This window comes from Gelidibacter maritimus (genome assembly GCF_014062315.1).
Classification (GTDB): Bacteria; Bacteroidota; Bacteroidia; order Flavobacteriales; family Flavobacteriaceae; genus Gelidibacter; species Gelidibacter maritimus.
The window spans coordinates 230,685-346,027 of record NZ_JACGLT010000002.1 but is presented as its reverse complement, the minus strand read 5'-3'; the positions used below and the strand labels follow the sequence as shown (position 1 = coordinate 346,027).

General features: G+C 37.8%; 97 protein-coding genes, 1 tRNA gene and 1 pseudogene. 56 read left to right on the top strand and 43 right to left on the bottom strand.

Annotated elements, in window-relative coordinates; all coding sequences use genetic code 11:
- Positions 1–54 precede the first annotated feature (54 nt).
- The 10 genes from hemB to H3Z82_RS03705 all read left to right on the top strand — a co-directional run bounded on the left by hemB (position 55) and on the right by H3Z82_RS03705 (position 11,359).
- On the top strand, positions 55–1,047 hold the full coding sequence (gene hemB / locus H3Z82_RS03750; RefSeq protein ID WP_182202621.1) for a porphobilinogen synthase: 993 nt from the start codon (positions 55–57) through the stop codon (positions 1,045–1,047).
- A gap of 165 nt (positions 1,048–1,212) precedes the next feature.
- Entirely contained in the window at positions 1,213–1,620 is a 408-nt protein-coding gene (locus tag H3Z82_RS03745) for an Lrp/AsnC family transcriptional regulator (RefSeq protein WP_182202618.1), read from the top strand.
- Between the two features lie 93 nt (positions 1,621–1,713).
- The gene (locus tag H3Z82_RS03740) at positions 1,714–2,826 is read left to right on the top strand and encodes a CNNM domain-containing protein (protein WP_182202616.1); all 1,113 of its coding nucleotides are present in this window, start codon (positions 1,714–1,716) and stop codon (positions 2,824–2,826) included.
- Positions 2,826–3,299 (top strand): methylated-DNA--[protein]-cysteine S-methyltransferase, encoded by a 474-nt coding sequence (locus H3Z82_RS03735; RefSeq protein WP_182202614.1) that lies wholly within the window; start codon positions 2,826–2,828, stop codon positions 3,297–3,299. Before H3Z82_RS03740 ends, H3Z82_RS03735 begins: the two co-directional genes overlap by 1 nt.
- A 172-nt stretch (positions 3,300–3,471) precedes the next feature.
- On the top strand, positions 3,472–4,839 hold the full coding sequence (locus H3Z82_RS03730) for a dihydrolipoyl dehydrogenase family protein (protein WP_182202611.1): 1,368 nt from the start codon (positions 3,472–3,474) through the stop codon (positions 4,837–4,839).
- A 16-nt stretch (positions 4,840–4,855) separates the two neighbouring features.
- Positions 4,856–5,431, top strand: a complete 576-nt coding sequence (locus H3Z82_RS03725; RefSeq protein WP_182202608.1) for a uracil-DNA glycosylase family protein — start codon at positions 4,856–4,858, stop codon at positions 5,429–5,431.
- Between the two features lie 536 nt (positions 5,432–5,967).
- Positions 5,968–7,389, top strand: a complete 1,422-nt coding sequence (gene aspA / locus H3Z82_RS03720; RefSeq protein ID WP_317172423.1) for an aspartate ammonia-lyase — start codon at positions 5,968–5,970, stop codon at positions 7,387–7,389.
- 255 nt (positions 7,390–7,644) lie between these two features.
- The gene (locus H3Z82_RS03715; protein ID WP_182202603.1) at positions 7,645–8,067 is read left to right on the top strand and encodes an OsmC family protein; all 423 of its coding nucleotides are present in this window, start codon (positions 7,645–7,647) and stop codon (positions 8,065–8,067) included.
- A 101-nt stretch (positions 8,068–8,168) separates the two neighbouring features.
- Positions 8,169–9,860 carry a single-stranded-DNA-specific exonuclease RecJ gene (gene recJ, locus H3Z82_RS03710; protein ID WP_182202600.1) on the top strand — a complete coding sequence of 564 codons (1,692 nt, stop codon included), beginning with the start codon at positions 8,169–8,171 and terminating at the stop codon, positions 9,858–9,860.
- 218 nt (positions 9,861–10,078) lie between these two features.
- Entirely contained in the window at positions 10,079–11,359 is a 1,281-nt protein-coding gene (locus H3Z82_RS03705; RefSeq protein WP_182202598.1) for an MFS transporter, read from the top strand.
- On the opposite strand, the gene H3Z82_RS03700 is transcribed toward H3Z82_RS03705, so the two are convergent.
- Both H3Z82_RS03700 and H3Z82_RS03695 read right to left on the bottom strand, forming a co-directional pair.
- A complete protein-coding gene (locus tag H3Z82_RS03700; protein ID WP_182202595.1) occupies positions 11,356–12,108 on the bottom strand; it encodes a UDP-2,3-diacylglucosamine diphosphatase in 753 nt (250 codons plus the stop codon). The genes H3Z82_RS03705 and H3Z82_RS03700 overlap by 4 nt on opposite strands.
- 170 nt (positions 12,109–12,278) lie before the next feature.
- Complete coding sequence (locus tag H3Z82_RS03695; protein ID WP_182202593.1) at positions 12,279–12,728, bottom strand: 6-pyruvoyl trahydropterin synthase family protein; 450 nt, start codon at positions 12,726–12,728, stop codon at positions 12,279–12,281.
- Positions 12,729–12,846: 118 nt separating this feature from the next.
- Here H3Z82_RS03695 and H3Z82_RS03690 point away from each other — a divergent pair, with 118 nt between their 5' ends.
- Entirely contained in the window at positions 12,847–13,488 is a 642-nt protein-coding gene (locus H3Z82_RS03690) for a 2OG-Fe(II) oxygenase (RefSeq protein WP_182203014.1), read from the top strand.
- Between the two features lies 1 nt (position 13,489).
- Here the strand turns inward: H3Z82_RS03690 and H3Z82_RS19715 are convergent, their stop codons facing one another.
- Together H3Z82_RS19715 and H3Z82_RS03685 are read right to left on the bottom strand one after the other, a co-directional pair.
- Positions 13,490–13,615, bottom strand: a complete 126-nt coding sequence (locus tag H3Z82_RS19715) for a hypothetical protein (protein ID WP_262890678.1) — start codon at positions 13,613–13,615, stop codon at positions 13,490–13,492.
- A 173-nt stretch (positions 13,616–13,788) separates the two neighbouring features.
- A complete protein-coding gene (locus tag H3Z82_RS03685) occupies positions 13,789–14,289 on the bottom strand; it encodes a GNAT family N-acetyltransferase (RefSeq protein ID WP_182202590.1) in 501 nt (166 codons plus the stop codon).
- A 251-nt stretch (positions 14,290–14,540) separates the two neighbouring features.
- On the opposite strand from H3Z82_RS03685, the gene H3Z82_RS03680 reads away from it, so the two are divergent.
- A tRNA-Ala gene (locus H3Z82_RS03680) sits at positions 14,541–14,614 on the top strand.
- Between the two features lie 75 nt (positions 14,615–14,689).
- On the opposite strand, the gene H3Z82_RS03675 is transcribed toward H3Z82_RS03680, so the two are convergent.
- The 4 genes from H3Z82_RS03675 to H3Z82_RS03660 form a co-directional block, all read right to left on the bottom strand.
- Entirely contained in the window at positions 14,690–17,446 is a 2,757-nt protein-coding gene (locus H3Z82_RS03675; RefSeq protein ID WP_182202587.1) for a PD-(D/E)XK nuclease family protein, read from the bottom strand.
- 66 nt (positions 17,447–17,512) lie between these two features.
- Entirely contained in the window at positions 17,513–18,874 is a 1,362-nt protein-coding gene (locus tag H3Z82_RS03670; RefSeq protein ID WP_182202585.1) for an OmpA family protein, read from the bottom strand.
- Between the two features lie 124 nt (positions 18,875–18,998).
- Positions 18,999–20,192 carry a glycine C-acetyltransferase gene (gene kbl, locus H3Z82_RS03665; protein WP_182202582.1) on the bottom strand — a complete coding sequence of 398 codons (1,194 nt, stop codon included), beginning with the start codon at positions 20,190–20,192 and terminating at the stop codon, positions 18,999–19,001.
- Positions 20,193–20,215: 23 nt separating this feature from the next.
- Positions 20,216–23,368 (bottom strand): UvrD-helicase domain-containing protein, encoded by a 3,153-nt coding sequence (locus tag H3Z82_RS03660; RefSeq protein WP_182202579.1) that lies wholly within the window; start codon positions 23,366–23,368, stop codon positions 20,216–20,218.
- 214 nt (positions 23,369–23,582) lie between these two features.
- Here H3Z82_RS03660 and H3Z82_RS03655 point away from each other — a divergent pair, with 214 nt between their 5' ends.
- Entirely contained in the window at positions 23,583–24,191 is a 609-nt protein-coding gene (locus H3Z82_RS03655) for a superoxide dismutase (protein WP_182202576.1), read from the top strand.
- Between the two features lie 642 nt (positions 24,192–24,833).
- Here H3Z82_RS03655 and H3Z82_RS03650 read toward each other — a convergent pair.
- From H3Z82_RS03650 to H3Z82_RS03640, 3 genes are all read right to left on the bottom strand, one after another.
- Positions 24,834–26,732, bottom strand: coding sequence for an amidophosphoribosyltransferase (locus tag H3Z82_RS03650; protein WP_182202574.1), 1,899 nt, complete (start codon positions 26,730–26,732; stop codon positions 24,834–24,836).
- Positions 26,733–26,950: 218 nt separating this feature from the next.
- Positions 26,951–27,877 carry a PfkB family carbohydrate kinase gene (locus H3Z82_RS03645; protein ID WP_182202571.1) on the bottom strand — a complete coding sequence of 309 codons (927 nt, stop codon included), beginning with the start codon at positions 27,875–27,877 and terminating at the stop codon, positions 26,951–26,953.
- Positions 27,878–27,957: 80 nt separating this feature from the next.
- Positions 27,958–28,755 carry an AAA family ATPase gene (locus H3Z82_RS03640; RefSeq protein WP_182202569.1) on the bottom strand — a complete coding sequence of 266 codons (798 nt, stop codon included), beginning with the start codon at positions 28,753–28,755 and terminating at the stop codon, positions 27,958–27,960.
- A 347-nt stretch (positions 28,756–29,102) separates the two neighbouring features.
- Between H3Z82_RS03640 and H3Z82_RS03635 the strand changes: the two genes are divergently transcribed.
- A complete protein-coding gene (locus H3Z82_RS03635; RefSeq protein WP_182202566.1) occupies positions 29,103–29,246 on the top strand; it encodes a hypothetical protein in 144 nt (47 codons plus the stop codon).
- Positions 29,246–29,524, top strand: a complete 279-nt coding sequence (locus tag H3Z82_RS03630; protein WP_182202564.1) for a type II toxin-antitoxin system RelE/ParE family toxin — start codon at positions 29,246–29,248, stop codon at positions 29,522–29,524. The genes H3Z82_RS03635 and H3Z82_RS03630 overlap by 1 nt, the downstream gene beginning before the upstream one ends.
- A gap of 3 nt (positions 29,525–29,527) precedes the next feature.
- Here H3Z82_RS03630 and H3Z82_RS03625 read toward each other — a convergent pair whose 3' ends face one another.
- Entirely contained in the window at positions 29,528–30,166 is a 639-nt protein-coding gene (locus tag H3Z82_RS03625) for a ribonuclease H1 domain-containing protein (RefSeq protein ID WP_182202562.1), read from the bottom strand.
- 92 nt (positions 30,167–30,258) lie between these two features.
- Entirely contained in the window at positions 30,259–30,840 is a 582-nt protein-coding gene (gene purN, locus H3Z82_RS03620) for a phosphoribosylglycinamide formyltransferase (RefSeq protein ID WP_182202559.1), read from the bottom strand.
- Between the two features lie 288 nt (positions 30,841–31,128).
- On the opposite strand from purN, the gene H3Z82_RS03615 reads away from it, so the two are divergent.
- The 6 genes from H3Z82_RS03615 to H3Z82_RS03590 all read left to right on the top strand — a co-directional run bounded on the left by H3Z82_RS03615 (position 31,129) and on the right by H3Z82_RS03590 (position 36,065).
- Positions 31,129–31,362, top strand: coding sequence for an acyl carrier protein (locus H3Z82_RS03615; protein WP_007647141.1), 234 nt, complete (start codon positions 31,129–31,131; stop codon positions 31,360–31,362).
- 12 nt (positions 31,363–31,374) lie between these two features.
- Positions 31,375–32,625 carry a beta-ketoacyl-ACP synthase II gene (gene fabF / locus H3Z82_RS03610; protein WP_182202556.1) on the top strand — a complete coding sequence of 417 codons (1,251 nt, stop codon included), beginning with the start codon at positions 31,375–31,377 and terminating at the stop codon, positions 32,623–32,625.
- 7 nt (positions 32,626–32,632) lie between these two features.
- The gene (gene rnc, locus H3Z82_RS03605; RefSeq protein ID WP_182202553.1) at positions 32,633–33,379 is read left to right on the top strand and encodes a ribonuclease III; all 747 of its coding nucleotides are present in this window, start codon (positions 32,633–32,635) and stop codon (positions 33,377–33,379) included.
- A 147-nt stretch (positions 33,380–33,526) separates the two neighbouring features.
- Entirely contained in the window at positions 33,527–34,006 is a 480-nt protein-coding gene (locus H3Z82_RS03600) for an IPExxxVDY family protein (RefSeq protein ID WP_182202551.1), read from the top strand.
- A 3-nt stretch (positions 34,007–34,009) separates the two neighbouring features.
- Positions 34,010–35,452: a pyruvate kinase gene (gene pyk, locus H3Z82_RS03595; RefSeq protein ID WP_182202548.1), complete on the top strand. Its 1,443-nt coding sequence runs from the start codon at positions 34,010–34,012 to the stop codon at positions 35,450–35,452.
- Between the two features lie 220 nt (positions 35,453–35,672).
- The gene (locus H3Z82_RS03590) at positions 35,673–36,065 is read left to right on the top strand and encodes a hypothetical protein (RefSeq protein WP_182202546.1); all 393 of its coding nucleotides are present in this window, start codon (positions 35,673–35,675) and stop codon (positions 36,063–36,065) included.
- A 15-nt stretch (positions 36,066–36,080) separates the two neighbouring features.
- Here H3Z82_RS03590 and dinB read toward each other — a convergent pair whose 3' ends face one another.
- Positions 36,081–37,190 (bottom strand): DNA polymerase IV, encoded by a 1,110-nt coding sequence (gene dinB, locus H3Z82_RS03585; protein ID WP_182202545.1) that lies wholly within the window; start codon positions 37,188–37,190, stop codon positions 36,081–36,083.
- 44 nt (positions 37,191–37,234) lie between these two features.
- On the opposite strand from dinB, the gene H3Z82_RS03580 reads away from it, so the two are divergent.
- From H3Z82_RS03580 to H3Z82_RS03570, 3 genes are read left to right on the top strand one after another with little or no spacing between them, the layout of a single operon-like run.
- Positions 37,235–37,894: an NAD(P)H-binding protein gene (locus H3Z82_RS03580; RefSeq protein WP_182202544.1), complete on the top strand. Its 660-nt coding sequence runs from the start codon at positions 37,235–37,237 to the stop codon at positions 37,892–37,894.
- Entirely contained in the window at positions 37,887–38,369 is a 483-nt protein-coding gene (locus H3Z82_RS03575) for a CYTH domain-containing protein (protein ID WP_182202543.1), read from the top strand. Before H3Z82_RS03580 ends, H3Z82_RS03575 begins: the two co-directional genes overlap by 8 nt.
- Positions 38,370–38,393: 24 nt before the next feature.
- Positions 38,394–38,912, top strand: a complete 519-nt coding sequence (locus H3Z82_RS03570; RefSeq protein WP_182203012.1) for a YciI family protein — start codon at positions 38,394–38,396, stop codon at positions 38,910–38,912.
- Positions 38,913–38,988: 76 nt separating this feature from the next.
- On the opposite strand, the gene H3Z82_RS03565 is transcribed toward H3Z82_RS03570, so the two are convergent.
- The 3 genes from H3Z82_RS03565 to H3Z82_RS03555 form a co-directional block, all read right to left on the bottom strand.
- On the bottom strand, positions 38,989–39,513 hold the full coding sequence (locus H3Z82_RS03565; RefSeq protein ID WP_182202542.1) for a heavy-metal-associated domain-containing protein: 525 nt from the start codon (positions 39,511–39,513) through the stop codon (positions 38,989–38,991).
- Positions 39,514–39,776: 263 nt separating this feature from the next.
- Positions 39,777–41,852 carry a M16 family metallopeptidase gene (locus tag H3Z82_RS03560; protein ID WP_182202541.1) on the bottom strand — a complete coding sequence of 692 codons (2,076 nt, stop codon included), beginning with the start codon at positions 41,850–41,852 and terminating at the stop codon, positions 39,777–39,779.
- 26 nt (positions 41,853–41,878) lie between these two features.
- Entirely contained in the window at positions 41,879–43,198 is a 1,320-nt protein-coding gene (locus H3Z82_RS03555) for a M16 family metallopeptidase (RefSeq protein WP_182202538.1), read from the bottom strand.
- Between the two features lie 190 nt (positions 43,199–43,388).
- Here H3Z82_RS03555 and H3Z82_RS03550 point away from each other — a divergent pair, with 190 nt between their 5' ends.
- From H3Z82_RS03550 to rpmA, 4 genes are all read left to right on the top strand, one after another.
- Entirely contained in the window at positions 43,389–43,877 is a 489-nt protein-coding gene (locus tag H3Z82_RS03550) for a DUF4199 domain-containing protein (protein ID WP_182202536.1), read from the top strand.
- A gap of 39 nt (positions 43,878–43,916) precedes the next feature.
- Positions 43,917–45,161 (top strand): ATP-binding cassette domain-containing protein, encoded by a 1,245-nt coding sequence (locus H3Z82_RS03545; RefSeq protein ID WP_182202533.1) that lies wholly within the window; start codon positions 43,917–43,919, stop codon positions 45,159–45,161.
- 193 nt (positions 45,162–45,354) lie between these two features.
- The gene (rplU, locus tag H3Z82_RS03540; protein ID WP_182202530.1) at positions 45,355–46,164 is read left to right on the top strand and encodes a 50S ribosomal protein L21; all 810 of its coding nucleotides are present in this window, start codon (positions 45,355–45,357) and stop codon (positions 46,162–46,164) included.
- Between the two features lie 48 nt (positions 46,165–46,212).
- Positions 46,213–46,473 carry a 50S ribosomal protein L27 gene (gene rpmA, locus H3Z82_RS03535; RefSeq protein WP_182202528.1) on the top strand — a complete coding sequence of 87 codons (261 nt, stop codon included), beginning with the start codon at positions 46,213–46,215 and terminating at the stop codon, positions 46,471–46,473.
- Between the two features lie 110 nt (positions 46,474–46,583).
- Here rpmA and H3Z82_RS03530 read toward each other — a convergent pair whose 3' ends face one another.
- The 4 genes from H3Z82_RS03530 to H3Z82_RS03515 form a co-directional block, all read right to left on the bottom strand.
- Positions 46,584–48,353, bottom strand: a complete 1,770-nt coding sequence (locus H3Z82_RS03530) for a MutS-related protein (RefSeq protein WP_182202525.1) — start codon at positions 48,351–48,353, stop codon at positions 46,584–46,586.
- Between the two features lie 97 nt (positions 48,354–48,450).
- The gene (locus H3Z82_RS03525; RefSeq protein WP_182202523.1) at positions 48,451–49,197 is read right to left on the bottom strand and encodes a succinate dehydrogenase/fumarate reductase iron-sulfur subunit; all 747 of its coding nucleotides are present in this window, start codon (positions 49,195–49,197) and stop codon (positions 48,451–48,453) included.
- A gap of 11 nt (positions 49,198–49,208) precedes the next feature.
- Positions 49,209–51,206: a fumarate reductase/succinate dehydrogenase flavoprotein subunit gene (locus tag H3Z82_RS03520; protein ID WP_182202520.1), complete on the bottom strand. Its 1,998-nt coding sequence runs from the start codon at positions 51,204–51,206 to the stop codon at positions 49,209–49,211.
- A 12-nt stretch (positions 51,207–51,218) separates the two neighbouring features.
- Complete coding sequence (locus tag H3Z82_RS03515; RefSeq protein ID WP_182202518.1) at positions 51,219–51,890, bottom strand: succinate dehydrogenase cytochrome b subunit; 672 nt, start codon at positions 51,888–51,890, stop codon at positions 51,219–51,221.
- Positions 51,891–52,163: 273 nt separating this feature from the next.
- Here H3Z82_RS03515 and H3Z82_RS03510 point away from each other — a divergent pair, with 273 nt between their 5' ends.
- Positions 52,164–53,456 carry an aminopeptidase P family protein gene (locus H3Z82_RS03510; protein WP_182202515.1) on the top strand — a complete coding sequence of 431 codons (1,293 nt, stop codon included), beginning with the start codon at positions 52,164–52,166 and terminating at the stop codon, positions 53,454–53,456.
- Between the two features lie 93 nt (positions 53,457–53,549).
- On the opposite strand, the gene H3Z82_RS03505 is transcribed toward H3Z82_RS03510, so the two are convergent.
- Complete coding sequence (locus H3Z82_RS03505) at positions 53,550–54,875, bottom strand: aspartate kinase (protein WP_182202513.1); 1,326 nt, start codon at positions 54,873–54,875, stop codon at positions 53,550–53,552.
- 101 nt (positions 54,876–54,976) lie between these two features.
- On the opposite strand from H3Z82_RS03505, the gene H3Z82_RS03500 reads away from it, so the two are divergent.
- On the top strand, positions 54,977–55,633 hold the full coding sequence (locus tag H3Z82_RS03500) for a hypothetical protein (protein WP_182202510.1): 657 nt from the start codon (positions 54,977–54,979) through the stop codon (positions 55,631–55,633).
- Here the strand turns inward: H3Z82_RS03500 and brnQ are convergent.
- Positions 55,611–56,894 (bottom strand): branched-chain amino acid transport system II carrier protein, encoded by a 1,284-nt coding sequence (gene brnQ, locus H3Z82_RS03495; protein ID WP_182202508.1) that lies wholly within the window; start codon positions 56,892–56,894, stop codon positions 55,611–55,613. The genes H3Z82_RS03500 and brnQ overlap by 23 nt on opposite strands.
- A 66-nt stretch (positions 56,895–56,960) precedes the next feature.
- Here brnQ and H3Z82_RS03490 point away from each other — a divergent pair, with 66 nt between their 5' ends.
- The 3 genes from H3Z82_RS03490 (at position 56,961) to H3Z82_RS03480 (ending at position 58,858) form a co-directional block, all read left to right on the top strand.
- The gene (locus H3Z82_RS03490; protein ID WP_182202506.1) at positions 56,961–57,737 is read left to right on the top strand and encodes an alpha/beta fold hydrolase; all 777 of its coding nucleotides are present in this window, start codon (positions 56,961–56,963) and stop codon (positions 57,735–57,737) included.
- A 61-nt stretch (positions 57,738–57,798) separates the two neighbouring features.
- Positions 57,799–58,062, top strand: a complete 264-nt coding sequence (locus H3Z82_RS03485) for a DUF1660 family phage protein (protein ID WP_182202504.1) — start codon at positions 57,799–57,801, stop codon at positions 58,060–58,062.
- A 577-nt stretch (positions 58,063–58,639) separates the two neighbouring features.
- Positions 58,640–58,858 (top strand): hypothetical protein, encoded by a 219-nt coding sequence (locus H3Z82_RS03480; RefSeq protein WP_182202502.1) that lies wholly within the window; start codon positions 58,640–58,642, stop codon positions 58,856–58,858.
- Here H3Z82_RS03480 and thiL read toward each other — a convergent pair.
- Positions 58,852–59,901 carry a thiamine-phosphate kinase gene (thiL, locus tag H3Z82_RS03475; RefSeq protein WP_182202500.1) on the bottom strand — a complete coding sequence of 350 codons (1,050 nt, stop codon included), beginning with the start codon at positions 59,899–59,901 and terminating at the stop codon, positions 58,852–58,854. The genes H3Z82_RS03480 and thiL overlap by 7 nt on opposite strands.
- Positions 59,902–60,077: 176 nt before the next feature.
- Between thiL and H3Z82_RS03470 the strand changes: the two genes are divergently transcribed.
- The 13 genes from H3Z82_RS03470 (at position 60,078) to H3Z82_RS03410 (ending at position 71,874) form a co-directional block, all read left to right on the top strand.
- The gene (locus H3Z82_RS03470; protein WP_182202498.1) at positions 60,078–60,407 is read left to right on the top strand and encodes a HesB/IscA family protein; all 330 of its coding nucleotides are present in this window, start codon (positions 60,078–60,080) and stop codon (positions 60,405–60,407) included.
- Positions 60,408–60,464: 57 nt separating this feature from the next.
- The gene (gene sufB, locus H3Z82_RS03465; RefSeq protein WP_182202495.1) at positions 60,465–61,910 is read left to right on the top strand and encodes a Fe-S cluster assembly protein SufB; all 1,446 of its coding nucleotides are present in this window, start codon (positions 60,465–60,467) and stop codon (positions 61,908–61,910) included.
- A 128-nt stretch (positions 61,911–62,038) separates the two neighbouring features.
- A complete protein-coding gene (locus H3Z82_RS03460; RefSeq protein ID WP_182202493.1) occupies positions 62,039–62,437 on the top strand; it encodes a hypothetical protein in 399 nt (132 codons plus the stop codon).
- Positions 62,438–62,503: 66 nt separating this feature from the next.
- A complete protein-coding gene (sufC, locus tag H3Z82_RS03455; RefSeq protein ID WP_182202491.1) occupies positions 62,504–63,256 on the top strand; it encodes a Fe-S cluster assembly ATPase SufC in 753 nt (250 codons plus the stop codon).
- A 183-nt stretch (positions 63,257–63,439) separates the two neighbouring features.
- Positions 63,440–63,547, top strand: a complete 108-nt coding sequence (locus tag H3Z82_RS19800) for a four helix bundle protein (protein WP_394368093.1) — start codon at positions 63,440–63,442, stop codon at positions 63,545–63,547.
- Positions 63,548–63,736: 189 nt separating this feature from the next.
- Positions 63,737–65,050: a Fe-S cluster assembly protein SufD gene (sufD, locus tag H3Z82_RS03445; protein WP_182202490.1), complete on the top strand. Its 1,314-nt coding sequence runs from the start codon at positions 63,737–63,739 to the stop codon at positions 65,048–65,050.
- Between the two features lie 192 nt (positions 65,051–65,242).
- Positions 65,243–66,457 (top strand): aminotransferase class V-fold PLP-dependent enzyme, encoded by a 1,215-nt coding sequence (locus H3Z82_RS03440; protein WP_182202489.1) that lies wholly within the window; start codon positions 65,243–65,245, stop codon positions 66,455–66,457.
- Positions 66,458–66,481: 24 nt separating this feature from the next.
- Complete coding sequence (locus H3Z82_RS03435) at positions 66,482–67,129, top strand: DUF4377 domain-containing protein (RefSeq protein ID WP_182202488.1); 648 nt, start codon at positions 66,482–66,484, stop codon at positions 67,127–67,129.
- 83 nt (positions 67,130–67,212) lie between these two features.
- Complete coding sequence (locus H3Z82_RS03430) at positions 67,213–67,635, top strand: SufE family protein (protein ID WP_182202487.1); 423 nt, start codon at positions 67,213–67,215, stop codon at positions 67,633–67,635.
- Positions 67,636–67,815: 180 nt separating this feature from the next.
- Positions 67,816–68,139: a DUF59 domain-containing protein gene (locus tag H3Z82_RS03425; protein ID WP_182203009.1), complete on the top strand. Its 324-nt coding sequence runs from the start codon at positions 67,816–67,818 to the stop codon at positions 68,137–68,139.
- 138 nt (positions 68,140–68,277) lie between these two features.
- The gene (locus H3Z82_RS03420; RefSeq protein WP_182202486.1) at positions 68,278–70,113 is read left to right on the top strand and encodes an ABC transporter ATP-binding protein; all 1,836 of its coding nucleotides are present in this window, start codon (positions 68,278–68,280) and stop codon (positions 70,111–70,113) included.
- A 232-nt stretch (positions 70,114–70,345) separates the two neighbouring features.
- Entirely contained in the window at positions 70,346–70,852 is a 507-nt protein-coding gene (locus H3Z82_RS03415; RefSeq protein ID WP_182202485.1) for a DUF2480 family protein, read from the top strand.
- A gap of 83 nt (positions 70,853–70,935) precedes the next feature.
- Positions 70,936–71,874, top strand: coding sequence for a DUF3078 domain-containing protein (locus tag H3Z82_RS03410; RefSeq protein WP_182202484.1), 939 nt, complete (start codon positions 70,936–70,938; stop codon positions 71,872–71,874).
- Positions 71,875–71,942: 68 nt separating this feature from the next.
- Here H3Z82_RS03410 and hflX read toward each other — a convergent pair whose 3' ends face one another.
- On the bottom strand, positions 71,943–73,160 hold the full coding sequence (gene hflX, locus H3Z82_RS03405) for a GTPase HflX (RefSeq protein ID WP_182202483.1): 1,218 nt from the start codon (positions 73,158–73,160) through the stop codon (positions 71,943–71,945).
- Positions 73,161–73,233: 73 nt separating this feature from the next.
- Here hflX and H3Z82_RS03400 point away from each other — a divergent pair.
- Positions 73,234–74,198: pseudogene (locus H3Z82_RS03400) on the top strand (endonuclease/exonuclease/phosphatase family protein).
- 188 nt (positions 74,199–74,386) lie between these two features.
- Here H3Z82_RS03400 and H3Z82_RS03395 read toward each other — a convergent pair.
- From H3Z82_RS03395 to H3Z82_RS03380, 4 genes are read right to left on the bottom strand one after another with little or no spacing between them, the layout of a single operon-like run.
- A complete protein-coding gene (locus H3Z82_RS03395; RefSeq protein ID WP_182202482.1) occupies positions 74,387–74,986 on the bottom strand; it encodes a hypothetical protein in 600 nt (199 codons plus the stop codon).
- Between the two features lie 42 nt (positions 74,987–75,028).
- The gene (locus H3Z82_RS03390; protein WP_182202481.1) at positions 75,029–75,403 is read right to left on the bottom strand and encodes a hypothetical protein; all 375 of its coding nucleotides are present in this window, start codon (positions 75,401–75,403) and stop codon (positions 75,029–75,031) included.
- Positions 75,404–75,425: 22 nt separating this feature from the next.
- Positions 75,426–76,850: a DUF5689 domain-containing protein gene (locus tag H3Z82_RS03385; protein ID WP_182202480.1), complete on the bottom strand. Its 1,425-nt coding sequence runs from the start codon at positions 76,848–76,850 to the stop codon at positions 75,426–75,428.
- A gap of 26 nt (positions 76,851–76,876) precedes the next feature.
- Positions 76,877–79,636, bottom strand: coding sequence for a TonB-dependent receptor (locus tag H3Z82_RS03380; protein WP_182202479.1), 2,760 nt, complete (start codon positions 79,634–79,636; stop codon positions 76,877–76,879).
- A 354-nt stretch (positions 79,637–79,990) separates the two neighbouring features.
- On the opposite strand from H3Z82_RS03380, the gene H3Z82_RS03375 reads away from it, so the two are divergent.
- Positions 79,991–81,043, top strand: a complete 1,053-nt coding sequence (locus H3Z82_RS03375; RefSeq protein ID WP_182202478.1) for an endonuclease/exonuclease/phosphatase family protein — start codon at positions 79,991–79,993, stop codon at positions 81,041–81,043.
- Between the two features lie 338 nt (positions 81,044–81,381).
- Here the strand turns inward: H3Z82_RS03375 and amaB are convergent, their stop codons facing one another.
- The gene (gene amaB, locus H3Z82_RS03370) at positions 81,382–82,935 is read right to left on the bottom strand and encodes an L-piperidine-6-carboxylate dehydrogenase (protein WP_182202477.1); all 1,554 of its coding nucleotides are present in this window, start codon (positions 82,933–82,935) and stop codon (positions 81,382–81,384) included.
- 118 nt (positions 82,936–83,053) lie between these two features.
- Between amaB and H3Z82_RS03365 the strand changes: the two genes are divergently transcribed.
- The 5 genes from H3Z82_RS03365 (at position 83,054) to H3Z82_RS03345 (ending at position 93,368) form a co-directional block, all read left to right on the top strand.
- Positions 83,054–84,136 carry an isoaspartyl peptidase/L-asparaginase family protein gene (locus H3Z82_RS03365; RefSeq protein WP_182202476.1) on the top strand — a complete coding sequence of 361 codons (1,083 nt, stop codon included), beginning with the start codon at positions 83,054–83,056 and terminating at the stop codon, positions 84,134–84,136.
- Between the two features lie 71 nt (positions 84,137–84,207).
- Positions 84,208–89,790, top strand: coding sequence for an alpha-2-macroglobulin family protein (locus H3Z82_RS03360; protein ID WP_182202475.1), 5,583 nt, complete (start codon positions 84,208–84,210; stop codon positions 89,788–89,790).
- 149 nt (positions 89,791–89,939) lie between these two features.
- Positions 89,940–90,179, top strand: coding sequence for a hexameric tyrosine-coordinated heme protein (locus H3Z82_RS03355; RefSeq protein WP_182202474.1), 240 nt, complete (start codon positions 89,940–89,942; stop codon positions 90,177–90,179).
- 345 nt (positions 90,180–90,524) lie between these two features.
- Complete coding sequence (gene pbpC, locus H3Z82_RS03350) at positions 90,525–92,876, top strand: penicillin-binding protein 1C (RefSeq protein WP_182202473.1); 2,352 nt, start codon at positions 90,525–90,527, stop codon at positions 92,874–92,876.
- A gap of 60 nt (positions 92,877–92,936) precedes the next feature.
- Positions 92,937–93,368, top strand: a complete 432-nt coding sequence (locus H3Z82_RS03345) for a hypothetical protein (protein ID WP_182202472.1) — start codon at positions 92,937–92,939, stop codon at positions 93,366–93,368.
- A 174-nt stretch (positions 93,369–93,542) separates the two neighbouring features.
- On the opposite strand, the gene H3Z82_RS03340 is transcribed toward H3Z82_RS03345, so the two are convergent.
- On the bottom strand, positions 93,543–93,974 hold the full coding sequence (locus H3Z82_RS03340) for a tellurite resistance TerB family protein (RefSeq protein ID WP_182202471.1): 432 nt from the start codon (positions 93,972–93,974) through the stop codon (positions 93,543–93,545).
- Positions 93,975–94,191: 217 nt separating this feature from the next.
- On the opposite strand from H3Z82_RS03340, the gene mfd reads away from it, so the two are divergent.
- Both mfd and H3Z82_RS03330 read left to right on the top strand, forming a co-directional pair.
- Positions 94,192–97,551 (top strand): transcription-repair coupling factor, encoded by a 3,360-nt coding sequence (mfd, locus tag H3Z82_RS03335; protein ID WP_182202470.1) that lies wholly within the window; start codon positions 94,192–94,194, stop codon positions 97,549–97,551.
- A 73-nt stretch (positions 97,552–97,624) separates the two neighbouring features.
- Positions 97,625–98,947: a TlpA family protein disulfide reductase gene (locus H3Z82_RS03330; RefSeq protein ID WP_182202469.1), complete on the top strand. Its 1,323-nt coding sequence runs from the start codon at positions 97,625–97,627 to the stop codon at positions 98,945–98,947.
- Positions 98,948–98,987: 40 nt separating this feature from the next.
- On the opposite strand, the gene lysM is transcribed toward H3Z82_RS03330, so the two are convergent.
- Together lysM and H3Z82_RS03320 are read right to left on the bottom strand one after the other, a co-directional pair.
- Positions 98,988–99,497: a peptidoglycan-binding protein LysM gene (gene lysM, locus H3Z82_RS03325; RefSeq protein ID WP_182202468.1), complete on the bottom strand. Its 510-nt coding sequence runs from the start codon at positions 99,495–99,497 to the stop codon at positions 98,988–98,990.
- Positions 99,498–99,696: 199 nt separating this feature from the next.
- The gene (locus tag H3Z82_RS03320; protein WP_182202467.1) at positions 99,697–100,650 is read right to left on the bottom strand and encodes a nicotinic acid mononucleotide adenyltransferase; all 954 of its coding nucleotides are present in this window, start codon (positions 100,648–100,650) and stop codon (positions 99,697–99,699) included.
- A gap of 225 nt (positions 100,651–100,875) precedes the next feature.
- On the opposite strand from H3Z82_RS03320, the gene H3Z82_RS03315 reads away from it, so the two are divergent.
- Positions 100,876–101,877, top strand: coding sequence for an NAD(P)H-dependent glycerol-3-phosphate dehydrogenase (locus H3Z82_RS03315; RefSeq protein ID WP_182202466.1), 1,002 nt, complete (start codon positions 100,876–100,878; stop codon positions 101,875–101,877).
- A gap of 131 nt (positions 101,878–102,008) precedes the next feature.
- Here H3Z82_RS03315 and H3Z82_RS03310 read toward each other — a convergent pair whose 3' ends face one another.
- From H3Z82_RS03310 to H3Z82_RS03265, 10 genes are all read right to left on the bottom strand, one after another.
- Positions 102,009–102,404 carry a hypothetical protein gene (locus tag H3Z82_RS03310; protein ID WP_182202465.1) on the bottom strand — a complete coding sequence of 132 codons (396 nt, stop codon included), beginning with the start codon at positions 102,402–102,404 and terminating at the stop codon, positions 102,009–102,011.
- A 183-nt stretch (positions 102,405–102,587) separates the two neighbouring features.
- A complete protein-coding gene (locus H3Z82_RS03305; protein ID WP_182202464.1) occupies positions 102,588–103,433 on the bottom strand; it encodes a GLPGLI family protein in 846 nt (281 codons plus the stop codon).
- Between the two features lie 133 nt (positions 103,434–103,566).
- Positions 103,567–104,460, bottom strand: a complete 894-nt coding sequence (locus H3Z82_RS03300; RefSeq protein WP_182202463.1) for a GLPGLI family protein — start codon at positions 104,458–104,460, stop codon at positions 103,567–103,569.
- 23 nt (positions 104,461–104,483) lie between these two features.
- Entirely contained in the window at positions 104,484–107,123 is a 2,640-nt protein-coding gene (locus H3Z82_RS03295) for a TonB-dependent receptor (protein ID WP_182202462.1), read from the bottom strand.
- Positions 107,124–107,454: 331 nt separating this feature from the next.
- A complete protein-coding gene (locus H3Z82_RS03290; RefSeq protein WP_182202461.1) occupies positions 107,455–108,873 on the bottom strand; it encodes an efflux transporter outer membrane subunit in 1,419 nt (472 codons plus the stop codon).
- Positions 108,857–112,054 carry an efflux RND transporter permease subunit gene (locus tag H3Z82_RS03285; RefSeq protein WP_182202460.1) on the bottom strand — a complete coding sequence of 1,066 codons (3,198 nt, stop codon included), beginning with the start codon at positions 112,052–112,054 and terminating at the stop codon, positions 108,857–108,859. The genes H3Z82_RS03290 and H3Z82_RS03285 overlap by 17 nt, the downstream gene beginning before the upstream one ends.
- 20 nt (positions 112,055–112,074) lie before the next feature.
- Positions 112,075–113,199: an efflux RND transporter periplasmic adaptor subunit gene (locus tag H3Z82_RS03280; RefSeq protein WP_182202459.1), complete on the bottom strand. Its 1,125-nt coding sequence runs from the start codon at positions 113,197–113,199 to the stop codon at positions 112,075–112,077.
- Entirely contained in the window at positions 113,196–113,690 is a 495-nt protein-coding gene (locus tag H3Z82_RS03275) for a GbsR/MarR family transcriptional regulator (RefSeq protein WP_235982327.1), read from the bottom strand. The genes H3Z82_RS03280 and H3Z82_RS03275 overlap by 4 nt, the downstream gene beginning before the upstream one ends.
- A 136-nt stretch (positions 113,691–113,826) precedes the next feature.
- On the bottom strand, positions 113,827–114,846 hold the full coding sequence (pheS, locus tag H3Z82_RS03270; RefSeq protein WP_182202457.1) for a phenylalanine--tRNA ligase subunit alpha: 1,020 nt from the start codon (positions 114,844–114,846) through the stop codon (positions 113,827–113,829).
- A gap of 112 nt (positions 114,847–114,958) precedes the next feature.
- Positions 114,959–115,315, bottom strand: coding sequence for a hypothetical protein (locus H3Z82_RS03265; RefSeq protein WP_182202456.1), 357 nt, complete (start codon positions 115,313–115,315; stop codon positions 114,959–114,961).
- Positions 115,316–115,343 lie beyond the last annotated feature (28 nt).

Here is a 115,343-nt window from a genome sequence, read left to right as displayed (position 1 = left end):
TTGACATTGAAATAGGATGCCCTCAACTTTTACCTTCACATTTAACATAGAATCATGTATCCATTAAGAAGAAACAGAAGATTAAGAGCCAATGAAGCAATCCGCTCATTAGTGAGAGAAACCATTATTTCGCCAAATGATTTTTTGGTGCCACTTTTTGTCGTAGAAGGGCAAAATGTTAAAGAAGAAATCGCTTCTATGCCAAATTACTTTCGCTACAGTCTGGATCTTTTGGAAAAAGAAGTTAAAGAACTTTGGAGCATGGGCTTAAAATCGGTTTTACTTTTCGTAAAGGTTCCTGATAATTTAAAAGACAATCAAGGTAAGGAAGCCATCAACCCTAACGGATTAATGCAACGTGCCATCCAAACGGTTAAGAATACTTGCCCGGAAATGTTGGTTATGACGGACGTGGCGTTTGATCCTTATTCCGCCTACGGACACGATGGCATTGTACAAGATGGTATGATTCTGAACGATGAATCCGTTAATCTGTTAGCAGAAATGAGCGTGTCTCATGCTCAGGCTGGTGCCGATTTTGTTGCACCCAGTGATATGATGGATGGTCGAATTCTGGCCATACGTGAAGCTTTGGAGGATGAAGGTTTTACAGAAACCGGGCTTATGAGCTATTCGGCTAAATATGCTTCCGCATTTTACGGACCTTTCCGTGATGCCTTGGATTCTGCCCCGGTGGATATGAAAAACGTTCCGAAGGATAAAAATACTTATCAAATGGATTTTGGAAATCGGATTGAAGCCATCAGAGAAACCAAAATGGATATAGATGAAGGTGCGGATATTGTCATGATAAAACCTGGATTATGTTATTTGGATATTGTACGCGAAATCAAAAATGCCGTAGATGTTCCGGTTGCTGTATATCAGGTTTCTGGAGAATACGCCATGTTAAAAGCAGCTTCTGAAAAGGGCTGGTTAAATCATGATGCTGTAATGATGGAACAGATTACCGCCATCAAACGTGCTGGAGCGGATGTAATTGCTTCTTACTTTGCGAAGGATGTAGTTCGATTTTTGAACAAATAACTTCATTTAAGGCTAGTATGCTTTTTAGCTAAAAACGAGTAAAAGTCTAAAATTCATTTATTGTCTGTAATATGTCAAGATCTAGGTTTTAATTAACAATCAAAATTAATTTCATATATTTAATTTCGATTGATTACATTATCACTTTATATATTTATGATTCAAATGGATAATATAGACACAGAAATCCTTCAAATGCTGCGCCGAAATTCACGTGAATCTTTTGCGGCCATTGGCAAAAAAGTAGAACTTTCAGCGCCTGCCGTGGGGAAACGTGTTAAACTGTTGGAGGAAAAGGGAATTATCTTAGGATATTCATTAAAAATAAATCACGAAAAACTTGGCGTTGCCACTAAGGCTTATATTAATCTAAGAATCCACCAATCAAGCACGTTAAGAACAGCCTACAATCAAATTTACCATCAAGAGCAAGTGCAGCGTTGCGACCGGATTACCGGCGAGGACAGTTTATGCATTCTTGGATATTTTAAAAATAATCAAGACTTGATCACTTTTATTGAACGCATTTCGCAGTATGGAATCCCTACTACCAGCATCATTTTAGAGAGTTAAGTGCTATCACCCCCATTGTTTTTTGCAAAACATAAATAAAGAAACTAAGAATATTCTTAAATTAGCAGTAATCTCTAAAATCAATGACCATAAATGACCCTATTAATTCTTTATGCATTTATTTCCATTTTCTTTTCCTTTCTATGTTCCATATTAGAGGCGGTTCTATTGAGCATCACGCCCACGTTTATTAATATCAAGAAGAAGGAAGGCAAAAGTTACGCAGATAGTTTGGAAATGTTAAAAAAGGATGTCGATCAACCACTCATTGCTATTTTAACACTTAATACTATAGCACATACTGTAGGTGCTATTTTAGTGGGTGTCCAGGCTGAAAAAGTATTTGGCAATGGCGACAACTCCATTTTAATAGTTTCTACAGTAATGACCTTGCTTATTTTAATACTTTCTGAAATCATACCAAAAACCATAGGTGCCACCTATTGGAAAAACTTGGCTAATTTCACTTCAAAAGGACTTAATATTCTTATTTTTCCTTTAAAATACACAGGTATTTTATGGCTTTTACAATTGACAACCAAATTGATTGGTGGTAAAAACGCCCATGTTAGCACTGTTAGTAGAGATAGTTTTTTGGCCATGGCAGACATTGCCCATGAGGAAGGGGTGTTTCAGGCATCAGAAAGTAAAGTGATTAAAAACCTTATCAACTTTAAAAAGATTTTGGCAAAGGACATCATGACGCCAAGAACCATAATGGTTTCCGAGAATGAACAGACCTCGGTTAAAACATTTTTTAATAAGAATCAAGAGCTTCGTGTCTCGCGAATTCCAATTTATGCAGAAAACCCTGATAATATTACAGGACTGGTTCTTAAAGATGAGATCTACAGAGAAATGGCTCTTGATAACGACGATAAAACATTGGCCGATATCAAACGGGACATTATCATAATTGAACGCAATTTGCCAATCCCAATCTTATTTGAAAAATTAGTGGAGAGTAAGAATCATATGGCCTTAGTTGTTGATGAATACGGCACTGTTACTGGATTGGTGACTATGGAAGACGTAATTGAAACACTATTGGGGCTTGAAATTATGGATGAGAGCGATAATGTTGCAGACCTTCAAAAACAGGCTCGAAAAAGTTGGGAAGCGCGTGCTAAGCGGTTGGGAATGATTCAGGATGAACCAGAAGATAATGCGCACAACAACACTGACAACCCCGAAAACAATCAGTAATGGAATCGTGCATCATCAAATCGCCTTTGGGGTTCACGAAAATCAGTGGTGATGAATACGGGATTACTTCCATTTCTATACTTAATTCTGATGAAAGAGTGACTGATGTAATTCCTAAAGAGCTTGAAGATTGTGCCCATCAGCTTAATGAATACTTTGAGGGCAAACGTACGCAGTTTGATCTGTTGTTAAACCCTGAAGGTACCAGCTTTCAGAAAAAGGTATGGGACGCACTCCAAACCATACCTTACGGAAAAACCTGTTCTTATTTAGATTTGTCTCAGCAATTGGGTGATGCCAAAGCCATAAGAGCGGTTGCCAATGCCAATGGTAAAAATCCATTGTGGATTGTTGTGCCTTGTCACCGTGTTATTGGAAGTGATGGAAGCTTGACGGGTTACGCCGGTGGATTGCATCGTAAACAATGGTTATTGGAACACGAAAGTCCTTACAAACAGCAAAGCTTATTTTGAGCATACACCAACCCATTAGGAAAATACCATATCTGATAGGTAACACTGAGTTTTTAAATTACATGTAACTTTCTTTATAACATAAAGATCCTTATTTATTTTTCGAATAATTTCTAAACTTTAGTTTTTCCATAACATATCTTATCGGAAGTTTCGGTATCTTAATCCTATTATGAAAAACACCAAAAAAACACATTATGACGTGTTCGTCATAGGTAGTGGGGTTGCAGGACAAACCGCTGCAGAGATTTGTAGAGAACAAAAATTAAGCGTGGCCATTGCTGATAATCGGGAATTTGGCGGAACTTGCGCCAATAGAGGTTGCGATTCCAAAAAAATACTACTTCAGTTTTCGCAACTGGTTTATCAAAGTAGAAATCTTAAAGGCAGCGGTGTTAAAAAGCTGCCAAAGCTTAATTGGAAGAAAGTCCAAAAGTTTAAACGATCATTTTCTGACCCAATTCCACCAAATACAGAACAGAAGCTAAAAGATTTAGGCATATCACTCTATCATCAGTCGCCAAAATTCATAAGTGAGAATGAAGTTGAGGTAGAGGGAAAGTTAGTTTCTGCCGATTATTTTATAATTGCCACAGGAAATCACCCGAGAGAACTTGATATTGACGGTAATGAACTCTTGAAAGTGAGCGAAGATGTGCTGAATTTCAAAAAAATCCCGAAATCTATCACTTTCATCGGCTCAGGTTATATTGCGATGGAATTTGCCTGCATGCTCGCAACATTAGGCTGCAACGTGACCATTTTGGAACGGGACAAAACTTCTCTGGCTAAATTTGATGACTATTTAGTAGAAAAATTAATAGCTAAACTGGAAAGCCTGGGCGTTAAATTTGTTTTTAATGCCGATGTCACTGGCGTTAAGAAACTGAAAAAGAATTTAAAAGTGGCTTACACCCACAACGGTAAATCAAAAACCCATAAATCCAGAAAAGTAGTTAATGCCACTGGAAGAGTTCCGGCTATTGAAGCTTTAGAACTTGATAAAGCGGGAATAGAAGTGGATAAGAAAGGCATCGTGGTCAATGATTATTTGCAGAGTAAATCGCACCCCAACGTTTACGCTTGTGGTGATGTTTCAAATAAATCGCCGTCCCTTACACCGCTTTCGGGCCTTCAGGGGTATATTGCTGGGAACAATGTGGTCAAAGAAAAATCAAAATCTTTAGATGTGCCTTGTGTGCCTTCTACGGTATTTACCACCCCAAATTTAGCTTCAGTTGGTTATGGCGAATCTGAAGCCAAGATGCGTTATAAAAACGTCAAGGTGTATCAAGGAGATTGTCGTGATTGGTACCATGCGAAACGTGAAAATGAAGACACGTATGCTTACACAATTTTAGTCAATGAGCGTACCGATGAAATTGTAGGTGCACATATTTTGAGTTCTAAAGCTAACGAAAGTATCAATGTTTTTGCAACAGCCATATATAATAAGATGACCGTTAAGGAATTTAAGCGTATGATGTTGACCTATCCTTCTTATGGTATGGATTTTAAGAAGATGATGGAAAATAAATAACAGTAATTACATGGCAATGCAAGATTTACTTCACACCATAAGAGACTGCAGTATCTGCAAAGCTCATCTGCCATTAGGACCAAGACCTGTAGTCACTGCACATCAAGATTCAAAAATCATAATTATTGGTCAAGCGCCGGGTACAAAGGTTCACGCTTCTGGAATACCCTGGGATGATGCCAGTGGTAAACAATTACGTAAATGGCTGGATGTAAGTGTTGAAGAGTTTTATGACGAAAAAAACTTTGCCATTATGCCGATGGGATTTTGTTATCCTGGGAGAGGTAAAGGTGGCGATTTGCCACCGCGACCAGAATGCGCACCGCAATGGCACGATCAACTTCTGGAATTTATGCCAAATGTGGAATTGCTGCTTTTAATAGGGATGTATGCTCAAAAGTACTATTTAAAGAAAGAGGCCAAGAAAACCCTGACCGAAACCGTTGCAAATTATCAGGAGTACTTGCCCAAATATTTTCCATTACCACACCCATCACCTCGCAATCGGTTTTGGTTGACCCGAAACCCTTGGTTTGAAGAGGAGGTTGTGTCTCAGCTGCAAAACTCCATAAAAACGATCTTGAATAAATAAGATTGCTATTTAAAGTCAATAAAAGTCTTAGCTTTTTATAAGTTTCTCAGTAATACCATGGTGCATATTTATTATTCTATTAATTATCTACACCTTTATATAGTCCAGGAAAAAACAGTCTTTATTAGGGGCTAAATTTCCAAATTAATCCTTCCTTAAAGCGTTTTTTTTTGTCTTCATTTCATTTTCACTAAATCTTTGTGTCAAAAACCCTAAGAAATTGTCAAAAACATATAATTGGCTCCTTCATTTTTAAAATTAACAGTTTGAATATTGATAAATGAGGATTGCTAAATCTCGGTCCATTTGGCATATTTTCCTTTGTTCAATCAGTATTGTGAATTGAGTTTTATTCAGTAGTTTTAGCGTTTTCTTTGTTTTTCGTCACTGTATATATGATTGAAAATACAAATATAAAAACTTGATTAATAGCGTTTAAAGTAAGTCAGGCTATGTGTAATTGATTGGCAGTGAGATGAATAGTGTTTATTGCGCTTTTGACTGAAAACCATAGTAAAAATATGATAATACAGAATATAATGAAAACCAGAATAGAAGAGGATTTAATTGGTGAATTAGAAATTAATGATGACCTATATTATGGAATTCATACCCAAAGAGCCATCAATAATTTTAAGATTTCAAAATCTAAAATTTTCGATTACCCTTTATTTATTAAAGGTTTGATTGTAACAAAAAAAGCCAGTGCTTACGCCAATAAGGAGATTGGAACAATAGCTGCTGACAAAGCGGATATGATAATTGATGCCTGTGATGAAATTTTGGCCAACTTAGATTCCTATACAAAATATTTTCCTACCGATATGTTTCAAGGCGGTGCTGGTACGTCGGTGAATATGAACGCTAATGAAGTCATTGCCAATGTAGCTCTTGAAATGAATGGCTATGATAAAGGCCGTTATGATGTTTTACATCCAAATGATCATGTCAACAAATCACAATCTACCAACTGCGCGTATCCTACAGGTCTCAGAGTTGCCATATATTACTATATGAACCATTTATTGGAAAAAATCAATCTTCTTACGACGCGTTTAGACATTAAAGGGACCGAGTTCAAGAAAGTTTTAAAAATGGGCAGGACTCAACTACAGGACGCCGTACCCATGTCTTTAGGGGATGAGTTTTCGGCATGGGCTGCAAATTTAAAAGAGGAAACCAAAATGTTGAAAATGTGCCGCGACATCATTCTGCCGGTAAACTTGGGAGGGACGGCGATTGGTACACGGGTCAACGCTCCAAATGGTTTCTCCAAACTTTCTGTTGGCTATTTGGCTAAATTTACCAAGGCAAGTTTTGTTGAGGCCGAAAATTTAATTGAAGCCTCTTTTGACTGTGGCGACTATGTGATGATTTCTGGAGGGTTAAAAAGAACAGCAGTTAAGTTGTCTAAAATTTGCAATGATTTAAGACTGATGTCTTCAGGCCCTCGCTGTGGTTTTCAAGAGATCAATTTGCCGGAAATGCAGGCAGGATCATCTATCATGCCAGCCAAAGTCAATCCGGTTATTCCAGAAGTGGTCAATCAGATCTGTTTTAAAGTCATTGGAAATGATGTGACCGTATCTTTTGCAGCAGAAGCTGGGCAATTGCAATTAAATGTCATGGAGCCTGTTATTGCACAATGCGTTTTTGAATCTATAGAGCTGCTCTCCAATGCTTGTGTTTCGCTTGCTGATAACTGTATTTCAGGAATCACGGCAAACGAGGCCAAAACAAAAGAAATGGTCTATAATTCGGTAGGATTGATTACATTTCTATGCCCATATATTGGACACCATATGGGTGACTTAATTGGAAAGGAGGCCATAGCAACAGGTAAAACCATACGCCAAATTGTTCTTGAAAAAGAGTTACTGTCAGAACAGGAGTTGGACTTAATACTTAGTCCTGTTAACTTAATGCATCCTGAATACACAGCATTGGCTCATAAATAATTTGAGATTCATACCTTTTAAATCTGCGCCACTCTTATCTGATTATAAATCTATGCTTTGTTAGAAGAACCTCTTAGGTTGTTTTTCGAATTGTTTGTATAGCTTTTGGTAATATGCCATTGTTTTTTGATGGTCTTGATATCTCAATATTCTTAAGGGGTAATCTTGATATTTAATAGTATTTTTGGGTGAATGAATATAACCGAGGAAGTATGTCTAATTTTGGAATATTTCCTAATTTAAAATTGATAAAAAATGGAAGATAAAGTCATCACGCATTGGAAAGGAAATTCACAATTTGAATCTGATAACCCTAGCGGAAAAACCCTGCTTATGGATACCTCCGCAGAACATGGCGGCTATAATTCGGGGCTGCGCCCAAAAGCGATGATGCTTGCGTCACTTGCTGGCTGTTCAGGGCTTGATGTGGTGTCTGTCCTCAATAAAATGAAAGTTACTGTTTCTGACTTCAGGATGGATACTTATGGCGAATTGACCGAAGAACACCCAAGATATTATCATACAGTGTCTGTAGAATATCATTTTTATGGAAAAAACTTAGATGAGGGCAAAATTAAAAAGGCGGTTGATTTATCCATAGAAAAATACTGCGGTGTCATGGAAATGTTTAGAAGATTTGCCAAAGTAAATACTTCGATCCATTATCACAATAAGTAAAATTGAATAAAGACTTGATAACCCTGACAGATATCGGGACTGTCAGGTCTGAGACCCTTTCAAATCTGAAATATGTTTAACCTGATACACGAAAGTATAAAATGCGTTGGACACTAAAACCAAAACCAGAGCCATCCAAAATAAAGCAATTATCTGAAGCCCTTCAGGTGGAGCCTTCTATCGCCTCGTTGTTGCTTCAACGTGGTATTGAGACTTTTGAGGAGGCCAGGCGGTTTTTTAGACCGCGTTTGGATGAGCTGCATAATCCTTTTTTAATGAAGGATATGGACAAGGCAGTCCATCGTATTGAAAAAGCAATCAATGATGGCGAGAATATTTTGGTTTTTGGCGATTATGATGTAGATGGTACAACGGCGGTAGCCTTGATGTCTTCTTATCTAAAAACAAGAACAGATACGGTTGCCACGTATATTCCTGATCGTTATGATGAAGGTTATGGCGTATCTATAAAGGGAATAGACTTTGCTCATGACAACGATTTTACGCTGATCATAGCGCTCGATTGTGGAATAAAGGCAGTTGATAAGGTTGCCTACGCAAAAGATAAACGCATTGATTTTATTATATGCGACCACCATCGACCGGGTGCTGAACTTCCGGCTGCCGTTGCTGTTTTAGATCCAAAACGTACGGATTGTGCGTATCCTTATGACGAATTGTGCGGCTGTGGCGTGGGTTTTAAATTGATTCAAGCCTTGGCTTCCAGAGAAGGTAAATCCATTGAAGACTTAACCGAATATCTTGATTTAGTGGCTACGGCTATTGGCGCTGATATTGTTCCTATTACAGGTGAAAATAGAACCTTGGCGTATTTTGGATTGCAAGTGATTAATGGAAATCCGCGTGCTGGAATTAAAGCGATTATCGAGCAAACCAAGAAATCCGAATTGACCATTACCGACGTGGTTTTTATCATAGCACCACGGATCAATGCGGCAGGCCGTATGAAGCACGGCAATCACGCTGTGACTTTATTAACGGAAGATGATAAAGTGCTTGCGCAAACTTACGCCCAAGAAATCGAGCAGTTCAACACCGATAGAAAAGAAGCCGATCAACGAATAACCCAAGAAGCTTTGCAACAAATTGAGGTATTCAAGGAGCAAGACCGACTTACTTCAGTGGTTTATCATGACTCGTGGCATAAAGGTGTTATTGGTATTGTGGCGTCACGATTGATTGAAACGTATTATAGGCCAACCTTGGTATTTACTAGAAGTGGAGATTGGTTGGCAGCCTCGGCTCGATCGGTATCTGGGTTTGATGTGTACAATGCCTTGGAAGCGTGCAGTGCGCATATTGAACAGTTTGGAGGACATAAATACGCCGCGGGTTTAACGCTTAAAGAAGAAAATTATGAAGCCTTTAAACAGGCCTTTGAAGATGAGGTGTCAAAAACGATAGATCGATCTTTATTGACTCCAGAGATCCGAGTGGATAGTCAAATAGATTTTAAAGACATTACTCCAAGATTTTACCGGATTCTGAAACAGTTTGCTCCTTTTGGGCCGGGTAATATGGCACCCGTTTTTATGACCGAGAACTTGCAGGATACTGGATATGGAAAATGTGTGGGTGCCGAAGACAAACATTTAAGAATTACGGCCAGACAAGGTAATTCACAGAATATGGTGGGTATTGGTTTTAATCTTGGTGATAAATATGATTTGATTGCTGACAAAAAACCATTTAAAGCCGTCTATTCCATTGATGAAAACCATTGGCAAGGTCGGGTAAGTCTACAATTGAAATTAAGGGATATCAAAGCATAATCTGCACAAAATATGATATTTTCCCGACCTGCCTGTAGGTATGAAACCTTTTAAGTCTGACAACTTGCAGGTTTGATTTCAAAAATCCCTAATTAGGATATCTGTCATTTTAGAATTTAAGAAAAATCTAAAATAAAAACGCCTGATGCTTTACATTTGTATTCAAATTAAATCTTTTTTAAGATTAACCATACACTACTCATAAGGGCCTGATATCTATGCCACAAAAACCAATCAAAAAAGATCCCTACGCTGCACTTCGGATTAAGGAGTTCAATATTTTCTTAGTGGTACGTTTCGCGTTGGTTTTTGCGTGGTCCATGCAATTTATCGTCATTGAATGGGAGGTATATTCCATAACTAAAGATCCATGGTCCCTTGGATTAATTGGTTTGATGGAAATTATTCCAGCTGTAGGAATTGCGCTATTTGCTGGGCATATTGTTGACCAAAAAGAAAAAAGAGGACTTCTTATCAAATGTATTTTAGGGTTTTCAGTCATCAGCCTTGGATTGTTTCTACTGACCTGGCCAAGGATTGTAGGAGACTGGTCCACCAATCAAATCCTTTATAGTATTTACTTCTTGGTGTTTTGCGGCGGACTGGTCAGAGCGTTTATAGGACCAACCGTATTTTCGTTGATTGCCTTGATTGTTCCAAAACAATTATATCCAAATGCTGCCACCTGGAGTAGCTCAACATGGCAAATGGCATCTGTTCTTGGCCCCGCTTTGGCAGGTTTCAGTATCAGTTGGATTGGCGTCCATTGGTCTATGTGCTTAATCATGGCCTTTGCACTCTTGGCTTTAATCAATTTACTTCGTATTTCAAGGAAACCAATCTTAAATCCAAAAATTGGCGAACCCGTTATGGATAGCCTTAAGGAAGGTGTCAGATTTGTATTCAAAACCAAAGCAATATTAGGCGCCTTGACCTTAGACATGGTGGCCGTGCTTTTTGGAGGCGCTGTAGCTCTGTTGCCCATATTTGCACAGGATATCCTAAAAGTGGGCTCGGAAGGTTTTGGGGTGTTAAGGGCGGCCCCTGCGGTTGGTGCGTTTTTAACCATGTTGATTACGGCTTATATCCCAATCAGTAAAAATGCTGGTATGAAACTATTGATGGCCATTTTTGGTTTTGGAGTGAGTATCATTGTGTTTGGCTTATCTTCTGTATTCTGGATATCCGTAACAGCGCTTTTCTTTAGTGGTGTTACGGATGGCGTATCAATGGTCATCCGCCAAACTATTTTACAATTGAAAACACCAGATCATATGCGTGGACGTGTGGCATCTGTAAATTCGATATTTGTAGGCTCCTCCAATGAACTTGGAGCTTTTGAAAGCGGTTTGACAGCAAAGCTTATGGGAACCGTGACAGCCGTTGTTTTTGGAGGTACAATGACCATCTTAACGGTGGTGACCACAGGTCTTGTCTCCCCATCGTTTAGAAAATTAGATTTACGTAAGGATATAGAAGCGCATGGAAAAGAAAATTAATACCTCTTCAACTCCATGTTCTCCCCATTAAAAACTCCGTAAGTATAATATTGAATCCAATCACCAAGATTGATATAGGAGGAGTGGTCATTTAATTTAACCTCCAATGGAAGATGTCGATGACCAAATATAAAATAGTCGCGGTGCTTTTCTTCTAACTTCCGTTTGGCATACTGTACCAGCCATTCTTTGTCCTCACCTAAAAATTTGGCATCGTCATCGCCCGAGATCAATTTGTTTTTGACCGACATATATTGGGCAAGCTTGACCCCTAAATCGGGATGCAGCCATCTGAAACACCACTTAAAAAACGGATTGGTAAATATTTTTTTCATGCGCTTGTAGCCCTTGTCATGTGGCCCCAAACCATCACCATGCCCAATAAAAAAAGACTTATCGTTAAAGGTAAACTCTTTCGGTTTATGAAAAACATCAATATTAAGTTCTTCTTCAAAGTAGCCGTGCATCCATAAATCATGATTGCCCACAAAATAGTAAATGGGAATTCCAGAATCACTTATTTCAGCAAGCTTGCCTAAGGTTCTTGTAAATCCTTTTGGCACAACGGTTTTGTATTCAAACCAAAAATCAAACAGATCTCCCAGCAGAAATATGGCCGCGGCATCGTGTTTGATTTCATCAAGCCAAGCTACGAATTTCTTTTCTCTCGGAAACGATTCTTCTTTTGTAGGAGCTCCTAAATGGTTGTCAGAAGCAAAATATACTTTTTTCCCTTTTGGAATATTCATTAATCAGCTATTTTAAATTTCTGCGCAGGCAGGAAACCTTTAGGTTTAACTAAGTCCATCTCACGATTTAAAAACGGGTCTGGTGGAAGCATGTCTACTTAAAAATTTTTTCATTAAAACAGAAATCATATTCTCATAGAAATAATTTCCTACCTATTAACTACCACTGTCTAATTATCACTCGCATACCATTCCGCAAAACTAGTGTCAGTTTCCTGAAGTTTTAAGGAATGAAGTTGAATGGCATCTGGTAAATGTTTTTTAATTTTTTCGGCAAAATCAATCACCATCATTTCACTGGTTGGTTGATAGTCTACCAAAAGCACGCTGTGGCCTCTAACTTTTAACATTTCGGCCAACTCTACATGAGGCGTATTTTTATTGAATACCGTGGCATGGTCAAAAACATCAACGATTTCGTCCTTTACAATTTTTTTCAAATCTGAAAAATCAATCACCATTCCGAACTTAGCATTTTCAACATTGCTGATTGGAGTTCCAATAACCGTAACAGACAGCTTATAACTGTGTCCATGAACATTTTTACATTTGCCGTCATAGCCATATAAGGCGTGACCTGTTTCAAAAGAAAATTGTTTTGTAATTCGAATTTTGCTCATATACCCTCAATTTAGCGCAAAGATATTCAATTTGTAAAAAGGAATCCCTTTTTAGACTATATTTGGCCAATTATTGCTTGTATTCATTTGTGCCTCAAACTCTTAATTCCAATATATGATGAACTCTATTTTTCAGGACATTCCTTTTGTTGAAAATCCTTTATATGAAAGGATTATTGACGATATCGTTACGCACAAGTATGCCATTGTTGAAGATTTCTTTAATGATGATGAGGTTGAAGTGCTTAGACAATCATTAGTGGATAAGCATGAGGAGAATGCTTTTAAAAAAGCGGCAATAGGGAATAGGGTCAATGAAGTTATTGTAAAATCCATTCGAGGCGATGTTATTTTATGGATTGATGAGTCCCAAGCCAATAGTGCTGAAAAACTATTTTTTGATAAAATTAATAGCCTGGTCGATTATCTTAACAAAACTTGTTTTTTAGGAATTCTTCATAAGGAATTTCACTATGCGCTATATCCGACAGGTACTTTTTATAAACGTCATATTGACACGTTCAATAATGATGATAGACGCAAGCTTTCATTTGTGTGTTATTTGAATGAATCGGGGTGGCTGCCAGAAAATGGTGGCGAATTGGTGTTGTATTTGGATGGTGATGGCAAGGAGATGGAGAAGGTTATTTATCCTTTTCCAGGTCGTGTGGTTATTTTTGAAAGTCAGATTATTGAACATGAGGTTAAACCGGTCAATACCGAAAGATTGAGTATTACCGGTTGGTTAAAAACCCGATAAATTACTTGTTTTTTCGTCGGTTGTAGACATAAATGACAACCAATACAATGGCTAATATTAGAAATAAGCCGTTACCACTTAAAAATTCGAGTACTTCCATAAATGTTATCGCGATAGGTACTGCCAAAGTTAAACGTTTTGTTCGGATGGCAAGAAAAGTTATCTGAATTTTATGATCAGTGGCAAACCTTTGGCAGTTATCCATAAAGTAAACAGGATAAAACTAGCTTACAATTTTAGCTCGGACATTTCAAGGGGAAAATAGGATATGATTGATTTTGTTTAAATGGATTGTTAAATTCATAAGAGAAGTTCGTAACAGTAAAACGGATGTTCACTTTGCATAGGAAAATAAATGGCTCCTACACGGGTGTAATGGCGACGTTCATAAAAAGTTTGATTTCTCTGATTTTGAGAAAAAGTATCCAACCTGATGGAATCGTAGCCTTCGGTTCTTCCATAGCTTTCAGCAAATTGCATTAATTTTTGTGCAAATCCGCGTCCTTGATGGTCAGGGTGTATGGCCAATCGATGAATATATAGATTGTTATTATTAGGTGTGAGCCATTTTACAGCGTGATATTCTTCGTCCATAAACGAAGAAATCACAATCGTACCAATAATGACGTTACCATCAATCATGACAAAGAGTTCGTCTCTTGCGATATCTTTTTGAAAGGCTGAGGCATTTGGATAATGTTCATTCCATTGATAGATGCCTTTGGATATCATGAACTGGGCACAAGCCTTTGTCAATAATAAAATAGCTTCGATGTCTGATGAGGTGGCCTTGCGAATCATTCTTGATAAACTTTGAATTTAATTAGAGGGAGATAATGTTAACAATGCTTAAGAATTGGCAAAAATAGAGAAGATTATTTAGAATGAATAGTTGATTTTAAATGGATTTCATCAAGAAGACTGAACGGATAGAAATATAGTATCAGAAAAGTTGTTAAAAAAGAAAAAAATATTTTAAGTTTGCCACTTAGTAAAAGTATACTAAAAAACTCCAAATCTTCTGCAGGAAGGAAGTGGCGTAAAAATAATTTGGGGATGTAGCTCAGTTGGCTAGAGCGCTTGGCTGGCAGCCAAGAGGTCGTCGGTTCGAGCCCGATCTTCTCCACAAAAAAAGCAATGCGAAAGCGTTGCTTTTTTGATTTTATAAGTTTTGAAAATAGTAATTTTTCAAATGACTTTGTTAATCCACATCCTTTTCGATAAAATCGATTTCAGGGTCGCAAATTTCCAAAATCAATTTTTTAAGCTCTTCGTAAAAATGGTCCAAGGTGTCTTTCGTGATTGTTTGATCTTTATCTCTACTTCTCGCTGCGGATTTTTTACCAAACTTTAAAAAATAATCACCTTGAAGATTCTTAAAAGAAATAACACCGGCTTCAACGGGGTTCGATAAATGCTCTGTCTCACTTAGCATGTAGGCATAGGCCAAAACCTGAAAACTTTTACTGTACTTATTATAATCTAAGGTAATGTCTTCCCAATCTACAATCTCTACCTGTCCCTGGTTAACTTTACCTGTTTTATAATCAATAATCCTGAGGGTACCATTAAATTCATCAATTCGATCTACGGTGCCCTTTAAACGTACCTTAAAATCCAATTCAGGAACCTCTACTGCGATGTCGAGTTCTTTCTCCAAATCTATAATCTTAATTTCATGTCCTGCTTTCAAGGTTTCTAGTTCCTTATTGATGAAATTTGAAATATAACGTTTGGCAACTTCAAGAATAATGAGGTTCTTGCCTTTGGTCATATCACCTTCCTTATAAAACTCCTTAAAATGATGCGTGACGCTGCCATTAATGAGCGTTTTCATTTTCTCTAAATCTGCTTCGGTCAACAGCTGTCCTTTATATGGGGTATAGAAATCCTCTAAGGTCTGATGGATGACACTCCCCATAGTATTTGCGGCTACAGTTTCTTCAACATCCTCAAAACTCTGAATTCTCAAAACCTTTTGATAGTAGAAATCTAACGGATTTCTGATGTAATTCGTTAATGATGAAGGTGAAAATCCGGAGTTGGCAATCTCTTGCAGCCTGGTCATGATCCCCGCCGTTTTCTTTATAACCTTAGGTAGCTTTTGGGCAACCTCAACTTTCGGTACGATGATGCTATGTTTTATATTATGGAGATTTTCAACCTGAAGTTGGGTTATAAAACGACTTTTTTCGCCACCATTTAGTACATCAGGCTCTGTGTTATAAATGACATAAACATTTTTTGCCCGCTGCAACAGTCGGTAAAAGTGATAAGTATAAACGGCATCCTTTTCTTTAAAGGTGGGGAGACCGTTTTCAAGCTTCACATCATAAGGGATAAAGGAATTAGAGCTTTTACCTGCCGGAAGAATACCTTCATTAACGGATGAGATAATGACGGTTTCAAAGTCCAATACACGAGACTCCAACATGCCCATAATTTGAAGTCCTTGTAGAGGTTCGCCTTTAAAATCTAAAGTTTCATTACCCAATAACTCTTTATAGAGGTGGTAAAGGGTAGTGCTATTGCTGATGAAGTTGTATTTAGTGTTATAGTGTTGTAATTCGTTGAATATTTGATTGAACCTATAAAGATATTCAAGCGCTAAGAGGTTTTTAGTTTTTTCTATATCCAGATGTGCCTTTAGGGTTAAAATGAGCTGAAGGAGATTAGTGAAAGCCTTATCAGAATTATTTTCCCACGATTGGAAAAGAAGGCCCACAATCTCGTGCTTTGTCCCTGCAAGGGCTTTCAGTTTTTCAACCGATATAGTGACAATATTGTTGCTCTGGATATGATTTATAATCTGATTGCCATAATTGATCGTCTCATCGGTTAAAACGGACTGAATGGAGGCGTGTGATAAAACTGCTACAACGTCTTTATAATATAATCTGTTGTCGTGGTTTTTCTGAATCTTGAACACTAAGTCAAATAACGAAGCCAACGGTACTGATTTAAGTGGTAGCCCCATGGTAATATTAATGGCTTCCACTTTTTGAGGAATTGAGTTGAGTAAAGGCATTAAAAGCGTTTCATCACCTAAAACAACCGCTGTTTTCTTCAAATCAGACATGGGCAAGCTGTCCAATAATTGTCCAATATACTTTACTTGACCAATGTTTTTTGGAACGGCAATGGTATGGATGTTCTTTTCAGTACGATAATTATCGCCAATCCAACGCATGTCATTGGTTTCAAAATACCGCCAAGACTTTAGATGCTGCCTAATAAATAAACCTGCATCGTGAATTGGATTGTTTATAAAAGTTGTATCAATATCCCAATAGATGCTTGCAAGATCCTGTTGCAGTAATTCTTGGATAATATGCTCTTCAGCCTTATTTAGGGCATTAAAACCAATAAAAATATGTTTTTTACCTGGGTTGGACAATACGTAAGGTGTAACGCCATTAACAGCTTCTTTATAGACCAAGCCTTGATATCCTTTTTTATTCTGAATTAGGGCTTCCCGGAATGCTTTATAATATACTTTAAGACGATTCCAGAAGGCTAAATAGTTTTTGATATATGGGGTTTGCTCTTCGGATAAAGACCAATGATTGATTTCTTTAATGGATTTCAGATAATCAAAGATATGATCTGGATCTATTAGGTACCGATCTATTTCATTGAAATCCTGAAGCAGCAGCTGTCCCCATTTTGAGAACTGATCAAAAGTTTCTTGTTGAGGTTCTGAAGTGAGCTTTTTGTAAACGAGGTAAAATTCAAAAAGAAGTTCTGTATTACTGGCATAACTCAAATGAGAAAGACCTTCAACAAATTCTTCAATAGATAAAATATCGGGTGCAAATAGCGTTTGTTTAATGCTATGGGAAAGGATGTCCTTTAAAAATGTACCTGCTCTTTTGCTTGGTAGAATAAAAGTGAGCTGCGAAATATCCTGCTCTTTCTTTTGGATGTCGTCTATAACTTCTTGTAAAAAACTCCTCATGGTATAAAAATAAAAAACGCCCCGAATATCGGAGCGTTTTTATAAAATATTTATAGTTTATAAAACTTAGTTTGTAAGTTTTACTTCAACACGTCTGTTGTTGGCTCTACCAGCAGCAGTTTTGTTAGTGTCAATTGGATTTTCTACACCGTATCCTTTAGAAGTCAAACGATCTCTGTTAATGCCGTTAGCGATTAACCAATCTTTTACAGCATTAGCTCTTCTCTCTGACAACAATTGGTTTGATCTCTTGTTACCTGTACTGTCAGTATATCCTTCAAGTACGAAAGTAGCTTCTGGGAACTCTTTGAAGATAGCGTTCATAGCTTCTAAAGTCTGTTGAGACTCTTTCTTGAAAGTAGCTTTACCAGTATCAAATAAGATAGTTCTTGCATACTCATTCAATTGCTTCATGTGCTCTTCTGTAGGCTTCACCTCAGGACAACCGTGGTTTGCAACAGTACCAGGAACATCTGGACACTTATCATCTTTGTCTAACACACCGTCTCCATCTCTATCTGGCCATGGGCATCCTTTGTTAGCGGCAGGACCAGCTTCGTTAGGACACTCGTCTAAATGATCTGGAACACCGTCACCATCAGCATCAGGACAGCCTTTCAATGATTTTAAACCAGCAACATCTGGACAGTCATCTAAATGATCTGGAACACCGTCACCATCAGTATCAGGACAGCCGTTGAATTCAGCTAAACCAGGAACGTCTGGACAGTCATCTTTTGAATCTTCGATACCATCACCGTCAGAATCAGGACAACCATTGAATTCTGGTAAACCAGGAACGTCTGGACAAGCATCATCTTTATCGTAAATGCCATCTCCATCAGTGTCTACGCCACCAAATTTAAGTGCTAAACCAACTGTGTGTTGGAAATGTGTCGCTAAGTAATCTTCAAAAGCATGTTTGTAAGCAGATTGAACTGTTACACCAATGTTATCAGAAAACCATAAATTGAAACCTAAGGTTCCGTTTAAGGTACCAGCTCCAATGTCGTCAACCCAAGTGTAACCACCACCTACACCTAAGTAAGGCTCAATTACTTTTGAGTTAATTGCATTAGCAAAGCTATATTTTACTGTACCGTCTAAAGCGTAGTAAGATAAATCATCAGCTGAAGTATCACCTATTTTGCTAATTTCGTTGATAGTACCAGCAGCAGTCAATGAAAACCCGTCTGATAAGTATCGAGAAACAGAAATTGAAGATAATGAAGGTAAGACGTTGTAATGATCTCCAAAATTGAAATACTGATCAAAGATACCACCTTGTCCGTCTTCACCCGTTGGGTAAAAGTCAACTGCGTTTACGCCAACCCCAATTGCCCAAGGGTTGTTTTCGTCTTGTGCGTTGGCGTTGCTAAAGCTAAATAGAAGCAACATAGCGAAAAATAATCTGCTAAGATTTTTCATATTCTAATAATTTAATTTTTAAGTGTTAATTAAGAGCAAAAATAAGTTGTTAAACGTTATTAACAAAGACAAATGTATAAAAATATTGAATAATTGCCTTAAAATAGGCGTGTTTGAACTTATTTTAAATAATATTCAACGCTTTTCCAACTTTAATGAAAGCAGCGATGGCCTTGTCCAAATGTTCTTGAGTGTGCGCTGCTGATAATTGCACTCTAATTCGGGCTTTATCCTTGGGTACAACAGGAAAAAAGAATCCGATGACATAAATATCTTCCTCAAGGAGCATTTCTGCCATTTTCTGGGATAATTTGGCGTCGTAAAGCATCACCGGAACTATGGCTGAATCACCATCAATAATATCAAATCCGGCTTTCTGCATGGCCTCTTTGAAATACTTGGTGTTTTTGGTCAGCTGATCTTTTAACGAAGTGTCGTTGGTCAGCATTTCAAACACTTTAATAGATGCACCTACAATGGCTGGCGCAAGCGAGTTTGAAAACAGATAAGGTCGTGAGCGCTGACGTAGCATTTGGATGATTTCCTTTTTTCCTGTAGTATAACCACCCATGGCACCGCCCATAGCTTTGCCTAATGTTCCCGTAATAATGTCTATACGATCCATCACGCCTTTTTCCTCTAAGGTACCACGTCCTGTTTCTCCAATAAATCCAGTGGCGTGGCATTCGTCAATCATGACCATGGCGTCATATTTATCAGCCAAATCGCAAATCTCATCTAAAGGCGCTAACAATCCGTCCATAGAAAACACACCATCGGTTACTATAATTTTAAAGCGTGCACCATTCTCATTGGCAGCAATAAGTTGCTTTTCCAGATCGTCCATATCGTTGTTTTGGTAACGATAACGTGCCGCCTTACATAATCTAACACCATCAATAATAGAGGCGTGATTTAAAGAATCGGATATAATAGCATCTTCGGCGCCCAATAGAGGTTCAAAAACACCACCGTTGGCATCAAAAGCCGCGGCGTAGAGTATGGTATCTTCTGTGCCATAAAATTCAGCTATTTTCTCCTCCAATGTTTTATGGATGTCTTGAGTACCACAAATAAATCGTACTGAAGACATGCCAAATCCATGACTATCTAAAGTGTCCTTAGCGGCTTGAACCACCTCAGGATGGGAAGAAAGCCCTAAATAATTATTAGCACAAAAGTTTAGAACAGTTTGCCCTGTGCTAAGGGTTATTTCCGCACCTTGAGGTGACGTGATGATGCGCTCTTCTTTATAAAGCCCCGCTTCTTTAATGTCTTCAAGTTCTTTTTGTAAATGTTGTTGTATTTTACCGTACATAATAATTTGAGTTTTATACAAAGTTAAAATTCTTTTATGTGAATGTCGCTATTAATGTAGACAAGTATTCTTTTGACGATATTATAGCCCATTTCTTCAAGAATAACCTGATAGGCCATAATTTGGTTTTGATGGGTTGGCCGTTCTGAACCTGTTTTGTAATCTATAATAACAGCTTCATTTTGATTATTGAGCACTATCCGGTCTGGTCTGGATATTAGCCCCCCTGATGTTAAAATATCTCTTTCGTTATAAACGGTAAGCCCGGGCATGAAAAATGCCTTTAGTTGCTCATGATGGACAATATTGTTTATTATAGGTTTAAGTTCAGCGCTTTGTTGCGAATTAAGATCTCCAGAATTTTCAAAATCTTCAAAAACCAAGTCAAGGTCGTCTTTGGTTTTAACCTTAGACAGAATTAAATGCACTAAATTTCCTTTTTCAATAGCAGCTTCTTGCTCTGTATCCCATAGGTAACCGGCATTGGTAACGATGTGGAGATCATGATTTTCTTTGGCGACAGAAATAAAGCGCTCTTGAATATTAGCTTTTTCAACTGGCTCAGCTGGAAGTACCCGAGTTGGCTGCCCAAAAGAATAGGTCTTTTCTGAGTCAGTATACAGCCCTACCGATTTCAGATAATTGATAAACAAGCCCGAATATGCACTTAGCTTTTCATTGTTTTTTTTATCCACATCATATTCTGATACAATATAGAGCTGTTCCACAGCACGGGTGAGGACTACATATAAGAGGTTCATGCTGTCCAATTCTAATTGTGCTTTGTAGTCGGCGTACATAGTTTGACCTAAGGTTCCTAAGTCTTCCAAATCTTTATTGACATTGATAAACACATTTGAAAAGCCATGGAAGGACTCCGAATGCACGGGAAACCACAATTTTGGAGACATATCAAAATAAATATTCTGGTTGGCATAAGGAAAAATTACAACTGGAAATTCTAGGCCTTTAGATTTATGGATGGTCATAATCTGTACGGCGTTATTGCCTTTTGGAGAGGTGATGGAAAGTTTTTCCTTTTTGATGTCCCAATGCGAGGTGAAATCTGAAAATCCTGCGTTATACCTCTGCGAATAATCTAAAACTTCATCCAGAAAAAATTGAATGTAGGCATTTGAGGTCTTATTTAAATTGAATTGCCTAACCGCACTTTCCACAGCTTCGTAAAAAGGCTGTTGTAAGAATTGATTAAAATCGAAAAACAAGTCGTATCTATTCAGTCCTTTGAACATTTCAAAAGCGTCCAAATGAACAAGATTTTGAAAAAACTGATGTTTATCTTCCAATTGAAAGTGATGTTCAGCCAAATAACTCAAAGCTTCTATCTTCAACATCTGATTATAGGGTTGGGATGCTAATGCAATGATACTGGTTAGAAACTGTACCTCAGGTGAATTCTTAAGTAAAAGAGATTCTGAAGATATAATAGGTATCCCTTTCTTGCTCAAGTATTCAGCAAGTGCAATACCTTCTTTTGATTTTCGGGCAATGATGCAAATATCCCGAAGCTCAAACGAGTTTTCCAGGGCTTTTTGAATCGCTTCCAAAACTTTTTGACCGTAAGTGTCATCCTTATCCTCAGATTCAAATTCTAAAAATGAAAGTTCAACATAGCCGTCACCTGTCAAATGAAGGTTTTGATGACTGGCCTCATAGATTTTTTGGTGTGATGGATTGGAAAAAGCAAAAGTAGAGAGGTGTTTAAAGAAATTGTTGTTGAATTTTACAATTGTCTCTAGGCTTCTGTAATTAGTAGGTAAATTATCAATCTGCTGTTCAATGTGAAATGGTTGTGTCCGTTTGGTGTATAGGTCTATGAATTGTTCGGCTTTTCCGCCACGCCATCGGTAAATAGCTTGTTTGGCGTCGCCCACCAGCATTGTTGTGCCCGCTTCACCTTTTAAATTTTGGGCTGATAGGGCATTGTCGATTAATGGAATAAGGTTTTCCCATTGTTTTACCGATGTGTCCTGAAATTCATCAATAAAATAATGTCTGTATTTTTCGCCAATCCGTTCGTAGATAAATGGGGCGGGCTGCAGCTTTATTTCAGTATTTATAAGAGAATTGAATTCTGAGATTAGGACGAGATCTTCGTCAATTTTTATGTCTTGAAGGCTGTTGTAAATGGCATTTAAAACAGATAGTGGTGTTATATTGTTAAGAACATTTTTAAGAAATCTAAATTGAACAATGCTTTCTTTGCTCTTTTGAAACAAGGTACTTAATATTGGCTGAAGACGGTCTATAAGCGTCATTTTAAGGGTGTCCACGCGCTTGGGATAGAGCGGATTTCCTTCCAATAAATCTTTTTGCCAGGTGAGCTGATCGAGATTGACATTGGAGTTGCCTTCGGCTAATTTTAAAAAATGTTTAGGTAAATAGCTGCTTGAAAAATTGTTGAATTCCAAGCCGTTTTGCACAATAAGGTCTAATGCCTCCTGTCCTTTTTTACTTATATCAGTTTCTATAAGAACAATTTGTTTGAGAAGTTGTGCTTTTAGTGCTTTGAAATCTTCAATAGACTTATCCTTTAAATCTTCAAAATATGGAATATCATTTTCATTGATGAGCAGTTGTGCTATTTGATTAAAATCGAAGGATACATCCCAGCTTTTATCGTCATCAGCCTTTTCGATGGCAAAATCAACGAGTATTTTAGTGAGCTCTTTTTCGGTTCCGGCTTTATCAATAAGTTGATCGACCGCTTTTGCAAGAATTGTTTTGGTGTCCAATTCGACCTCAAAATTAAGGGGAAGCTTCAAGTCATGGGCAAAAGTTCTTATAAGGCGATGGTTGAATTTATCAATTGTAGAAATATCAAATGCCGCATAATTATGGGCAATAGTATTTAGAATGTGTTGCGACTTTTGGTGTAGTATTTTAGAATCCATTTGTAGCTCTTCAGTAAGCATCCCGAACATTGGTGTTGGGTTTTCTAAAATATCTGGATTAGAAAAGACAATTAGCATTTCTACAATACGTTCTTTCATTTCAGCCACGGCCTTATTGGTAAAAGTTAGAGCCAAAATGTTTTTAAATCCATTTTGCTGATTGGAGGTGAACAGTATTTTTAAATACACTTTTACTAATGTGAAGGTTTTACCGCTACCTGCTGAAGCATTATATATCAAGAAAGGATGTTTGACTTCCATTATTATTTCATTTTTTTATACAAGATAAAAACTATCCCTGATTTAATTAGGATAATTTGTTCTTTTCAAAGATCCTCCATATTTAGTAACGACTCCCATCCAACGTTAAACTTTTCTTAACGCTTAAACACGAAGCATTTAATATTTTTTAATGCACGGTTTTATGCTTAAATTTGGGTTGAATAAATATTAACACTTAAAAACAAAAAACACTATGGCTTTCGAATTACCGAAATTAAAATATGCATATGATGCTTTAGAGCCTCATATTGACGCTAAAACAATGGAGATCCATCACTCAAAACATCATCAGGGATACACCAATAATTTAAATAATGCTATTGAAGGAACTGATTTGGCAGGAAAAACTATTGAGAATATCTTGATCAATTTAGACATGGATAAAAAAGCCGTCAGAAATAATGGCGGCGGATTTTACAATCATTCCTTATTCTGGGAAATAATGAATCCAGAAGACAAAGGACGTTTGTCTGGAGAGTTAAAAGATGCTATTGAATCAGCGTATGATTCAGTTGACGCTTTTAAAGATGAGTTCAGTAAGGCTGCTGCAACGCAATTTGGCTCAGGATGGGCTTGGCTATGTGTACACAAAGGGGGCAAAGTAGAAATCTGCTCAACACCAAACCAAGATAATCCGTTGATGCCAGGAGTTGGTTGCGGTGGAACACCAATTTTAGGATTGGATGTGTGGGAGCACGCCTACTATTTGAAATATCAAAATAGACGACCTGATTATATCGATGCATTTTTTAATGTGATCAATTGGAATGAGGTTGAAAGACGTTACGCAGAAGCGAAATAAGACTTAAAACTTCCTTGCAAAAGGAAAATCAATCTGCAAGGTTTTGCAAAACCTTGTAGGTTTTTTAATACTATAGCAATATAAGCGAATCTGAAAAGGTTCGCTTTTTTTTATTTGGAAATGTGGTTTTTTGAGAACTTTATGGTGGCAATTGATATACGAAGTACTTGCCTTCGCAGGTATTAATGAAAAAAGGTGGACGAGTGTCCACCTTTTTTGCCCCAAATCTACCATAAACTTAACCTACTTATGTTATGGTGGAACAAATATAAGCCGACTACAATGGAATAGTTCAATTTATTAGATAAACTACGAATAAATTGGGCTGAATGATAACTTTGGGTAAATTACGTCTAAAATATGCTTAAAATAGGATCCAGTTAGTTGAAGTGTTTAATTGATTGAGACCTACTATAAACTTAAAGCTCAACTTTATACCAAATAAAAAAGGGCATAAAAAAAGGTAAACAGTTGTTTACCTTTTTTTGCCCCAAATCTACCATGAACTTAACCTACTTATGTTATGGTGATACTAAAGTATATTGAATTTCAACAACTTGATATATAATTTAGACGAATTACCAAAATATCCGATAAAACGGCTTTTTGCAAGCTAAAGTGGTTAGATCTCTTCTTTTAAACCTAATAAGCACGCTTATTATTTCCTTCGTAAAAGTTAATAAATGCTCTATTCACAACACGATTTCCTCCAGCGGTAGGATAGTTTCCCGTAAAATACCAATCCCCCAAATTTTTAGGACACGCCACATGTAGGTTTTCAATGGTTTGAAAAATCGCCTTCACTTCTGTTTTGACACTGTCATCACAAATAAGCATACCAATCTTGTCTGAAATTTGTTCAGCAGTAAATTGGTTATAGAGTTCTTTCACAAAATTTCTAACCTCTTTGTCTTCCAAATGTACCTGCTCTAAACATTTTTTATAGACCTCGTCTATAAGATGATATTTATCGTTTTCTTTCAATAATTCAAGCATGGCTCTAAAGGCAATGAGGTCTTCAAGTTTCGCCATATCAATACCATAGCAATCGGGATAACGGATTTGAGGGGCGGAAGAAACTACAATTATTTTCTTAGGGTGTAGTCTTTCCAACATTTTAATAATACTCTTTCTTAAAGTGGTACCACGCACAATACTATCATCAATGATAACCAAATTGTCCGTTTGCTTTATAACGCCATAAGTAACATCATAAACATGGGCCACGAGATCATCTCTACTACTGTCTTCTGTAATAAACGTTCTAAGCTTAACGTCTTTAATCGCAATTTTCTCAATTCGAGGGCGCTCTGATAGGATTTGTGTAACTTTTTCTGCAGAAAGCTCACCGTTACCATTTAAAATGGCTTCAGTTTTCTTTTTGTTGAGATGGTCTTCAACAGTTTCAATCATTCCAAAAAAGGAGGTTTCAGCCGTATTTGGAATATATGAAAACACCGTGTTTTTAGTGTCGAAATCGATAGCTTCCAAAACTTTTGGCATGAGCAGTTTGCCTAATGTTTTTCGTTCTTGATAAATTTCAGCATCACTACCTCGTGAAAAATAGATCCGTTCAAAAGAACAGGCCTTGCGCTCAGTGGGCTCAACTATTTTCTTAATACTTGTTTCTCCTGATTTTTTGGTGATAATGGCATGACCAGGTGTTAATTCTTTTACATCTTCAAAATTGACATCAAATACGGTTTGGATGACCGGTCGTTCAGAGGCAACCACCACAATTTCATCGTCTTTATAATAGTAGGCAGGTCTGATTCCGGCAGGATCACGAAGTACAAAAGAGTCGCCATGTCCTAAAAGTCCTGCTATGGCATAACCACCGTCCCAATCTTTTGCAGAACGTTTCAAGATTTTACCCACGTTGAGTCGATCAGCAATCAATGGTGAACATTCGTTTTTGTTGTATCCTTCACGCTTCAATTGCTTGTATTTTTTGGCTACCGCATCATCCAAAAAATGACCAATTTTCTCCATTATAGTAACAGTGTCCGCCTTTTCCTTCGGATGCTGCCCTATTCTAACCAAACCTTCAAAAAGTTCATTCACGTTGGTCATGTTAAAGTTTCCGGCAACAATCAAGTTTCTGTGCATCCAGTTGTTCTGTCTTAGAAAAGGATGGACGTTCTCAACACTATTTTTACCGAAAGTTCCGTAGCGTACGTGCCCCAAAAGTACCTCTCCTATGTATGGGATGTTCTTTTTTTGTAGGGCTACATCATCTGTGTATTCAGGATGCTCGGTAAGCTCTTTATTGATGCGCTCATTGATTTGCCCAAAAATATCCTGAATGGGCTGTTGGGCGATCGAGCGTACACGACTGATATATCGTTCCCCTGGTGCGGTATCGAGTTTGATACTGGCAAAACCAGCGCCATCCTGCCCGCGATTGTGCTGTTTTTCCATCATCAAATACATTTTATTCACACCATAAAATGCACTGCCGTATTTTTCCTTATAAAATTCTAAAGGCTTTAAAAGTCTGATGAGTGCAATACCGCACTCATGTTTAATCGCATCGCTCATTGGGTTTTTTCAATTTTAAATTTGCTACTGATTATTGAGGGTTAGTCTTAATAAGTTAAAAATTATTACAAACTAAAGTTATTAAAAAACGCGCTTCATTTTGAGCGCGTTGGTTTTATGTCAATTCAATTTTATTTGTTTCCAAGAAGGGGTATTAAAAGACATATTAAAATTGTTTATTTTTAGTTTAGACGATTCGTTCTTTACAAGCTTATTGCTTATTCAAGGATGATTTCAAATTTAGTCAATTGTTTAAACTGATTCAATCGTTGGTATACCTCTCTATCTTGGAGTTGTAGCATGCGCTCAGTTCCGAATTTCTCGACACAAAACGACGCTAAAGTAGAGCCGTAAATAACGGCAGTTTTCATATTCTCAAAAGAATAATCCGCTGTTTTTGTCAAATATCCAGCAAATCCACCAGCAAATGTGTCGCCGGCACCAGTTGGATCAAATACCTCTTTCAAAGGTAAGGCGGGTGCAAAAAATACGTTTTCGTTATGGAATAATAAGGCCCCATGCTCACCTTTTTTAATAACCACATATTTTGGACCCATCTTATGGATTTTTTGTGCGGCCACTACAAGCGAGTATTCTCCGGTCAACTGACGGGCCTCTTCATCGTTAATAGTGATAACATCCACTTTATTGATGACTGCTTTTAATTCGTCCAAAGCACAGTCCATCCAAAAATTCATGGTATCTAAAATGACCATTTTTGGTTTTTTGTTCATTTGTTCCAAAACACTCATTTGTACCAATGGATGTAGGTTGCCAAGCATGACTACCTCTGCGTTTTTATAATCTTCCGGAACCACGGGATTGAAATCGGCAAGGACGTTAAGCTCTGTTGCCAAAGTATCACGAGTGTTCATATCATTATGATATTTGCCACTCCAAAAGAAGGTTTTGCCCTCTTTTACAATTTCAACACCAGAGATATCAAGATTTTTATTTGATAATAAGTCTAAGTATTCGTTAGGAAAATCTCCGCCAACAACAGAAACGACTGCGGCATCTACATTAAATTGGGATGCAGCCAAGCCTATAAAGGTTGCAGCACCACCCAAGATCTTATCAGTTTTTCCAAAAGGTGTTTCGATAGCGTCAAAGGCAACGGTACCTACAATTACTAATTTGCTCATATTGCGGTTTCAAAATTTGGTGCAAAGATAAGGCTTTTTAGCTTCGAATTAAGCACTATTTTCGAGGAATTTATGTGTGCTTATTCGGCATTGAAATGTCGCAAAAAGGCATTGGGGTCATTTAAAAACGACTTTGTAACCGAATAATGATCCGTGTTTTCGAGTGGTGTTGCCTGCATTGCTTCATTGGTAATCTCATATATGGTGGCACCAGGATAAGCCATCAACATTGGGGAATGTGTGGCAATGATGAACTGGGATAAATGATTTTGCAAGTGGTTATGGAGAAAATAAATAAAAGACAATTGTTTTGATGGAGAAAGTGCTGCTTCGGGCTCATCCAATAGATAAATACCTGGCGACTTTATCATTTGCTCCATGATATGAAGGTAGGCTTCCCCATGGGAAAAGGCATCTAATTCCTGACCATAGTTTTTTCGCATATAGCGCAATTGGTAATTGGCATTTTCTTTCATTTGACTGATGATGTGATCCGGAACTTTGCCTTCTAAATCAGAAAATTTATTTTGAATCTGGGCATCTGTTCTATTGACACTGTTCAAATAATCGCCAAAATCTTCGGCCCGAAAGAAAAATCCTGTAGGACGATCAATAGTCCAAGTGAGCTCCAAATAGGGCAGTAGTCTTTTTGCCGCATCAAAACTAGGTTTGTTGTAATCGGCGCCATCCATGTGTGGCAACTGTAGTCTACATGCCAGTGTTTCCAGCAAAGTCGATTTTCCTGAACCATTTTCTCCAACCAAAAACGTGATTGGGTTGGATACATCAATGTTTTTGGCGTATTTGATCGCGGGAATATCATACGGAAAAGGATGAGTTCTGTTGGTTGCGATATGTATGGAAGATAGGTAGGACATTGTTTTTATAAAAAAAAGAATAAGATGTTTCTCTATATCAAGATACATATTTTAATTCTTCCATATTAGAGAATAAGAAATGAATAAAATTTTTAACCTCGTGATAAACGTATGTGACATAATAATACGCATTCTTACAAATACGTTTAGGATAAAAACTTTCCTTTTTTTTATAAACTTGATTTCGAGGAGAATTAACATTTTACGTATGAGTTACGTATATTTATCGTATAAATTACTAACCATGGAATTTCAAAAAAAAGCGTAAAGAAGTTGTTTTAGATGAAGAAACGCTATCAGTTCTTGAAGAAAAGGCAAAAGCCCAAGGTCGAAATTTAAAGAATTATATGGAATTTGTGTTGCGAGAAAACGCTTATGCCTTTGAGCCTTCATTGGCCTATAAAACGATGATGGACAAAATGATTGACAATCATCAAACTGGAAAAACAAATTATACATCGTGGGAAGAGGTTAGAAAAGAACTGTTTTAATGTTTTTTTTGATAAAATTCAGTAACGAATCGAAATTGGACTTGACAGAAGCCAACACCTATTATTTGGCAGTCTCTAAGGAGTTATCCGCCAAATTCAAACTTGAAATGAGCGAAATCATTGATAGAATCGCTAAGAACCTCGAGCATTTTCAAAAACGCTATCGCAATATCAAAATTGTTTTTACCAAGATGTTTCCATTTGGCATTCATTATTTATTTGAAGGCAATACAGTTTTTATTCAGAGGATCATGCACCAGAAACGGTTGTTTAAATAATCATTACTTCCTCCCAAAATCCGCCGGGATCTCTCCCCAAGCTTTCGTTTCCCATTTAACTATGGTCGTCGTGTAAGTATTTGTTTTAAGCCAGTTGACCGCGCGATCAACCAACTCAAAAAGTTTTTCGTTTTTCGAGTTTCGTGCCAGTTTGGTATTACAAGCTTTCTTCTTGACCCAACTCATGGCAATTTTTGAATCTGTGTAAATAATCCGCTGGCTATCATTGTTTTTAAGAAAGGCCAGTCCATGGACAAGTGCCAAAAACTCGCCAATATTATTCGTACCCTCAGGAAATGGACCTTGGATGAACAGTTGTTTTTTAGTTTTGGTATCCACGCCTCTATATTCCATAATACCGGGATTGCCACTTGAAGCAGCGTCCACCGAAATGGAATTGTAGTTGGGCTGTCCTATTTTTTTGAGTTGTGCTTGAGACAAATCGCTTTTAAAACTCTTGGATTTTCCGATATAATCAAAATAATTGCCTTCTAAGGCCTTTTTTGCAGCCTCAAAAGTTTCAAATGATTTGTACTGCGCACCTTGGTAATCTTTGATTTGGGCTTTGCAATCGTTCCACTTATCAAAGACTCCGGTTTTGTGACCTTTCCAAACAACGTAGTATTTTTTCTTCTTGCTCATATTTGCTTCCCGCGAAGGCGGATTAAGTCCTTCTATGTCAGGACTCTAATTAAATTTTAGACACGGATTACACGGATTTATACGGATTTCTTTTAGGAAATTGTCTCTTGAGCTTGCAGCAACTCCTCCACCACCTTCGGAAAGTGTTCCATCTCAAGCTCGTGTATTTTTGCAGCAACCATTTCTGCAGTATCTGATGGTTTTACCTCACATTTCGCCTGAAAGATAATTGCGCCTTCATCATAATGCTCATTCACATAATGAATGGTAATGCCTGTTTCGGTTTCTTTATTGGCCACAACCGCATCATGAACATAACTGCCGTACATTCCTTTTCCGCCGTATTTAGGAAGCAAGGCAGGATGGATATTAATGACTTTATCTGGGAACTCATGCAGTATAAAATCTGGAAACTTCCATAAAAAGCCCGCCAATACAATCAAATCAGGTTGTGATGCCTTTAAGATATTCAGAACGTCATTGCTTTGGAAAAATGCTGTCCTGTTAAAAGACAGAGCGCTCACTTTGAGGTTTTTACAGCGGTCTAAAACTTTGGCATGAGGATTGTTAGTCAATACCAGAATAACAGAAGCTATAGCTCTGTTGTTGAAATACTTGATTAAATTTTCAGCATTAGTACCACTTCCGGACGCAAAAATTACGATACGCTTCATCTGCTACTCTATAATTTTAAATTATTGTCAGACCTGTCTGTCAAAACGCAGGTGCAATTCACTATCAAATTAAAAAATGTTCAGCAAAATTCCATAATCTCATTTCATTTACAGATATTAGCTTTCAAATCAAAAGCAAAAAAAAGAATAAATATTAACAATTAGGAGGTAAAATAGAAATACTTAGCTGTATTTTTGCTAAATTAGAAACACATTGTAGAAATAAAAATGGGTTTTAAACTAAAGTTTTTTATTTTTGCCAATTAATAAAACTTAAAATTAAAGATTATGTCAGACATTGCATCAAGAGTAAAAGCGATTATAGTAGACAAACTAGGTGTTGACGAGAACGAAGTTGTCACTGAAGCAAGCTTCACAAACGATTTAGGAGCAGATTCTTTGGATACTGTGGAATTGATCATGGAATTCGAAAAAGAATTTGATATCCAAATTCCAGATGATCAAGCAGAGAACATCGCTACAGTTGGTCAAGCTATCTCTTATATAGAAGCAGCAAAATAAGTAACAGACTTTATGGAATTGAGGCGAGTTGTAGTTACAGGGTTAGGTGCTCTTACACCAATCGGGAATACCAAAGATGAATATTGGAACGCTCTGGTTAGTGGTAAAAGTGGTGCTGCGCCAATAACGTATTTTGATACTGAAAAGTTCAAGACTAAATTCGCGTGCGAATTAAAAAACTTTGTGCCCACTGATTTCATTGAGCGAAAGCTAGTCAACAGAATGGACAAATTTACGCAGTATGCCATGGTAGCTTCAGATGAAGCCATTGCAGATGCTAATTTGGACCTAAGTGTTGTTGATAAGCTTCGTGTTGGTGTGATCTGGGGAGCTGGAATTGGAGGGTTGGAAACTTTTCAAGAAGAAGTACTAAATTTTGCCGCAGGAGATGGAACACCACGTTTCAATCCTTTCTTTATTCCAAAAATGATTGCAGATATAGCTCCAGGTAACATTTCCATTAAACATGGATTTATGGGACCTAACTATACCACGGTTTCGGCCTGTGCCTCTGCTGCCAACGCAATGATTGATGCCTTAAACTATATTCGTTTGGGTTATTGTGACGTTGTAGTTACTGGCGGTAGTGAAGCAGCGGTTACCATAGCAGGAATGGGTGGCTTTAATGCTATGCATGCCCTATCAACACGAAATGAAAGTCCAGAAACAGCTTCACGACCATTTGACGCTACCAGAGATGGTTTTGTTTTGGGTGAAGGTGCGGGGGCAATTATTTTGGAAGAATATGAGCACGCAAAGGCAAGAGGCGCCAAGATATATGCTGAGGTAGTAGGTGGCGGACTGTCATCGGATGCTTATCATATGACGGCCCCACATCCTGAGGGAATAGGAGTTATTTCCGTAATGAGAAATTGTTTGGAAAATGCTGGATTGAAACCAGAAGATGTTGATCATATCAACACACATGGTACATCCACACCTTTAGGTGATGTTGCCGAACTTAAAGCTATTACGGAAGTTTTTGGTGAACATGCCAAGAGCATCAATATCAATTCAACAAAATCAATGACGGGTCACTTGTTGGGTGCCGCAGGTGCTATTGAGGCCATTGCCTCTATCCTTGCCATGGAACATGGCGTTGTGCCACCAACAATTAACCATTCAGTCGTTGATGAAAATATTGATCCGCAATTAAACTTAACATTTAACAAAGCTCAAAAGAGAGAGGTTAAAGTGGCCATGAGTAATACTTTTGGATTTGGCGGTCATAACGCTTGTGTATTATTCAAGAAATTAGATTAAATCCCGAATGAATTACATTCGTAACATATTAAATTCCCGTTCTAAAAATGACGGGAATTTTTTTTTAGAACTTCAGAAAATCTTAGGTTATAAGCCTAAAAATAAGAGTTTTTACATCAAAGCCTTTACCCATCGCTCCATGAACGTCAAGGATAAAAATGGGATAGCGCTCAACTACGAAAGACTTGAGTTTGTTGGAGATGCCATGCTTGGCCTTGTGATTGCTGCCTATCTTTATGAGGAAGTGCCGGAAGGCGATGAAGGTTATTTGACAAAAATGCGCTCTAAAGTGGTCAGTAGAGAGCACCTTAATGAATTAGGCAAGGAGCTGAAATTGATTGATTTTGTAGAATCAAAAATTCCTAAAAATAATTTTGGCAGTAACATTCATGGCAACTTATTTGAAGCGCTTGTTGGTGCTGTGTTTTTAGACAAAGGTTATAAGCAATGTGAGAAGTTTATCCATAAAAATGTCATTAATAAACATGTCGATATTGAGACGTTAGAAGGTAAGGTAATCAGTTATAAAAGCTTGTTGATTGAGTGGTGTCAGAAAGAAAAGAAAACCTTTGACTATAATGTTTATGAAGATTCGGGAAATGACAATCTTAAGCATTTTTCGGTCAAACTTTCCATTGATGGCAAGGTAGTGTCAAAAGGAAGGGCAACCTCCAAAAAAAAGGCCGAAGAAAAAGCTTCAAAACGTGCATTTTTTGCTTTCCAAAACAAGATCAACCGCTCTTTTAAAGAATAGAAGTTTGCTTTCAATCATGAAAACAACAAGTGGCCATAAAAGTTACTAACTATAACGATTTCGCTTGCTACGCCTGTTAAGAATAATCCAAACTTGATATTACAGTGGAGATAAAGTATTATCTTTACAGCTCATGTTATTATCGCTATGGCGTTACACAAACTACTTGTAGATGATTTTTATGACGCATCCTACTCACTTTTAGCCGTACATTGTAGATTGGAAGATTACAGATTAGCGTATCTTCTAAATAAATATTTGAATCTGAACCTGAAACGTCAACCTCAAGATTTAGACTACAAATATTTTGCTGCTTCTTATCCTATTTATGAATGGTTTGATGAAGAGCTTTTCACAACTTGGAACATGGTGTCAAACGTTTGTAAACGAGAGGAGGACAGTCTGCAAAGTTCTGGTTCGTTATTTTTAGCGAACGAAAAAGTATTGAAAACCTATCATTTGCTGCCCGAACTTAAGAATGTGGATTTCTTGATTAAAATCACAAATGATGATCGGTATTTGGACGAAAAGCGGATGGTAGATAAAATTCAGAACATACCTCAAGTAATAACAACCTACGCTATTGATGTAGACCAACTAAGGTCTCGAGATAATTTAATTTTTTGATTAATGCAGAAACGAAAAAAAACAAAAATAGTAGCTACGTTAGGACCAGCTACAAGCACTAAAGCCATACTTAAAGGTATGCTTGATGAGGGTGTGGATGTCTTTAGAATCAATTTCTCACATGCTGATTACACTGATGTTGAAGAACGCATCAAAATGATTCGTGAACTCAATGAGGAGTTTGGATATAATGCGGCAATTTTGGGCGATTTGCAAGGGCCCAAACTACGCGTTGGTGTGATGAAAGGTGAAGTAGTGGTAAATGCAGGTGATGAAATTATTTTTGCAACCGGTAAAAAGTTTGTAGGCACAAAAGAACGTGTTTATATGACCTATGATAAATTTCCACAGGATGCAAAGCCAGGTGAACGTATTTTGCTTGATGATGGCAAATTGATTTTTGAAGTGGTGTCTACAGATAAGAAATCTGAAGTTAAGGCCCGTGTCATTCAGGGTGGCCCATTAAAATCGAAGAAAGGCGTCAACTTACCAAATACGAATATTTCACAGCCGGCATTGACCGAAAAAGATGTTGAAGATGCCATTTTTGCGGTCAAGATGCAAGTGGACTGGATGGCTTTGTCTTTTGTGCGTCATGCGGAAGACCTAATGGAGCTTGAAGAACTGATCAAAAAACATAGTGATCATAAAATTCCGATCATTGCTAAAATTGAAAAGCCGGAAGCCGTTGAAAATATTGACAAAATTGTTGCCTATTGTGACGGTTTGATGGTGGCACGTGGCGATTTGGGTGTGGAAATTCCTGCAGAGGAGGTTCCTTTAATCCAAAAGCAATTGGTTTTAAGAGCAAAACGCGCTCGTATTCCAGTAATTATTGCCACACAAATGATGGAAACGATGATTTCCAGTCTGACGCCAACCCGAGCAGAGGTTAATGACGTAGCCAACTCCGTTATGGATGGTGCTGATGCGGTAATGCTTTCTGGCGAAACTTCTGTGGGGCAATACCCAGTGCAGGTCATCAGACAAATGAGCAATATTGTCAAAAGTGTTGAGGACTCCCCGTTAATTAAAGTGCCGCAATCGCCTCCCCACATTCGCACAAAACGTTACATTACAAAATCTATATGCTTCCACGCCGCAAACATGGCTAATGAAATTAATGCAAGGGCAATTTCAACATTGACCAATAGTGGCTATACCGCCTTTCAAATTTCGGCATGGCGTCCAAGCGCGCATATTTTGGTATTTACTTCCAACCGTCGCATTTTGACCCAACTTAGTATGCTGTGGGGCGTTAAAGCTTTTTTCTACGATAAATTTGTAAGTACCGATGAAACCATTGAAGATGTGAACGCTATAGCGTGTAAGGAGGGTTATCTTGAAATTGGTGATATGTTAGTAAGTTTAGCAGCCATGCCAATACAGGAAAAAGGAATGGTAAATACCTTAAGGGTTACTGAAATTGCCAATTGTAATTTTTAGAGATCTTTACACCACAAGCTTTTAAATCTAAAAACCTCAAAGAACACTTATGTCTTTGAGGTTTTTGTGATATATGTGGAATGGTGAAAAAAAGAATTAGATTTGTGTAGATTCGTATTTTCTGGATTACTTACGCAACTATTAGGCTGAAAACGCATCTATTATTAAAGTGTCTATAAGGGTGCTTTATAGACATTCGGATAATTAAAACAAAACTCTAATGAAAACAGTAGTTCTACTTTTATTGGTGTGCTTAGGTTTTAGCTGCGCCGATACCGACGACAGGAATCCAAAGGTCCTTAATTTAGAAGTGAATGGGTGTTTTGATAAATTTGAAAGTGGTATCGAAATATGTTTGGACTCCATATTTGATGATTCCAGATGTCCTACAGGTTTGGTTTGTGTCTGGGAGGGCGATGCCCTAGCTGCTTTCACCTTGAGGAAAGCAAATACGGTCAAGCGCTTTAATCTACACGCTAATAAACGGTATCAAAATGACACTCTCATTGAAGGTATTGTGGTCAAATTGCTTCAAGTAACGCCGTATCCAACAGCTGACCAACCAGTCAATCCGGATGATTATAGGGCTGAAATTAGTATGGATCAAAATTAGCAGGGGAAATTGGATTTAAAACCCAAATTTCAATTGTACGTTCACGCTTTGTTCAAGGGTATTGGTAGAGGTCGTCTTTTTTTCTTCAGTATTTAGATTGGACATGGATATACCCAATAATCTTACCGAATTGCTCATTTTTTCTTGATATAATAGATCCTTAGCGGTGTCAAGAATGATTTTTTTATCACTTATAAAATAGGGTAGGGTCTTGCTCCTGGTCTGTAGTGTAAAATCGCTGTATTTAATTTTTAAGGTAACCGTTTTACCTGCTACCTTATTTTGATCCAAGCGCTTGGCTACTTCTTTGGCGATTTTTTCAAGTTTTTCAAGCATGAAAATCTCACTCGATAAATTTTCATTAAATGTACGTTCCGCAGCCAAGGATTTTCGGATTCGATTGGGCTTTACCTGACTGTTATGAATGCCTCTAACCAAATAGTAATAGTAGCTTCCTGATTTGCCAAAATGCTGCTCAAGATAATCCAAGGTTCTTGATTTTAGATCTTCACCCGTGAAAATGCCCAATTGGTACATTTTATCTGCAGTTACCTTTCCGACACCGTGAAATTTTCTGATATCCAAAGTCTTAAGAAAGTCCAGTACATCTTCCGGATTAACCGTTTTTTGTCCGTTGGGTTTGTTGTAATCACTGGCAATTTTCGCTACAAATTTATTAATGGATATTCCAGCAGAAGCGGTTAGCCCAACTTCCTTATAAATGCGTTCTCTAATTTCTTGGGCAATTAAAGAAGCACTGGGATTTCCCTTTTTGTTTTCGGTCACATCCAAATAGGCTTCATCCAAAGAAAGTGGCTCGACCAAATCGGTATAATCATAAAATATGGCTCTCACCTGGTTAGAAATTTCTCTATATCGGTCAAATCGTGGCCGTACAAAAATCAATTCCGGACAATTGCGTTTGGCTTGCATTCCGCTCATGGCACTCCTAACTCCAAATTTTCGTGCCTCATAACTTGCGGCGGCTACTACACCTCGTTTTTCACTACCCCCAACGGCCAATGCTTTCCCTTTTAATTCAGGATGATCCATTTGCTCAACAGATGCGTAAAACGCGTCCATATCTACATGAATGATCTTTCTTATTGGTAAATCGTTTGGCATGCCGTAAATTTATAACATCTAATCCGAAACAGAAATTATTAAAGATGGCAAAAACTGCTATTGTATTGGGCGCAACCGGGTTTACAGGAAACATCTTGCTGAAAATGCTCTTGGAAGATGACCGCTATGGTCAGATCAGGGTTTTTGGAAGAAACAGCTGTAATATTAAGCATCCAAAATTAGAAGAATATATCATTGATTTATTTGAATTGGCGCATTACAGCAATAAGTTTAATGCCGATGAGGTGTTTTGTTGTATCGGAACTACAAAAGCAAAAACCTCAAATAAAGAAATTTACACTAAAATTGATTTTGGCATTCCCGTGGCAGCGGCAAAACTCTGTAGAGAGAACGACATTAAAACTTATGTGGTTATTTCAGCCTTGGGAGCCAAAAAAAATAGTAGGGTTTTTTACAATAGAACCAAAGGGAAAATGGAAGCAGTGGTATTGGAGCAACAAATTGAAAATACCTATATTTTGAAACCCTCATTAATTAGTGGGAAGCGCAAGGAGTTTCGATTGGGTGAATACCTGTTTAATGCGGTTATGAGTTTATTTAAACCACTGTTCAAATTCGGAAGTCTTAAACGATATAAACCGATTGCCCCCGAAACTATTGCAAAATGTATGATATGGCTGACAAATAATAACTATGATTCAGGGCGAATAGAATCAGAAAAAATACACGAATTAGGTGAGTGAATTAATTGAAATTGAACGAAAGTTTTTAGTGGTTTCCGATGCTTTCAAATCAGAGGCCTATAAACGAACTCAGATTGTACAAGCTTTTTTAAACTCTGATAAAAGGCGAATTGTTAGAGTGAGAATAAGTGGCGAGGAAGGGTTTTTAACCATTAAGGGCGAACCTTCAACCGATGGTGTATCGCGATTTGAATGGGAGAAACAAATTTCCAAATCAGATGCCAAGGCGCTGTTGAAGTTGTGTGAGGAGGGGGTTATTGATAAAATCAGATACGAAGTGAAATCTGGCGCCCATGTTTTCGAAGTGGATGAGTTTTTTGGAGACAACGACGGACTGATTGTTGCTGAGGTTGAGCTTAGTGAAAGTTCTGAACCCTTTTTAAAACCAAAATGGTTGGGTAAAGAGGTGACTGGGCAACCAAAATATTTTAACGCACAGTTGTTAAAACATCCCTATAAAAGTTGGAATCAGTAAAAAAATTAATTAAAGTTAAGCATGATGAGAAATTTAGTTTGGGTGATAGGTACAGTGTTTTTATTGACGTCCTGTAATGAGAAGTATAGAAAAATTGACAAAGATGATGTGACGGTCAGTTCAGAACGTTTGGATACAATTGTCGCGGCACCCAAATCCCAAACGGAAGTGAGGGAAGAATTGCTGACTAAAGGCTATCAAATATTTGATGTGATTGATGAGAAAACCAAGGATACTATTATCATGCAGCAATATTTTATTGCTTTTTTAAAAAACGGGCCTAATAAAATTCAGAATGAAGAGGAGTCAAAACGATTATTAAAGGAACATTTAGCCCATTTAAAGAAAATGTACGATTTAGGTTATGCCGATATTTCTGGACCGTTCGGTGATGTTGGAGATATTACCGGAATTACCATTTATAACGTACCAACCTTAAAAATGGCAGATAGCCTGGCAAATGCTGATCCTATGGTTCAGGCTGGAAGCTTAGCCATCGAAATTCATCCTTGGTGGGCTCCTAAAGGATATGCATTAAGGTAAATAGTTAAGGTAAATAAAAAACCACTGTTTATACAACATATAACAGTGGTTTGTATAACTGAATATATTAAAAGCGTTATGCTTTTTCTTTTTTAGCGCAACATGCCATTTTACAGTCGTCTTTACATGGTTTTTTGTCAGCAGACGCTTGCTCTTCTCCCATATTTTTATCTGCACAACAAGCCATTTTACAATCGTCGTCACAGTTATGGTCTTTAGAAAACACGTCCACGGTTTTCATTTCATTGACGCTATAGCTATCTGAAACCGATACCACGGCTTCTTCAAGTGATGTTGGGGTTACTTTGGCGTTATCATACTCCACCATTGCTAAACGCGTATCAAAATCGACAGTGGCTGATTTTACACCTTCCATATTTGCTATTTTCTTTTCAATCATTTTAGCACAGCCCATGGCGCAGGTCATCCCATCAATACCAAATTCTGCTTTGGCGTAGGTGGCGTTAGGATCCAATTGGTTCTCAGTGACCTTTTCTGGCTGTGCCGTGTCGACTGTTTTTACTTCTGGCTGAGCTTCTTTACAACTTACTGAAAAGATTGCCAAGACGGTAAGCAATGCAAGTGTTTTGAATGTTTTCATAGTGTATAATAATTAGAACTCCAATGGAGTTAAGGTTTTAGATGCTGATAAAGATCAAAATTAAGAAAAGTTAAGGTTTATTCCATAAAATCAAACAATTAACTCTTCAGAGAACTAAGATAGGAAAGATAAACAAATTATATGTTATTACTATTATCAGTGGTATTTTATGCTCCCAAAGTACTTGATTAGCTTGAATATAAAGCAAAAAAAGTCTGAAGTTTTATGCTTCAGACTTTTATATTTACCCTCAAAAGGAACTGTTAATTGAAATCTGCCTCAGTGACACCTTCATTAACTCTGTGGTTGGTCACGTTCATTTTAATGACTTGCGGCCCTGTAGTTATTGATATGCTATAAGGATACATCATTCCTTTTACTGGCGAATAATTGCCATAATCTTCAACCGTTGTAAAGGTCTGTCCTTGCGCTTCTGTTGTTTTTTCAACTCTCACCAAGTACCCTGACGCCACGTCGTAGTAACGGAATGAATCTTTGCCATTTAAAGTAACTTTAACTTTATAAGCATCTTTTCCATCAATACTGATGACACTCTCTAAAGCGGTAGCACTTGGCTCATAATACAATTCAGGGAAAATGGAATTTTCAGCTTTTTGGTCAGCAATCTGATCTTCTGTTAATTCCAACTTGGCACCTTGTTGTTCAATATAACCAGTAGTGCCATTGAATTTTTGTTTCATGATGACACCCATGCCTTCAATGGACATTTCCAAAGAGGTTTTATTTGGTGTCATTGCTTTCATTTCACCCACCGGAGAAAAGGGCATGCCTTCAATGGTCACATTGGCATCGGTCCAAACGGTTTTGACGTCTTTCGCGTTGTCCTTGCCTCCAACGGCTTCAAAATAAGCGTCCATCACGGTTTGTACAGTCACGCCATCTGGAATTGGTTTTGAAAACTTAGGCTTATCCACAGGGTTACCAAAGGTGTCAAAATACATAATTGGAATTCCTGTTTTTTCTAAGTTTTCTAAAACTTCAGCACCTTTTCCTACAATAATAATCCGGGCGTTTTCAGGTTTGAAATACTTGTTGGCAACACGCTCAACATCTTCAGCAGTAACGGCATTTATTTTCTGTAAGAACGTTTCGTAAAAGTCTTTTGGCAAATTATTTAACTTAATGTTTAAAGCATAGCGGGCCACCGTTTGAGGATTTTCTAAAGCCAATACAAAATCGCCTACATACTTTGCCTTTGCATTTTTAAGCGCCACAGGATCTACAGGCTCTGATTTAATACGTTTAACTTCTTTTAGCGTTTGTACTACCGCACTATCGGTTACTGCGTTTCTGACTGCCGTACTGGTTCTAAAACGACCAATATATTTATCGGCACTCACGTTAGATCCTGCGCCATAAGTGTAGGCATGCTTCTCGCGTAAATTCATATTGAGGTAACTGTCAAAGCCACCACCCAAAATCTTATTGGCAATCAATACGGCATGGTAATCCGGATCGCTCATTTTTAAATTGACGTTGTTGGTCAATACAATGTTTGATTGCACCGCATTTGGCATATCCACAAAATTGATTTGTGTGTATTGTGCATTTGGCATGGCCTCTGGAACATTAGTTTGGATATCGACAGATTTAGTCCAGTTACCAAAACGTTTTTCGATTTGAGATTTAATGGTTTTAAAATCGACATCCCCCACAACCACTAAATAGGCGTGATTAGGATTGAAGCTTTCTTCATAAAACCCCTTTACATCTTCAAAGGTGATATTATTGACCGTTTCAGTGGTAGTAAATTCGCCATAAGGATGATTGACGCCATAAGATAAAGCCCCTCCTACACGCGAAGCGACAGCATCAACACTTTTTTCCTGTGTCTTTAAACCTTCAATAAGCCGTTCTTTCTCTTTGATAAATTCCTCCTCAACTAACAATGGGTGGATGGCCGCTTGAGCCATTAATTCTAAAATTCTATCTGCATATTGAATTAGGCCACTAGCAAAGGCACTTGAAGATCCAAAACTTAAGCGTGCGCCCATGAAATCAATTTCTTCATTGAACTCCTCTTTGGAGATTGACGTTGTTCCGTTGCCTAACATAGCACCAACAATACTTGAAACTCCAGCTTTAGCGCCTTCTGTTTTTGGTTTGTTGTCTATGGTCAGATTAAATGAGACCCTCGGAAGTTTATGGTTTTCAACAACCATCACTTTCATTCCATTTTTAAGGGTGAATTCTTGCGGTGATTTTAAATCGATCTTTGGTGCAGGACCTGGTTGCGGTTGTTTTGAACGATCAATTTGTGCATGAGCAGAAAAAGCCATAAAAAACACCATTAAGAACCCTGATATATAAGTTTTCATATAGTACAATGTTTGTTTAAATTTAATTATTGGTTATCTTTTTTTGGAAGATAGTCAAGCTCAAGACGTTGGTTTGAACTCAAATACTTTTTGGCCACATCTCTGATTTCCTCTCTTGTGACAGAACGATAGATATCAATTTCACTGTTAATAAGGTTTACGTCACCTTTTAAGAGGTAGTTGGTTGCCAAATTAGAAGCAATACCTGCAATGCTCGCGTTGGAGTTCACATATTGATTTTCAAATTGATTTTTAAGTTTTTGGTAATCTCTTTCAGAGATGAGCTCATTTTGGAGTTTTACAATCTCCTCATCCATTTCAGCCAGTAAGCTGTCCAGAGACACATCGCCTAAAGGCAATGCTAAGATTGCAAATATACTGTAGTCCATTTGGCCCACATTAATAGCTTGCGCTTGAAGTGCCATTTTCTTCTCATCGACCATTTTTTTGTAAAGTACTGAACTTTTACCGCCACTTAGGTAGCTTGAAATCATATCTAAGATATACGATTCACGTTCTTTAAATCCTGGTGTACGGTAAGCTGCAATGACCGCTGGTATTTGAATGTTGTCATCGTAATAATTGGCTTTGATCGTTTCGGTAATAGGCGTTTCTTCTGGAAAATTTCTCACGACATCAGCACCTCTTGGGATGGGACCAAAATAATCCTTTACCATTTTTTTGGTCTTTGCGACATCTATATCACCTGCAACGACTAACACCGCATTGTTTGGCACATAGTATTTTTTGAAATAAACTTCAAACTCCTCTAAAGTAGCCGCATCCAGGTCTTCCATTTCACCAATAAGCTTCTCTTTGTAAGGATGTACTTTGAATAAATTTTCTCCAATTGCAGCTAAAAATCCGCCATAAGGAGCGTTATCAAAACGCAATCTTTTTTCTTCTTTCACCACTTCATTTTGAGTATCTACACCAATTTGATTGATAATAGGGTGCATCAAACGCTCAGACTCCATCCATAAACCCAATTCTAAATTGTTGGATGGGAAGATTTCATAATAGTAGGTGCGGTCCTGAGACGTATTGGCATTGTTGGAACCGCCATTTGAGGAAACAATGGTAAACCACTCGCCACGACCAATGTTTTTGGTCCCTTCAAACAATAAATGTTCAAAAAAATGTGCGAAGCCAGTACGACCGGGTTCATAATCTTTCCCTCCAACGTCATACATGACTGAGGTAATTACTACGGGAGCTGAATTGTCTTGATGAAGAATGACGTGTAAACCGTTGTCTAAATCAAACTCCTCAAATTCAACCTGTTGTGCATTGGCAAGGGTGCCAAGAAGCAGCAATGAGGTCAAAGAGAATAAGAATTTTTTCATTGTGTGTTTTTTAAATATTAGTTATCGTATACTATAAGTAACCTTAGGTGAACATTTGTTACAAGTGTCAACAAAAATAAGAAATGATTATGCCAATTGCGTAAGCGAGACAAAAAATAAGTCTGAAAAATTGTTTTAATAAGGATTTTTTTACGAATTTTAATATTTGAAAGTTAAAAACATGCATTTTATGAACAGATCCTTATCAGTGGCCTTAAAGTATGGGCTGTTTGTTGCCGGTAGCCTAATAGCTTATTTCTTGATTTTGAAATTGTTTCATTTGCATGATCAACCTTGGCTACGTTTAGCTAATGGACTGTTTATGGCCGCGGGGATTTATTTTGCCATCAAGACTTACAAGTTTAAACACAGTGCAGAATTCACCTATGTAGATGGTTTTAAAACCGGGCTTCTTACTGGTTTTATTGCCACAGGAGTGTTTATTGTATTTATGGCTGTTTATATGTTCCATCTCGATACGGAGTTTCCAGATACCATTTTAAAAAGCTGGTTTGATAATGCGGAGCGTGGCGGTGGCATCTTAATTATTATCATCTTAATGGAAGGACTCGCCTCAACAGCTGTATTAACCTTAACTTGGATGCAAATCTTTAAGAAAAGCCAACACGTGGGTCAGCAGGAGCATATTGGTGATGACTCCCAGAAAGACAAACGCTAAGATTAGCTTTGTATTAACGTCAATTAGACATTCAGAACCTTGAGTCAAAGCCTTATTCATTACGGCATCGTTGTATCCAATTCTCTTGATAAAAAAGCCTTCACACACCATCTTTTGTCCAAGAAAAGTACAGGTGCGCTGCGTGTTTTTAATGAATTGGATGGCGTTTTGTTTTCTGATTTAGCCATTGCAGAGCTTATAGAAAAGGAGCACAAACATCACACCATTGAAATCACAACGCCAAAAAACAGACCGTTGCACACTTTTTCTTCAGGCGAACGACGAAAACTTTTTTTAGAATACTGCTTATCTAAAAATCCAGACTATATCATTTTTGATAATCCTTTTGATCATCTGGATCAGGCATCAAGAATGGCTTTGTACAATCAGCTTTTAAAGTTATCACATTCCATTTCCATACTTCAATTAGTGCATCACGAAAGGGATCTGATGCCATTCATTAAAAAAACAAGCTTCGTCTCTGGAACTTGCCTCGTTGTTTCCGAATCAGATACCAAAACTCAACCGCAAACTACTCAATTAAAACCTGTTTTGCCGAGTGCACTGGTCACCTTCACTAATACTTATAACGTTCTCGTTAAATTCTATAAGGTTTCTGTTAACTATGGGGAGCAGTCCATCGTCAAAAATATTTCATGGGAGATTAAACATGGCGAGTTTTGGCAATTAATTGGGCCCAATGGCTCAGGAAAAAGTACGCTGTTAGCTTTAATTACTGGCGATAATCCGAAAGCCTTTGGACAAGACATCACCATCTTTGATAGAAAAAAAGGAAGTGGTGAAAGTGTTTGGGACATCAAAAAAAATATCGGGTATTTCTCTACGCATCTGACCGAATTGTTCGAAAGGAACCATACAGTTGGGCAGATGGTTTTATCAGGTTTTTTTGATTCCGTTGGATTATATGTAAAACCCAGTGCGATGCAACAGCAGAAAGCCTTACAATGGCTTGATGTTATTGAGATGAGGCATTTAAAAGATGCCTATTTCAATAGATTGAGTTTGGGGCAGCAACGCTTGGTTTTAATTATAAGAGCTGTAATTAAACAGCCACCCTTATTAATTTTGGACGAACCTTTTGAAGGTTTAGATCCTGAAAACACCGCTTTGGTGTCTCAATTGATCAATGGCCTGGTGGAATATTCCGAAATCGCAATCATTTATGTCTCTCATACCATTGAAAATTCGTTGGCGCCGTCACATATTTATGAATTGATGCCTACTAATGATGGCTCAATTGGGCGGATAAAACCTGAGGAATAAGTGGGTTTTTAAAGTTGATTATTATTTTCGTTAGCTTCGATTCCTCAGGTCTATAGGATAAAAATCCGTCCTCTTTCTTCAAGTTAGAGCAATTATTCGGTTCTGGCGTTAAAAAACGTTTGTAGTTTAATTATTTAGATGTATATTTGCACCCATTTTAAAATAAAAATTAACTAATTTTAAACGTTACGCTATGTACGCAATTGTAGAGATAGCAGGGCAACAATTCAAAGTTGAAAAAGACCAGAAAGTGTTTGTTCATCGTTTAGCAACAGAAGAGGGAGAGACTGTGTCTTTCGATAATGTTCTTTTGATTGGTGATGGTGATAAATTTACTTTAGGCGCCCCGGCTATAGACGGAGCTCAAGTAGGAGCAAAAGTCTTAAGTCACCTTAAAGGTGATAAAGTTATCGTTTTCAAAAAGAAAAGACGTAAAGGTTACCGTGTAAAAAAGGGACACCGTCAAGCTCTTACTGAAATCGTTATTGAAAGCATTGTTGCTTCTGGAGCTGTTAAAGCGATCAAAGCTGAAAGCAAAGGAGCTGTTAAAGCGACCAAAGCTGAAAGCAAAGGAGCTGCTAAAACCGACAAAACTGTAAAAGCTAAACCTGCTAAGGCAGAAAAGGCTGCGCCAGTTCAAGAGGCTAAGAAAGCAGAACCTAAGAAAGCTGCTAAAAAAGAAGTTGAAGTCAGTGAGAATTTAGTAACTCGTGCAGAGCACAGAGCGGAAGATGCGAACGTTGAAATCAACATTGATAAAGTGCTTCACAGTATCGGAACTGCGTTAAAAGCAGATGCTGATGATTTGAAATTAATCAATGGCATAGGTCCTGTTTACGAAGAAAAGCTCAATGAACTAGGTATTTATACCTTTGAGCAAATCAGCAAGTTGAAAGCTGCTGATAGAGATGAACTTTCAGCAATCGACGGTATCACTCGTGAGAAAATCGAATCTGATGAGTGGGTAAAACAAGCAAAAGCTTTGTTGAAAGACAAAAAATAATATAATAACCTGTCTGCTGAACTAGCAGATATTTAAAACCTTAAGACAATGGCTCATAAAAAAGGAGTTGGTAGTTCTAAAAACGGTAGAGATTCAGAATCGAAACGCCTTGGTGTGAAGATTTATGGCGGTCAAGCTGCTGTTGCCGGAAATATCATCGTAAGACAAAGAGGCTATACACATCACCCAGGTGAAAATGTGTATGGTGGAAAAGATCACACTTTGCATGCACAAGTTGATGGTCTTGTGAAATTCACAAAGAAAAAAGACAATAGGTCTTATGTATCAATTGAACCGTTTGAGGTTTAATCGTTATAGATTTCTTTTCATATCTAAAAACCCTTTCTGTTAGCAGAAAGGGTTTTTGATTTATAGTAGTTTACTGTCGCAAATGAGATCTGAGACTGGATTTTTGCATACTATATAATCTCCATCTTCTTCAGTAAAAAACTGGCATTCATATTTTTACAAACTCCTGTTTTAAATGTATAATCAAAATAGAGTTCGTCATTGATAATTTCTGCATCAAAATAGTAGTTTTTTACTTCTTCAAGTTCATTTTCAATTTCACACAAACTCAAATCGTGGGTGGCAATAATGCCCGTAGCGTTTGAAGCCACCAGTTTTTCGACAAATTTACGCGAACCAATAGCTTTGTCCGTACTATTTGTACCTTTTAGAATTTCATCTAAAATGATAAAATAAGACTCTTCTTGAATGGCGTCCACGATGAATTTTAAGCGTGTCAATTCTGAAAAGAAATAGGAACTGTCATCCGTCAATGAATCGCTGGTGCGCATGCTTGTAATCAATTTAACGGGATTGTACACACTTGCGGTTGCACAAACGGGTAGTCCAACATTGGCCATAACTATATGTAGCGAAACCGTTCTTAAGAAGGTGCTCTTGCCAGCCATATTAGCCCCTGTCACAATAAAAAATTGTTCGTTGGCAATGGTTAAATCATTATCGACGCGTTTTTTGGTTTTTAACAGAGGATGCCCAAGTTGTGTGGCCTTAATAACGTGTTCGCCTGTGGTAATTTCTGGAAAAACATACTGAGGGTGGTTAAACGCATAATTCCCCAAGCTGTTGTAAGCATCAAATAATGAGACAACCTCAAACCAATCCTCAACTTTGTCTTTGTATTCAGATAACCATTGCTCCACCTTATAGCTGTTTTTTAAATCGGTCAGAAAGAAACCATTTCCAAATATGGCCGAAATAAAATTATTCCGATTATCCAAGGCATCTAATGCTTTGGATAGTTTTGTGAAAATGGCTGATGCTCTTTCCGATTCGGATTGAATATATTTTTGCTTGTCAGATAGCAATTCGGATTTGAAATCCTCGTCTTCAATTTGTTTCAATAGCAAGGTGTATTGCTTGAAGGTTTCTTTAATTTTTTCAGTATGGAAAGATAGTGCGTTGACTTTCTTTAAATAAATACCTGTAATACCTAAGCCTAAAATTAGCCAATATCCCAAAAAACCTAGACTTAAGACTTCTAAAAAAACCAGTGAGAACATGATGATGGTGCCAGCCAAAAATGCATAAGGCAACCACTTCATGATCTTTGGCATGAATGAATTATGGGTTTTAAGCCAACTGATGATAGTTATGGCTGGGGTCTCAACCTTTATCAAGCTAGCGGTAGCAGAATAGAGCTGACGCCATTCAGGTTTTGAAGCCAGTTCTTTAATGGCCTCTTGACGTTTTTCAATAGCCTCCGTCTTGTTTGCTTTTAAAGCCTCGGCAAGTTGCTGGGTGCCCTCATTGATCACAGTTCTATTTAGGTGTTGAAAGAAGGAGCCGCGTCCAAACAAGTCGATATCCAAACTGTAAAAATGTAAGGGGTCTTGAAAAGCGAGGCCCGACTCTCGGTCATGAAACTTACCCGAACTGATTTCCAGTTCCGAATTATTGATCTCTGTCAAAGCCAATTTTAATTGTCTTTGCGCTTTAATATCGGTGTACTTGGATAATAAAAAGATGAAAATTAAGATTCCAGCCACGGCCAGACCTGCTGCAATTTGCCAATTTGAAAAGGTTAAATAGATGCCAAGAAGCGTTGCTAAAAATACCATTATGCGCAATATGCTGTATAAGGTCATTTTCTTATAGAGTGCATCTGCTTCTGATTGATAGAGCTTAAAATGTTCTTGATAATATAAATCTGGGTTTTGCATGATTAAAATTTGAGAGTCAAAGAAACAAAAAATCCCAATGTGTCATTGGGATTTTTTAAGTTATTAATGCCTTCGTTTTCGGAAGGATAGGTGGTAATTAGCCTTTTAAGCTTGCTGCCATATATTCACGATTCATGCGTGCAATGTATTCCAGCGAAATGCCTTTAGGGCATTCCATTTCACAGGCTCCAGTGTTGGTACAGTTACCAAACCCTTCTTCATCCATTTGTTTTACCATGTTAAGAACCCGCTCGGTGGCTTCAACCTTACCTTGTGGTAATAAGGCATATTGTGAGACTTTAGCCGCCACGAACAGCATGGCCGAAGAGTTTTTACAACTCGCTACACAGGCCCCACATCCAATACAGGTTGCAGCTTCAAATGCCTCATCAGCATCGTGTTTGTTCACCGGAATTGCATTGGCGTCAATCGTATTTCCAGAAGTATTTACTGAAATAAATCCACCAGCATGTTGAATCCGTTCAAATGAACTTCTATCAACAACCAAATCTTTGATCACCGGAAATGCATTGGCTCTAAAGGGTTCAATAAAAATGGTGTCTCCGTCCTTAAACATACGCATGTGTAATTGACAGGTCGTAATGCCTTTATCAGGTCCGTGTGGCTCACCATTAATATGGAGTGAGCACATGCCACAAATGCCTTCACGACAGTCATGGTCAAATGCCACAGGCTCTTCGCCCTTATTGATTAAGTCTTCGTTTAAAATGTCCAACATTTCCAAGAAGGACATATCGCCATCAATGCCATCGATTGGATATTCGACTATCTTTCCTTTTGTATCGGCGTTTTTTTGACGCCATATTTTTAAAGTTAATTTCATAACGTTCCTTCTTATTTATAACTTCTTTCTTTCACTTCAATATTCTCAAACTCCAATTCCTCTTTATGAAGAACGGCATCTTTTGGCGCGCCTTTAAATTCCCATGCTGCGACATATTGGAATTCTGGACGTCTTAAAGCTTCCCCTTCTTCAGTTTGAAATTCTTCTCTAAAATGACCTCCTGCAGATTCCTCTCTTTCAAGAGCATCCTTTGCAAAAAGTTCACCCAGTTCTAAGTAGTCAGCTACTCGCATGGCTTTTGCCAACTCTTCATTATATTCATTTTGAATTCCTGGAACCCTTACATCTTTCCAAAACTCTTCACGAAGTTCTGCAATTTCAACAATTGCCTCTCTCAAGCCTTGAGCATTCCTGGCCATTCCGCATTTATTCCACATAATCTTACCAAGACGCTTATGGAAATGATCAACAGAATGAGTTCCATTATTATTGATTAAATGCTCCAAGTTATCCTTAACACTTTTTTCAGCCTCATCAAATTCTGGTGTATCCGTTGGAATTTTTCCTGTTCTGATATCCTGGGCCAGATAATCACCAATGGTGTAAGGTAGGACAAAATAGCCATCTGCCAATCCTTGCATCAATGCTGACGCACCGAGGCGGTTAGCACCGTGATCAGAGAAATTAGCTTCGCCAATGCAATACAATCCTGGAACATTGGTCATTAAATTATAATCCACCCAAAGACCACCCATGGTATAATGCACCGCTGGGTAAATCATCATTGGTGTTTCATACGGATTCTGATCAACAATCTTTTCGTACATCTGAAAGAGGTTGCCATACTTTTCTTTGATGACTTCCTGTCCAAATTTTTTGACTACTTTAGGGTCGTTTTCATCATAACCTCTTACGTGAGCACGTTCTTTTCCGTAGCGTTCAATGGCGGAAGCGAAGTCCAAAAACACAGCTTCACCAGTCTTATTGACACCGTAACCAGCGTCACAACGCTCCTTCGCAGCCCGAGAGGCCACATCACGAGGTACTAGGTTTCCGAAAGCTGGATAGCGACGCTCTAAGTAATAATCTCTATTTTCTGCAGGTATATCTGTAGGTTTTAATTTGCCTTCTCTAATGGCCAACACATCATCCATATTTTTTGGTACCCAAATACGTCCGTCATTACGAAGCGATTCAGACATCAAGGTCAATTTAGATTGATGCTCACCAGAAACAGGAATACAGGTTGGGTGAATTTGTGTATAACACGGATTTGCAAAGAACGCGCCACGCTTGTGCGCTTTCCAGGCGGCAGTTACGTTACTTCCCATGGCATTGGTGGATAAGAAAAAGACGTTTCCGTAACCTCCAGTACCCAAAACAACGGCGTGAGCGGAATGACGTTCCACTTCTCCAGTGACTAAGTTTCTTGCAATAATGCCTCGAGCTTTACCGCCAACTACCACTACATCCAACATTTCATGACGGTTGTACATCGTAATTTTTCCACGGCCAATCTGACGGTTCATTGCTGAGTAAGCACCCAATAATAATTGTTGTCCTGTTTGTCCTGCCGCATAGAATGTACGTGATACCAATACACCACCAAAAGAACGGTTATCTAGATAGCCACCATATTCACGAGCAAAAGGAACTCCTTGCGCTACGCATTGGTCAATGATATTGGCCGAAACTTCTGCCAATCTATAAACGTTTGCTTCACGAGAACGGTAATCGCCACCTTTTACAGTATCATAAAATAATCTGTAGGTAGAATCACCATCACCTTGATAGTTTTTTGCAGCGTTGATACCACCTTGTGCGGCGATAGAGTGTGCACGTCGTGGCGAATCTTGAAAACAAAATGCTTTTACGTTATAACCAAGTTCGGCTAAGGTTGCTGCCGCAGACCCACCGGCCAATCCAGTACCCACAACTATTACATCAATGTTACGCTTGTTAGCTGGGTTGACAAGGTTAATATTATTTTTATAATTAGTCCACTTATCGGCAAGTGGCCCTTTTGGTATTTTTGAATCTAAAGCCATATTAGATGTTTTTTAGTTGAAGTGATGATAAAGAGCAATGAAAATAAATCCTAAAGGGATGATTATGGCATAAGCCTTACCAAATCCTCTTAATCCTCTGGTGTATTTATTATTGGCGCCCACCGACTGAAATGCGGAACTGAACCCATGTAATAAATGCAATGCCAAAAACACAAATGCCAAACAGTACAGTGCTACGCGCCATCCGTCCACAAATTTGTGCTGTAAATGTTCAAAATAGCGATACTCGCCATTGTCAAGCAATCCTGACATATCTCCATCAATGAATTTTACTTGAATTTCTGGAAACCAAAAATCGTAAAAGTGAAGTCCAAGGAAGAGTAAGATGACCGCTCCTGTGTAAATCATGTTTCTACTCATCCAAGTAGAATTGGCATTGCCATTATATTTGACATACCCAATGCTTCTTGCGTTTCTATTTCTTATTTCCAGCACCATGCCCATGACGAAATGAAAAATGACGCCAAAAATTAAAATTGGTTGAAAAATATATTGCACAACCCAAAAGGTACCCATAAAATGTGAAGCCTCGTTAAATATGTCGGCACTGAACACAGAAAGGATGTTAATTGCAAAATGCTGTACTAAGAAGATCATGAGAAAGAATGCCGAAAGCGCCATGGCAAACTTTCTTCCAACTGAAGAATTAAAAATTCCGCCCATATTTGTAGTTAGTTTAATGTGACACAAAGATACGCTTCAAACGATTGAATGACAAGAAATAGATTTAATTATACTTATTTGGAATGATTTTAATTAAAGAGAAGGATCTGTCTGTTTTGAAAATCATAGGAAGCTGTGCATCCATTTGGTTTGTTCATCTAAATGTAAACATAATGAAAATGCCAGCAAAATCTGTGGTTAAATGTTTCATAAAAAGAAATGAGATTTTTTTAACCTCGGCCAAATCTGTAATTTTGAAAAAACGACAATACCATGAAATACGACAGAATAGACGCTAAACTTTTTATTAAAAACCGAAAAAATTTTATGGCTCAGATGAAGTCAAATAGTTTGGCGGTTTTTAATTCCAATGATATTTATCCAATCAGTGCCGACAGTACTATGCCATTTCAGCAACATCGGGATATTTTTTATCTGAGTGGTGTGGATCAGGAAGAAAGTATTTTGGTGCTTTTTCCTGATTGTCCGAATGAAAAGCATCGCGAAATTTTATTCTTGAAAGAAACCAACGATCATATTGCCGTTTGGGAAGGCGAGAAGCTGACCAAGGAAGCTGCTTTTGAGACCTCAGGTGTTAAAACCGTTTATTGGTTGCAGGACATGGAGAAAATAATGTTTGAATTGATGTCGCAATGTGACACCGTTTATATCAACACCAACGAGCATTATCGTGCGAATGTAGAAACGGAGACTCGTGAAGACCGTTACACCAAATGGCTTAAAGAAAAATACCCTGCGCATTCTGTAGCCAAAAGCAATCCTATTTTGCAACGTTTACGATCTGTGAAAGATCCAATAGAAATTGATTTAATGCAAAAAGCCTGTAACATTACCGAAAAAGGCTTTAGACGACTTTTAAATTTTGTAAAACCGGGGGTTTGGGAGTATGAAATTGAAGCAGAACTGATGCATGAGTTTTTGAGAAATCGTTCAAGAGGATTTGCTTACACCCCAATTATAGCAGCTGGTAATAATGCCAACGTGCTACATTATGTGGTCAATAACCAGCAATGTAAGGCCGGCGATTTGATTTTATTGGATGTTGGTGCAGAGTATGCCAATTATGCAAGTGATATGACGCGAACCATTCCTGTGTCTGGGAAATTTTCGAAGCGTCAAAAAGAGGTATATAATGCAGTTAACCGTGTGAAAAAGGAGGCTCAAAAAATGTTGGTGCCTGGAACGATTTGGGCGGACTATCACGTAGAGGTTGGAAAAATAATGACGTCTGAATTGTTAGGTTTGAAATTATTGGACAAAGCCGATGTTCAAAATGAAGACAAAGATTGGCCGGCTTACAAGAAATATTTTATGCACGGCACCAGTCATAATATCGGATTGGATACGCACGATTACGGAATTTTAACCGAACCGATGCAAGCTAATATGGTGTTTACCGTTGAGCCCGGAATTTATATTCCTGAAGAAGGCTTTGGCATTCGACTGGAAGATGATTTGGTGATTCAGAAAAAAGGAGCGCCATTTAACTTGATGGGTAATATCCCTATTGAAGCAGATGAGATTGAAGAGATCATGAATGCATAAAGAATGGTAGAGGCTCTTTGCAAAGAGCCTCTACTATAATCCTGGCCTAATTGGTTTCCGCCAAAGAATATGATAAACACTAATCAGGTTTTTTCAAAAAGCCGGCACCAAATCAAACACATACCGATTGAGCTTTCTCAACGTTTCAATCTTGTCGCTGGTATTGATCAATAAAGAAATATTATTGCTGCTGCCACCATAAGAAATCATTCTGACGTTAACATCTTGTAGGATCTGGAATAATTTTGGTGTATCGGGGTGATAGACAATATGGTGGCCGACAAGGCACACAATCGTTCTAAAATCATCGACGTCTACCTTCGCAAATTTCTCCAATTCGGTTACAATTTCAGACAGGTTTTTGGTGTCATCAATAGTGAGTGAAATGGCAATCTCTGAAGTGGTAATCATGTCAATGGACGTTTCGTATTTCTCAAAAATCTCAAAGACTTTTTTTAAGAACCCGTGCGCCAATAGCATGCGGGCCGATTTAATCTTTATAGCGGTAATGCCGTCTTTGGCGGCAATAGCTTTGATGCCTTCGCCATGAATGTTATTAGTAATTAATGTGCCATGTGCAGTGGGTGAGCTGGTATCTTTTAAACGTACCGGAATGTCTAAGTCCCTTACTGGGGTGACAGTTTGTGGATGTAAGATTTTCGCACCAAAATACGCCAATTCGGCGGCCTCATCAAATGACAAGTTGGAAATGGCATGGGTTTCTGGGACAAAACGTGGATCATTATTGTGGAAACCATCAATATCCGTCCAGATTTGAACTTCTTGAGCATGTAAAGCGGCGCCAATAATGGTTGCGGTATAATCGCTTCCACCACGTTGTAAGTTGCCAATCTGTCCTTCGGCATCCAAACAGATGAACCCTTGGGTAATATAAATGTCAGCTTCAGGAAGTTCATTAATGATGCGATTGAAGTTTTGACGTATATAAAAGCTATCGGGTTCATTGAACTTGTCAATCCGCATAAAATCCAATGCTGGTAATAACTGGGCATTGAGGCCCTCTTGCAGTAAAAACCGACTGAATATAAATGTGGACAACAGTTCTCCCTGGGCCACAATTTTATTGGATAGAACGGGCGAATAATTGACGTTGACCGTAGCTTTAAGTGTGTCAAAGATAGAATTGACATATGAGTGCGCTTCCTCTCTTAGATTAGGTTGATGAATTAATTGATTCACCGTTTGTGTATAAGTTTTATGAAGATCGGAAATCAACTCTAACGCGTTTTCTATTTCCTTATATTTTATACATTCTGAAATTGTGACCAGCGCATTAGTGGTACCTGACATAGCAGATAATACCACGACTTTACGTTGGCCATCATTAATAATGTTTTTGACATTGGTCATGTTTTCTATAGACCCGACTGATGTACCTCCAAATTTTAATACAAGCATAATTTTAAATTTTATCGCACGAAAATAGGTGTAACCTCTCTGTCAACAATGAAAATTAAAAAATTTGACTAATTTTACACAAAATGTTAAATAGTTAACAAATGCGAACGATTACTGCTTGTGTCAATGAGATTTTAATTGCTCAACCTTTTTTAGAAGAAGCATTGTCACGGGGTATCATCAACTATTCTGCTTTGGCTGAAGAATTGGTGGTTCCCATAAGTGAGATGTTAAAAAAACCGATAAAATCCGGTGCTGTCATGATGGCGCTACGGAGATACCAAACGCCAATGGATTTTGGAAATTCACTAAAACTTAAGCGGGTTATCCAAAATCTGGGCGACATTACCGTCAGGTCCAATTTAACAGATTTTACCTTTCAAAATTCAAAAACTTTGAGCTATAGCCACTCCAAAATTCTGGAGCAAATGGATAATTATTCTAATGTGTTTTACGCATTTACACGAGGAGTTTATGAGAGCAATATCATCATCTCAACATCGCAAAAACACAATATTTTAAAGCATTTTCAAGATGAGATTTTGCTAGGGGAAAGAGCCGAATTATCTGCCATCACCATCAGCTTGCCTTCTGATAATTCGAAAGTCACAGGTCTTTATTATCAGATTTTCAAGCGATTAGCCTGGGAAGGGATTGCGCTTTATGAAGTTGTTTCTACTACCAATGAATTTACCATCTTGGTGGAAGATGAAGTGGTGGATAAAGCGTTTTCGGTTATGAAGCGGTTGAAGGATTAAAATATTTAAAAATGTTTAGGAAGCAAAATATCACTAGTGACGGTATCAGCCACCCCAAATTAAATTGACCTAAAGGGATGACATCGATAACAGCAGTCAAGTTGTCCGAAGGCATCAAGATTTTCAGGAAATCAGGAATACTGAATATGAAAGCTGTAATGACGACACCTCTAAAGACTAAAGATGATGCCCATTGATCTGGAAGGGTATTGAGCAAAATTAAAATAATGGTTATTGGGTAGATGAACATAAGGGCCGGAATGGCGATGTCAATAATAAAACCAACCTCAAATTGTCCCATCACAACCCCTAATAAACTGCCTATGATTGCGGTTAGTGTATAGGCTTGTTCAGAGTTGTTGAATAAGCCTTTAAAGTAGTCGGCAGTACCAGTAATAATGCCCACAGCAGTCGTAAAGCAAGCTAAAGCAATTAATATGCTCAATAAGGTTGCACCTGCACTACCTAATGTCTTATTGCCTAATGCTAAAAGTAATTCGGGTCTAGTGATATGAGCCGGGAATTCTGTGTTATGTACTGATCCACTTAAAATAAGGCCGGTATAAATCACGAACAAACCAAAGCCAGCTACCAATCCAGCTTTGAAAATCAACTGTCTTTTTTCGGCAAAAGATTGCGTGCTGTTGAGGTTAATGGAAATGATTAAAACGGCACCAACTACCATGGCCGCAAGTGCATCAAAGGTTTGGTAACCTTCCATAAGGCCATCTACCACAGGTGTTTTTAATTTTGAGGGCAGCATGGCTTCAGCGGGTAAAAAAATGGCGACACCTATAATAGCTAATAGTATAACAATAATAATAGGCGTGAGGTATTTGCCCAAGAGGTCCAAAACCTTGGAGCGGTTCATCACAAAAATAAACACTAAGAGAAAATAGATACTGCTGGTAAGGAGACCACTGGTATCAAAAAATGGAGCAATAGCCATTTCGTGGGTTACAGATGCCGTCCTTGGCGCAGGCAATATGATGCAAATAGCATAGACCAATATGCAAAAAATGATACTAAAAATTGGCGATACTTTTTTTCCAAAATCGTACATAGTACCCTGTAATTTGGCGTGGGCTATAATGCCTAAAATTGGAATAACTACTGCTGTAATCACAAATCCGATGGTAACCAAAAACCAATCCGGACCTGCGTTAAAGCCCAGAAATGGTGGTAATATCAAATTTCCAGCCCCAAAAAACATCGAAAATAATGCGAAGCCGGTAATAAGTATGTCTTTAATTTTATTCATTTTATAGTCAATGCTAAGAGCTTCTTCCCTCAAAGTCTTTATATCTTTGCCGAATATAGTTCAAATATGATTTTAGAGTACAAAAATAGCCCAATCTTTTATACCGACGAAGGCGAAGGTAGAGTTGTAGTTTTACTGCATGGATTTATGGAAAATTCGACCATGTGGAAAGACTTAACCGCTGAAATTAAAGCTACCCATCGCATTATTTCCATCGATTTATTGGGCCACGGAAAAACTGGTTGTTGGGGTTACGTCCATACCATGGAAATGATGGCCGATGCCGTCGTGTTTGTCTTGGGGCAATTAAAGATTTCAAAATCGTTCTTTATCGGACATTCTATGGGTGGTTATGTGGCTTTGGCAATTGCTGAAGCATATCCTGAACGATTTTATGGCATGTGTTTGACTAACTCCACTCCGTATGCAGATAGTCCGGAACGACAAATCAATAGAGATCGTGCTATTAAAGTGGTAAAACAGAATCCTAACAATTTTATAAGCATGTCCATTTCAAATTTGTTCAGCCCTGACAATAGAGGACAATTTGTAGAAGAAATTGAATCCATAAAATTGGAAGCTATGGAGATGCCTGTACAAGGAATTATTGCTGCTTTGGAAGGCATGAAAATCAGAAAAGATAGAAGCGTTGTCTTGCAACAATTGACCGCAAAAAAAATGATTGTTTTAGGACGTCAAGATCCTATTTTGGATTTTACTGCTTTAAAACCACAACTTGCTGAAATTGAGGTTGAACTCGTCGAATTATCTGGAGGTCACATGTCGCATATTGAAAATAAATCAGATTATACTTACAATATAAAGCGTTTCATCGAAAATTAACGTGTTTTAACGTTAATATGAGTTATTTTTTTTAAGTTAGGCAACTCTAACTATAACAGCCATGAAAAAAACCAGTAATGCCCCAGCCCCAATGAAGCTTTATTGCAACCTTTTTGGTCACAATTATCAGGTTTCTAAAAAAGTGACTTCACACGTAAAAGAATATACCTGCAAGTGTTGTAAAAAACAACTAACCACCAATAGTAATGGTGCTCTTACAGAGTTGACGCCTAAATTTAAAGAAATCAATTCTATTTTGGAAGAGATGTACCTGCGTAGAACACACCGTTCAAGGGAGAAAGCGCTCAGTTCGTCGATATATTAGATTTCGAGAAGGACTTATTGTTTTGATTTTTATATATTTAGGTATCCTCTAAAATAATAATTAAAACCAATAACCAAGTGAAAACTGTTTACTGCTCTGTTTTTGGACACAACTATGTTGTTTCCAAAAAAATAACCTTTCACGTTAATGAGTATAAATGTACCCATTGCCGTGCACAAATGACCACAAACAGCAACGGCGAATTAACACCGTTGACTCCGAAGTTCAGGGAAATAAATTCTGTCCTTGAGCGAATTCATAAAAGACGAAGATTTAAAAGATTGGAAGGCCTGCTTATTTTTGAGCATTAATAGCTGATGTTAATTATAATGTTGGCAGAGTATCAAATGTAACTTATCGTGTTTGAAGTCTGTTAAATATGTCTGCCTTGGACATGTTTATAAGATGACAAGCTTGAGCTTTTAAATTATATCACCATGTTCCATCCCGTCACCATTCATAGACGGATAGAATGCCATTTTCCATACCAAATAGTTTTTATTAAAATCTTAACAGATAATCTTCTCCTTTGTAATTCGTTTTGATTACCATATGAGCTGTCCTAAAATCTTGAGTTTTGAAAAATTTATATTGCCGATTATTTAGCCACGATTTTATTGTGAAAAACGAAATCACCCAATTTGTCAAGGAGTACAAGTGTTTGCGCTGTGGGATGCAATTAACCACGAGCGATAAAGGGGAGCTTATTCCATTGACTGAGAGACGAAAGGAAATCAATAAAGTGTTAAAGACACTCTACAATAAAAGACGAAAATTAAAACAAAAAGTTTATTGATCTTTCAAGGCGTTCCATCCTTTGGCAATTAAAGGAATAAGTGTATCTCCACGTGTAATCAAATGCATGCCTTGTTCTTTTTCGGTCATATAACCAATCACAGTTAAATTAGGATTCCCCTTAATTTTTGGGAAATCGTCTTGTGAGACCGTCATGAGCAATTCGTAATCCTCTCCTCCGTTTAAAGCAATTGTCGTGCTATCAATTTTAAATTCCTCGCAAGTAGAAATGACTTGTGGATCGAGTGGAATTTTATTTTCATACAAAACAGCACCTACATCACTTTGTTTGCATAGATGAATGATTTCAGAAGACAAACCATCACTAATATCGATCATGGACGTAGGTTTAACCTCTAAATCTTTTAAAAGTTTAACAATATCCTTTCGTGCTTCTGGTTTCAATTGGCGTTCCACAATATAGGTATAAGGCTCTAAATCGGGTTGGTTATTGGGGTTAACCTTAAAGACTTCTTTTTCACGTTCCAAAACTTGAAGTCCCATATAAGCAGCACCCAAATCGCCAGTTACAACCAGCAAATCATTGGGTTTTGCACCGCTTCTGTAAACAACATCTTTTTTGTCCACTTCGCCAACTGCAGTTATGGAGATGATCAATCCTGTTGTAGATGAAGTTGTGTCGCCGCCTACCACATCCACGCCATAAATCTTTGAAGCCGTTTCAATACCAGCGTAAAGTTCTTCTAATGCTTCCAAAGGGAATCGGTTGGAAATAGCAATGGCAATTGTTACTTGTGTAGCAGTGGCATTCATGGCATACACATCAGATAAATTCGCAATCATTGCTTTATAGCCCAAATGTTTTAAAGGCATATAGCTTAAATCAAAGTGCACATGTTCCACCAAAATATCGGTGGTAATTACAGCTTGTTTCGACTTAAAATCCAACACAGCAGCATCGTCGCCAATGCTCTTTACTGTAGATTTCTGGGTGACCTTAAAATGCTTGGTCAGATGGTCAATGAGACCAAATTCACCTAAGTCACTAATAGGCGTTCGCGATTGATTTTTATCTTCTATCATGATGCAAATTTAGGGATATCGGATAGAAAATACGAATCATTTTAGCTGAATTATTGGAAGGTGAATGACATAAAAAAGACGAATAGGTCCATTTAAGAATATAATGTGAAGTTCTATGGAAAAACCCTTCTTATATTGTATATTTGTCCTCTATTTAGAAATAATCTTAATAACGAATGATAAAAGTATCTGAAACAGCTAAAAAAAAGGTCATGGAGCTCATGAGTGAGGATGGCTTTGACTATGCAACCGACTTTATACGCGTTGGTGTGAAAAGTGGTGGTTGTTCGGGTTTATCATATGATTTAAAATTTGATAAATCACAAAAAGATGAGGATAAGGTCTTTGAAGATAATGGTGTCAGAATTGTTATTGACAAAAAAAGCTTTTTATACCTTATTGGTACTACCCTTGAATATTCAGGTGGCTTAAATGGTGCTGGGTTTGTATTTAATAATCCAAACGCCAATCGCACTTGTGGATGTGGAGAGTCATTTTCTCTATAAATCCATCCCAACCTTCCCAAAAAGGAAGGAATTGAACAAATAAATGTAAATGACAAGATGAAATATACAGAAGACGATTTAAGAGAAGAATTAAAGACCAAGGAATACGAATATGGATTTTTTACTGACATTGAGTCTGATACGTTCGAGCCTGGTTTAAATGAAGATGTTGTCCGTGCCATTTCTTTAAAGAAAAATGAGCCGGAATGGATGACCGAATGGCGTTTGGAGGCTTTTCGGGCATGGGAGAAGATGGAAGAGCCGGAATGGGCAAATGTCACTTACGAAAAACCAGATTTTCAAGCTATATCCTATTATTCAGCACCAAATACCAAACCTAAATATGATAGTTTAGATGAGGTGGATCCGCAATTGCTGGAAACTTTTGACAAGCTAGGGATTTCTTTGGACGAGCAGAAAATGCTGGCCGGTGTTGCCATGGATGTTGTAATTGATTCCGTTTCAGTAGCCACAACCTTTAAGAAGTCATTGGACGAAAAAGGAATTATTTTTTGTTCCATCAGTGAAGCCATTCAAGAGCATCCTGAATTGGTGAAGAAATATATCGGAACGGTGGTGCCACGCACGGATAACTTCTATGCGGCGTTAAATTCAGCAGTGTTCAGTGATGGCAGTTTTTGCTATATACCAAAAGGCGTTCGTTGCCCAATGGAGCTATCTACTTATTTCCGTATCAACCAAGGAGGTACCGGACAGTTTGAGAGAACGCTCCTAATTGCTGATGAAGATAGTTATGTGAGTTACTTAGAAGGCTGTACGGCACCAAGCCGCGATGAGAATCAAATGCATGCTGCGGTAGTGGAATTGATTGCTATGGACAGCGCGGAAATTAAATATTCAACGGTTCAAAACTGGTTTCCTGGAACTGCTGAGGGCAAAGGTGGCGTTTTCAATTTTGTAACCAAACGAGGGATCTGTGAGGATAACGCCAAAATTTCTTGGACACAGGTAGAGACAGGTTCGGCCGTGACTTGGAAATACCCAAGTTGTATCCTTAAAGGTGATAATTCAGTAGGTGAATTTTATTCAATTGCCGTAACCAATCATCACCAACAAGCCGATACCGGAACTAAAATGATTCATTTGGGTAAAAACACCAAGTCGACAATTATTTCTAAAGGAATTTCAGCGGGGAAAGCCCAAAACTCCTATAGAGGTTTGGTACAGATAGGTCCTAGGGCAGAAAATGCCCGTAACTTTTCGGAATGTGATAGTTTATTGATGGGTAACGATTGTGGGGCACACACTTTCCCGTACATTGAAGTAAAAAATAAATCGGCAATAATAGAGCACGAAGCCACAACGAGTAAAATTGGAGAAGACCAAATTTTTTACTGTAACCAGCGGGGGATTGATACTGAAAAAGCCATTGCGCTTATTGTAAATGGTTTTAGTAAAGAGGTGTTGAATAAATTACCGATGGAGTTTGCAGTGGAAGCACAAAAATTATTGGAAATAAGTTTAGAAGGCTCAGTTGGATAGTAATTAAATTGAACCTGTAAAATTTGCACGTTCAATATCCTGCAAGATCTGTATAAACAACTTGCTAGGCTTTAGAAACCTTGAAGGTTTAAGAGCCTAAAGTTCCTATCGCCGACAATGCACAATATATGAAAAGAACAATTTTTCTTGTTTTTACGCTAATGGCTTTTGTGGGCTGTAAAAATGACTCAAAGTCTACAGTTGGTAATATTGAAGACCAGGATCAACTGAAGGTTAGAGAGCTGACGGGAAATTTTATTTACTATGACAATGCAGGTGTTTTGCAAACAGAAAGTGAGCTGTTTGGTGTTATAGAAGACGAAAATGCCAAAGAATTGATAGAAAGGGCGACGCCCTTGAAGAATCAACCGACAGATGAAGTGAAAGTGACGTTGAAAGTAAAGGTCATTAAAAAGCAAAAGCATGAAGAAGGTTGGGATAACAGAGTAGAGATTATTGATATTATATCCGTGTCTGAAGTAGCCGAAAAAAATAATAATGTCATTAAGATAAGAGCACAAGAATAGAATTATAGAATAGCAAATTCTGACCGATAACATTAGAATTTGTACGTTAAATTTAAGTAAAACCGTATGTTAAAAATTATTGATTTACACGCAAGTGTTGAAGATAAAGCCATTTTAAAAGGCATTGATTTAGAGATAAATGCAGGTGAGGTACATGCCATTATGGGGCCAAATGGTTCTGGTAAAAGTACTTTAGCTTCTGTTATAGCCGGAAAGGAAGACTATGAGGTTACTCAAGGAGATATCGTTTTTGAAGAGGAGAGCATCAACGAATTGGCACCTGAAGAGCGCGCCCATAAAGGAGTTTTCTTATCCTTTCAATATCCTACTGAGATTCCTGGTGTTTCCGTAACCAATTTCATGAAAACGGCCATCAATGAAACCCGAAAGGCGAGAGGACTTGGTGATATGCCAGCTAATGAAATGCTGAAAATGATTCGTGAGAAATCAGAAATGCTCGAAATTGATCGGAAATTTCTATCCCGGTCTTTAAATGAAGGCTTTTCAGGTGGTGAGAAGAAGCGAAATGAAATCTTTCAATTGGCCATGTTGGAACCAAAATTGGCTATCCTTGACGAAACCGATTCAGGTTTGGATATTGATGCACTTCGTATTGTGGCAAACGGCGTTAATAAACTGAAAAGTGACGATAATGCCGTCATCATCATTACCCACTACCAGCGTTTGTTAGACTATATTGTCCCTGATTTTGTACATGTCATGTTTGAAGGACGCATTGTGAAATCTGGTGGTAAGGAATTGGCCCACGAGCTTGAAGAAAAAGGCTACGACTGGATTAAGGAAGAAGTGAACGCTTAGTTTGGTTTGAAGGGTTTCTTGTTTAAAGTTTCAAGTTATCGCAACCATTGAGAAATTTGAAGATTTAGAAATCTGGCAGGAAGCTCGAAGACTTTCAAATGAGATTAAGAAATCACTTTAAAATCTGAACTAAAAAATGATTTTAGACTGAGAAATCAAATCAAATGATCCTCAGGTTTAGTAATGGACAATATTGCCGAGGGATTTGAGTACGATGGGAATATTGAATTCAGACAGTTCTTATCCGTTGCAAAAGGATCGGCAGGTGAATCAAGATCTCAATTATTATAGAGTCTGATTATGGATATATAGAAAAAGAGAAGTTAGAGAAATTGGTTGAAGAATACGAACAATTAAGTAAACGAATAGCCAATTACATAATATATTTAAACAAACAAGATTTCAAAGGGAACAAATTCAGGTGATTACGGAACCGTAATCCCTTGAAACAAGAAACAAAAGAAACTTGAAACTTACAGAATGGAACTAAAAGAAAAACTCATAGCCTCATTTATGGCATTCGAAAACTTGGTGGATGTTGATGCGCCAGTTCACGACGTGCGAAGTGAAGCAATTAAAGAATTTGAAGCACAAGGCTTCCCGTCAAGAAGGGACGAAGCTTGGAAATACACCTCGTTAAACAGTATTTTAAAACACGATTATAGTGTGTTTCCGAAGAAAGAAAACCGCATCGATTACAACGATATCAAGAAATACTTTATCCACGATATTGACACTTATAAAATAGTTTTTGTCGATGGAAAATATTCATCACATCTCTCTGAGACTACCCATGATGGGGTGGACATTTGTTTGATGTCATCGGCATTGTCAAAACCAAAATACCGACCAGTAATTGAAAACTATTTCAATAAAGTGGCAACTAAAGATGGGTTGACCTCATTGAACACTGCATTTTCTCAAGAAGGTGCTTACATTCATATTCCTAAGAACAAATCGGTGGCAAAACCTATTCAGATTGTTCATTTCTCAACAGGTAATGAATCATCATTAATGCTACAACCTCGAAATTTGATTGTGGTGGATGAAAATTCACATGTCCAGATTATTGAGCGCCATCAAAGTTTGACCGAAAATCCTGTGTTGACCAATACGGTTACTGAGATTTTTGCAGATAAGCGCGCCATTGTGGATTATTATAAAATTCAAAATGACAACGAAAACGCTTCATTGATTGACAGTACGTTTATCAATCAAAAACAAGAAAGTTTTGCCAGTGTACATACGTTTTCCTTTGGGGGTAAATTAACCCGTAACAATCTTAATTTTTACCAAAACGGAGAGCGAATTGACTCTACTTTAAAAGGGGCAACCATTATTGGCAACAGACAGCATGTTGATCATAACACTTTGGTGCATCATATTGAACCAAATTGCGAAAGCCATCAAGACTACAAAGGTATTTTTGATGACAATGCGACGGGTGTTTTCAACGGAAAAGTATTGGTTAACAGAGAAGCTCAAAAAACCAATGCCTTTCAGGCCAATAACAATATTCTAATTGGTGATAAGGCAAGTATCAACACCAAACCACAATTGGAAATTTTTGCTGACGATGTGAAGTGTTCGCACGGATGTACCATTGGTCAATTGGATGAAAGTGCTATGTTTTATTTGCGATCAAGAGGAATTCCAGAAAAAGAAGCAAAAGCTTTGTTGATGTATGCCTTTAGTAATAACGTATTAAGTTCGGTTAAAATTCCAGAGATTAAACAACGAATTACGAATATTATCGCTAAGAAACTTGGGGTCAATATTGGATTTGATCTATAGTTAGCATACAGGTCCGCCTACCAAAAAGGTAAGTAACACAGAACTGGCAGATTGACGCTGATTATCATTTTTCTATTATCTGTTTCTGATATACTAAGATTTGTGGTTATCATAAACAATCAGCTTCACCCGTCTGAACGGAGGGGCAGGTCTGCGGGCCACGCAATGATTCCAAACTTCAAAATTTAGAGCATGTTTCCAGTCGAAAAAATACGAAAAGATTTTCCAATACTTCAAAGACAAGTCAATGGGAAACCATTGGTTTATTTTGATAATGCCGCTACGTCTCAAACGCCGCAACAAGTTATGGATGCCATTGTGGATTATTATTCAAACTACAATGCCAATATCCATAGAGGCGTTCATAGTTTGAGTCAAGAGGCAACAGATAAGTATGAAGAAGCACGTTTAAAAATACAAAAACATTTCAATGCAAGAGCATCGCATGAAATCATCATGACGGCTGGCACAACCCATGGTATCAATTTAGTAGCCAGTGGTTTTACAACGCTCTTAAAAAAAGGTGATGAAGTCATCGTATCCGCATTAGAACATCACAGTAATATTGTGCCTTGGCAAATGCTTTGTGAACGGAGTGGTGCGGAATTAAAAGTCATTCCGATGAATGACGAAGGTGAGCTGATTTTATCGGCATACGATGCGCTTCTTTCTGATAATACAAAACTCGTTTTTGTCAACCATATTTCCAATGCCTTAGGGACGATTAATCCTATTGAGAGCATGATCAAGAAAGCACATGCCGTTGGAGCAGCAGTTTTGGTTGATGGGGCACAGGCTTGTCCTCACATAAAGGCGGATGTACAAGCTCTGGATGTTGATTTTTACGTCGTTTCCGCGCATAAAATGTGTGGTCCAACTGGGGTTGGAATACTTTACGGAAAGGAAGAATGGCTCAACAAATTACCACCTTATCAGGGCGGTGGGGAAATGATTGCCGAGGTTTCATTCGAAAAAACTACTTATGCCGGACTACCTCATAAATTTGAAGCAGGCACTCCCAATATTTGTGGTGGCATTGCTTTTGGTGCGGCCATTGATTATATGAATCAAATTGGTTTTGAAAAGATTGATGCCTATGAGCAGGAACTTTTAGAATACGGTACAAAGAAACTATTAGAAATTGAAGGCTTGAAAATCTATGGCACTTCAGAACATAAAACTTCAGTAATTTCCTTCAATCTCGATGGTATTCATCCTTATGATGTTGGAACTTTACTCGATAAAATGGGGGTAGCGGTCCGTACGGGACACCATTGCGCACAACCGATCATGGATTATTTTAAAATTCCGGGGACGATAAGGGCATCTTTTGCTTTTTATAATACCAAGCAGGAAATTGATGTGTTGGTGGAAGGGGTTAAAAAAGCCCAAATGATGCTGTCTTAAGCGTCAGGTTTCAAAATTAAATTTATGAGTTTAAAGTTTTTCGCCATTAATTCATTGGTCCTATTATTTCTGTCATGTTCCCCTAATGATAAAATCCTACTAATTGCCAATAAAAAAGCAAATTGTACAGGCGTAGCACCTCAAAAGTGTCTCCAAATTAAAAATGAAGGTGAAATTGATTGGACCTACCTTTATAGTGATATTGAAGGCTTTGACTATGTTGAAGGCTTCTATTATAGATTAAAAGTTAACGTTTCGGAAGTGGAAAACCCACCAGCAGATGGGTCGTCCTTAAAGTATTATTTGGTTGAAATTTTAGAAAAATCAAGAGCACCTTTAAACATAGATCAGGGTTCGTGGTTGGTAACCCGGGTAAAGGATAGAGACAGTTTTGCTAGAAACCCGTTTATTAAAATTGATCTGTCACAAAATGTAATCAACGGTAATACCAGCTGTAACCGGTTTTCGGCAAATATTGAGGTTACCGACAATCAGGTTGACATCACTGAGTTGTCTTCAACGGAAATGATGTGTAGGGATATTGAAGTCGAAACACTGTTTCTTGATGCCATGGCACGCATTGCGTCATATACTTTAAAGAATGACAAACTTCAGTTATTGGATATAAATAAGGAGCTGCTCATTGAATGCACCTATTTAAAATCAGAGTAGTCCTTCGGAATTAACCGCTTGATATCCATGGTTAAATTTCGTGTTTTGAAGAGATAAATTGTAACTTTGTATAAAATTTCAGAATGACTATAAAAGCGATACAAGAAGACCTTATCGATGAGTTTTCAATGTTTGAAGATTGGGAAGAGCGCTATCAATATATGATTGATTTAGGCAAAACTTTACCTCTGATTGACGAGCAATATAAAACGCAGGAAAATATCATTAAAGGCTGCCAAAGTAAAGTTTGGGTACATGCCGAAATGAAGGATGACAAAGTTGTATTTACGGCCGATAGTGATGCTATTATCACCAAAGGTATAATTGCAATATTAATTCGTGTGTTTTCAAATCAAAATCCCCAGGATATTATTGATGCCAATACTGATTTTATCGATGCCATTGGTCTAAAGGAGCATCTATCACCAACACGTGCCAACGGATTGGTGAGTATGATCAAACAATTAAAAATGTATGCTATTGCATACCAAACACAGCTTAACTAAATTCCTGAAAGCAGGAATCTCGGAATTGCTATTTCGAAACAGATGGTTATAGTAGGATAAAGCTTGAATATTTCTGATTAGAAAATAGATTTTTTACAAACACAGTACAATTGAATTATGTTGATGCGTTGAATAGTTGCGGTATTTATCCTAAACTCTTTAACACTAAATTTTTAAATGATGAGTAAAGAAATAGATACATTCGCTCTAGGCGAAAAAATAGTAAACGTTATAAAAACTGTTTATGACCCTGAAATTCCAGTTGATATTTATGAATTGGGATTGATTTATGATGTTTTTGTCAATGAAGATTATGATGTTAAGATCCTTATGACCTTAACAACACCAAATTGTCCAGTAGCTGAAAGCTTGCCATTGGAAGTTGAGGAGCGCGTAAAATCAATTGACGAGGTCAAATCTGCAATAGTCGAAATGACGTTTGATCCACCGTGGAGTCAAGATTTAATGAGTGAAGAAGCGAAGTTGGAATTGGGGATGCTTTAATCTTCAGTAGGTCGTATTCAGTAAGATTGATCAGTTGTCAGTCTACATTAGGCAATCCGTAATTGGCGGGGTTGCCTGTCTTGATACGGACCTTCAATTGTTCTTCATAAAAACTACATCTTACACCCACCTTAACCAATGGCACGACGACGTCCTAAATCATTAAAAGATAAAGACAAAACCAGTCTTCGGAAGTCTTTTAGTGCCTTGGTATTTATCCCGCGTTTCTTTAAGGAAATTTGGCGGACCAATAAAAAGTTGTTTCTTTTATCGGCATTATGCCGACTTATTGGCGCTATTTTACCAGTGATCATCCTGTGGGTTGGAAAACTCATTATTGATGAGATCATTCTTCAAACCCAGCTTGAGGTCTCTGATTTGACGCAGCTGTGGACCTACGTTGGCATTGAACTGGGTCTGGTTGTTCTCTCCGACCTCATGAGTCGCGCAATATCTCTAACCGACGGACTTTTGGGTGATGCTTACGCTATAGAATCTTCAGTTACGATAATAAAGAAAACCAATCAGATAGATATCAGTCTCTTGGAAGACTCTGAATTCTATGATAAACTGGAACGCGCCAGAATGCAAACCTCGGGCCGTGTCGGACTTTTATCCAATGCTTTGGGTGAGGTTCAGAGCTTGATTTCCATTACAACACTCGTAGCAGGCTTGATCTATTTTGAACCCTATCTGATTATTCTGTTGGTGTTGAGTATAATTCCTTCTTTTATTAATGAAATTTGGTTCAGTCAGCAGCAATATTCTTTGGCACGAGGTTGGACGGCCGAGCGGCGAGAATTGGATTATCTCAGATTTATCGGCGCAAATAATATTACGGCAAAAGAAATTAAACTCTTCGGCTTGACGGATTTTATTGTTGATCGGTTTAAAAACCTTTCCCAAGAATATTTCGAGCTCAATAAAAAATTGGCAATCAAACGCACAGGATTAGGATTTGTATTTAATGTTTTGGGAACGCTGAGTTATTATGGCGCTTATATATTTATTATTTACCGTGTTATCTCTGGAGTAATTACTCTGGGTGAATTGACATTTTTATCCGGTTCTTTTAATAGATTGACTCGGAACCTTCAGGATTTCTTTTCTAAATTCACCAGGATTACTGAAAGTGCACTTTACTTGAAGGATTATTTTGAGTTTATTGACCTCAAAATTGCTCCAAACCATCTCGAAGATCAGATTCTACCCGAAAAGATAACAACAGGATTTGAATTTCGAAATGTCCATTTTTCATATCCTGATTCTGATACTGAAATTCTCAAAGGTGTAAGTTTTACTATATCTGCCGGAGAGAAGATGGCTTTTGTTGGTCAAAATGGTGCAGGAAAAACAACATTGACCAAATTGATGTTGCGGTTTTATGAACCTACATCCGGTGAGATATTGCTTGATGGTATCAATATCAATCGATTTAAACAGAATGATTATCAGAAGTTTTTTGGAGTAATTTTCCAAGATTTTTTCCGTTATGAATTTACGGTCAGAGAAAATATTGCTATTGGCGATATCGACGCGTTGGAGAATCAAGAAAAAATTGAAAATGCCGCCCAATTGAGCTTAGCCAATGAAGTTATTTCAGAGTTAAAAAAAGGTTATGATCAGCAACTCGGTAAACGCTTTTATAAAGGACAGGAACTCTCTGGTGGGCAGTGGCAAAAAATAGCTTTGGCAAGAGCATATATGAAAGATGCAGAAGTTATGATTTTGGACGAGCCAACTTCAGCATTGGATGCCAAGGCAGAAAGCGACGTTTTTAAACGCTTTATTGCGTTGACCAAAGGTAAAACGAGCATTATCATTTCTCATAGATTCAGTACGGTCAGACAAGCCGATAGGATTCTTGTGTTGGATGATGGAAAAGTATTAGAGGTAGGAACGCACGATGAGTTAATGGAAAATGAAGCACTGTATGCGCAACTCTTTCAACTACAAGCGGAAGGATACCAATAAAAGCCGGTTTTTTCTTTAAAAAAAGATAAAGCAGATATAAGCAGCCAGGCCTGAGCCACAATAAATTTTTAATGTATTATTTAAAAGCAATTGTCCATAAATTTGGAGAAATTCGAGATCCCGCCCAAATTCGGGATTATCCCGATTGCTATCGGGACAACCATCTATTTTGTCTGCGTACTACGTGCTTGTCAAAATAGGGTTTCACTAATAAAACACTTAATTTTGCAATATGGAAAATGAAATTATTAACAGAGTGGCCAATAGTAAATTGGTAGTTGTTAACTTAGAGGATTATTATCCAAAAGGTGAGCGTACCGTAATTGATATCAAAGATTGGTTATTTCAGGAATTGGTGCTTCGCGAAAAGGATTTTAGAGCATCTGCTAAATCACATAATTGGACACAATATCAAGATCACTATGTGGCATTAACTTGTACTACAGACGCTATTGTGCCTGCATGGGCTTATATGCTGTTGACTATGCATTTACAACCCTATGCCAAAAAAATTGTTATTGGCGATTTAGAACAACTAGAAACTTCAATATATCAGGATATTATTCAAAATCTCGATACTGAAGCTTTTGTTGATCAGCCGCTGATTATTAAAGGTTGCACCAATAAACCGGTTCCTGCCAATGCCTATATCATGTTGTCCCAGAAACTAAAACCATTGGCGCGATCTATTATGTATGGAGAGGCTTGTTCCTCAGTACCTTTATATAAAAGAAGATAAATCAAGTTTTGAAGTGTTATTGATTAAACCTTATCTTTGCACGTTTTTTAAATTAATCCATAAAGAATTTAAAACAGTAAATTATGAAAAGTAAAATCATTTTAAGCTTCATCTTCATGTTATCATTATCAATTGGTTTTGCACAAACCAAAGAAGAATTACAAGCACAAAAATCGGAAAAACAAGCTGTAGCTGATGCCGCACAGGCTGAAGCAAATGCTATCCAAGCACAAATAGATGCCCTTCCAGGCTGGAAAAAAGGTGCCTTTGGAGTCATTGGCGGAAGTTTATCACACTTCAATAACTGGTATGCTCAAGGGGCCCCAAACAATAGCTCTGGGAATATTGGGATTAACTTTAATGCCTATGCCAATAAATTGGAAGACAACTATTTTTGGAGAAACTCCTTAACGGTAAATCTAGCGTGGGTTAAATTAGACGATAAAGATGATCCTAATGATAATGACAGCTTTAAACCCACGACTGATGTGTTTAATATTTCGTCATTATATGGCCAAAAACTAAGCGAAAAATGGGCGGCTTCTGCATTGGGCGAATATAGAACCACTATTTTAAACAATTTTAACGATCCTGGATACTTAGATTTGGGTGTAGGTTTTACCTGGACCCCACTTAACAATTTGATTGTTGTGATCCATCCGTTAAACTACAACTTTGTATTTGCCGATAGCGATACCATATTTGAATCGTCTTTAGGGGCGAAAGTTATGGCGGATTATACCAGAAAAATTGGAGCCATTGACTTCAAGTCTAATTTATCTGCATTTTATAGTTATAAAGACTCTGATCTGTCCAACTGGACTTGGACCAACAATTTCAGTTATACGCTTTGGAAGCAGATAGGTGTAGGATTTGATTTTGCTCTGAGAAGCAACAAGCAGGAAGCTCTAAATTATGCGCTTGCCAATTATGGTGGACCAGTAGGAGATGAGCCTACTTTTGGAACGGTTGACAATGATTTACAAACCTATTATACAGTTGGTTTAACCTATAAATTCTAAAATCACTTAAGATTTTAAAAAAAATGCTACCCGAAAAAGGTAGCATTTTTTTTTAAATTAAGATTGGCTCACTCTTCTTCCCCGGCTTCATAATCTGGATAGAGAAAATCGTTATACGGGAAGCGGGTCACGTGAATATTTCTCACCTCCTCATAAACACGCTTTTTAAAACTTTCTAAATTTTTCTTGTTCAGCGCTGAAATGAAAATAGCGTCATCTCCAATTTTGTTCATCCAAGTTTTTTTCCATTCTTCAAGGGTATAATGATCCTTGGTTTTAACGGCAATTAAATCTTCATTGTCAAAAGGTGCCGGCTCATAAGCATCAATTTTATTGAAAACCATAATTGTTGGCTTATGTCCACTGTCAATTTCATTCAATATTTTACGAACGGATTCTATCTGCTCTTCAAAATTGTGGTGCGAAATATCAACCACATGAAGCAATAAATCGGCTTCCCTGACTTCATCCAAAGTGCTTTTAAAAGATTCAACAAGCTGTGTCGGTAATTTTCTGATAAACCCAACGGTATCACTCACCAAAAATGGCAGATTGCCAATCACCACTTTTCTTACCGTGGTATCAAGGGTGGCAAACAGTTTGTCTTCTACAAAAACCTCACTATTGCTAATAACGTTCATTAAGGTCGATTTACCTACGTTTGTATAGCCCACCAAAGCAACACGGACCAAATGGCCTCTATTCCCACGTTGAATGGCCTGTTGTTTGTCAATGACTTTTAGTTTATCCTTTAAGAGTGTGATCCGGTCTCTAACAATTCGACGGTCAGTTTCAATTTCGCGCTCTCCTGGACCACGCATACCAATACCTCCTCGTTGACGTTCCAAGTGGGTCCACATCCCTTTCAATCGTGGCAGCAAATACTCACATTGTGCCAATTCAACTTGCGTTCTGGCATAACTTGTTTGTGCGCGTTGAGCAAAAATATCAAGGATAAGATTGGTTCTATCCAGTACTTTACAATTTAAAATCTTACTGATATTCCGTTCTTGTGCTGCTGATAGTTCATCATCAAAAATGGCGGTGTCAATTTCATTTTCTTTGATAAAATTTAAAACATCTTGCAGCTTTCCTGTCCCTATAAATGTTTTTGGGTTGGGAGTGTCCATTTTTTGCGTGAAGCGTTTAACCGCTTCACCACCTGCTGTAAAGGTTAAGAATTCTAATTCATCTAAATATTCTTTAGCTTGTAGTTCGTCTTGTTCCTTGGTAATAACACCGATTAATACGGCTCTTTCTAATTTAATATCTGATTTTTCTAACATAGATGTATTTAAAACACAAAGTTACATAATTGATTGGCTATCATTTAGTATTTTTAAAACTTAAATTTGTAAAGTGAATCTTCCAACTTCCATCTCTGAGACCTATACCGTTGCATTCTATAATACTGAAAACTTATTTGATTATATAGATGATCCATTGATCAAGGATATTGATTTTTTAGAAACATCAAATAAAAACTGGAACAAAGAACGATATCAAAATAAAATCTATAAAACGGGGATGGCCATTTCAAAAATTGGATTTGATGATCTTCAAAAACCACCAACATTAATTGGTTTGGCTGAAGTGGAAAACGATAGGGTCTTAAACGCTTTGGTGAAAAGCGCCCACCTAAAAGATTACAATTATGGTTTTGTACGTTATGACTCGCCAGACGAAAGGGGCATTGATGTCGCTTTATTATATGATACGTACAGCTTTACTCTTGAAAATTCAGAGAATATTACGCTTGATATTAAGAGCGAACTCGGCGTAAGAGATTATACTAGGGATATTCTCAAGATTTGTGGTTATTTGGATGGTGAAAAAATCCATCTTCTTATCAATCATTGGCCTTCAAGACACGAAGGATCTGACACAACTGGATATAAACGGATGCATGCATCTCAGAAAGTAGTTGCTCTTATTGATGGGATCCTAAAAGAAGATGCTGAGGCAAAGGTGATTATTATGGGCGATTTTAATGATAATCCGAGGAATGAAAGTATCCAATTTTTGAAAAATACAAAATCACTATTCAATCCTATGGAAAAGCTTATGTCTTACACCAGGGGAAGCGCGAATCATAACTCCAAATGGATTTTATTTGATCAAATTTTGATGACCAAAAATTTTTTGAAACTAGACAAAGAAGGCCTAAAGTTTATAAAAGCAGATATTTTTGATGAAAAATCCTGACGCATTACGATGGTAAATATAAGGGACAGCCTTTTAGAACTTATGTAGGTAAAAAATATAAGGGCGGCTTCAGTGATCATTTCCCCGTGTATATTCAGTTGAGAAAGGAGGTGCTATAATAATATGTTTTTCTTAAAAATCGATTGGGGCAAACTCTATTTTGAAGTATAACGTTTGGTATATGCACTGTGGCGTATCTCGGCACGAACCTCTCCAAATATAAACTAACTTTGGAAAATCCGCAGGATTTTCCAAGTGAGGACAGACCAAGCCATAGCTTATATACAGTGTTACTGCAGGCTTTTTTTTATTCCGTTTTATAAATCATTTCGTAATCGTGTGCTGTCACAAACATTGGAAATTCAGTCCACTTTTTTCCGTTCGATTTAGCATTTTTATAAGTTTCCCTAAAAAGTTCTTGTAATCTTAAAATTATTAATAATTCGGCAACTTCATATGCTTGTTCGATTTCAGGTATTTCGTATTTTTTATTTTTATAAACGTCTTCATAAACTTTTTGTAGGTTCTCAAACCCAGTTAATGTCAAATCATTTTTTGTCAAATGGTCATAATCCGCTAACCATTCGTAATCTTCTTGTGCAATTTCGCTAAATGAAAACAAGTCTATAAACCAACGGTCATAGTTTATTGTGAATCCGTTCATTTCGCAGTATAATGCCTTTAGATTTTTTCCAAAACTCAAAGCGTATTTTAATTTGACACTTGAATAAAAATTGGAAATATACTTGTCCAATTTCGATTCCAAATGTAGGAGATTCATTCCAATCAATTGATGGAATTCCGTTTCGGGAATCTTGCTTAATTCGGATTCCGCAATTCGAATTGCAGAATCTAAATCGTTCCGCTTTACATATTCGTTAAGTTTATCTTCTAAATCGAAGTTCATAGGTTTGTTCAGCTTGCAGGTAACTTATTTATAATTTACCCATCAAAAAACTTTCAAAAACAGCAGCGCCAAAAACAAGGCCACTACAGGAATTAACCACAATGTAAAAAGACCATAGTTCGATTTCTTTTTTTGATTGGCATTCATAATCTTTCGTTTTTTACCGCTGTATTGGATCCAATTGATAAAATAAAGAAGCAAACAAGCTAAGACAAACAATACCCAAGCTTTTGTTGCCGACATGGTTGCTACGCGCATCTGTTGGAAAAACTCAGCAAAGAACACTCCTAAAACCAACAAAAATGAGGCTTGGACTATGGTAATGTAAACTATAGCAATAGTGTTGGCCTTTTTTCTATAGGTTCCATTTTTATAATGGTTAAAACTATTAAAGAATAGTTGGTCAAATAGGGTCATAAAACGTTGGTGTCATTAAGGTTTATTCCTTCTCAAAAATGAAAACATCATCAATTAGATAAGCGCCGGACAATGAGGTTGATCTTCCGTTGCCCTTCACTTTAAAGGCAATGTACAAAATTCCTCCATAAGACGAGAGATCAATTAAACCAGAATCCACGAATTCATTCGATGGGGTGGTTTGTGACGGTAAAAAAGCGTCTAAGGGATGCCATGTTGCAGATAGTACATTGCTGCCGTCAAAATCAGTGGATATCAATACCTCCAAGGTGTTGCTGGCCGATCTGACTTCGTTTTGGGCTGCTTTAAAATTGAGGTAGGTGTAAGAATGCGAATCTCGAGTAATTCTCGGGGTAATCAGCCATCCAATATTGGAAGCATTTCCAGACCCGAGAGGATTAAATTCAGCATATCCGTTACCATCAGAGCTGCTTTCCTTCCACAACACTTTTCCTGCTTGGGCAAAATTGGTCCAGCCATCAAAATCCAAATCCGTGTCGTCAATTGCCAAATCAAAATCCTCTTTAAATAAAATGCCAAAATCTTCGATGCTCAATGGGGTACATCTACTGTCATCCATTTTTACACCACTCAGATTATTCAGTGCCAGCACTATCGTACTGCCATCAAATGTTTTTGTAATGACTCCTTTGATCGTTCCATTTCCGAGAGGAAGCAATATATCTTTAAAGGTTGCGAAAGAACTCGTTTCCAAAGAGAATTTAGAATAGCCAATATCATTTGTGCAAGCTTGCATCTCCCTGAGCGTATCAAAATCCTGAATGGGATCATAATAGCGTTCGCCTTCTAAATTTTCAGCGAATTCAACATTATTGAACTGTACATAAAGCCCTAAATGATCAGGACTAACTTCCGAGAAAGTAAGTACTAGTGGTGTCAATTCTAAAGTGTTTTTGGAACGGAATATATGCTGTGCTCGTTGGTTTTCGGTCAAACGTTGGACGGTAGTTCCATATTGATCAGTGGCCGTTTCTCCACCAATAGTAATAACCCCATTTCCAATGCGCTCCTCTCCTATAAAAAGACCTTTCAATTTGATGTAAACTTCTCTTCCGAAATTATATTGGTTATAAGTCTCCACCTGATTGAGGATGACTTTAATGCCAGCAGTAGGGTTTTCTGGCGTATTTTGAAGAAATACTTCTTTAAAAAAATTGCCTTCTTTATCTGATGAACTCACGTAGCCTTTTATATAAATATCCGTTTCAATTAACACCGGCTTTCTATAATTATTGGCATATTTCAACTTCAATTCTCCCATTGAAACTTCAATGGCATCACTGGCCAAAAGCGCTTCCAAGCCTTTGTTCTCTTCATTGCCCAGATCATTCGGAACCTTGAAATCATCGTCTTTTACACAAGAAGATGTCATGATATACACAAGTATCATGATGAAAATCGCTAAAATTCTATTAATCTTAAACATAATTTTATAGTTTTTTCTGTTCATTTTCAGAATCGCAGGTTCAGGTTCAAAAAGTATGTCGTTCCACGTCCATACCAATATTTTGATCCAAATACCGGAATTTCATTGCTGGCGTCTTTCTTCAGCATCCTATAATTAGCATTCCTACCTTGCCCGAAGCCACCTGTCTTATGTGCAACATCAAGAATGTTGTTGACACTGGCAAAAAATCCCACAAAATACCTGTTGATCCGCCATGATTTTCCACCTACAAGATTTACGATCATATACTCATCAAATTTCTCCTGTTTCAAAAGTTGTTTTGCAACCTCAGGATCATAATCGTTAAAAGGCAAGCCATCAGCATCCGTATAGAAATTGCGTGTTCTAATTAGCGGACTGATATCAACGTATGCCTTATCAAAAAAGTTTGCGGTTGCCCCAAACCACCAATAATCTGGATCACGATATTCAAAACCTACGGAGTATGCGGTTTGAGGCCCGCTGGCAAGTTTGTAGTTTTTAAGGTTCGCTTTTCCGAAGTCAATCCCATCAGGATTGGTAAAACTCGAAGAAGTCAAATATAGATTTGGGTTGTTGTCATAGATGAATTGGCCTATAGAAGCGACACCTTTTAGTTTTATTGAAGGGGTTACTTGTGCTTCAATGCCAAGTTCTCCGCCAAAATGCTTTTTGTCAATACCTTGTGAAATCTCTTGAACGAATGCTGAGGTCTGGTTTTCGGAGATTTCAAAACTGCTCAGTCCATCGGCGTAGTAAAATGAGATTTTATTGGCATTCTCAATTTTTGAATAATAACCCGTCAATTTTGCTTTTACAATAGAAGATCGATAGATATAACTGGCATCCACTGAAGTGATTTTTTCTTCTGAAATGTTTTTCACCACGTTATGATTCTCCCGAGCGTTGGTATAGGTATTTCTAAGTGTTGGTGCTTTTGAAAGATATCCCGCGTTGAAATCCAATAGATGTTTTCCAGTAATTTTATAGGTCAATCCAGCTTTTGCCCCCAAACCTGAAAAACTGAGTTTTTCGCCTTTTCCGAGCGAATTGGTCGCGTAGATTTCATGTTGATAAAGTCCTTCACGCTGGTAGGTCGTGTTGGAAACACTTAATGCAGTATAATAATCGACTTTTTTGTACTTGAATTGGGCTTGGGCAAATCCGGAAATTACATTCGCATACAAGTTGTAATTGTATCTAAACCGATCGCCTTCACCAACAATTTTATTTGGATGTTGTAAATCGTATTGAATATTGTCAAATGAATCAACATTCAACACACCTGAAGCACCCAATAGGTCCTTGACTTCTGCGAAATTTTCAGACTTTAAATGGCGATAATTGATGGTGCCATTTAGGGTCATATGATCAGAAATATCAGAAGTAAGGATGGCGTTTACAGTGAATTGAGTGTCGTCATTTCTGTCCTCATATAGAGAATAGGCTGCGTTTAAACCACTGCTATTATTGGTGATATTGGCGTCATAGATTCTATTCCAATCAATTTGACCATCTTTTAAAAAGTCTTGTTCCAATTGATAGGCCTTGGCGTAATCTGGACCATTTTTATCGGCCAAAGCATAACTCGGCAGTTTTTGATAATAGGCAGGGCTTGGGTTGCCACCACCAGGATAGTCTAGTCGGCTGTTTCCTACTTTACCAAATTGATAGGCAAGGTTCGTATTGAAAGTGGTTTTATTGCTGATGTCCCAATAGTGATTCATCATAAAGATCGGCTCGCTCACTTCTTTGACACGTGAATTACGTTTTTTGCCATTTTGATAACCCCAATATTCATTGTATTTGATGCCTTTTAAATCGAAAACCTCTTGGGTATTTGGAGAGGATTTCCCGCGTCGGTGGGGTGCATAAAATGAGGTGAAATTTAGATGATGCTTGTCGTTGATTTTCTTCTCAATTGAGGCGAAAAAAGAATTGGACACATAACTTGTAGCCTCCTGAAAACCTTCTTCGCCCCAGCGACCTCCAATGGCCAGAGAAGCAGACCAACCGCCTTCCATCAGTCCGGTGGCGTAGCTTGCAATAACACGTTGGGTATAACTTCTGTCAGAAGATGAGTAGGTGATACGACCGCCTTTTCTGTACTCTGATGCTCGGGTAGTGATGTGGGTGGAGCCTAAAGCGCCACCAAACGTATAATTGGATGGAGACAGGTTGGGTGATAATTCTTGATTGCGGAAAACATCATTTAAACCACCCCAATTACTCCATTCTGGCCTTCCATGGAATAATTTATTCATCTCGATGCCATTGATCAACACCACGCTATTTTCGGAATCCAGGCCTCTAAGTTTAAAGAATGATGAACTGAACTCAAATGCGACTGTACGTTGGAAAACATCTAAGGAGGATTGCAAAAGTCCGGAAATATTGTCCGCGCCACCAGTGCTATCATCATTTAATTCGTCTTCAGACAAAGTAATGGTATAAAGATCGACGGAATCAGCCACATCAATATCAAGCATCATATCTCTGATATCCAAAGTTTGTCCGTCGTTAATAATAATTGGGAAGCGCTTGGTTAGGTAACCTGTTTTTTCAACCTTGAGTATGTGTTCTCCAAGAGGGAGATTAGAGGTCAATATGAATTCTCCTTCGGGATCAGTAAGTGTCGTTTGAAGGGTTTCTTCAATGGTGATGGACACGTTAGGAATCGGAGCATAAGTGATGCCATCAATAACACTTCCTTTGACGATAGTTTCTTGCGCTGCACCTGTTAAGACAGAAAAGATTCCAAATAAGAAAATTGAACTTTTTTTCATAAGAACATTTTTTTATTCCCACCAGTGGGGTTTTTAATACCCAGAGGCCTGCCTCCGTCGAAAAGACAATCTTTATTGATACCTCATTGTCGTGACCGTCCGTGCCAATTGAAAAAAATCGAGGTTTTTGATTTCAGTTTAAAGAAGTATCTGCCATTGTTGCCACCATATTTGGTCAAAAATTAGCGTTATGGTTATAGCGAGAAACTTAGTTTCACCTAAATCTGATTAAAATCGTCTCATTTTCTTTACTGTCTAATTATTAGGCATTTAAGATAGTCAAAATATGTTATGTTTATCATAAAGTTTTAGATTTGGAATATTCTTTAGTGGCGTTTTAAAAAGAAGTTACAGATGAAGTTTAGGAAATTGATATTGACATTGATTTTTTTGGTTTGTGTGACTATTCTTTGGTCTCAAGAAACCAAGAAGTTTAAGATCCATACCGTTGCTTTTTATAATTTGGAGAATTTGTTCGACACGATTAATGATCCTACCAAATTTGATGAGGCAAGTCCGATAATGGAATTGAATACGGGGCGGTCAGAAGTGTATAAAAAAAAGGTGCACAATATGGCACGAGTTATAGTAGATATTGGTGCTGATGGAGCAGGAAATGCGCCTGCGATTTTGGGTGTTGCAGAAATTGAGAATCGCAATGTTTTGGTTGATGTACTCAATGATTCGCTCTTAATAGGGTTTGATTATGGGATTGTTCATTACGAATCTCCGGACAAACGGGGTATTGACGTGGGTATGATCTATCAGAAAAGAATATTTCAACCGATACAAACCAGTAGCCATACCTTATATATTTACGATGATATCACCAGAAACCGTGTGTATACCAGAGATCAACTTTTGGTTAGTGGATTGTTGGAAGGTGATTTGATACACCTTATTGTCAATCACTGGCCCTCTCGCAGTGGAGGAGAAGAACGCAGCAGAAGCAAGCGTGTTGGAGCGGCCAAACTCAATAGGCGAATTATCGATTCCCTACAGATCATTGATCCCTACGCTAAGATTATTGTTATGGGCGATTTAAATGATGACCCTATCAATGTCAGTGTCAAAGAGATCTTAAATGCTAAAGCTGAACAAAAGGATGTTGAATTTAAAGGTGTTTATAACCCTTACGAGAATTTTTATAAAAATGGATTGGGTACCAATGCTTGGCGGGATGCCTGGAGCTTGTTTGATCAAATTATGATGACACAACCACTATTGGAAAAAGATTATTCTTCATTCCGATTTTATAAAGCCTTTATCTACAACAAAAATTATTTGACCACAAAACGAGGCCGATGGAAAGGCTATCCGTTTAGAAGTTTTGCCGATGGTGGATTTACCGGGGGGTTCAGCGACCACTTTCCGGTATATATTTACTTGATTAAGGTAGTTGAGTAAAACCGTTCATATTTAGCTGAATTCACCAAGAAGGATCATGGACTTTATGCAATTTGAACCCAACCACATACGAGTTCATGCGAATCTTAAGACTGAAATCTTTAATTATTATTACTTAAATTTCTCTCGGATGAAGCCGATAAAATTCCAAAGGGATGACATCTTTGTAAAAAACATAACTTCTAAAAACCCAAGCTCCGTAGGAGCGACATCTTAACCGTCGTTTATATTGTAAGAATTAGGAAGTTTTTAAATTATAAACTGGTGTTAAGTCTGGTTTATACAAAAAAAAGCCACCCTAAAAAAGAGTGGCTTTTGAAATACTTTTTATTAATAGATTACAAATCAAACTTGATTCCTTGTGCCAACGGCAATTCATCTGAATAATTGATGGTATTTGTTTGTCGTCTCATATACACTTTCCATGCATCAGACCCAGACTCGCGTCCACCACCTGTTTCTTTTTCACCACCAAAGGCGCCACCAATTTCAGCACCTGACGTTCCGATGTTGACGTTTGCAATTCCACAATCTGAACCAGCGTATGATAAAAACTTTTCAGCCTCTTTCAGTTCGTTGGTCATTATTGCTGAAGATAGACCTTGAGCAACACCATTCTGTTGATCAATAGCATTCTCAACACTCCCAGAATATTTCATAATGTATAAAATAGGCGCAAAAGTTTCCTGCTGTACAATTTTAAAATGATTCTCGGCCTCGATAATTGCTGGCTTAATGTAGCAGCCGCTCTCAAAACCTTCGCCTTCTAAAACACCGCCTTCAACTAAAACTTTACCACCTTCAGCTTTTGCTTTTTCAATAGCGGCCAAATAAGTTTTTACAGAATCTTTGTCAATTACTGGTCCTACATGATTGTTTTCATCTAACGGATTACCAATTTTAATTTGCCCGTAAGCACCAACAATGGCATCTCTTACTTTATCATAAACCGATTCGTGAATAATTAAACGGCGGGTTGAGGTACAACGTTGTCCTGCAGTACCTACAGCACCAAATACAGCACCAGGAACCACGACTTTAAGATCGGCCGTTGGGGTAATGATAATGGCATTGTTGCCTCCTAATTCTAATAGAGATTTACCAAAACGCTCGGCAACGGTTGTGCCAACTATGCGTCCCATTCGGGTTGAGCCTGTTGCAGAAACTAAAGCAATTTTAGGGTCTTTAGTCATAAACTCGCCAACTTTATAGTCGCCATTGATGATACATGAAATTCCTTCTGGTAAGTCATTGTCCTTTAAAACACCTGCAATGATGTTTTGACATGCTATAGAGCATAAAGGTGTTTTTTCTGAACCTTTCCATACACAAACATCTCCACAAACCCAAGCAAGTGCTGTGTTCCAAGCCCATACGGCCACTGGGAAATTAAATGCTGAGATAATGCCAACTACACCAATAGGGTGCCATTGTTCTCTCATGACGTGCCCTGGACGCTCAGAAGGAATGGTTTGACCGTTTAATTGACGTGATAATCCTACTGCAAAATCACAGATATCAATCATTTCCTGAACTTCGCCGTACCCTTCTTGTAATGATTTACCCATTTCATAAGACACGAGCTTACCTAATGGTTCTTTTAATTCTCTTAATTTATTACCAAATTGACGTACAATTTCGCCACGTTGAGGTGCAGGAATATCTCTCCAAGCTTTAAAAGCCGATGTTGAAGCTTCCATAACCTTTTCATAATCCTCTTTGCTGGTCGTTTTTACCTTGCCAATCAGTTTTCCATCTACTGGTGAATAGCTTTCAATAACCTCGCCGTTAGAAAAATTATTTGAGCCTGTTGAGGTGCCATCATTTATATCCTTAACGCCTAATTCCTTTAGGGCTTTTTCAATTCCAAAATCTGTAGCAACTGCTTGCATATATGTCTTTTTTAATTAATTAGTGATAATTGCGAAGATAGCAATAAAATGTCGCTTTTTGAAGCGAGAGCTTCTTAAAAAAATGCTAACTTTAAGGCTGATTTTCAATTTGAATCCTATGAAAAACCTGATTTATTTTCCACTTTTGATGCTTTTGTTTTTAAACTGTAAAGACGATCAAAAATCTTCTAATGCAGAATTAAATACGGACACCATTGAGGATGTTGATTCTGCCACAACAAAAAACACAAACGAGTTCGCCATTGTCATCCATGGAGGCGCCGGAACAATTTTGAGGAAAAACATGTCGGCAGAAGACGAAAATGCCTATAACGCGAAGTTGGAGGAAGCCATTAGAGTGGGTTATGATATTTTAAAAAATGGTGGTTCAAGTTTAGATGCCGTTGAAAAAACCATCAATGTTATGGAAAACTCACCTTTGTTTAATGCGGGAAAAGGTGCAGTATTTACAAATGCTGGTACAAACGAGTTGGATGCTTCCATAATGGACGGTAAAAATCTGGATGCAGGAGCCTCTGCTGGAACAAAAACAGTAAAAAACCCCATTAACTTAGCACGAGCGGTCATGGAAAAATCTCCTCATGTCATGTTGTCTGGAGAAGGTGCAGAGCAGTTCGCAAAAGATCAAGGTTTGGAAATTGTTGATCCCTCTTATTTTTATACCGAAGCACGTTTCAAAGCGTTAGAAAGGGTAAAGGCTTCTGAAGAAAGTGAAGCAGTTAGGGATAAGTCGGCATTTTATGACCCCACAATTAGAGATTCAAAATTTGGAACCGTGGGTTGTGTAGCATTAGATAAAAACGGAAATCTTGCTGCAGGTACTTCTACTGGAGGAATGACCAATAAACGTTGGGGACGTATTGGCGATGCGCCAATTATCGGAGCTGGGACTTACGCCAATAACGCCACCTGCGCGGTAAGTAGTACGGGTTGGGGTGAATACTTTATCCGTGCTATGGTTGCTCATGATATTTCGGCCTTGATGGATTATAAAGGACTTAGTCTGCAGGAAGCCGCCAAAGAGGTCATTCAGAAAAAAGTGCCAGATTTGGGTGGCGACGGTGGAATTATTGCAGTAGATAAAGATGGAAATATGGTAATGGAATTCAATACTGAAGGCATGTATAGAGCGTCAATGGATGCTTCCGGTAATCTAACTATTGGTATTTACAAGGATTAATTTAAGTTGAAATATCACTATGTTTACAAAAGCCTTTAATTTCGAAATCGCCATTTAACACCATCAACTGTATGTCTTCTAAAAATATTTTCACCTGGGTTTTTGCATTGCTTTTTGTGGTTTCTTGTAAAAAGGACAGCCCTTCAAATGAAGAAACCGATAATCTTTTCAAATTCCGTGATTATATAAGTTACACCACTGCGGGTCGTGTATCTATTGCCGATCCTATTATAATCAATCTGACCAATGATGTGGAAGGCTGGACTATTGGGCAGGAAATTTCCGAAAAGATTGTCACTATAAAACCTCAGGTTCAAGGAAAATTATTGGTGGAAAATGCACACGCCTTGGTTTTTAAACCAGACGAAACGCTTCAACCGGATACGGAATACAGTGTAACGGTTAAGTTGGATAAGATTTATAAAAATCAACCGAAAGACTTTAGTACCTATACGTTTCAATTCAAAACGATTGCACCCAATTTTACTATAGTGACTAATAACTTACAGTCTTACAGCAAAGATTGGCAGTACTTGGAAGCGGCTTTGAAATCGGCAGATATTATCGACATTAATGATGCCAAACAACTTGTGGCGGCTTCACAAAACGGTAAGAAGCTTAAGTTGCAATGGAATGAATCCATTGAGAAATCTAAAGTTTTTGAGTTCAAAATCGACAGTATCAACCGACTTATCGAGGACAGCGAAATCTTGGTCAAATGGAATGGTAAAGCTATAAAAGCAGATAATTCGGGAGTGAATAGATTCAGTATTCCAGGTATCAATAATTTTATCATTGTTAATGTTGAAGTGGTTCAAACACCAGAGCAATACTTGTCACTAAACTTTTCTGATCCCTTAAAAAAGCAGCAAAACTTTGATGGACTGGTCACCATTCAGAATTCCAAAAACCCAAAATTTATTGTGGATGGCAACGTATTGAAAGTATATCCAAGCTCAAAATTGGTGGGAAATGTTTTAGTTGACGTTTTTCAAGGAATATCTAATACAGACGGTTATAAGCTAAAGAAGCCATTCTCTGAAACCATTTCTTTTGAAGAATTAAAACCACAAGTAAGGTTGATCAGTAATGGAACAATTTTACCTAATTCCAACGAACTGAAATTTAATTTTGAAGCTGTCAATTTAAAGGCGGTTGACGTGCGCATCATTAAAATATTTGAAGATAATGTGCTGCAGTTTCTTCAAGATAACCAACTGCAAAGCAATAATCAATCGGCTATTAAGCGCGTGGGAAGACGGATTGCCAAACAGACCATAACCTTGCAAAATGACGCGGTTGAAAATGACGGCAAGTGGAAAGCCTACAGTATTGATCTTTCTAAATTCTTTAATGCCGATGCAGGTGCGATTTATCGTGTCGAATTGAGTATTAAAAAGGAATATTCATTGTTCAATTGTGATAATTACGCCAATGTTGAAAATTCAGATGGTGATTATTATGACGATTATTATTACAACGATTATTATGAAGAGAATTACAATGATAGTACCACTGAAGATGAAGATCTTCGTGAAGAAGAGTATTGGGATAATTTAATCTACAGTTACCGAAACACCAACTACAATTGGAATGAACGTAACAATCCCTGCCATGAGGCCTACTACAATGAAAATCGTATCGTTTCACAAAACTTGCTCGCATCCAATTTGGGCGTTATTGCCAAACAAGGTGCGAACAATACCTATTATTTTGCGGTCACTAATATTTTAGACACCAGTCCAGAAGCAGGAGCTATGGTGCGTTTGTTCAATTTCCAACAACAGGAAGTTGGAAGAGCCACAACCGATAGTGAAGGCTTGACCACATTCAAAACTAATAAATATGCAACTTTCGCCATTGTTACCAAAGGAAAAAACACCACTTATATCAAATTGGTAGATGGCAACTCGTTGTCGTTAAGCAAATTTGATGTGTCTGGAAATAGCTTACAACGTGGACTTAAAGGATATATCTATGGCGAACGTGGGGTTTGGCGTCCAGGAGATTCCTTGTTCTTGACCTTTATGCTGAATGATAACGACAACAAATTACCAAAAGGACATCCTGTTAAGATGGAAATCACCGACCCCAGTGGTAAACTGATTTACAAAAATATCAATACAGAAAATATCAATAATTTCTACCGCTTTACCGTGCCAACCCACAGTGAGGACAAAACGGGAAATTATAGTGCCAAGGTTTCTGTTGGTGGCGCTTCGTTTTACAAGAGTTTACGTGTCGAAACGGTAAAGCCCAACCGATTAAAAATTAAAATAGATTTTGAAGATGAAGTGCTTTCGAGCAATGCCCCTTTAAATGGCACTTTGGATGTCAAATGGTTGCATGGCGCTCCTGCAAAGAATTTAAAAGCTGAGATAAAAGCCAAATTCAGCACCTCTTACGAAGGCTTCAAAAATTATAAGGATTATGAATTTGTGGATCCAACACGATCGTTTTCTTCGGAAGAGATGAATGTTTTTGAGGGGAATTTGAACGAAGAAGGCATCGCAAAAGTCAATAAGTCTTTAAATGTTGGCAAAAATGCTCCGGGATTATTGAACGTTCAGTTTTTGGTCAGAGCTTTTGAAAATGGCGGCGATTTTTCATTGGATGCGTTTACGAAAACTTATGCACCTTACAGTTCTTTTGTCGGATTGAAATCCCCGGAAGGGAACCGTTACGGCTCGTTCTTTACGGATGAAAACCAAACTTTTGACGTGGTTACTGTGGACGCAAAAGGCAATCCCATAAAGCGCGAAAATCTTGAAGTCAAAGTCTATAAGATTGAATGGCGTTGGTGGTGGAATTCATCTTATGATAACCTATCCAGTTATGTCTCGAGTAATTACCATCGTTCTTATCTGGACAAAAAAGTGACGACCGATGCCAACGGTAAAGGGAAATTCACACTAAATATTCCAGAAAATGAACGCGGACGGTATTTGATCAGGATTACAGATCCAGAAAGTGGTCATGCTACGGGAAGAACGGCCTATTTCTATAAGAACTGGTATCAAAATTCGGCAGACACCGATAAGGAAGCGGCAAAAATGTTGGTTTTTGCGGCGGATAAAGAAAATTATAATGTTGGGGAAACCGCAAAGATTACATTTCCATCAGGAACTCAAGGCAGAGCGCTTGTCAGTATTGAAAATGGATCAGAAGTGTTGTCCTACAAATGGGTGATGACCACGCAAGGCGAAACAACGGTCAATATTCCAATCACTGCTGAAATGGCGCCCAATGTATTTGTCAACATCTCGTTATTGCAACCGCATGCTATCACGGCCAATGATTTACCGATTCGTTTATTTGGAGTGATCCCAATAATGGTTGAAAACCCTGCCACCAAACTGTACCCGGAGATCAAGATGCCAAATGTCCTTCAGCCGGAACAAGAGTTTGAAGTGGTGGTCAGCGAAAAGAATAAAAAATCAATGACCTACACCCTCGCAATTGTAGAGGAGGGCTTGCTGGATCTCACCCGATTTAAAACACCAAATGCCTGGGATGAGTTTTTTGCGCGGGAAGCTTTGGGGGTAAAAACATGGGATGTTTTTGATGATGTGATTGGCGCTTACAGTGGCAGTATTGATCAGGTATTTGCCATTGGTGGGGATGCCAATGCCGCTGCAGGCAAAAACAAAAAGGCCAACCGATTTAAGCCAGTGGTCAAATATTTAGGGCCTTTTAATTTGGGTGCAGGCGAAAAGAAATCGCATAAAATAAGAATGCCAAACTATATAGGTGCCGTTCGGGCGATGGTAGTTGCTGGAGATGCGAAAACCGAGGCTTATGGCAGTGTTGATAAATCGGTACAGGTCAAAAAACCGTTGATGGTCTTAGCTAGCTTGCCAAGAAAATTGAGTCCGGGAGAAAAAGTAACCTTACCGGTTACGGTATTTGCCATGGAGTCTAAAGTGAAAAATGTCAATATTAGTTTAAAGCTTAGTGATGGTATTTCAGTTGTTGGAGACCAATCAAAATCACTGATTTTTGCGCGACCAGACGAGCAAATGGCTTATTTTGAATTGGATGTCAGTAAGGCAAAAGGCTTCAATACAGTAGAAGTGATTGCCAATGGAAATGGCGAGAAATCAACTTACAAAGTAGAAATTGATGTTTACAATCCCAATCCAATCAGCTCAAAAGCATTGGATGAAACTTTGGAAGCCAACGCTTCAAAAACGATGGATTTCTCAACCTTTGGTGAAATGGGTACGAATAGTGCAACCGTTGAGTTTTCGACTTTGCCACCCATGGATTTCTCAAGACGTTTACAGTTTTTAGTGCAATATCCACATGGCTGTTTGGAACAAACCACGTCTGGAGTGTTTCCACAATTGTATTTGACCGATATCTTCGATTTGACCGCTCAGAAGAAACAGGAAATCCAAAAGAATATTGAAAGCGGGATCAAGCGCTTGGGTAATTTTCAATTGGCATCAGGTGGGATGAGCTATTGGATGGGAGAGAACACTGCTAATGATTGGAGTACAACCTATACCGGTCACTTTATGTTGGAAGCTGAAAAGAAAGGTTTTGTGTTGCCATTGACATTTAAAAGCAATTGGTTGCGTTACCAAAAACAGGCTGCAAGCAATTGGCGCCCAAGTTATAGAACAGCAAATACTGATTTAGCCCAAGCTTATCGTCTCTACACCTTAGCTTTGGCTGGAAGCCCTGATTTGGCAGCCATGAACCGTTTGCGTGAGTTTAGTGAGATTTCAAATGAAGCCAAATGGCGACTGGCTGCGGCCTATGCTTTGGCGGGACAAAAAGAAGCGAGCGATAAAATTGCGAGTACGGCAAATATCAACTTTGTACCTCCAAAATATAATTATTATACTTACGGTTCAGTAGATAGAAATAGAGCGATGGCTTTAGAAACTATGGTGTTGACCAAAAATCCTAAAATGCGTGAATTGGCTCAGGATCTCGCCAAAGATCTTTCCAGCAATAGATGGATGAGTACGCAAACTACGGCCTATAGCTTATTGGCGATGGCAAAAATGGTGGAAGCAAACGGCGGAAAAGCATTAAAAGTGGAATACACCCTCAATGGTAAATCAGAAACTATTGATACCAAGAGTGCAATTGCACAACGCGAATTACTAGTTAAAGAGGGCAGCAATACCTTCAGTTTTAAAAACAACCAAGCCAATGTGATCTATGTTCGCGTTCTGAATTCCGGTAAACTGCCGTTAGGTGAGGAGGTATCAGAACAACGCGGATTGAGTGTTTCTGTGGTTTATAAAGATTTAAATGGCAATGTGATAGACATTGGGAAGTTAAACCAAGGTCAGGATTTTGTGGCGGTGGTTAAGGTCAGCAATTTGAAGAATCAAGATGTAAATGATGTGGCATTAACCCAGATCTTTCCATCGGGGTGGGAAATTGTGAACACTCGTTTTACCGATTTTGGAGATACCACCACAAGTCAGGCGAGATATACGGATATCAGAGATGATCGGGTGAACTTTTATTTTGATTTGCCAAAACGTGGGAAACATGATAGTAAAACATTTACCGTTATGTTGAATGCATCTTATTTAGGCACTTATTATTTGCCGGGTGTTCAAGCGGAGGCCATGTATGATAATGAGTTTTTAGTGCGGACTAAGGGCAGATGGATTGAAGTCAATCAGTAAAATTCCTGCGAAAGCAGGGATCTTAGAGCTTTTAAAACCTGTGAGAATTTAAAAGGAGAAGTTTATCAATTTTAATTTCTAACTAATAATAGTTTAGTTATACATACAAACAACAATAAACAAATAGTAACCATTAAAAAGTAATAGACATGTCAGAACAAGTTCAGTTAGTACCTAACAATTCTTTAATCACAAAAACGCCAGAAGAAGGCAGACAATTAGCCGTAAAAATGGCAAGACTTATCATAAAAGTCACCCAGCCTGATGCTGCGGTAAGAGAAAGGCTTCGTCCCGTATATGCTGAAGATGCGGCAATGCTGATTGCAGTAGGTCAAACAGTTGCCACAGAATTTGCAACTATTGCGGCCGCGAATAATTATTGGAGATAAGTTTTTGCTAAAGGGTAATTTGTGCATTTTAACAATCACCTCGCCTGCCTGCCGGCAGTTAGGCCTTCATCCCGTTTTCTCGTGTTGAAGCCACTCTTTCTTTAAAAGGAGGGGAATTTGAGTTTATCATTCGATTTAAAATTGCGCATACGTTTTTAAATAATGCCGAAGCAAAAACTTCCTTCCCATTTTTGGGAAGGGCTTGTCCCGATTTTTTTCGGGATGGCTTTAAGCTCCGGAGAGCGCTTAAATACGGAAGGGTTAAATCCTAATAAAAAATAAAAATTACACTTAGACCTCGCAGCCCCGATTGCTATCGGGATAAAACCTGTGAGGTCTTAAGCCATGAACAAACTGTTAACCTACATAAAACGCCACAAGTTCAAGGCTGCCATTATTTTTATAGTCTTGGTGGTCTATTATTTTTGTTTGCCGCGCCAATTGTTCAAAGATCCTACCGCCACCGTCATTACCAGTTCTAACAACGAGCTTTTAGGAGCTATGATTGCCGAAGATGGACAATGGCGATTTCCTCAAAATGACACCGTTCCAGAAAAATTCAAAATCTGTATTCTTCAGTTTGAAGATGCCTATTTTTATCGGCATCCAGGATTCAATCCCGTGTCAATTTTTAAAGCCTTAAAAGAAAACTTAAGTTCGGGTGGCGTGAAAAGAGGCGGCAGCACCATCACGCAACAAGTCATCCGCCTATCCCGAAAAGGACAGCCCAGAACCTATTTTGAAAAAATAAAGGAAATTATATTCGCCACCCGATTGGAATTGAGAACTTCCAAAGAAAAAATTCTCTCCTATTACAGCAGTAACGCACCTTTTGGAGGAAATGTTGTAGGACTGGATGCAGCCTCATGGCGGTATTTTAATAGAGATGCCTCACAATTGTCTTGGGCAGAAAGCGCCACTTTAGCCGTTTTGCCAAATGCACCAAGTTTAATCTATCCCGGTAAAAACCAAGAACAACTGTTCAAAAAACGCAATCGGTTATTAGGGAAATTGATGGCTCATGGAATTATCGACACCTTGACCTATCAATTATCTATAGCTGAAGGATTACCGCAAAAACCGTATCCACTACCACAAATTGCACCGCATTTACTTCAAAAAGTGACCCAAACGCATTTTGGACAATATGTACAGACCACTGTTAAAAAACCGATTCAGGAGCAGGTTAATAGAATCGTCTCAAATCATTATAACAATTTAAGGCAGAACGAAATTTACAATGCTGCTGTTTTAGTTTTAGATGTCAAAACTCGGCATGTTTTAGCTTACGTAGGCAATACGCCCACCGATAAGGAACACGAAAAAGACGTAGATGTCATTGACAAACCACGAAGTACCGGCAGCATTTTAAAACCATTTTTGTACGCCGCTATGCTGGATGCCGGAGATTTTTTGCCGAATACTTTGGTGGCTGATGTACCCACGCAATACGGAAGTTACAATCCTGAGAATTATGACAAACAATATGATGGTGCAGTTCCTGCAAGCCGCGCCTTGTCACGGTCGTTGAATATACCATCTGTAAGGATGCTACAGGAATTTGGATTGGATCGGTTTCATCATTATTTAAAGGCTTTGCAATTAAAAGATTTACAATACAATGCCAATCATTATGGTCTGTCGCTCATTCTTGGTGGGGCCGAAAGTAATCTGTGGGATTTATGCAAAAGCTATGCATCCTTATCGTCGACACTTAATCATTTTAATGAGACCTCCAGCGAGTATTTCAGCAATGAATTCTGTGAGCCAACATTTCTAAAAGAAGAAATAATAGACTTCGGCAAAAGGACATCAGATAAAACCTTATTTGATGCGGCATCCATTTATTTGACCTTTGAAAGTTTAAAAGAAGTCAATCGGCCAGAAGGCAATGAAAACTGGGAGTTTTACGACAGTTCCAAGCAGATTGCCTGGAAAACAGGTACAAGCTTTGGATTCAGGGATGCTTGGGCCATCGGTACCACCAAAGATTATGTGGTGGGCGTTTGGGTTGGAAATGCGGATGGCGAAGGCAGACCAGGTTTGGTGGGTGTGCAAACCGCCGCACCAATTTTGTTTGATGTGTTTGACGTTTTGCCCAAAAGTGATTGGTTTTCCAAACCTTTCGATGAAATGCGGGAAGTCGAGATTTGCTCACAATCAGGCCATCGCGCATCGCCAAACTGTGAAAGCAAAGAACAAAAATACATTCAGATATCTGGATTAAAAACGGCGCCCTGTCCTTATCATATCTTGGTACACTTGGACAAAAATGAGCAATACCAAGTCAATTCATCTTGTGAAAATATAGACAATATGATTCACAAATCGTGGTTTGTTCTGCCACCATTAATGGAATATTATTACAAAGCCCAAAATCCGTTCTATAAACCGTTACCACCATTTAGAGAGGATTGTCTGGGGGAGAGCGCCATTGTTATGGAATTCATATATCCGAAGGAAAATAACATCATTTTTTTACCGAAAGATTTTGACGGACAAACCAATGATCTGATCTTGAAAGTGGCCCACTCCAAACCGGAAACTTTGGTGTTTTGGTATTTGAACGAACGTTATTTAGGGAGCACCACAGACATCCATGAATTCGCCGTGCAGCCAAAACAGGGCGAACATTTGATTACTGTGGTTGATGCATTTGGCAATGAAAGTAAGCGTTGGATTATAATTTCAGAATAATGCAACTAAATCAAAAGATAAAATGACTATTTTTGTTTTTAACCTTTCAAACAAAAAACCATGTACGAAACAGTGAAAATGTTACATTCTTATTGGGCCTATTTAGCCCTTTTATTGCTTGTAATTGCTACTTTAAACGCTTTGTTTAAATATTTTGGGAAAAAGGAATTCCATCCTTTGGATTTTAGAATTTCGTTATTTACCCTTATCGTAACTCATATTCAGTTGCTTATTGGCATCGTCTTACTCTTTGCTTATCTGGACGTGATTTCCGGTATGGGCATGAAAGAAATTATGGGAAATAGCGTTATAAGATCTAATGTTGTCGAACATCCTCTGATGATGCTTATTGCGGTTGTTTTAATTACAATCGGTTATTCTAAGCACAAAAAGAAATTAACTTCGGTACCAAAATTTAAAACCTTGGCCATTTTTTACACCTTGGCACTTATTTGTGTCTTGGCAAAAATTCCGTGGAATACTTGGTTCTAACAAATCATTTTAAATTCCAATTCATAAAAAAACCAGAGCTAAGAACTCTGGTTTTTTTTTGAAAAAATCTATTTCAATAGAATGTATTTGTAATTTTTAAGACGCTAATCGACCTTAAACTAAGAGCACCTATGTGTTGAGGGGAGCCTAAGTAAAGCGGTCTTTGCTCTGGGTTTATCTATTCATGTTCTTCATTTCGTCAATGAAGGTATCAATATCAACTCCATTAGCTACCAATGTCAGGGCTTTGTCCACAATGTATTTGACATTATCTGCTCTAAAGCCTAAACCAATAGCAATTTTCTTCAACAATACCTCTTCTCCGTCACCTTGAATATGATCTACATGCACCATACGAGCCAAATCAAATAAACGCTCTAAGCGTCGATCATAAGAAGTTGGTGGATTTATGGGATGTGATTGGTAATCTTTTAGAATGTTTTTATAATCGCCCTCACTAATGTTCAAACTATGTGCTAAGCGATCTAAAAACGCTCTTTCATCGTCGGTTATAACACCATCATCCATGGCCAGTCTAACAATTGAAGCAAAATGATCTTCATTACGCTTTTTAAATCCACTATCGAATAAATCTGAAATTGACATACTTGTTTCGTTTTAATTGCCACGTTTTGTAGCATTCAAAACTACATATTTTTTTTATTAATGGCCTAAAAAAATTATAATGAAAAAAAGACTTTCAATCTCTTTTTTTGTCCTGAAGAAAAACATCCGGTTAACTGGTTTCTTTTAAGATTAAATTCACAACTGTAATATGGTGCATATTAATACTAACCTTTATATTTGTCTAAAATAAATTGCCTTGAGTAAATCACATCTCTCGCAAGCTTATGCACAGACTTTGCAAACGCAGAATCTGCAAGCTGCTATTGCCATAAACGAAAGTAAAACACATTTAAAAGGACTGATAGGGTCTTCGTTGAGCTTTGTCATATCAGAAACTTTCAAAACATCTGAATTGCCTTTTTTACTGGTTTTTAATGACAAGGAAGAGGCTGCTTTTTATCTTAATGATCTCGAGTTATTGATCAATGACAAGGACGTGCTTTTTTATCCTGGGAGTTACAGGAGACCTTATGAAATTGAAGAAACAGATAATGCCAACGTGCTTTTGCGTGCAGAGGTATTGAACCGAATCAATTCTCGTAAGAAACCAGCGATTATTGTCACCTATCCTGATGCACTTTTTGAGAAAGTTGTTACACGAAAGGAATTGGAAAGTAATACTTTAAAGATTTCTGTCAATGATAATCTTTCCATTGATTTTGTAAACGAGGTGCTTTTTGAATATCAATTTAAACGGGTGGATTTTGTAACGGAACCAGGTGAGTTTTCGGTGCGTGGTGGAATTGTTGACGTATTTTCATTCTCCAACGACGAACCCTACCGGATTGAGTTCTTTGGAGATGAGGTGGATAGCATCAGAACCTTTGATGTTGAAACACAATTATCGACTGATAAAATCAAAAAAATTAACGTTATCCCCAACGTTGAAAATAAATTTTCAAATGAAACTCGAGAGAGTTTCTTGAAATATATAGCTTCAAAAACGGTTGTTTTTACAAAAAATTTGGATTTATTCTTTTCAAGAATAGACGATTTTTATCAGAAAGCGGAAGTTGCTTTTAATGCCCTGTCTCAGGAAATCAAACGTGCCTCTCCCGACACGTTATTCTGCAGTTCAGAATTTCTAAAAAAACAATTGCTGGATTTTACTTTGGTTGAATTTGGTTCTTCGTCCGTTTTGAGCAAGGACTTGGTTGAATTTCATACCACGCCGCAACCATCCTTTAATAAGCAATTTGATTTACTGATTGAAAACTTAAATAGCAATCACGATAAAGGTTACACCAATTATATTGCTTGTGCCAGCGAACAACAAGCCAAGCGCTTTCACGACATTTTTGAAGATGTTAGTTCGGAGCGTCATAGGGCATTAGAAATTGGTGTGCATTATAAAACCATTGTACTGTCTTTGTATCAGGGATTTATTGATCACGATAATAAAATTACCTGTTATACCGATCACCAGATTTTTGAGCGATACCATAAATTCCATCTTAAAAATGGCTACGCAAAAAAGCAGGCAATTAGTTTGAAGGAATTGACCAATCTTGATATTGGTGATTACGTCACCCATATTGATCATGGCATTGGACGGTTTGGAGGATTGCAGAAGATTGATGTGGAAGGTAAAATGCAAGAGGCCATCAAGTTGATTTATGGCGAACGTGATGTGCTTTATTTGAGCATCCACTCACTTCATAAAATATCCAAATTTAACGGGAAAGATGGCAAACCGCCAAAGGTGTATAAACTAGGCAGTAATGCTTGGAAAAAATTAAAGCAAAAGACCAAAACAAGAGTTAAGGAAATCGCTTTCAATTTGATTCAGTTGTATGCCAAACGCAAATTGGAAAAGGGGTATCAATACCAACCTGATAGCGCTATGCAATTGGAGCTGGAAGCTTCATTTATTTATGAAGACACGCCTGATCAGAGCTCAGCTACCGAAGATATAAAATCGGATATGGAAAGCGAACGACCAATGGACCGTTTAATTTGTGGCGATGTAGGCTTCGGTAAAACCGAAGTCGCAATAAGAGCAGCCTTCAAAGCGGTAGATAATGGCAAGCAAGTGGCGGTTTTGGTACCGACTACCGTTTTGGCCTATCAACACTCCAGAACTTTTACAGAGCGTCTGAAGGATTTTCCAGTAACCGTTGATTATTTGAACAGATTTAGAACGGCAAAAGAAAAACGAGAAACGCTGGAACGCCTTGAAAGTGGCAACTTGGATATTATTATAGGAACCCATCAACTGGTCAACAAGAATGTAAAATTCAAAGATTTAGGACTTTTGATTGTTGATGAGGAGCAGAAATTTGGGGTGGCAGTAAAAGAGAAATTAAAGACCCTCAAAGATAATGTGGACGTATTGACCTTGACTGCAACCCCTATTCCACGAACTTTGCAGTTTAGCTTGATGGCCGCTCGTGATTTATCGGTTATTACCACCCCGCCACCCAACCGTTATCCTATAGAAAGCCATGTCATTCGGTTTAGTGAGGAAACCATCCGTGATGCCGTGGTATACGAAATTCAACGTGGCGGACAAGTCTTTTTTATCCATAATCGGATAGAAAACATCCAAGAGGTTGCCGGGATGATCCAACGCTTGGTACCCGATGCTAAAATTGGCATTGGACACGGACAATTGGAGGGTAAGAAATTAGAGCAGTTGATGTTGGACTTTATGAATGGCGAATTTGACGTCTTGGTCAGTACCACCATCGTAGAAAGTGGTTTGGATGTGGCAAATGCCAATACGATTTTTATCAACAATGCAAATAATTTTGGCTTGAGTGATTTGCACCAAATGCGCGGTCGGGTAGGACGGAGCAATAAAAAAGCATTCTGTTATTTTATCACCCCAGATTATTCGTCTATGACTGAAGATGCCAGGAAACGGATAACTGCTCTGGAACAATTTACCGAATTGGGGAGTGGTTTTAATATTGCCATGAAAGATTTGGAAATCAGAGGTGCCGGCGACTTACTTGGTGGTGAACAAAGCGGTTTTATCAATGATATTGGCTTTGATACCTATCAGAAAATATTAAATGAGGCTATTGAAGAATTAAAGGAAAATGAATTCAAAGATCTATATCAAGATGAGCTGGTAGACAGAGATTATGTTAAGGACATCACTATCGATACAGATTTTGAGTTATTGTTTCCAGATGATTATGTGAATAATATTGCAGAGCGTTTAAATTTGTACACCAAATTAAATGAGATCAAAACGGAAGAGGAACTACAAAAGTTTGAAATCGAAATCATTGATCGTTTTGGTGAAATGCCAAAACAGGTGGTTGATTTATTAAACAGCGTCCGGATTAAATGGGTGGCAACAAAAATTGGCTTAGAAAAAGTGGTCATGAAAAGAGGGAGGCTGATAGGCTATTTTATTAGCGATCAGCAAAGTGCATTTTACCAAAGTGCCGGTTTTAACAAGGTCATCCAATATGTACAAACCCACCCTGGAGCAGGGAAAATGAAAGAAAAGCCAACAAGATCAGGGCTGCGTTTATTGCTTACCTTTGAACACATTAAAACAGTTGAACAAGCCTTGTCGGTACTGAAACCTATAGCGGCTTGATTTTTGAGACATTAAATTTTAAATCCAGAAGTACTATAATGAGTAGATTTATAAAAACTAAAATAGTTAACGTATGAGAAACCTAATTATACTTTTTTTATTCATACCCTCTTTTCTAATGGCCCAACATGCTATTGAGGGCACTTTTTCGCCAGCTGAAGATTTCACCTATGCGTTTCTCTATAAATCAAGTCCAAGCGGTGCTTCGTATGTTGATAGAGCCAAAGTAAATGAAAAAGGCCAATTCAAAATTGAAATGGATACTACAGAAGCTATTGGGATTTATAAAATTGTCTACGGCGTGCCTCAGGAAACTAACAATTTTGACTTAATCTATAATGGCAAAGAAGATGTTGTATTGCAATTTAGTTTAACTGAAGGTTTGGAGTTTAAGGAGTCTAATGAAAATAAATTATGGGCGTCTTACACCAACAGCATTGAAATGATCAACAGAGCTATCAGCAATTTTTACACGCATAAAAGTGATGATAAAGCAACTTTTAAAGACATCTTTAAAACCTTGAAAGAAACACAGGATGCATTTGAGTTGGCCTCAAAAGGTTCTATGGTTTCGGTGTTTATTAAAGCAAATAAGCCTTATATTCCAGAATCTTATGAAGACATTTCCACCTATTCCAAAAACCTTAAGGAGACCTACCTTGCCAATGTTGATTTTGGCAATCCATTATTGCAAAGTTCCGAGTTTTTAACTGATCGGGTTAGAGCTTATATTTTCGGAATGTCGGCAGATGCCACCGAAGATTTCTATAAACATCAAATTGATAATCTAGTCAATTATATTGGAGAAGACAATTCAGAAATAAAAATGGCTTTGTTACAGGCCATATGGTCAAATATGGTGCAAATAGAAATGGACAGCGTTGCAAATTATATTTCCGACACCTATCTATTAGCGCTTGCAAAAGAAGCAGATCATACGATGTTAGTTAACGTCTTGACCATTTTTAAAAACAATTCGGTGGGGTCTACGGCAATAGATTTTCCTATTAACTCAGAAGTTGATGGCAAAGAAATAACTACTACACTACATGACTTAAAGATGGCCGATAATTACTTGCTAATTTTTTGGAATAGTGGGTGCTCCCATTGTTTAGAGCAATTACCTGAAGTCAGAAAAACGGTTGATCAATTAGATGCCAAAACTTTAAAAGTGATTGCTTATGGTACGCAGGGTGAAGATGTTGCGTGGGATAGAGAAATTCTAAACTATCCTAACTTTATTCATGTTATTGATTCAGGGTCGCCAAGACGATTTGTGAGCAGTGAATATGGTGTAGAAAGTACACCAACTTATTTTATATTGGATAAAGACAAAAAAATTATGGCTAAACCAGATAGTTTGGAGGAGCTACAAACCCTTTTAAATGACTTGTAAAGAAAGAGGCTGTTTTTAAAAACAGCCTCTTTTTTGTTTCTTACGACAAGCTTGGAATTCTCAAAACTTGGCCAGGATAAATCTTATCAGGATCTTTTAGCATAGGCTTATTGGCATCAAATATCAACGGATATTTCATGGCATTCCCATAATATGTTTTGGCAATTTTTCCTAAGGTATCGCCTTTGACAACCGTGTGAAATTGTGCTTCAGGTTCGGCGTGCTCAACACTCATCTGATCGTCCACAGATGCAATTCCGTTAGTGTTGCCAATAACTAAAACCACTTTTTCTTTTGTGGATTGGTCATGTGCCTTTCCTGAAACTACCGCCATATCGTCCTCAATTTTTATTTTTAGATCCTCAACTTCAAGTTTTAGGTCCCTTATGGTTTCTTCGAGTTTTCTGGCTCCTGCTTCGTTGGCTTTAAGTTCGTCTGCTGCAGATTTCCTATTTGCGGCGGCTTGAGCCTCCGCTTTTTCTTCCGCATCAGTTTTTCCGACACCAAAGACCTTGGCGCCAGCGTTTTTAATAAATGAAAATAGTCCCATATTAATTTATGTTTTTAAGAGTTTTACCAATGACATATAAATGTTTAATCGGTATGAATTAATGATTTGAGAGGTAATTTACAACAACTGATTGAAAGTTTGTTGCTGATATGACTAAATATGTTGTTTTATAAAAAGAGAACGCTCATCTGAAATACATCAGATGAGCGCTTCTAGAAACTAAATAACCAACCAAAATTTAGTTTCTTTTACTTACCCTAGGGTTATCTTTCTTAGCAGTTTTCTGCTTACGTTTTTTAACCAATTCAACTGGTTTTACTTTACTACCGTTCTCGGTGCCTTTAGCTTCGGCATTCCTCATGTATTGGATGTAACCACGTCCTGTAAACTCGTACGTTGTACCAGAATTGGCGTGGTAAAGCTCTATCACTTGATCATTGATAACGCTCAATTCAAAGAATTCATTATCAAAATAATCATAATCTAATGTTAATGTTTTGAGATGGGTGTTTCCGGTGATATTACCTACACCATAAACCCCAGTATAATCCCAATAAATAGCATTCGGATTTGCGATGTTCTGGTCTTGCGAACTTCTAAATTCAGAATCATTACCTCCAGACAAAAACTGTAAGTAGTTCTCACTGTCAAATTCATTTATCGCACCCATTTGACTGGTATAAGTTTTTTCCCAAGCGTTATATTCTTGCATGAAATAGTGGATGTTATCATAAAACACAAAATCGTAATCGAACGTTGACTTTTGATACCCATGCAAAAAGTATGAGGTATCATTATTAGGATTGTATAACTCAATGGTGTCAAAATCTACTTGATAAACATCAAATGTTTGAAAGCCGTCAAGATCATGGTAAACATCCAAGACCATATCATAAGCATCATACTCGCCAACGTCTATTCCGTAACCATTGCCTTGACCGTTGGGGCCAAAACCAACCAAATTATTATTGGCATACACAACGCCATTTCTAAAAGAGAGGGTAAATGCAATTTGTAGAAAAGGTGTTTCTCCATAACCTGCAGTTTGATTGATGTCAACATACCACAGATCATAAGAACCCAATAGTTGATTCAATGAAATGGGAGGCTCTTCATAAACAGTATTAGTACTACAAGATGTCAGTATAGTTGCAGCTAAGGCAAATCCGAAAAGTAATTTTAGAGTTTTCATCCGTTTAATTTTATTTCAAAATATTGATTTGATCTGTTTTTGGACAGCGTATTGAAATTAGCAAAACAACTTGAAATCAATTTACATTTTCCACAATTCAACATTTCAAAGATTATAGTGGTTAGAATTCAAAACACGTGCCAAAAAAGAAGGTTCAGTTGATTTTGAAGTGGAATAACCGTAATTTTTTGTGTACTTTTGGACTGTATCAACTTTAATATATTTATGAGTGCACCAATAAAATATGCCGTTTTTGGATCAGGAAGCTGGGCAACGGCGATTGTAAAAATGCTTTGCGAAAATCTTGAAGAAGTAGGTTGGTATATGCGTAGTGTTTATATTAAAGAACACTTGCTGAAAGAGCAACACAATCCCAGTTACTTAAGCTCCGTTGAGTTCAATACCTCACAATTGAAAATTAGTAATGACATCAATGGGATGGCAACCTATGCGGATGTATTGATTTTTGTAATTCCGTCGGCATTTATTCATGACGAATTGCTCAAACTTGAGGTTGATTTGAAGGGTAAAACTATCGTATCTGCTGTTAAAGGTATCATGCCTGAAACGGGCAAACTAGTGGGCGAGCATTTTCATGATGTTTATAATATCACTTTTGAAAATATTGCTGTCATTGCAGGACCTTGTCATGCCGAAGAAGTGGCGTTGGAGCGTTTATCCTATTTAACGATAGCTTGTGCCGATGAAGCTAAAGCCAAGCAAATAGCTAGAGCTTTGGCCAGTAATTATATTAAAACTTCTACGAGCGATGATGTGATAGGTATTGAATACGCTGTCATGCTCAAAAACATTTATGCTATTGCCGCGGGTATAGCCCATGGATTGGGTTATGGCGATAATTTTCAAAGCGTGTTGATGAGCAACGCCATACGAGAAATGAAACGTTTTATTAAAAAACGACATAAGATGAAACGCAATATCAATGATTCGGCGTATCTCGGCGATTTATTGGTTACGGGCTATTCCATTTTTTCCAGAAATAGAATGTTTGGAAATATGATTGGTAAAGGCTACACCGTTAAATCCGCACAAATGGAAATGAACATGGTGGCTGAAGGATATTATGCCACAAAAAGTGCTTACGACCTTATTGAAAAAAATGAAAGAAAGGATAAGTTGCCAATAATTACTGCAGCGTATGCAATTCTGTATGAAGGCAAAGATCCTAAAAGGATATTTCAGAAACTTACAGAGAAACTGGATTAACCAATTCCTGCGGAGGCAGGAATCCCGTATTTACAATTCAATAGAGGTGGTGAAACCGACCTGAGTATAGAAGTTTTAATTATGGGATTAGCTGTGCTGAATGTTTGATCTGCAGCTTACTCAGGATTTTGTTATTTCACCAATATTCCTTTCATTTCCATCAAGGGAATTTTCTGAAAGGCTTTTTCGTTAATGGTATTCTTCCGAAAAACAAAGTTTTTTTCAAACATGGTATTCCCCTCGAAGAAAGTCACTTTAAATTCGTTGTTTAATGCGAACAGTTCTTCTGGAATAAATTCTATTTTGGCATAACTCTTTTTAGGCAGCACATCCAGTTTTTTACGAAAGGTTGCCGTTACATTCTTCTCAGAATAACCACTGGTAACAATCAAAACAACCTCTAAATCGACTTCCTTGTCATTGATGATATAGGCATTCCAATCGTGGGTTTTATAGATGTCGTTATATTCATTGACGATGGCTAAATACACACCTTCAACTTTAGGAATTTGGATGTCTTTTTTCATAATTATGCCCTGTTAAGGCAGGGATCTTTTTAATGGGATATTTACTGATCTACAAAGTTATTATTTTATACCCAATTATGGTTTTTAATGTGGTTTCAGTTATAAATACAATGGAATCACTATAAACTTAGTCTGTCCAAACCAATTATGGACCAGCTTGACGAAAATTCCACAAAATCTCTACTAAAACCTCTCAATTAAATTGTTTTTTCTTGCCCGGTTTTCTTTGAGTTTCCTTTTAAATTCTTGATTTTCCATTTTGCTTTCTTGGCTCATTTGTGGGCTTGTACCCAAACTTATCTGGAAATTACCTTGATTAAAAATAGTGTGGTCTCTATTTTTAAGCGCCTTTTCTTTTAACTCCAAGAAATCGGCTTTAGCAATGTCTTCAGAGTTTTTAATTTCAAAAACCCTGGCTTCTTCCAGCTTGCTCATTGTTTTTAATGTGAAATGATAATGATCTTCCGTATCATAAAGTTCAATGATAAGCCCAGGTAAACCAGAGAACACATAAGGACCATCCGGAATTGGAACCTCTAAGGTAAACCAAGCAATATAATCTCTACCAGCAAAATGTGTGGTAGCTTTCTGAGCGGCATATCCCATTATTTCTTTAGAATCTTCTTCTATTTTCCACTCTAAAGGAATATTGGGCTCTTGATAGCTATAGAGTTTTCGGTCAATTTTTTCTTCGGTCTGTACTTGGGAGTTTTGATGGTCTTTATAGAATATTTTCGGGAAACTGGAAGTCATATCCTTGGAAATCTTAAGCTCTCCTGTGGTTTTAAGTTGATGTTCTAAATTGGCCCTAATCTCCTCTTTAAAGGCTTCTTTATAACTCATGAAAACACCATACTTAGGGCCAGTGTACAAATAAAGAGTTTCTATAGATTTGTTTTCCAGATTGGTGGAATCAAGACTAAAGCCAACTTCATATTGAACTTCATATTCGGTAGGATATTCTTTTTGAGCGAAAGCGCTGTAAGTGGTAATACATAAAATAAAGGCAATTAAATTAGATAGTTTCATAGTGTTTTTAGATTTTTATCCCATCAGTGGGTTTTGGTGCGCCAAGGTTAGCTTCGAACGAATAAACAATTTGTTATTTTATAACTTCTGGGCTTTTACCGAGGTTCTTGATTCATAAAAAGTAAGTAGAATTCTACTCCAACTCAATCGGGTTATTCTTGTTTTCAAGATTAGATTTAAACATCCTTTTCAAATCCTCTTTTGTAATTTCCTGTCCTGATTTATTTTTAAGTTCCATTATTGGTTCTTGTCCGTCAGATACTGAAATGCTACCGCTAACTCCTGGAGTTTTACCCATCATATATTGATAATCAGATCCGTTTAAAGCATTGTCATTAAGTCTTTTTTGTATCTCATTGACTTTTTCTTTGGTGGCCTCTTCGGCTTTCGGAAATTTCCAGACTTTTGGTGTTTCTAATTTCTCGAGCCCCAACATCGTAAAATGATAATGATTTTGGGTGTCATAAATTTCAACAATCAATCCTGGAAGTCCATGAAACACATAAGGGCCATTAGGAATAGGGATTTCCATGGTAAACCACGCCTCATAAGATCGACCTGCAAAATCTATCGTTGCTTTTTGAACCGAGTAGCCCATAAATTCCTTGGTCTCTTCACTGATTTCCCAGGCATCCATTTTTGTAGGCTCAAAATAAATATAATCTATATCACCAAGATTCTGAAGCACCCTTACCTCACCATTTTGATGGTTCGTAAATACGACTTTGTTTAAATCTTGACTTTTATTAGAGTTGGTACTTATTTTGACTTGCACGTCAGCACCAAGTCTTTGTCTTATTTTTTCCAAGCGTACATCAGCATCTACGCGGCTTTGATTTAAAAATATTCCAAATTCAGGGTTGGTAAATAAATATAGGTTAGAAGTATCCTTTTGATCTAAATTCAGCGAATCTATATGAAAAGCCAATTCATAATGTACTTTGTAATCCGTGGCATATTCATCTTGAGCAAAAACACTTGTTTGGACTACAGATAGTAGCACTAAACTTAAAATAAATGGTTTCATAGTTATTTGGAATTAAATGTATTTTACAAAGGAATTCGCACTTTCGCCATAACCTGTCTCGGACGCAACACATATTTAGATTCGGTAATGGTATAGTCACCAACAGATATATTTTGATAGATATTTTTGTTAAACAAATTGATCAGAGACAGTTCAAAATCTATTTTTCGTTTTTCCGACAGTGTAAATCTGTATAAAATATCACCAAAAAAATCATCCCAAGAATCATTCTCTAATTTTGACTGTACCCATTCTCCTGAAAAACTCAAGGTATGATGTTTTAAGAAGTAGAAATACAGACCCAACTTATGGTTTTGATTCCTGACTCTGCGTAAGTCTTGGATGGTGTTTTCTGTTTGACTTAATCGGACACTTCCATCGTACTCTATGGTCATCCAATTTACAAAATCGCCGTTGAGATTGATAGAATTTTGCCAACTTTCCGTGGTGTTTTTCATCAGTTCACCATTCAGTAGGATATCGCGGTTGCTGTAGGTGTAGTTTGAGTTCAACTTAAAAGTCGTTTTTATTGGAGAAATCAATTTACTTGCGGAAGCACCAAGTGATTTCCGATTATCTTTATTGATTAAATCTAAAGCTTCTACTACAGTTGAACCATTGGGTTGGGTAATCATATTGAATATTTGATCGTTTTTGCCATCGGAATAGGAAAAGTTAATACGACCAAACCAAGTATTAATTGGATTTCTATACTCCAACCCGAAAGAAATGGATTGTGAAGACCTCTCCATTAACGGCACATTATGCCTGGCCAAATTACGATAATACGATAGTAAATAGCCCGAATATGTTTCGTTTAATGGACCGTAATTTTTACTGTAGCGCGCACTTACATTAGTTTTCCAGTAATTCCAAAACTTATATTCGCTCCATAATGAAGGATTTAAAGTAAATGGATTTTTAGTTTGATTTTTATTTGTAACCTGATCGTCAATTTCATAATGGGTAATCTCAAAAGGCAATCGTAAGGAAATTCTTAATTTATCTGTTCGATAGTTTAATCCAGTGCGCGCATAGGTGGAAACTTCACGCCACTTCATATCGTTTTTAAAATCTGGATCTGATTTCGGAATGCCATCCAATAGAATTTGAGAATGCATGTTTTGAAGTTTGAAATCTACACCAGGTTGTAAGCTCAAACTGAAATTTCCAAATCGCTTCGTAAAGTCCAAAGAGTGATTTGCGATGAATGTTTTATCGAATAGCTGCTGATTTACTTCATCTACGGGTTGGTTGGGCGAAAGGATTTCAGTGAAAACACCTGGACTGATGCTCAGTTCTTGTGGTGTTTCATGGTATTGGATATTGGAATTAAAAGTTATCAATTGTTTTCCCAATGGAAATATGATCTCAAAATTATTTTTTAAATCTGTAAAAGGCGCACTTAATCTTTGATATTGAGAATCCTGGTTTTCAGTTAAAAAAGCTGAGCCACGATCCCATTCTTTCTTAAAACTCAAGCTCTCCCTAAATAAATTCTTGTTTTTATTGCGCTCAATACTTAAGGAAACATCCATAGACTCATCTCTGGTATTGTTTTCTGTGAGGTTTTCGATAGTTGTATTTCCTTCTGGCAAGAAATAAGTCGTCCGATGTCCACCTTCTTTTTTTATAAGATTATTGATATATGAAGCGTTAACTTTGAATTCAACATCCTTCTTATTTTTAACCAAGGCATTTGTTGATGCAGCTTGCGCCTGATTGTCCAACCAACGTTTCTTCGAAAATGGCGGAGGATTTACAGAAGCTAATGATAGCCAGTCATTTTTGGTGTCGCCACTTCTCCCAAACCGAAATGAAGTATAGGAAAACCTTGAAAAATCCTGTGTAATATCCGTGCCATTATTATTGGCTTGATAGGTGACCAAGGTTTGAAAGTTCTTCGTAAAAAGCATAGGGCTGGCTTTTCCGAAATACAAAGTAGGGGCAGCACCCAATCCCATTTCGATGTTTCCCGATACCGTAACTTTATTTTTTAATTTAATATTAATCGCTGCTTGTTCCGACGGTACCAAACTGTCCAATACTTTTAAGGGTTGATGGTTTTCTAATATTTCAACGGCACTCACTTTATCTGCATTTAGATTGTTGCTGACCATTCCATATTGACCGCCCATTAAATCCAAACCTTCAACATAAAATTTGTTAATCGGTTTTCCTTGATATTTAATTGCGCCCGAGGGATCAATGTCAATTCCAGGCATTTTGGATAAAACATCCTGAATACTTCTGTCTTTATTGCTTTTAAAAGCTGCCGGATCAAAAATTAAAGTATCACCCCGCTGACGGATGGGCGGTTTTCTTAAAAAGATTTCATCGAGCGTTTCTATAGCAGGCTCTAATAAGACTGTAATATCTTGATTTTTAGTAAGGATATCTTTCTTGAAAGGTATATAGGCAAGAGAGGATACTTTAAGACTCAAACTATCGACCGTAGTTGTGATTTTAATTTTAAATTTTCCTTCACTATCAGAAATGGCGTATCCCAGAATATTGGATTTTCCTTTAGGAGAAACCACTATGGAGGTGCTTCCCAAGTTTTTCTTAGTTTCGGCATCTATGATTGTTCCAGTAACTTCTATTTGGGCTTGACTGCCTAAATAGTAAAAAGTAAGAAGAAGAAATAAAAAGTTGGATTTCATTTAGAAAAGTTGGGGTTTATTTTTTCATAAGTTAGTCAATGGCATCATAGAAAAACAAACCTACAACTATTTTTGTAGTAATACAACTATAAAAATAGTTTGTTGCCAAAAATTGATTCGTGACAAAGATAAGCAGGGCTGAACCAGTTATAAGTCACTATCTAAAACGCTAATTAAACCATAAAACGAGAGTAATGTAGTCTTAAATTCAAGCAGTTCTAGCATCATTCTTAAAAAATTTTTTTGATATGAAAAGAAAGAAGGCTTAAAATACTTACGTATTAAAAGCCTTCTTTGTAAAATTATAGTTTTGGATTAAGACTATGTCATATTATTTCCAACCACCACCAAGCGCTTGGTACAAGTCAACGATAGAGAGTAATTGTTGTAATTTGCCGTCAATAACACTTAATTCAGCGCTTAAGGCACTTTGTCTTGCGGTTAATAAATCCAAGTAATTGGCGAAACCACTTTTCAATAATTCATTAGAATTTCGTTCTGCATTTCGCAGGGCTTCAACTTCTAAAGTTCTATACTCAAACTTCTCTGTTTCGGCGTTGTAGGCATATAAAGCATTAGAAACCTCATTTCCTGCAATCAACAAAGAACGTTTAAATTCTAATAAGGCTTGCTCTTGCTGAGCATCGGCTACTTCTTTTTGCGTTCTTATTTTACGCTGATTGAAGATCGGCTGTGCCAAACCGCCAACAATATTTGCAAATAATGAGTTTGTGTTTAATAATTGGTCCAACTCCAAACTTTGGAAACCTCCTGCCGCTGATATGGTCAAAGACGGATAAAAATTACTCCGAGCAACATTGGTCATTTCAAAAGCTCGGACCAAGTTGTATTCTGCAGCAATCACGTCAGGTCTATTTCGCAACAGGGTTGATGGTACCCCTAACTTTAAATCAGATTGTAAGTTTTGCTGATCTAAAACAGTGCGCTCATAGTTTTGCGGTTGTTGCCCCAATAAAATACTCATGACATTTTCAGTCTGAAATATGGCGGTCTCTAAATCTACTTTCAATGCTCTGGCTTGATTGTACTGAGCAATGTTTTGATCTACGGCCACTTGGTTAACGTTACCTGCATCTTTTAGAGCTTGAATGGTACTAATGCTACTATCTCTGACCATGATGGTTTTATTAGTAATTTTCAATTGGGCATCCAATGCAAGCAATTGATAATACGTTGCTGCTATGTCAGACACCAAACGAGATTTTATGGCTTGATGTGCGGCGACAATTCGCAAATAGTCGGCTTCGGAGGCTCGTTTATTGCTTCGAATTTTCCCCCAGATATCAGCTTCCCAAGACAGGTTTGCCGTCAAATCAAATTGATCTGAAGATCGGCTCGTTAAAAAAGAGCCTAATTGGCTGTTCTTGGACATCTCTTGATGGGTCACCGAAGCATTCGCATTTATAGATGGAAAATACGAAGCCTTTCCTTGCTTTACATAAGCTTCTGCAGCCAATACTTGTTGCATGGCCACACGGATGTCGATGTTATTTTGAAGACCTTGTTCAATGTACTGTACCAAGTACGGATCAGTGAACAATTCTTTCCAGGACAAATCGGCCATGGAGAGTGTATCAGTTGTCAAAGCATCCGTTCTGAACAGATTCTGGGTTTCTTCAATTTGCGGCCGGTCATAGTCCTTTGCTACAAAACAACTTTGAAGGGTGAATGCTGAAACAGTCAGCATGACCATATATTTTACTGTACGAGTTTTAAGCATTGTTATCATGATTTTGATCGTCGTTAAGTTCTATTGATTGTTGATTGGCTTCCGCTTCAAGCTCCAATACACGTTGCGGTGCTCCTGATATTTTCTCTTGAATCCATTGGAAAAACATGAACAAAATTGGGATAACGAACACCCCAAGAATGGTTCCTATCAGCACCCCACCAACGGCACCGGTACCAATGGATCGGTTTCCTGCGGCACCAACGCCACTTGCAAACACCAATGGCGATAATCCGAAGATAAAAGCAAAGGAGGTCATTAAAATAGGACGTAAACGCGCTTCAGCACCGTGTACGGCAGCAGCCAGAATAGATTCACCTCGTCGTCGTCTTTGTAGTGCAAACTCCACAATTAAGATGGCGTTCTTCGCCAAGAGTCCAAGCAGCATAATCAATGCAATCTGGAAATAAATATTATTTTGTAGGCCCGTTACTTGGGTCGTAAAATACGCTCCAAAAACTCCTAAGGGTAAGGATAGAAGAACAGAGAAAGGAATTAAATAACTTTCGTACTGCGCCGCCAATAAGAAATAAACAAACACTAAAGATAATATAAAAATTGTAGTTGTTTGGTTTCCTGCGTTCACTTCCTCACGGGTCAATCCGGAATATGCCGTGGTGTAATTGGCCGGTAAGGTTTGTGAGACTTCGTCCACCGCCTTAATGGCATCACCAGAACTATATCCAGGTGCTATAGCCGCATTTAAGGTTACAGAATTAAACAAGTTAAAACGTGTTACCGACTGTGGCCCGTAAACTCTATTTAAATTTACAAAGGTTGTAATTGGGGTCATTTCACCTGTACCTGTACGCACATAAAGTTTGCCCAAATCACTTTCTTCAGCACGATCCTGAGGTAAGGATTGTACATAAACTCGGTATTGTTTACCAAATCTGGAGAAATCGGCAGCAAAAATACTTCCAATATATCCTTGAAGTGTAGAAAAGATATCACTAATAGGTACACCTAATTCTTTAGCCAATTCTGCGTTGAGGTCAATCTCATATTGCGGATACTTGGTATTAAATGAGGACTGTGCGTATTGAATTTCTGGGCGTTGGGAAAGTTTGCCTGCAAAATCCTGAGTCACTTGATCCAAATCTGTAAAACTTCCTCCAGAACGGTCTAAAAGGTTGACCTCAATTCCCGCCGAGTTTCCGAATCCTGGTATACTTGGTGGTGAAAAGAATATGATATTGGCTTCTGGAATCTGTGCCGCAACGCCAAACATTTGTCCAACGATGCTTTGTGCAGAAAGTGCGTCGTCTTGACGGTCTTCAATATCATCCAAACGGATAAAGCCCAGTCCGAAGTTACTACCTGCACCTCCTAAGAAGCTACTTCCTTCAATAATCGATCCGCCTTTAACTCCAGGAATTTGGATTAATTTTTTATATAAATCGGCATTTACTTGATGTGTTCTGTCTATAGAAGATCCTGGAGGAAGTTCTATATTTACGAACACAATACCTCTATCTTCATCAGGAACAAATCCGGTTGGCAATACAGAAGACGACCACCAGATGGCCACTACGGATAGAATTAGGGCAAATACGGTAATCCATTTGTGTCGGTACAGAAAATGAACCGATTTTCCGTATTTGGTAACGGTGGCATTAAAGCCTCGGTTAAAACCGTCAAAAAAGCGGCCAAGAAAGCCTTTCTTCTTTTTATTCTGCTTATCGTCATGACCTTTTAAAAACAGGGCACATAAGGCAGGGCTCAAGGTTAGTGCGTTAACTGCTGAAATGATAATTGCTACAATTAGCGTTACACCAAACTGCTCATAGAAAACCCCTGTAGGACCTTGAATAAATGTTACAGGCACAAATACTGCCGCCATTACCAATGTAATGGAAACAATAGCACCAGTAATTTCCTGCATGGCATCATGCGTCGCTTTTTTCGGATCGGGTTCACCTTCATCAATTTTGGCATGCACCGCTTCAACCACAACAATGGCATCATCAACCACAATACCAATAGCCAATACTAAGGCGAAAAGTGTTAATAGGTTGATGGAATACCCAAATAGATTCAGGAAGAAGAAAGTACCAATAATAGATACCGGTACGGCAATGGCAGGAATAAGCGTAGATCTAAAATCCTGTAAGAAAATAAACACTACCACGAATACAAGTAAAAAGGCTTCGGCTAAAGTTTTTACTACTTTTTCAATAGAAGCGTTTAAGAAGGTATTGGTATTATAAGGAATGAATACCTCAACCCCTTTAGGTAAATCGGCTTTGATATCTTCCAGTTTCTGCTCAATTTCAATAATAATATCACGTGCATTAGAGCCTTTGGTTTGGAAAATACCCATGTTTACTGCTGGTAATCCATTTGTAATAGAACCTCCGGCATACGATTGTGCACCCAATTCAATATCGGCCACATCAGATAATCTCAAGAATTGTCCGTTGCCTAAAGCCTTAATGATGATATCACTATACTGTGCTTCAGTTTTAAACCGTCCGCCATATTTGATGACATAACTAAAAGCCTCTCCATAATTCTCACCCAATGATCCTGCCGCTGCTTCCAAACTTTGTTCACGTAAAGCTGCGGTAACATCTGTAGGAATAACGCCATAAGCCGCCATTTTCTCTGGACGCAACCATATACGCATGGCATAATCTTTAGTACCAAATACGTTGACATCACCAACACCATCTACCCTTTGTAATTCCGGAATGACATTAATTTTTAAGTAATTCTGTAAAAATGTCGCATCATAATCAGGATTGGTACTGTAGAATGATGTAAACATCAAAGCACTGGTTTGCTGCTTTGAGGTGGTTACCCCGGTTTGTAAAACAGCTTGTGGCAATTGCGAATTGGCACGTGCCACACGGTTTTGAACGTTTACAGCGGCAATATCAGGATCGACCTCTTGATCAAAGAACACAGTTATGGTAGCGGTTCCGGTATTAGACGCACTAGAGGTAATATAGGTCATTCCTTCCACGCCATTTATCTGTTCTTCAATGGGAATGATGACACTTTCCAAGATGGTTTCAGCATTTGCACCAGGATAATTGGCGTTTACTGAAATAGTTGGTGGGGCAATATCAGGATATTGCGTAATTGGTAATGTGGTAAGACCAAGAATACCCAAAATCACAATGATGATGGAGACGACCGTTGAAAGTACTGGCCTTTCTATAAATATTTTTATCATAACTTCTTATCTTGGTTTTATTATCTGAAAACTTTTTCGATTGGTTTCGCAATAGTATCAAAAGGTACTTCCATAGGTTTTATCTGTGTATCCCCTCGTAGTTTTGCAACGCCTTTTGCGACAATTTTATCGCCTTCTTGAAGCCCTTCAGAAACAACGTAAACGTTCTCAACATCCGCAATTACGGCAATACGTGTGGAAGCTGCCATATCACCTTCGGTTAATTTATAAACGTAATAACTGCCTTGCTGCTCGTAGGTAGACTCTTTAGGTACCACCACAACATTTGAATAGGTTTTTGGAACTCTGATTTTTCCACTGTTTCCATTGGTCAATAATCTTGAGTCGTTATTAAAAACGGCACGAAATGAAATAGAACCTGTTTTGGCATTGACTTGAGAATTAATGGTTTCAATGGTGCCTTTTTGATCGTAAGTGCTTCCATTGGCTAAAATCAAGGTCACTTCTGGGAAATTCTTAATCTTTTCCTTAATATTTTCTCCATTGGCGTTTTGAATAAAATCGAGATACTCCTTTTCATTCATTGAAAAATAAGCATAGACTTTACTAATGTCAGAAACGGTGGTTAAAGGCTCTGGACTTGTCGGACTGACCAAAGTTCCTTTACGGAGCCTGATTGAGCCAACATAGCCATCTACTGGACTTTTAATATTGGCATAATCAATGTTTGCACCAATACTGTTATAGGCACTTTGTGCTTGCAATAGTTTTGCTTTTGCGGTTTCCAATTGAACGCTACTGATAATATTTTTTTCAACTAAAGGTTTAAGCTTATCAACCTCCACTTGGGCAGCGTTGACATTTGCTTTTGCTCCAGCAGCATCCTGGCTGAGGGTCTGGGTCTCTAATCGGAAAAGGGTCTGTCCTTTTCTTACTTTTTGACCTTCGTCAACCAACACCTCTGTAATATAGCCTGATATTTTCGGGCGCACCTCACTGTTATTGACGCCTTCAATACTCGTTGGATACGTTGTATATCCTGTTACCGTCTTTTGTGGAATCGTAGTCACTTGAAATGGCATCGGTCCTTGTGGGCCTTGTGGTGCTTGTTCTTTTTCTCCACAGCTCAAAAAAAGAGCTAAAAAACTTATGGAGATGACTAATGGAAGTTTAATTGTTTTCATTGATTACAGTTTAGTGTTTTTTCTAAAATTTTTGATTTTAATGTGGATACTGATTTGGTGACTTCATCTAAAAATTCAATGTAATTATCATGGAAGTCTAAATTGAACCTTGAATCATTATCATTGCTCAATTGATTGGTTTTTTCTTTATATTCTCGAATTTCTAAATGCAGTTCTCTTTGGAAAATCCAGGATTCTGTCAGCGCATCAATACTTTGCAGAATACTATCTTCATTGATGGTGTAATACTTTTTCCGATCGCCAGTTTTGGTGAAGTAAAGAATCCTCTTGAGATCGGTTAAATGATTTAAATGAGTGGAGATAGTGCTTTTGCTGGCACATAAATCTCTTACTAAATCTTCAAAAGTAGTTCCTGATTTTCCGGTCAAAATGATATAGGATAGAATACGGGCAGCCACTGGAGCAAGTTGCTCCTGCTTTTCCATAAAGACGCCTAACCTTTCGACCAAGTGCTCTTTGTCATTACGCATTTTACTCAACATGTTTTTACGAATTTCGTGCAAAGATAAGTCGGGTTCGGAACAATCCGAACCAATCGAAGTTAAAAAAATGTTAAATAAAAAAACCGACGAAATCGTGTCGGTTATCGTGATGGTCCTTAGGGATTTATAAAGACGATTTAAACTGCTCCAAAAATCGCACATCATTTTCGCTCAATAATCGGATGTCACCAATTTGATGCAAAAGCATGGCAATCCGATCAATTCCCATCCCGAAAGCAAATCCAGAATAGACTTTTGAATCGATGCCACAATTTTCTAGAACGTTCGGATCTACCATTCCGCAGCCCATGATTTCCAACCATCCTGTTCCTTTGGTGATGCGATGGTCAATTTCAGTTTCCAGTCCCCAATACACATCTACTTCTGCACTTGGTTCCGTAAATGGGAAATAGGAGGGACGCAAGCGAATTTTACTTTTCCCGAACATTTCTGTCGTAAAATACTGCAGGGTTTGTTTTAAATCGGCAAAACTCACGTCTTTATCAATATATAGGCCTTCCACTTGATGGAAGAAACAGTGTGATCGTGAAGATATGGCTTCATTTCTAAACACCCGTCCTGGAGAAATGGTTCGGATTGGTGGTTTGTTGGTCTCCATATAACGTACTTGCACAGAACTTGTGTGTGTACGTAATAAAATATCAGGATTGGTTTGTATAAAAAACGTGTCCTGCATATCTCTTGCCGGATGGTATTCTGGTAAATTCAATGCTGTAAAATTATGCCAGTCATCTTCAATTTCCGGTCCTTCGCTAACGTTGAATCCGACGCGTGAAAAGATCTCAATAATTTGGTTTTTCACGATTGAAATAGGATGACGTGCACCAATGGCAATAGGTTCGCCAGGTCGTGATAAATCGCCAAAAACGCCCTTGATCTCTTCCTTGCTTTCTAATTCTTCCTTTAGTGCAATGACTTTATCTTCAGCAGTTTTTTTTAATTGATTGATGGCCTGTCCAAATTCTTTCTTCTGATCGTTGGCAACATTTTTAAATTCGGCAAAATAGGCGTTTAAGACGCCCTTTTTTCCTAAGTATTTAATGCGAAATGCTTCGACCTCCTCCTTTGATTGGGCTTGAAAAGCTTCAGCTTCAGCAATGAGTTCTTTAATCTTGTCTATCATAAATCAAAAAAATGAATGGCAAATTTAAGGTTTTTAGGTTGAAAACCTACAAGATTTTATAAACCTTAAAGACCTTCCAGGATTTAAAAACCGGAAAGGTCGAAAAATGGAATTACTTTATATATTCGGTCTCAACAAAATAATTGACAATGGCTTCCTTCATTAAAACACTCTGTTCTCCAGCTTTTAAAGGTGGTAGTTGTTCTTTTACGATATAATGCGGCCATTTATCTTCGTCAAAATAATCAAATTCGTAATAGCCATAAGGTTCCAATAATCGACAGATGGCAATGTGCATCAAATCTAATTTGTGGTCTTTCTTAAACCTTCTATGGAGTTGTCCTAATTCTTGCACACCAATCAAATAGATAATGGCATCCAAATCTAAAATATCGCCGTCGGCAAACTGGGTGGAAAGTTTATGGACGACGAGCTCCCAGCGTTCTTTTAATTGTTCGTCTCTTGACATAATCACTTCCTGCTTAGGCAGGAATATT

Bases quoted from the DNA above. Each gene is read 5' to 3' on its own strand.
- hemB (WP_182202621.1), top strand. From the start codon at position 55: ATGTATCCATTAAGAAGAAACAGAAGATTAAGAGCCAATGAAGCAATC.
- H3Z82_RS03745 (WP_182202618.1), top strand. From the start codon at position 1,213: ATGGATAATATAGACACAGAAATCCTTCAAATGCTGCGCCGAAATTCA.
- H3Z82_RS03740 (WP_182202616.1), top strand. From the start codon at position 1,714: ATGACCCTATTAATTCTTTATGCATTTATTTCCATTTTCTTTTCCTTT.
- H3Z82_RS03735 (WP_182202614.1), top strand. From the start codon at position 2,826: ATGGAATCGTGCATCATCAAATCGCCTTTGGGGTTCACGAAAATCAGT.
- H3Z82_RS03730 (WP_182202611.1), top strand. From the start codon at position 3,472: ATGAAAAACACCAAAAAAACACATTATGACGTGTTCGTCATAGGTAGT.
- H3Z82_RS03725 (WP_182202608.1), top strand. From the start codon at position 4,856: ATGCAAGATTTACTTCACACCATAAGAGACTGCAGTATCTGCAAAGCT.
- H3Z82_RS03715 (WP_182202603.1), top strand. From the start codon at position 7,645: ATGGAAGATAAAGTCATCACGCATTGGAAAGGAAATTCACAATTTGAA.
- recJ (WP_182202600.1), top strand. From the start codon at position 8,169: ATGCGTTGGACACTAAAACCAAAACCAGAGCCATCCAAAATAAAGCAA.
- H3Z82_RS03705 (WP_182202598.1), top strand. From the start codon at position 10,079: ATGCCACAAAAACCAATCAAAAAAGATCCCTACGCTGCACTTCGGATT.
- H3Z82_RS03700 (WP_182202595.1), bottom strand. From the start codon at position 12,108: ATGAATATTCCAAAAGGGAAAAAAGTATATTTTGCTTCTGACAACCAT.
- H3Z82_RS03695 (WP_182202593.1), bottom strand. From the start codon at position 12,728: ATGAGCAAAATTCGAATTACAAAACAATTTTCTTTTGAAACAGGTCAC.
- H3Z82_RS03690 (WP_182203014.1), top strand. From the start codon at position 12,847: ATGAACTCTATTTTTCAGGACATTCCTTTTGTTGAAAATCCTTTATAT.
- H3Z82_RS03685 (WP_182202590.1), bottom strand. From the start codon at position 14,289: ATGATTCGCAAGGCCACCTCATCAGACATCGAAGCTATTTTATTATTG.
- H3Z82_RS03675 (WP_182202587.1), bottom strand. From the start codon at position 17,446: ATGAGGAGTTTTTTACAAGAAGTTATAGACGACATCCAAAAGAAAGAG.
- H3Z82_RS03670 (WP_182202585.1), bottom strand. From the start codon at position 18,874: ATGAAAAATCTTAGCAGATTATTTTTCGCTATGTTGCTTCTATTTAGC.
- kbl (WP_182202582.1), bottom strand. From the start codon at position 20,192: ATGTACGGTAAAATACAACAACATTTACAAAAAGAACTTGAAGACATT.
- H3Z82_RS03660 (WP_182202579.1), bottom strand. From the start codon at position 23,368: ATGGAAGTCAAACATCCTTTCTTGATATATAATGCTTCAGCAGGTAGC.
- H3Z82_RS03655 (WP_182202576.1), top strand. From the start codon at position 23,583: ATGGCTTTCGAATTACCGAAATTAAAATATGCATATGATGCTTTAGAG.
- H3Z82_RS03650 (WP_182202574.1), bottom strand. From the start codon at position 26,732: ATGAGCGATGCGATTAAACATGAGTGCGGTATTGCACTCATCAGACTT.
- H3Z82_RS03645 (WP_182202571.1), bottom strand. From the start codon at position 27,877: ATGAGCAAATTAGTAATTGTAGGTACCGTTGCCTTTGACGCTATCGAA.
- H3Z82_RS03640 (WP_182202569.1), bottom strand. From the start codon at position 28,755: ATGTCCTACCTATCTTCCATACATATCGCAACCAACAGAACTCATCCT.
- H3Z82_RS03635 (WP_182202566.1), top strand. From the start codon at position 29,103: ATGGAATTTGTGTTGCGAGAAAACGCTTATGCCTTTGAGCCTTCATTG.
- H3Z82_RS03630 (WP_182202564.1), top strand. From the start codon at position 29,246: ATGTTTTTTTTGATAAAATTCAGTAACGAATCGAAATTGGACTTGACA.
- H3Z82_RS03625 (WP_182202562.1), bottom strand. From the start codon at position 30,166: ATGAGCAAGAAGAAAAAATACTACGTTGTTTGGAAAGGTCACAAAACC.
- purN (WP_182202559.1), bottom strand. From the start codon at position 30,840: ATGAAGCGTATCGTAATTTTTGCGTCCGGAAGTGGTACTAATGCTGAA.
- H3Z82_RS03615 (WP_007647141.1), top strand. From the start codon at position 31,129: ATGTCAGACATTGCATCAAGAGTAAAAGCGATTATAGTAGACAAACTA.
- fabF (WP_182202556.1), top strand. From the start codon at position 31,375: ATGGAATTGAGGCGAGTTGTAGTTACAGGGTTAGGTGCTCTTACACCA.
- rnc (WP_182202553.1), top strand. From the start codon at position 32,633: ATGAATTACATTCGTAACATATTAAATTCCCGTTCTAAAAATGACGGG.
- H3Z82_RS03600 (WP_182202551.1), top strand. From the start codon at position 33,527: ATGGCGTTACACAAACTACTTGTAGATGATTTTTATGACGCATCCTAC.
- pyk (WP_182202548.1), top strand. From the start codon at position 34,010: ATGCAGAAACGAAAAAAAACAAAAATAGTAGCTACGTTAGGACCAGCT.
- H3Z82_RS03590 (WP_182202546.1), top strand. From the start codon at position 35,673: ATGAAAACAGTAGTTCTACTTTTATTGGTGTGCTTAGGTTTTAGCTGC.
- dinB (WP_182202545.1), bottom strand. From the start codon at position 37,190: ATGCCAAACGATTTACCAATAAGAAAGATCATTCATGTAGATATGGAC.
- H3Z82_RS03580 (WP_182202544.1), top strand. From the start codon at position 37,235: ATGGCAAAAACTGCTATTGTATTGGGCGCAACCGGGTTTACAGGAAAC.
- H3Z82_RS03570 (WP_182203012.1), top strand. From the start codon at position 38,394: ATGAGAAATTTAGTTTGGGTGATAGGTACAGTGTTTTTATTGACGTCC.
- H3Z82_RS03565 (WP_182202542.1), bottom strand. From the start codon at position 39,513: ATGAAAACATTCAAAACACTTGCATTGCTTACCGTCTTGGCAATCTTT.
- H3Z82_RS03560 (WP_182202541.1), bottom strand. From the start codon at position 41,852: ATGAAAACTTATATATCAGGGTTCTTAATGGTGTTTTTTATGGCTTTT.
- H3Z82_RS03555 (WP_182202538.1), bottom strand. From the start codon at position 43,198: ATGAAAAAATTCTTATTCTCTTTGACCTCATTGCTGCTTCTTGGCACC.
- H3Z82_RS03550 (WP_182202536.1), top strand. From the start codon at position 43,389: ATGAACAGATCCTTATCAGTGGCCTTAAAGTATGGGCTGTTTGTTGCC.
- rplU (WP_182202530.1), top strand. From the start codon at position 45,355: ATGTACGCAATTGTAGAGATAGCAGGGCAACAATTCAAAGTTGAAAAA.
- rpmA (WP_182202528.1), top strand. From the start codon at position 46,213: ATGGCTCATAAAAAAGGAGTTGGTAGTTCTAAAAACGGTAGAGATTCA.
- H3Z82_RS03530 (WP_182202525.1), bottom strand. From the start codon at position 48,353: ATGCAAAACCCAGATTTATATTATCAAGAACATTTTAAGCTCTATCAA.
- H3Z82_RS03525 (WP_182202523.1), bottom strand. From the start codon at position 49,197: ATGAAATTAACTTTAAAAATATGGCGTCAAAAAAACGCCGATACAAAA.
- H3Z82_RS03520 (WP_182202520.1), bottom strand. From the start codon at position 51,206: ATGGCTTTAGATTCAAAAATACCAAAAGGGCCACTTGCCGATAAGTGG.
- H3Z82_RS03515 (WP_182202518.1), bottom strand. From the start codon at position 51,890: ATGGGCGGAATTTTTAATTCTTCAGTTGGAAGAAAGTTTGCCATGGCG.
- H3Z82_RS03510 (WP_182202515.1), top strand. From the start codon at position 52,164: ATGAAATACGACAGAATAGACGCTAAACTTTTTATTAAAAACCGAAAA.
- H3Z82_RS03505 (WP_182202513.1), bottom strand. From the start codon at position 54,875: ATGCTTGTATTAAAATTTGGAGGTACATCAGTCGGGTCTATAGAAAAC.
- H3Z82_RS03500 (WP_182202510.1), top strand. From the start codon at position 54,977: ATGCGAACGATTACTGCTTGTGTCAATGAGATTTTAATTGCTCAACCT.
- brnQ (WP_182202508.1), bottom strand. From the start codon at position 56,894: ATGAATAAAATTAAAGACATACTTATTACCGGCTTCGCATTATTTTCG.
- H3Z82_RS03490 (WP_182202506.1), top strand. From the start codon at position 56,961: ATGATTTTAGAGTACAAAAATAGCCCAATCTTTTATACCGACGAAGGC.
- H3Z82_RS03485 (WP_182202504.1), top strand. From the start codon at position 57,799: ATGAAAAAAACCAGTAATGCCCCAGCCCCAATGAAGCTTTATTGCAAC.
- thiL (WP_182202500.1), bottom strand. From the start codon at position 59,901: ATGATAGAAGATAAAAATCAATCGCGAACGCCTATTAGTGACTTAGGT.
- H3Z82_RS03470 (WP_182202498.1), top strand. From the start codon at position 60,078: ATGATAAAAGTATCTGAAACAGCTAAAAAAAAGGTCATGGAGCTCATG.
- sufB (WP_182202495.1), top strand. From the start codon at position 60,465: ATGAAATATACAGAAGACGATTTAAGAGAAGAATTAAAGACCAAGGAA.
- H3Z82_RS03460 (WP_182202493.1), top strand. From the start codon at position 62,039: ATGAAAAGAACAATTTTTCTTGTTTTTACGCTAATGGCTTTTGTGGGC.
- sufC (WP_182202491.1), top strand. From the start codon at position 62,504: ATGTTAAAAATTATTGATTTACACGCAAGTGTTGAAGATAAAGCCATT.
- H3Z82_RS19800 (WP_394368093.1), top strand. From the start codon at position 63,440: ATGGACAATATTGCCGAGGGATTTGAGTACGATGGGAATATTGAATTC.
- sufD (WP_182202490.1), top strand. From the start codon at position 63,737: ATGGAACTAAAAGAAAAACTCATAGCCTCATTTATGGCATTCGAAAAC.
- H3Z82_RS03440 (WP_182202489.1), top strand. From the start codon at position 65,243: ATGTTTCCAGTCGAAAAAATACGAAAAGATTTTCCAATACTTCAAAGA.
- H3Z82_RS03435 (WP_182202488.1), top strand. From the start codon at position 66,482: ATGAGTTTAAAGTTTTTCGCCATTAATTCATTGGTCCTATTATTTCTG.
- H3Z82_RS03430 (WP_182202487.1), top strand. From the start codon at position 67,213: ATGACTATAAAAGCGATACAAGAAGACCTTATCGATGAGTTTTCAATG.
- H3Z82_RS03425 (WP_182203009.1), top strand. From the start codon at position 67,816: ATGAGTAAAGAAATAGATACATTCGCTCTAGGCGAAAAAATAGTAAAC.
- H3Z82_RS03420 (WP_182202486.1), top strand. From the start codon at position 68,278: ATGGCACGACGACGTCCTAAATCATTAAAAGATAAAGACAAAACCAGT.
- H3Z82_RS03415 (WP_182202485.1), top strand. From the start codon at position 70,346: ATGGAAAATGAAATTATTAACAGAGTGGCCAATAGTAAATTGGTAGTT.
- H3Z82_RS03410 (WP_182202484.1), top strand. From the start codon at position 70,936: ATGAAAAGTAAAATCATTTTAAGCTTCATCTTCATGTTATCATTATCA.
- hflX (WP_182202483.1), bottom strand. From the start codon at position 73,160: ATGTTAGAAAAATCAGATATTAAATTAGAAAGAGCCGTATTAATCGGT.
- H3Z82_RS03395 (WP_182202482.1), bottom strand. From the start codon at position 74,986: ATGAACTTCGATTTAGAAGATAAACTTAACGAATATGTAAAGCGGAAC.
- H3Z82_RS03390 (WP_182202481.1), bottom strand. From the start codon at position 75,403: ATGACCCTATTTGACCAACTATTCTTTAATAGTTTTAACCATTATAAA.
- H3Z82_RS03385 (WP_182202480.1), bottom strand. From the start codon at position 76,850: ATGTTTAAGATTAATAGAATTTTAGCGATTTTCATCATGATACTTGTG.
- H3Z82_RS03380 (WP_182202479.1), bottom strand. From the start codon at position 79,636: ATGAAAAAAAGTTCAATTTTCTTATTTGGAATCTTTTCTGTCTTAACA.
- H3Z82_RS03375 (WP_182202478.1), top strand. From the start codon at position 79,991: ATGAAGTTTAGGAAATTGATATTGACATTGATTTTTTTGGTTTGTGTG.
- amaB (WP_182202477.1), bottom strand. From the start codon at position 82,935: ATGCAAGCAGTTGCTACAGATTTTGGAATTGAAAAAGCCCTAAAGGAA.
- H3Z82_RS03365 (WP_182202476.1), top strand. From the start codon at position 83,054: ATGAAAAACCTGATTTATTTTCCACTTTTGATGCTTTTGTTTTTAAAC.
- H3Z82_RS03360 (WP_182202475.1), top strand. From the start codon at position 84,208: ATGTCTTCTAAAAATATTTTCACCTGGGTTTTTGCATTGCTTTTTGTG.
- H3Z82_RS03355 (WP_182202474.1), top strand. From the start codon at position 89,940: ATGTCAGAACAAGTTCAGTTAGTACCTAACAATTCTTTAATCACAAAA.
- pbpC (WP_182202473.1), top strand. From the start codon at position 90,525: ATGAACAAACTGTTAACCTACATAAAACGCCACAAGTTCAAGGCTGCC.
- H3Z82_RS03345 (WP_182202472.1), top strand. From the start codon at position 92,937: ATGTACGAAACAGTGAAAATGTTACATTCTTATTGGGCCTATTTAGCC.
- H3Z82_RS03340 (WP_182202471.1), bottom strand. From the start codon at position 93,974: ATGTCAATTTCAGATTTATTCGATAGTGGATTTAAAAAGCGTAATGAA.
- H3Z82_RS03330 (WP_182202469.1), top strand. From the start codon at position 97,625: ATGAGAAACCTAATTATACTTTTTTTATTCATACCCTCTTTTCTAATG.
- lysM (WP_182202468.1), bottom strand. From the start codon at position 99,497: ATGGGACTATTTTCATTTATTAAAAACGCTGGCGCCAAGGTCTTTGGT.
- H3Z82_RS03320 (WP_182202467.1), bottom strand. From the start codon at position 100,650: ATGAAAACTCTAAAATTACTTTTCGGATTTGCCTTAGCTGCAACTATA.
- H3Z82_RS03315 (WP_182202466.1), top strand. From the start codon at position 100,876: ATGAGTGCACCAATAAAATATGCCGTTTTTGGATCAGGAAGCTGGGCA.
- H3Z82_RS03310 (WP_182202465.1), bottom strand. From the start codon at position 102,404: ATGAAAAAAGACATCCAAATTCCTAAAGTTGAAGGTGTGTATTTAGCC.
- H3Z82_RS03305 (WP_182202464.1), bottom strand. From the start codon at position 103,433: ATGAAACTATCTAATTTAATTGCCTTTATTTTATGTATTACCACTTAC.
- H3Z82_RS03300 (WP_182202463.1), bottom strand. From the start codon at position 104,460: ATGAAACCATTTATTTTAAGTTTAGTGCTACTATCTGTAGTCCAAACA.
- H3Z82_RS03295 (WP_182202462.1), bottom strand. From the start codon at position 107,123: ATGAAATCCAACTTTTTATTTCTTCTTCTTACTTTTTACTATTTAGGC.
- H3Z82_RS03290 (WP_182202461.1), bottom strand. From the start codon at position 108,873: ATGATAACAATGCTTAAAACTCGTACAGTAAAATATATGGTCATGCTG.
- H3Z82_RS03285 (WP_182202460.1), bottom strand. From the start codon at position 112,054: ATGATAAAAATATTTATAGAAAGGCCAGTACTTTCAACGGTCGTCTCC.
- H3Z82_RS03280 (WP_182202459.1), bottom strand. From the start codon at position 113,199: ATGAAAACAATTAAACTTCCATTAGTCATCTCCATAAGTTTTTTAGCT.
- H3Z82_RS03275 (WP_235982327.1), bottom strand. From the start codon at position 113,690: ATGCGTAATGACAAAGAGCACTTGGTCGAAAGGTTAGGCGTCTTTATG.
- pheS (WP_182202457.1), bottom strand. From the start codon at position 114,846: ATGATAGACAAGATTAAAGAACTCATTGCTGAAGCTGAAGCTTTTCAA.
- H3Z82_RS03265 (WP_182202456.1), bottom strand. From the start codon at position 115,315: ATGTCAAGAGACGAACAATTAAAAGAACGCTGGGAGCTCGTCGTCCAT.